Source organism: Anabaena azotica FACHB-119, from assembly GCF_014697625.1.
GTDB lineage: Bacteria > Cyanobacteriota > Cyanobacteriia > Cyanobacteriales > Nostocaceae > Trichormus > Trichormus azoticus_A.
In genome coordinates, this window is the sequence record NZ_JACJSG010000033.1 from 1 (window position 1) to 89,640 (window position 89,640).

Consider the following 89,640-nt stretch of genomic DNA (forward strand, 5'->3'; position numbering starts at 1 on the left):
AGAACAGCTATGTCTTATCGATTTTTTGATTGGTTGACTCTCAACCGTGACGTGTTTGCTGCTTACAAAGCTAGTTTGGGCTTTATTTGGGCTTAATTTTTGTTTAAGTCCCGATAACACTGATAATGGCGCTGATTGCAAAAAACGTTGCCAAGAAATATTATTGTTATTTCTGCTTTGCATAAAATCCTTTCCTTGTATACAAAAATCAACAGCAAGTAATAAATGCTAGATAATTTGTTAAAACCCTGAGAAGTGTAGATAAGTAATGTTGCAATTAATGAACAAAGCCTCAAGCGATCGCTCAACAAAACAATCACCAAGTCATACATATCGATAGCTATAGACAGGTGAAATGTTCTGTCTACAAAACGCTCAATCTTGTTTGCAATATTAAATGATTAAATTCAATTAATTGCGTATGGGTATTAGACCTACCTCACATAGCAACTATAATCATTTCTTCTATTTTTCTGATCCCCAAAATATAACCCTCTAACTAAAGTTAGAGAAGATTGAGTCAAAAGTTAGAGAATAACGACTGAAATCAAATATCTCTTTGAATTGAGCAAACTGCGCCAAAACACTAAAAATATACACTTCTATATGGCAAGAGTCTCTTAAACTTCTGTTATTAAGTTCCAGTTGCTTAGTGCAAGATATCAGTTAGGAAATTCCTCACATATTCCTCACATTTTGTTTATAACCTTAAAGTAGAGTCCACCTTCCAAACAAACAGCAACATGGAAAAAGGTGAACCACTGCGTTTATTAATCAAACTCCAAGAGAAATCGATAGTATTGGAGGAAAAGTATGCTCAATGTTGTGCGTCGCAGTCAAATTATCGGTTGGATAGCAATAGATAGCTCAACAGCTAATAGTTTTGGTGAGTTAGAAGAAGTTTGGCTAGATGATTCTGGGCGTATTGCCTATTTTTCAGGTGGAGAAACTTATTTACCAGTAGAAAAAATTGCTGGGGTAGGTATGGGTGCGGTTTCTGTCTATTATCCGCCAGTTGAAGACACGCCAGAAAATCTCCGCCGCTTGCATGAAATTACTGTTGAATCTACTCTAGGTGAGCCTCTTGGCTGGGTGGAAGATTTTTTATTTGATTGGCAAACGGGAGAAATCGCAGCTTACATTGTGGCGGGAGAAATTGCTGCTCCTTTTGGTGGACGCGCAGTATTGTATCCTGAAGATGTTGAGGAAATTGCAATCGATAAAGTAATTATCCGTGAAGATGTTAAACATCAACTTGAGGCTGAGTCAGAGGGATTGGAGGGTTTCTTCAGCGAGAAATCACAACAGGTGCAACATTTAGTACATATCATAGGCGATCGCCTGCATCATCTAATTTCCCCCAGCGATAAACCAGAAGTTGTCCGCGTCAAAATCAAGGAAGTCAGCGACGAAGTAGCAACTTCTACTAATCATCCACACCACGCTTTGCAAGAAGCTACGGAGTTTTTACAAGAGCAATGGCATAGTTTACAACAAAGTATTGCCCGTGCAGGAGAGCGTGCAAAATCATCTCTAGATGCCGCTTGGAAGCAAATCCACCAAACAAAGTCTTGATTATGGACAATTTCATCCTCTTTGCTGGCACAGCTAACCCTGATTTAGCAGCCGCAGTTGCCCAAAAACTCGACATTCCTTTGGGTAAATCTCTAGTTGAGCGCTTTCCAGATGGTGAGGTAAATGTGCGGCTACTGGAATCGGTACGCCAAAAGTCTGTATTTATCCTCCAGTCCACAGCACCACCTGTCAATGACCATCTAGTAGAACTTTTAGCCTTTGCAGATGCTTTTCGTCGGGCGGCGGCTAGTCGAATTACAGCGATTATTCCTTACTTTGGCTACGCCCGTGCTGATAAACGTCACGGTAGGCGTGAGCCAATTACCGCCAGTATGGTAGCTGAAGTGTTACAGGCTGTTGGGGTAAATCATGTTGTCACACTAGATTTACACACGCTGCAAATTGAAGGTTTCTTTCGCATTCCTGTAGATAGTTTGACGGCTGTACCGATTTTTTGTGAGGCTATACGCCATGACTTACCGCCTAATTTCGTGGTGGTATCACCAGACACGGGGCGGGTACAGATGGCAACCCAGTATGCCCAAAAGCTCGATAGTTCGGTAGTGGTGCTACACAAACACCGCACCAGTGGCACGGAAACAGAGGTAACTCGTGTTGTGGGGGATGTAAAGGGTTGTGCCTGCTTAATTATTGATGACATGATTTCCACTGGTGGCACTCTTGCTAAAAGTATTGAAGCCCTACTCAAAGCCGAAGCACGCCCAGAAATAATTATTGCTGCTACTCACGGGTTGTTTGTCAAGGAAGCACGGGCTAAGTTAAGTCATCCCAGTGTGAAGGCGATTTTTGTTACCGACAGTGTAACACCAAAGGAAATTGGCTGGCAGCAATTAAAAATTGTCTCGATCGCACCTTTAATTGCTACTACTATTCAACGATTTAAAACTGATGGTTCAATTAGTGACTTATTTTAGAGGTATAAAAATATGTGGCAGAAATTTTATAATCGGACGGAGGCTGGCAGACTGTTAGCTGCTCGGTTAACAGAGTATGCCAATCGTCCAGATGTTTTAGTATTGGGGCTTCCCCGTGGCGGTGTGCCTGTAGCGTTTGAAGTAGCAAGGGTACTTGATGTACCATTAGATGTTTGCTTGGTGCGGAAACTAGGTGTACCAGGACATAAGGAACTGGCGATGGGTGCAATTGCTACCGGAGGAGTCCGTGTATTAAATGAAAATGTTGTAGATTGGTTACGGATTCCCCAAGCAACTATTGAGGAAGTCGCCGCAATTGAAATGCGGGAATTAGAGCGTCGGAACATAGCCTATCGGGGTAATCGTCCCCTACCAAAAGTCAAAAATCATACGATTATTTTAGTTGATGATGGTATTGCTACGGGTGCAACCATCCGCGCAGCGATACCTTCGGTAAGCTTCGCTAACGCCACCTTAAAACAGCAACAGCCCCGCGAACTGGTGGTTGCAGTTCCAGTGGCGGCGGCTTCTACTTGTGAAGAACTACAAGCAGAAGTAGATAAAGTTGTATGCGTGATGATGCCAGAAGATTTATATGCGATCGGTATTTGGTACGAGAATTTTGAGCAAACAACCGACGCAGAAGTATGTGAACTCTTGACAAGGCAAAAATTAACCACAAGTAATTCGTAATACTCGTTATGGATAGGACATTAATACACCAACCCCAAGAATATGCGGTGTCAGTGCCAGTAGGTGAAGTAAAGCTCAAAGGTAATTTGGTGATTCCCAACGGTGCTACAGCCATAGTGTTATTTGCTCATGGTAGTGGTAGCAGCCGTCATAGTCCCCGCAACCGCTATGTTGCTGAAGTTTTACAACAGGCGGGACTGGCAACTTTGTTAATCGATTTGCTCACACTCGAAGAAGAAGAAATTGACTTACGGACAAGACATTTACGCTTTGATATTGCTTTTTTAGCCTCACGATTAGTTGGGGCTACAGATTGGCTGATACAAAACCCAGATACTCAACATCTGAAAGTAGGGTACTTTGGTGCTAGTACAGGCTGCGGTGCAGCGCTGGTAGCAGCCACACAACGCCCAGAAATAGTGCAGGCTATTGTTTCTCGTGGTGGAAGACCGGATTTAGCTCCTTTAGTTTTGCCCCAGGTGAAAGCGCCGACGTTGTTGATTGTTGGTGGGTACGATCTGCCAGTAATAGCAATGAATGAAGATGCACTAGAGCAATTACAAACATCAAAACGCTTAGTGATTATCCCCAATGCCGGCCACTTATTTGAAGAACCAGGTAAGTTAGCCGCCGTCGCCCAACTAGCAAGTGAATGGTTTACGCATTATCTCAGATAAGGGTGTAGAGGTTTAGGCTAGTTTTACAGTCATTCACAACCTACTTTTGCTAGACTTCCCAATCCCCAATACTTAGCCGCCAAAGTATCACAAAAATTTTTGTAAATCTTAGCGGGGGTATGTTACAGGTCTGAGCTTATCCTTAAAAGCAAAGCTAGAGTTCTTCACCATAGTATGTAGAGGCGATATGGATGTAGTCAAGCGTCGTATCGGTCTTGAGCAAGAGTTTTTTCTAGTAGATGAAGTTGGTCATCTGAGCGATCGCGCTGATGAATTTTTGCAGGGTTGTCACATCATGGCACAAGCACAAGGTTTAAACCCAAGTTACTTTGTGCCGGAGTTCGTCAAGAGTATGGTGGAAATTAACACACCACCAGCCTACACTGGCACAGAACTAGCAAGAGTTTATCTCAAAAATCTCAAATTGGCGCTGCTTGTGGCGCGACAGATGAATTTACGCCTTTATCCTCTGTCTAGCTATCCCTTGCATATTATGCCAGTGATGCGCGATCGCCCCAACTACCATATCCAAGCGCGGACTGTGGGCTATGATAAATTTCTGCACGCTGGAAAATGTACAGGCACACATCTGCATTTAGAAGTCCCGCCTGGGGTAATTGACCCTCGTGTTGCAGTCTCTTACAACTCCACATCAGCCGAACGAGAAGAACTACTAAATATCTACAATTTAGCTACAGCTTGCGACTCAGCCCTCATTGCTTTAACAAGGGCTTGTCCATTTTATGAAGGACAAGCGATCGGACTAGCCGCCCATACAATTCGCTATCGAGGTAGCGAAACCTTTGGCTGGGAAGGAGTTTACACGAATTTACAATCTGTGGGCGGGCTGATGCCTTATGCTGAGAGTGTGGAGGCTTTAGTTGAACAGCAATTTGCTCGTTACTATGCTTGGTTGCAAGCGATGGAAAAAGCTGGGATTCCACCTCACCTGTTCCTAGAAGCAGGAGGAAGCTTACTCAAGTCTGCTTGGAATCCAGTCCGACTCAACAAACTCGGCACTGTAGAAATCAGATGTATAGATAGCAACTATCCATCGGTGATTTTAGCTGTAATTACACTATTAGATAATGCTGCCGAACGAGTCAGACGCGAGAAGTTAACAGTGAGACCAGGTAAAGGAACACAGATATTTGAATTAGTAGGTAAATGTCTTTATGTCCCAGATTTCGCCTATCTAAATGGTGAATTACTCTATACCTCAGCTACAGAAGGAGTTAAAAACTCCAAAGTTAAGGCTTACGTCGATTCAATTTTGCAGTTTGCGACCAGAGACGCTGGCGAAGGAGTAAATTTTTTAGCAAAACTGAGCAAATATCTAGATTGCTATCAAACAATAGAAGCTGGAATATTGCAACAATTTACTCCAACAACTGCTCAACTGACCTTAGATGCGGGTTTGCGTCTAGTGCGTGAGTGTTGTGACAAACTCGAAGCCCAAGTTGCATGGCTAGATACAGAAAATCCCCTAGCAGCATTGGACATTGACGAAGGATTGTTACTACAGCAGCATTAATAGAAAACTAAAATTTCACAAAACTTAAGACTATGGACGTTAAAGAACTTCTCAATCGATATGCCGCAGGAGAACGAAACTTCCAAGGTATCATATTACCAAAAGCAGACCTACAGGGTGTTAACTTGGGTGGTGTAGACTTTGGTAGAGCAGACCTAAGTGGTGCTAATCTCACCAAAGCATCCATGAGTGGTGCTAATTTGAGTCAAGCAAATCTTCAAGGCGCGAACCTGGAACAAGCAAATTTATCAGAAGTGATTTTAAGTGGTGCAGATTTGCGTGAAGCTACTCTATCAACAGCTAACCTGAATGAATCAGACCTTAGCGGTGCATATCTTTGTGATGCAGACTTATGTAATGCAAGTTTGCATATGGCATTACTCAGTACAGCTAACTTGCAGCGTGTGAACCTCTGTGATGCCAAAATGAGTGGAGTCAGGATGTGGAAGGCGGATTTGCGAGAAGCTGACCTCACTGGTGCTGATTTAAGTGAGGCCAATTTGAGTGACGCAAACCTGACTGGGGCAAATCTAAATGCCACAGATATGAGTGAAGCCTTTTTAACTGGAACAATTATGCCTGACGGTACTATTCATCAATAGTTGTCTAGATTCTCAATTATTAACACTATTAAATTAATGTCGTTTCATCAACCAGTCTGGACATTACCCATTGCAGCCGTTTATGAGTCATTGGGAACTACTGACAACGGCTTGACTGAATATGAGGCAACACAAAGCCTTGAGCGTTATGGTGCGAATGAACTGCCAGAAACAGCCCAGCGCCCAATGTGGCTTCGCTTCACGGATCAACTCACCCACTTTATGGCACTATTGCTATGGATAGCCGGAATTTTGGCATTTATTTCCGGTACTCCCCAACTGGGATGGGCAATCTGGGCTGTGATCTGGATCAATGCCGTATTTAGTTTTTGGCAAGAGTCTCAGGCAGAACAAGCATTATCAGCACTCAAGAATGTGTTACCGATGCAGGTAAAAGTGTATCGAGATGGTGAACTCAAGCAAATACCAGCAAGGGAACTGGTGCGTGGGGATGTTATGCAATTGGAAGAAGGCGATCGCATTTCGGCTGATGCGCGTCTGGTAACATCCCAAAGTCTTTACCTCGATGTCTCTGTGCTGACTGGTGAATCTCTGCCTGTGGCTCGTAATGCTTATCCAGTCAGGGTGCGGGAAGTTGCTGCTATTCGGGGTGGTAAGACTCTACCAGCCGGTGAACAACCTTTACAAGAACCAACTAATTTGGCGGAAATTCCCAATTTGGTTTTAGCAGGCTCAACAGTGTCATCAGGACGAGGGGTAGCTGTAGTCTATGCCACAGGCGCACAAACAGAATTTGGTCACGTAGCACATCTCACAACCGTTGTGCAACACGAACCTAGCACTTTAGAAGTGCAAGTGGCACAAGTGGTGCGGGTAATCACAGCGATCGCTCTGACGATGGGAGTATTAGTATTTTTGCTGACATCTCTGTTGGTGGGGATGGAAGTAAAAGAGAGTTTTATTTTTGCGATCGGTATCATTGTCGCCTTAGTGCCGGAGGGGTTATTGCCTACCGTTACATTATCATTAGCAATTGGAGTCCGGCGGATGGTACGGCGCAATGCTCTAGTGCGTCGGCTGTCGGCGGTGGAAACCTTAAGTGCTACTACGGTTATCTGTACAGACAAAACTGGCACATTGACTAAAAACGAAATGACGGTGCATTATCTCTGGATTCCCTGGCAGCCTATTGGCAATGAACTGCCAGAAACACCATTGGCTATCTCACCTACCCTGATTGAAGTCACTGGGGCGGGATATGACCCTACGGTTGGGAAAGTGCAGATGTCTAGTGATTTCTCTGCCGCCTGGAAGGTCAATTTGTTACTTACAGGCGCAGCACTTTGCTCTAATGCCCGCCTAATTCACCTCACAGCCCCTAGCCGTTGGCAAGAGATTGGTGATCCCACAGAAGCAGCTTTGTTAGTCGTTGCGGCTAAGGCTGGGCTAAATTTGGAAACCTTGCAAACACAACTGCCACGCTTGCGCGAAGTGCCATTTGATTCGCGGCGGCGAATGATGACAGTAATATTAGATTGGCGCGCTTCAACGGTATGGACTGGTGACTTGCCGAACTTAGCTTTTACTAAAGGTGCGCCGTTAGAAGTCTTACGCCACTGCACATCCATTTTACGCAATGGTACGCTGGCAGACATCAACCAAGACGACTGGAATCAAGTGGTGGCAGCCAACGATGGTTTAGCCGCCCAAGGTTTTCGGGTGCTAGGAGTAGCGGCGCGACGTGGTGGGAGTGAGATGTTAGATTGGCGATCGCAAGACCTAGAGCAGAATTTAACCTTCATTGGTTTAGTGGCGATGTTTGATCCGCCCCGGAAAGAAGTCAGTCATGCGATCGCTCAATGCCATGCCGCCGGAATTAAGGTAACTATGGTGACAGGTGATTATGGTTTAACTGCGGAAGCGATCGCCCGTCAAATTGGACTGGTCAACAACTCGGTACGAGTAGTCACAGGTGAAAGCATAGGGCATTTATCTGATGCACAACTAAAGCAAATTGTCAAATATCGTTCTGGGTTGGTGTTTGCGCGGATGTCTCCAGAACACAAGTTACGGTTAGTGCAAGCCTACAAAGATATTGGTGATGTAGTTGCAGTCACAGGGGATGGAGTTAATGATGCCCCAGCCTTAAGAGCGGCTCATATTGGGGTAGCGATGGGGATGAATGGCACAGATGTAGCAAGGGAAGCCGCCGATATTGTGCTGACAGATGATAACTTTGCCACTATTGTCAGCGCAATTAAGCAGGGACGTACCGTGTATCAAAATATCCGCAAATTTATGACTTATATCTTGGCATCGAATGTAGCGGAATTAGTGCCTTTCTTGCTGATGGTAGCGCTGAAAATTCCCCCCGCCTTGGTAATTATGCAGATTCTCGCCATTGATTTAGGCACTGACTTAGTACCGGCTCTAGCCTTGGGTGCAGAAAAACCAGAAGTTGGCATAATGCAACAACCACCCCGGAAAAAATCGCGATCGCTTCTTGACCGTTCCCTACTTTTACGCGCTTATTGTTTTCTAGGATTGCTAGAAGCAATTCTAGGGATGACAGCATTCTTCCTCGTCTGGTGGAGTTACGGATATAACTTACAACAATTACAAGCCGTCACGCCCAGTATTTTATCGCACTCAGCCAAGGCCGCCACCGTTGCCATATATGCTCAAGCTACAACCATGACCTTAGCTACCATTGTCGCCTGTCAGGATGGTAATGTTTTCGCTTGCCGTTCGGAGCGCACTTCTATTTGGCGGCTAGGATTATTTTCTAATCCTCTGATTTGGTTAGGAATTGCGATCGAATGGATGTTAGTCATACTGATTACCAACAGCACATCCTTAAGTAGAATTTTTTCCACTGCACCCTTAGCACCTTGGCAATGGTTGCTGTTGCTAGTATGTCCGCCAATTATTTTAGGCGCAGAAGAACTCAGAAAAGCTGCTTGGCGCAGAAATCATAGACATAGACGATAAGGTACATCTACTGAAATTTCTCAGCAAATACTTTGTGTACTGGCGTGTCAAGACTAAAATAGTGCATTAGCCAACAATCTATCTCTTACTCATCTGCGTTTATCTGCGTTCATCTGCGTTCGATTTTTTTCCCAATCTAATGCCACATTTTAGGTTAGACAAGCTAGTACCTTGGCGTGAGGCTGCGTTTGATGTGAAACATTTTTTTGATACATCATCAATAGCATTTAAAGAGGGAGCTTAACGTAAAAACTGCTGCCTACTCCTACCGTACTCTCAACCCACATTTGTCCATTGTGTTGCTCTACAATACTGCGGCAAATCGCTAGACCTAAACCCGTTCCCCCTTGTTTACGAGAGTCAGAGGCATCTACTTGATGAAAACGCTCAAAAATAGCTTCTATTTTATCAGCCGGAATGCCTCTACCTTGGTCTTGTACCTTAAATAACGCAGATGCAGCTTCAGTATCTTTTGCTGGGATTTTTTCCACTGTCATCCATACAGTAGAGCCTGGAGGAGAGAACTTAATAGCATTACTCAAAAGATTTGTTAAGACTTGAATAATCCGATCCTGATCAACTAATAATTCCATTGATTGAGTTGAAACTGATAAATTAATTTCAGCTTTCTGGAACATTAATTGCATTAAATCTGCTGCTTTAGATAATAATTCACTAACTTCAAACTTCTGTTTAACTAAATTTATTTTCCCCGATTGTAACCTTTCCAAATCTAAAATATCGTTAACTAATCTCACTAAGCGTTCGGCATTTTCTGAAGCAATTTGAATAATACGTTTACCTTTATCAGAATCAAGCTTCACTAAACCTTTTGCTAATAAATTTAAGCCTCCCTGAATTGAGGTCATCGGAGTACGAAGTTCATGACTGACAACTGACACAAACTCATTTTTAATTTTATCTAATGCCTGACGTTGAGTAATATCTTCACCAATACTCATAGTACCGATGACTTGCCCTTGTGAATCTCGCAGCAATGTATTGTTCCAGGCAATTACTTTTTCTGCTTGCGATTTTGTCAAAAGTTGATTCTGATGGTGAGTATGTAATCCTTGCTCTAATATTTCCCCAAACAAATTGTTCATTTGCTGTTGCTCCTCCTGTGGGATAAACTCACTGAACCAATCCTTACCTAAAACTTCTTCCTGACTGTACCCACTCAATGCTAAAAAGAAAGGATTGACATACTCAACTTTACCTGTACTATCAAGTCCTACAACTAACAACTGCACATTTTCTAGTAAACTGCGCCAACGACGTTCTGCTTCACGCAATTGAGCTTCAATTTTAGTCTGTTGATTAATAGTTGTGGTTAAGACATTGATTAATCTATGCAGGTGTGTGTTGGCTTTTGATAATTCAACAGTTCGCTGTGCAACTTGAATTTCTAATTCTGCTTTGGAACGGTGGAGAATTTCTTCTACTTGTTTGCGACTGCTAATATCCAAACAAATACCAAGCATTCGTACTGGTCTACCTTCATCATCATAGATACATTTGCCTTTAGCTGCAATCCAGTGAATGCTACTATCACTCCAAATAACTCTAAATTCCACATAATATTCAGTTTTATTATCTTTAGCATCCATAACTTTTTGGTGAATTGCTGTTCTATCTTCTGGGTGCAGATAGGACAGAAAAGCTTCGTATTTACCTTCAAAAGTACCTGGAGTTATACCAAATAATTGCTGTTGACGATTTGACCATTTGATATAGTTAGTAGTAATATTCCAATCCCAAGTTCCCATCTGAGCCGCTTCTAAAGCTAGCCTTAAATGCTCCTCACTTTCTTTTAAAGCCATCTCAGTTTGCTTTTGCTGAGTTATCTCCTTTAAAAATATTGATATCCCGTCTCCAGCCGGATAAATGCGATTTTCAAACCAACGCTCACTTGATGGATGATACTCTTCTAACTGCACAAAATTTTGCTCAGTCAAAGCTTGATAATAAGCTTGATAATAACATTGTCTAAAATTTTCGCTCACTTCTTGCCAAATATTTTTACCAATTAAATCTTCTGATTTTTTACCAAAAATTTCTGCTGCTTTGTGGTTAACGTAGGTATAACACCAATTACCGTCTACAGCGATAAAAGCATCACTAATACTCTCTAAAATATTTGATAATCGTTGTTTAACTGCTTCCGCTTCTGCACAAGCAGCTTGCTCACGAATTACAAGCTGTGCTATTTTTTCTTCTACTTGCTTGCGTTCTGTGATATTTGTGAGTGTGATCACACTGCCAATAATTTTGTTTTCTGAATTTAATAATGGAGAAGCACCCAAAATTAAATTCAATTCCCCACCATCTTCCCTCCTTAATAATACTTCTATACCTTGATAAGATTGACCTTCCAGCAACCTAGATAATAAAAAATATTGTTGATTATCTTGTTGATTTACCCCTTGACTATTAGTAAAAAAACATGATTCTATCCTTTGAAGAACACTACAATAATTACATTCGAGTGGGAACGCTACATCAAATTTTTGAAATAATGGGTTCTGTCCGCAAAATTGTTGTGCTGCTCGATTTGCACGCATAATTTTTCCATTTTGATCACAGACGATAATGGCTTCAACGGCTTGTTCTAGAATCGAAGTTGCTAGTTTTTCTGACGCAACAATTTCTGCGTTACGTTTTTGCTCTGTTAAGTCTGTTACTACTAGGCAAGTAACTGCTACATTGTCTATTTGCAAGCATTTAAAAGACAAATAAACAGGTATTTGAGTTCCATCATCAGCAATTAAGTTTAACTCACCACGAATAACTACTTGTTTTGCTTGTTGAAATAATCCTCTAAACACCTGTTTTTCTGATGGTGCTATGTACTCTTCAAAGTTAGAGCCAATAATTCTCTCTAACGGCTTTTTGAGCATCATTGCTAAATGATGATTACAGTACAGAATTGTTCCAGACTCATCAAGAGTTACAGATCCTTCGTGCATTTCTTGGACAAAAACACGGTAAGGATAATCAGCATCTTGCAAGGTAAAAACTTTTTCACCTTGGGGACTAGACACAACTAAAGCGTCTACTTCACCCATTTTGATAGCTCTAAAAGTTTCTTCTAGAGTTTCTATTTGCTGACGTAAAGCTATATTCTCATTTTCTAGTTCTTGGAGTGTTTTCACTGCAATCACCCTCTCAACCTACATTCGGACATCAGGATTTTTTTAAACAATATCTAAAGCAATGATGACTTTATCAACATTTGTTAAGTCACCAATTAATTTCTGTAAAGGTGGCGGCAGTTCTTTGATGAGAGTAGGCACAGCAAATATATGGTCTTTTTCTAAAACTTCGGGTTGTTGGTATATATCAATGATTTCCATTTCATAGCGTTCTGGCAAGTATTTTTCACAAATGTTTTTTAACATGGAAATAGCACGCATCGAACGGAGACTATTACCAGCAACATACAAACGTAAAACATATTTTTGTAAATCTCTTGTGGCTAGCAACCTTTCAAAATCTTCTGTAGATTCTATAATATTATCTTCATGCTCATCATTAGTTGAGTTTGAAGTATTCATGGCTCTCCTTGGCTGATATTTACATAATGCGACGTAAATCTAGACCGACTAAAACTTTTTCAGTATTGGATAAATCTCCAATAATTTGCTTGACAGGTTCTGGTAGTTTTCGGACTAAAGTAGGGATGGCTAAAATTTGGTCTCCTTTAGCTAATTGAGGATTTTCTAAAAGGTCAATTACTTCAATGCGATACCTACCTTCGAGATATTGTTCACAAATTTTCTTGAGATTAGCAAAGGCTTTTAAAGATTTAGGTGTTTGTCCAGCTACATACAGCCGTAGCTCCCAAATATCTATTTTTGTCTCGCTATATTGCTCGTGGTAATCTATAGATTCCATGCTTAAATTTCTCCTGAATAATTAGTATTCAGCTTGTCGCAATCTTGCTCTTTTTTTTTCTTCTGATATTAAAAAGCTTTCTTGATTTTCTTCGATAGCAATTAGCCTTTCAATTTCTTGCTTGTCGATTTCAAATTGAGATTCTATAGCTTTAATTTGTGCCTCCATTAGTAAACGTTTGCGTTCTATATCACGCTGTTTTTGTTCAATTTTTTGCCGGCGGTCTAAGGCAGCAGCTTTATCTTTAGCTTCTTGGACAATTCTAGCTGTACCTGTGAGTACCCCTTCTGCTCCTAAATAAACATCTAATAATTGCACTCCTTGATTGGTTAAAATAAATTCCCGTACTTGATTAGAGTGGGATGTACCACGAGATTTCAGTACATGAATTAAACGATTGCGCTCGCCATTACTTTCTACAGTCCGCAGTAGTATCCAAGTATCTGCTAATGAAGAAATTCCTATTTCTGTATATTCTACAAAAGCACTATTACCTTCGTTTAAATTTGTAAAGACTGTTGTAATATTTTTAGTTTTGAAATAATCAATCAAGCGTGTTATAAATGATTTAAACTGAATATCATTACTGCCATAAATGAGATTAGATATGGGATCGATAACGACTGCATCAGGTTGAAATTCATTCACTATACTCAGAATATTCACTAGGTGCATTTCTAAGCCGTAAAATGTCGGGCGTAAAGTTTGGAATTTGAGTAACCCTTGATTAACCGCGTTCTCTAAATCAATACCGATAGAGCGCATATTGCGAATAATCTGTTGTGCAGATTCTTCAAAGGCGAAAAACAGGCATTTTTCTCCTCTTTGACAAGTAGCATCAGCAAAATGCGCGCACAATGAACTTTTACCAGTTCCCGCCGTACCAGAAATTAAGATGCTACTACCGCGAAAGAAACCTTTTCCTCCCAACATGATATCTAGGCGTTTGATTCCACTAGAAATCCATTCGGTGGTGACTGGATAATCTAAACCAACTGAGGTAATTGGCAGAACCGAGATGCCATTGTCTTTAATTAAAAATGGATACTCGTTTGAGCCGTGCCTAGAACCACGATATTTAACAATTTGTAACCATCGAGTTGAGAGTTCATTGGTAACACGCTGATCAAGTCGGATGACACAATCGGAAACATATTCTTCTAAACCGTGGCGAGTGAGGCTATTTTCACCACTTTCGCTGGTAATAATGGCTGTGACACCTTTGGATTTTAGCCAGAGAAATAGCCGCCGCAATTCCGATCGCACGATCGCGGCGTTCTCCAACCCACCAAACAGCACTTCTAGTGTATCTATCACAACTCTTTTGGCGGCGATCGCCTCAATTTCAAAACCTAATCTAATAAACAGTGCTTCTAAATCGTATTCTCCTGTTTCCTCAATCTCACTCCGCTCAACACGCACATGATCAATGGCTAGTTTTTTTTCGTTGATTAGTTCTGCTAAATTCCACCCTAAAGAAGCAACATTTTGTGTTAATTCCTCGGCAGTTTCTTCAAATGCTAGAAATACGCCTGGTTCGTTAAATTCTGTAGCACCCCGGACTAAAAATTCCATTGCCATGAGGGTTTTACCGCACCCTGCTTTACCACATAGTAATACTGGTCTTCCTTGCGGCAATCCTCCAAAAGTAATCTCATCTAGTCCTTGGATTCCTGTTGGACATTTGGCGAGCATGGTTGTTTTTGTTTGTATATTATTTTTTGCTTTATTCATGTTTCACCTAAATACTTATTGGATAGGAATAATATCAAGCCCGGCTAATTACTTACGATATGGTTGGTTTAGTCGGTAATGGGTAATTGTTTGTTACCATTACCAATTACCGATTACCCATTACCAACCCCCAAGATATGACAAGTACTTAAGCGGACATGATTTAACAATAAATACTCAGAACTAAAGTCCTTACTACAAACAGAAATTAATCTTATAGCATTAAGCTACAAAATCTTTGTGAAGAATTTGTGAGTCAATCCATTACGTTTACAAATATCAGATTTTATGGTAAGAGAAATATCTGATTTCGTCCTGCTGTTTTTGCTTGATATAATGCAGCATCGGCAGCACGATACAACATTTGCAAATCATGACCGTCTTTAGGATACTCCGCTAGACCCGCACTGAAGGTAATACTAAAAGTTTGATGATTAATCCCGCTAAATTGTAGCTTGCTGACAGTTTCTAATAAATTATTGAGTCGTTTTAAAGCATTTTTCGAGGTAATACCATACAGTCCAATCACAAACTCTTCTCCTCCCCAACGCGCCACAACATCCTCATCACGAAATGACTGCTTGAAGAGTTTGCCTAATTCACTTAAAACTTGATCGCCGATATCATGACCATACTGATCGTTAATTTGTTTAAAGTGGTCTAAATCCAAAACTGCAAAATAAAAAGATTTTCCTTGACGTTCTGCTAAATGCAGCAATCGAGTGATATCCTGCAATGATTTGCGGCGATTATAAATTCCAGTTAAGGGGTCAATATTGGCTAATTTGCGAGTAATTTGGCTGCGTTCTAACCGACACAGAACACGAGCTACTAATTCCGGCCCGATAATTGGTTTATTCACATAATCATCAGCACCAACCGCAAATACCTGTTGTACTGTCTGAATATCTGTGTGTGCAGATAAACATAATATAGGTAAGTTACTCCAATGGGGGTCATTTCGCACTACTTGACACAAATCAATCCCACTGAAGTTTGGCATTTCCACATCCAGAATCAGCATATCAGGGGCTGATTTTTCTAAAGTGTCCCAAAATTGGCGGGGATCGTCTAGCAGAGTTAATGTAAATCCCCAAGGTTCTAGTAATGTGCGGATAATGTCTAATACTTGTGGATCGTCATCTACAATTAAGAGTTTACCTTCTGGTGGATGAGATTTTTCTAAAACAGAGGCGATCGCTTCCATGACTTGGGACGGAAATACAGGCTTTTGTAAAAAACCTTTGCCTCCCATTCTCGCTACTCTTACCCGTTGGGCGAAACTCTCTTGAGATGTAAATACTAATACTGGTATTGGGGGATGCAATGCTGTTAATTCTGCTAGTAGTGCAAAACCGTCTTCTGCTGATTCAGGAAAGCACAAATCCAGTAATACTACATCTGGCCGAGTACAAGTCATTTCTTCCCTAGCCACAGATATACAATCAGCAACTACAGCCTCTATTCCCCACAATTTAGCTGCTGCGGCTACTTGTGTCGCCAATGTAGTATCGTCATCGACAATGAGTAATCGGTATTGTTGGCTTAAATGAGAAGGTTGAATAATTGGCTGTTCCGGAATTTCTATGAGTTGTTGCTCTAATACCTGGCGTAACTCTAAAATCAGTGTTTGCAATTGTTTAGCTTGTACTTGACCTAATTTTGCTGCTGATTTCAAAATGTTTTCTATGTCACGACACAAGCAAGTCGCACTCTCAAAGCCGAAACTACCCAAAGAGCCGGCTAAAGTATGTGCTTGCTGTTGTGCTTGTTGTCGCAAATCTTCAGTTAAAGCGTTTTCTAACAAAGATGTGACTGCTTGCTCAATCACACTCATCCGCACTGCATAATTATCCTTAACTCGTTCCCAAATTGCAGCTAATTGAGAGGTCATTTTTTGTTTACCTCTAAAATTTGCGATCGGGACTGAATGTTGAATAAAAGAAGCAACTTGCTGTTGACTTGGTTTTTTACTAGCTAGTTTTTGTTCTTCTGCTGATTTTATTAATTCTTGAGTGTTTAACCGATATCCAAATCCATATACAGTGGCAATTACATCAGCCTTAGCTCCAGCTTCCCTCAATTTAGCTCGCAAACTTTTGATATGCGCTCTGACAGTATTCTCTGTGGGAGCTTCATCGAAAGACCATAAATTATCTAATAAAGAACTTTGGCTAAATATACGCTGCTGATTGCGTAAGAATAATTCCAATAGAGCGTATTCTTTAGCAGTCAGGCGTAACATTTTGCCTTGATAAGTTATTTGACAGCTAATAGGATCAAGGCGCAAAGCTCCTAACTCAATTATCGGTGTGGTCGTCTCACTGCTACGGCGCAATAAAGCTCTAATTCTAGCTAATAATTCCTCTAAGTTAAAAGGCTTGATGACATAATCATCTGCTCCAGCATCTAATCCTTTAATTTTCTTTGTATGACTATCCTCAGCTGTTAATAACAAGATGGGAGTGAGACAACCTTTGCTGCGTAGCTGTTGGCAAATAGTTATACCATCAACCTTTGGTAATACTACATCCAGCAAAATCAAGTCGTAATCAATCGCCAAAGCTAGCTCTAAGCCTTTTTGACCATCATTACATACCTCTACTAAATAATGCTGCTCTGTCAGCGTTGTCCTCAGTAATTCAATAATATTTGTATCGTCTTCTACTAAAAGTATCTTCAAGTTAATCAATTAGATATATAAGTTTTTACTAGTATTTTGCCATTTCTGATCAAGTTTAAACACATCTTCAGATAGGAGAGATTCTCTGTCTGATCTAAAATTTCTTGATTTTGACTAATTCACAACTACTTCACAAGTATTATTTACCCTTTTGGATATAGGAACACAAGGGAGGCTCTGGGGCTTTTATTCAGGTAGTCTAAGATATAAAGAATAATTACCCTATTTTAAGTTAAATTTAATATTTTTTTACCATAAATATATTTAATCAGGGATGAAACCGATGACAAAAAGAATTTTAGTAATTGATGATGAAGATGGGGTAAGGGAAATTATTCAAATTTGCTTGGAGTCAATGACTGATTGGGAGGTATTAACTGCATCTTCTGGTAGAGAGGGAATAGAAATTGCCCAATCTGAGCATCCTGATGTGATTATGTTAGACGTGATGATGCCCTATATGGATGGCCCGACAACTTTTAAGCAGCTACAAGCAATTACAGAAACTTGTGATATTCCTACTATTTTGCTGACAGCTAAAGCTCAAAGTTGCGAACAACAAGAATTCCTTGATTTAGGTGTAGCGGGGCTAATTACTAAACCTTTTCTACCGGAAGATTTAGTTATGAGAATTTGCGAGATTCTTAACTGGAATTACATGACTTATATCCTGTCCGGTTAAAGACTGATTATTAACCCTCTTGTATCAGTTGCTGACTACATAATAATGATTAGGACTTACGCAAGTGTCATAATCAAACTAACTGTAGTGGCGTGGCAAGACTAAACTTGTGCAATAAAATTACTCTTTTATCTCTGTGTCTCTGTGCCTCTGTGGTTAATTAATGCAACATTTTAGCCTTGCCAGTCCACTACTGGCATGACCGGACTAATTTTGTGCATTAGCGAAAAATCTATCATCTTGTTCATCTGCGTTTATCTGCGTGCATCTGCGTTCAATTTTTCCCAAATCTAATGCACTATTTTAGCCTAGACACGCCAGTAGGGTGAGTCAGACCCAATAATTGCGTACAAATGAAGGGATTTTCCACATCTGACGCACCCTACTATATGTGCCAATTGCGTAAGTCCTGATGATATGCAAATTATTTCGTTATGCAGGTTCAAATGTTTAATTAGCTTGTAACCAGTTGAGTAAATCACCAAGCGCCGTAAAATCTAGTAAAGCCTCACCCAGTGCTTCCAACTTTTCTAGGGAAAGACCTTGAAGCCTGTCCCTAACCTCTGTGGGTAACTCTCCCATCCGTTTTTGTAGTTGTCTGAGAACAAGTGCGTATGCTTGTTCCTGCTTTCCTTCCTGCTTTCCTTCCTGTTTCCCTTCTTCCTTGCCTCGCTCGTAGCCAATGCGCTCGCCCGTGGTAATGTAACTCATAGTAAGCTCCTGCTCGAATAACTTAAACTCTTGCCAAAATTCTTTTTTGGGAAGTGTAAAACTTTATGCAGGTTCAAATGTTTAGTTAGCTTGTAACCAGTTGAGCAAATCACCAAGCGCCGTAAAATCTAGTAAAGCCTCACCCAGTGCTTCCAACTTTTCTAGGGAAAGACCTTGAAGCCTGTCCCTAACCTCTGTGGGTAACTCTCCCACCCGTTTTTGTAGTAGTCTGAGAACAAGTGCGTATGCTTGTTCCTGCTTGCCTCGCTCGTAGCCAATGCGCTCACCCGTGGTAATGTAACTCATGGTACGCTCCTGCTCGAATAACTTAAACTCTTGCCAAAATTCTGCTTCTAACGCTTTTGGTAAAATCATAACCCAATCGATGAAACGATAGAGGTTGCGGATATCTCTTTCTGCAAGTCCTTGTTCATACAATCGCCTAATTAAGCTAAATTTCCAAGCTTTCCGTTCACCTAGCTGTTTACTAGTTTGCTGCGTCTTTAAATGCGCCATGACTACCGTCGCAAAAGGATTATCGCTGGCTTCTAACTCTGTCCAGCTATTTTGATAATCAAGCAGTTTGACAGTGCCAAATCGAAAATCCAGACTACAATCAGGATAATTATAACTATATTGATTTGGTCTCCAATTCAAATCAGCATCGCACAAAATTGCCAGGCTAATCGCTGGTTTACCAAATTTATCAAAAATTCGCAGGTTGTACGAAAACATCCTTTCAGCAAAAGTATCTTCATATTTTGCCTGAATTTCCACATGAATCAATAGCCAAAGTTCCTCGCCTTGAATTTGCCAAACTTTGACTAATTTATCGGCGTATCTTCTACCAAGTTCTGCTTCCCTTGCTATTTGTTGAAATTCCTTGTCTAGGAACTCATGCGGACGTTCCCAATCAATGATTGCTGCTGTTTGCGGAAAGAAAAACTGCATGGCTTGGGGAAAGTATGCTTCTAAAATCTCTTTCCACGGCGAATCATTATCGGCTCTTTCTCGTTCCTCGGTCAATTTGCACCCCAAAATAGTAAAAAACCTGATAATATAAGATTATGACATTATGTTAAAAAATCTATTGTTTTTCACTATCCTGAAAAATTTTTCAAAACCAGCTGACAGAAATGGCATGGATGTGTAAAGTAAGTGATGACTGTTTAACACATTTAACTTTTAACACATCCATCTATGGATAGAAAAACCAAACGCCTCTTGCTGCTCGTGGCTTCTTGTAGTGTAGCGGGTGTAGTTTTAGGGGGAACCGCTAGTTGGGCTGAAAGTAATCTTTGCTTGCAAGCCGATAACGTTACAAGTGAGTGCCTGACTCAAAATCCCATACAGAAGACTGTCGAAGGCATGAGTACAGGCTTATTAGCCGGAGCGGGGGCAGCTTTCGGTGTAGCATGGAATGTGCGTCACGAAGACTAAAAACGATAATTGCGATCGCGCACCCACAGACTCACAGGTACAGCGTTACCCTGTGGGTCTACCTTGACTTGTACAGATAGGGGTCGCAACTGCCCATTACGAGTTTGACGAGCCGCGCGGAAGATATCGTTATTCAACTGCTGGCGTTGTTCATTGGGAACATTGTATGATTCCACGCCATAGTTAACAGTACCATTTTGGTAAACGCCTCTCAAAGCAACTTGATTATCTCGCAGAGACATAGGTAAATTACTGCTCACACGCACAGGTCGCCAAGCTCTGGGAGCGCCACGCCCAAAAGATTGTTGCTCTTGCAAAATCACATATACATTAGTTCCCTCAGCTAGTCGTCCCCGCCTTCCTTCATTTCTGCTCACTAACTCCTCCCAACCTGGAAGTCGTCGCAAGTTAGACAAACGAGATATGTTGTAATCCAGATTCAACGTATACCCTTGCAACACATTATCAGGGTCACTAGGTAAAGTTTGTAAGATTACCTGCCTACCTGTCAGGTTGGTGTACATTGCTTGAGTAGGAACCGACAAAATTAACCCTGTTTGCAACATCAGGGGTACAATTAGCCGCCAAAAAGGCAAAGGCTGATTATGTTTTTGTTCAGTAGCAGCCAAATAATCCCGAAAAGTCAGCTTCTTAGAAAACTCAGCTTCGGGAGACAAAGTTTTATTTTTGTTAGATTCAGAAGTTTCATTTGCCATAAAGCGTAGTCCTAACAATATTGGATTTTGGGGAGCGGACAGAGGACTTACGCAGAGTGGGAATGTCAGTTATCAGTTATCAGTTATCAGTTATCAGTGAACATAACCTGATAACTGTTCACTGATGAAGCTTCAACTCGCCTTTTTCCCAGAAGAACCAGTGAGGCGGTTTTCAAACCACATTCCGGCGCTGATTAATATCGAGCCGCACATTAAGAAAACCATTGCCCTGAACAATAGGTCGGTGTCGTACTCCAACATCCGACTAATAACTAGTAAAGTTAACAATAGCATACCGCCCCAAAAAGAGCGCCTATCATTTAACTTCATTCCTTCTTGAATTAGTCCCCAAGACAACACTGCTAAAAGCACATTGAAAATAAAACTACCCAAGTCGCCAATGCGACTGATAGCTTGATGCCAGAATGGTACTACAAGGATAAATCCAAGGAAAGTGGCAATCAGTGCAGTATTAAAAACTACTTCCCGGCGGGGAGGGTTATTTCTTTGGCGTAACAGAAACAACCATTGCAACACTGCTAAACCACTGAGAATACCTAAATCAATGACGGGTACAGATAAGAAATTGCTGTTGTTCGTTGAACCAAAGGAATTAGATGAAAATCCTTGCCATTGCCAACGAAAAGAAAGAGCATAGAAGACTAAACCGAAAGCAATGAGGGCGAGATTACGGGCTAGGGGTTGAAATAATCTGTAATTGATGGTGGGAAATAGTAGGTCGTCATAACTCCAGAATATCGCCGGAGGTAGAGCTAATGCAAAAGAAGCCACCCAAGGAGCCACATTGGAAAAATTCAGTAATGGTAGAGGGTTGAGGTTGAATTGTAAGGAACTAGCAAATAAGAAGGCGGCGAAGAAGAAAATCCACCGCGAACGGCATAAATAAGCTAAGGGAACAAACCATAGCCATGATATTAGCGGCATATGGCGTACTGCTAGCCGTGACCAACTTAATTGCTCTGAAGAATACCACAAGTCACCAAGTCCAGCCCAGTAGCCAATCATTACTAGGATAATGGACATAATCCCTAGTGAATTTAATGATAGGCCATAAGCCATGAATGAAACACCAAATCCCCAGGCGAGAAATAGTTCAGGAAGAGAACCAGTAATATTAAAAATCTGTGCCATGAGGATGAGGTTTGCACCCAGGATAAAAGCAGCAAAAATTAATAAGGCTTCTCCCAACAAACGTTTATTACGTTGTGGCTTTTTTCCTTCTTTGCTGCTGAGTGTTGGTTCTCGCCAATTGTAAAAACCTGTAATACTAATAAAGAAAAATAAACTCATCATCAAGATGAATTTAACTTCCCGTGACCAAGAGAACCAGTTAGCCGCAGCAAAGGTATATACACCTATGACCAACAAGATACCGCCGATCGCGATCGCAATCATCATAAAGCGATCGCGTGCAGCCATTTCCAGATTCTTAAATTGATAGCGATCGGCAATTTGTTGATACTGCGAAGCACTTATGATTCCTTCATCACGCCACAATTCCGACTCTCGGCGTAATCTTCGTTGAAAATTGTCAAAAAACATGACCTCTCCACTGCGCTAGGCTGTTTAGCAATCATTTCGGATTTACGCAGTGAATCAGTTGACAGTTGACAGTTGACAGTTGTTCTCCTCTGCTCCTTTTTCCCCTCCAGGGAGGGGCTAGGGGTGGGTTACTCCCTCATCTCCCTCATCTCCCCCTAGTCCCCAGTCCCTAGTATTATCAATCCAAGCCCCTTATAAGTATTGTTCCTCTGTAACAGTTTTACTAATGGAAAAACCATCGAATTTACTACTAAAACTCGCAAGACGTTTGTTTGAAAATCCTGATAAACAAGAAAAATTTATCGATGCTTTAGTTAATCCTCAACCTTTTAATCCCTGTATTCTGTGGTGTCAAAATCAACCAGATAATGTACCTTTTTCCGTAGAATCTCCTTTAAGTTGGCAACCTCAATTTGTAGACCGTCTGCACTTAGGAGAAAAACCCGGTCAGCATAATCTACATCATCAAGGATATTTCTATTGTTTAGATTTTTCATCTGTATTTGCAGCGTCTATTTTATTAACAATTCCCCAATCACTACGGTTAGTTTTTGATATGTGTGCCGCACCTGGTGGTAAAAGTATCTTTGCTTGGCAAGCCTTACATCCAGAATTAATTATTTGTAATGAAGTCATTGGTAAACGTTTAGGAATGTTAATTTCTAATTTAAAACGTTGCCATATTAGTCCTAGTATTGTAGTTAATCGAGATTCTAGTATTTTTGCAGATAATATTCCCTTATCTAGTAATTTAGTCTTAGTAGATGCCCCTTGCACTGGACAGTCCCTATTAGCTAAAGGAGAAAAAGCACCCGGATGTTTTCACCCTACAGCTATTAATAAGAGTGCCAATCGTCAAAAGAGAATTATCGCCAACTCTGCACAAATAGTTGCCCCCCAAGGTTATCTTGCCTACATGACTTGTACTTATTCACCTGAAGAAAATGAGCAGGTATGCGAATGGTTTCTGTCACGCTTTCCTCAGTTTCAAGCAGTAAAAATTAATCATTTACAAGAATATCAGTCACACTTAACTACTATTCCTTGTTATCGCTTATTTCCCCAAGATAGATTAGGCGCTGGTGCTTTCACAGCCCTTTTCCAAAACACAGAAGAGGGTACAGTAAAGGACTTGGCACAAGAAGTTCTACAAGAGTTAGGTATTATCCAACAATTGTAGTTTTCTTATTATCTTGGAGATGATTAATTGGACACAAAGACAAATTTAAATATATAGGAGGGGACAGGTGACAGGGAACAGGTGACAGGTTCAAAACCTGCTTAATATAAAAAAGATTGTGTGATTCCTCAATGTCCTCACCTATGTGGCTACTGCTATATATAAAATTACTACCAATGACCAATGACAAAAAGGACACAAATTTGTGTCCTTTGAGGTTGATGGAAAGGTCTAAACTTTTAACCTGTTACTTGTTGCTGTCTTGAAAGGGATTAACAGATTTTATGGCAGTAGCTATACAACTGAGGACATGGATGAATTATAAAATCTTTATAGCCCGCAGCTTTCCCACCTGTACCCTGTCCCCTGTCACCTGTCCCCTGACCTATCTATTATCGTCGCTAGCGGTTCTCTTAGCGGTGTCTGGGTAAACAGAACCGAATTGTTTCACTGCTTCTCCAGATTCTTTGGCAATTCTTTTAGCTCTTTCACCAGGAGCATCTTCTGTTTGACGAGCTTCTCTATTCCATTCTCCGGTGGTTTTGGGTCTATCAGCATCATCCTGATGTACAACTTGATCCAATCTCTTGGTTACATTTTTGCTACTACGTCCAGAGTCAATGCTGGAGTTGAGGCTTGTTGTTAGCACTAAAAAACCAACTAAAGCAATAGCAAAAAAACGTTTTACTTGAAACTCTTGAAATAGGAACTTGATATGATTGATTACATTAGAAAATAAATTTGCCATCATCATACTCCCTTATTTTTTACACTTGTGGAAAGAATTAGTAGGCTTACAGTATGGGTTAGTGGTTAAATGGCATTTAACCAATTTATTAGCCCTAATACCAATCTCAAATTAACGATAATAAACTCGTTATTCATCTAACAGAAGTTAGAAGTTGTTTATTGACTAGGAGGTTTTTTTTCATCCTTATGTAGATTAGAATCAGGAAATTTTGAGTTCACTGGCTGGAACGTGGGGAGTGAGTAGGGGCGGGTTGAAGCAGTAGTTCTGTAGATAGATGAAATTTATACGCCGTAGGTGATATTATTCCGTTGAGCAGATTTGACATATACTATAACGCTAGGAAAAAATGTTGCTTCAAACTCAACAGTAATTAGGCAACTGGCACTTGGAGTAGGGTGCGTCAGATGTGGAAAATCCTTGAATGTTTACGAAATTATCATAATTCCGAGGGTTAAAGACCCCTACGTCTGTACGTAGCAAATTTTCAGTTGGGGTTTAAATCCCCAACTGAAAATGCCTTTAATTTTGAATTTTGAATTTTGAATTGTTAATGGGGCTGACGCACCCTACAGTTAGTTTGATTATGACACTTGCGTAAGTCCTACTCAATTGAAAAACCCAGTTGGCTTTTTCCTACCACCTCTGATCAGGAAAAACTTTATCAGCCAAGAGAATATCTGCTGTCAGAGTTTCTTGGGATAAGGGTTTGATTTCAATCATTTTTCCGAACTGCTTTGAGCAAAAAGAAGGTTGGATAAATATCTTCACCAATTTGTTCAGCACTTTTAAAGTCAAAGCCCTCTTCAAAAGCTAGTAATTGAAAGCAATTCAAGAAATGTTGATTGAAGTATTCAGAAAAAGTATGAGATGGTTCTTTAACGGTCATCAAGCCTCCATAAATAGTAAAATCAATAAGTTCTGATTGAAAATAATTCTTTCCTGTCCTTCTATTTTCTATAAATTGTCTGAATGGGTGTACTACAAGATATAATAAAATTCCACCTACCTTGATTACACGTGCAATTTCTTCAAGAGTTCCGCTCAGATTAGGTGATATTTGTAGTACATATTTACTGACCACAATATCAAATGATTGATCTGCAAAAGGCAGATTTTCACCTGTAGCGATAATAAATTGCCCATCAGGCGTTTTCTCTTTTGCACTAGTAATGAAGTTTTCACAAGGGTCAATACCAGTCACAATGGCTCCTTGGCTGGCAAAGTATGCTGCGTCTGTCCCATCTCCACATCCAATATCGAGTAGTGTTTTTCCATTTAAAGACAAATCTACCTGCTTATAGAATATTTGGTTTCTAACGCTATTTATTTTTTGAGCTGCTTCACTATAAAACTGATGCAAACTGTTATATTGTGTGGCAATTTCTGAAAAAAATCGTCAGTTATTTCTGTCTTCTCTACAAAGATTTAGAATTGATTGTATTGATACTTTTAGACAAAAATTTTGAGATTTTCTCATCTATCGCCAGAAGTAAAAAGGCTGAGTGTTTCTAGTTTGAGATGCTTCAGTGAAATAATTCAATGGTGCAAGCGCGTATTCATTCCCACCAACGATAAAGCGGTATCGATTTTGGCGGCTGTGATGGAAATTCTCTATTGATGAGAGCCAAAATATGTGTATTTTTTTACCTATCCCTCTGTGTCTTGAATTTTGCTGTCCGCTTTGTTCAGTAACAAAGCGATCGCTTGTGAGGTTTTTCTCATTTTTATTCAACTCAAACAATAGGCAATCAAAAGTTCAATAATGAGATTAATCGTTGAATTAAGGACTTTAGAGCATATGATACAACCAGAGGTAGCAACTTACGGTTCTTGGAAATCACCAATTACAACAGACTTAATTACTGCACGTACAATTGGATTAGGACAAATTGTTCTTGATGGCGAAGACATTTACTGGAGTGAATTACGTCCATCAGAGCAAGGTAGAACTGTGGTAGTGCGTCGCAGTCCCAATAACCAAATTCAGGATGTCACTTCTGCTGGGTTCAACGTGCGTACTCGTGTTCATGAATATGGTGGTAACTCTTTTTTCGTCGTTGATGGCACTGTTTACTTTAGCAACTTTGCCGACCAACGCATCTATCGTCAGAATGTGAATACTCAACCGCAACCTATCACACCAGAAGTTCCTGTGCGCTATGCAGATGGAGTTTTTGACCGTCAACGCCAAAGAATTATCTGTGTATCCGAAGACCACAGCATTACTGGACATGAACCTACCAATACCCTGGTGAGTCTGGGATTAGAAGGAGATAGCCAACAATTAGTGTCGGGAGATGATTTTTACGCCTCACCCCGTCTTAGTCCTGATGGTTCTCGCTTGGCTTGGCTGGCTTGGAATCATCCCAATATGCCTTGGGATGGTACTCAACTTTGGGTAGGAGAAATTCTCGGTGATGGCAGTTTAGGTAATAGTCAACAAATTGCAGGTGGTGTCAATGAATCTATATTTCAGCCGGAGTGGTCTAGTGATGGGAGATTATATTTTATTAGCGATCGCACCGGGTGGTGGAATCTCTACCGTTGGCAAGATGGCGAGATACAAGCTTTGACACAAATAGAGGCAGAGTTTGGTCGTCCCCAATGGCTTTTAGGGATGTCTACTTATGCTTTCGAGTCCGCTAACCGGATTATCTGCACATATACCCAAAACGGTATTTGGTACTTAGCTAGTCTAGACACCACCACAAGTCAATTAAAACTACTACCCACACCATATACAGATATTAGTGGTATTCAGGCATCCCCTGGACGAGTTGTTTTTCGTGCCAGTTCTCCGACTGAGTTAACCTCTATTGTGCAGTTTGATTTGGCTACGGAAAAACTAGAAGTGTTACGCCGCTCTAGTGATGTCACTATTGACCCTGGTTATCTTTCTGTGCCTCAACCAATTGAGTACCCCACAGCTAATGGTCAAACCGCCTATGCTATATTTTATCCACCCCAAAACCGTGATTACACTGCCCCTAACCATGAGAAACCGCCTCTAATTGTCAAAAGCCACGGCGGCCCAACTGCATCTACTTCCAGTAGCCTGAGCTTTAGTATTCAGTATTGGACTAGCCGGGGTATAGCAGTTCTGGATGTGAATTATGGTGGTAGCACAGGTTATGGACGAGAGTATCGGCAAAGATTAAATGGTCAATGGGGAATTGTCGATGTCGATGATTGCGTTTTTGGCGCACTTTACTTAGTCGAACAAGGACTTGTTGACGGTGAGCGTTTGGCTATTTCTGGTGGTAGCGCGGGAGGTTATACAACACTTTGTGCTTTGACTTTCCGTAATACCTTTAAAGCGGGTGCTAGCTATTATGGGGTGAGTGATTTAGAAGCTTTAGCGCGGGATACACACAAATTTGAATCACGGTATTTGGATGGTTTGATTGGTGCTTACCCAGAACAGCGTCAGATTTATCAACAACGCTCACCCATCAATTTTACTGACAATCTTAACTGTCCAGTAATTTTTTTCCAGGGGCTAGAAGATAAAATCGTTCCACCCAATCAAACAGAAGCAATGGTTACAGCCTTGCGCTCTAAAGGTGTACCAGTTGCTTATGTTCCTTTTGCAGGTGAACAACATGGTTTCCGCAAAGCCGAAAACATCAAAAAATCCCTAGAAGCCGAACTCTACTTTTATTCACGTATTTTCTCTTTTGAACTTTATGAATCTATCGAGCCAGTAATTATCGAAAATTTGGGTTGAAAACCCCGTTGTTCTACGACGGCTTTAACAACGTATCTGCTAAAATATGTGTAGTCGCCATAGGGCATTGGGAGACTATAAACGGACGTGGAGAGGCTGTAAGACTACAAGCGTAGCAAGCTTCGGTGAAGCGTCAAGGAATCCTTGCTCCTTTAGGACAGGGAGGTATGTCAACAAAAATACTTGATATAGTAGTAAACTCAACGGGGTTGGTGACAACCTCGTTGAGTTTACTATTATGGGCGGTGAAGTGCGATCGCTACTCATCTACCTGAAAGCTGATGATCAAGTAATGCTTGAGAAACTGTCAAACGCCCCACCCACAAGGGGATGTGGCTTGTAACTAACCGATAGACTCGGCTGAAACATCTGGCATATTGACTGATGCCTGTCTCCCAGGCACAGCCGAACTGTTTGTCGGCAGAAGAATTTGAATCCATTTCACGAGTGTGAATATAGATTTAAGTTTATTTCTACCGTCACTGACAAACCACTTTTTCTGATTCTTCAACAACTGGTGTTGCGCTCAACAAATGTCATGTCTCAAGTAGATATTGCTATTGTACCATTATTGTACCCTTGACTCTGGCTCACTTACATCCCCACCCATCAAGGGATGGGGTTTTACGCTCGATCAATAAAAGAACACTGTTATAGGTAAGATATACCTTGTAATAGTATGTAACCATTATTGTGCAACATAGCTCTGTATTTTCGGGGTGTCGTGATGAGCTTAATTAACCTGGATCTAGTAATCAACGCAGTTACGAGCATTGCTAATCCTTTAATTAAGGAAAAAATTCTGCGTAGTGAGACAGTAATTAAGTTACTCCAGCAATTTAACCTTGACCCAGAGCATCCACCTGGTGATTTTAGTGGTGTTTACGCCTATGCCTTAGTCGAGTACGGAGTCGGCAAACCAAAACCATTTCTGGAATTATTCCGCCAAGAACCCATTAAGCAAGCTTTTCGCAAAGCATTAGACCACAATAACCCGTCAATTCTCCTTTCTGAAGTTGATGGTTTTCTTGATGCCTATACATTAGGTGAAGAAATCAGAAGCTTAGAAATTGATGTTAGACGAGAGGTAGCGGCATTTGCAGCTGTGTTTATTGAAGTCGCCAAACGCAGCCGCACACCTGCTGATGTCTTGATGAGTCAACAGATTGGTTCTTTACATAAAAGAATTGCCAATATCCAAGAAATACTGGATAGATTGCCTACATTGGAAGGCATTCGTACTGAAATGGCACGATTAGCAGCCCAGAATTATCCAGCACTCAGCCCAACTAATACAGAGAATCAATGTAGGGCGATGGGCTACGCCCCGCCTTTGGCGATCGCCTTAGCCCAACAAATGCGAGGATGGTTTGAAACCTTGGGCTACCGTTTAGAAAAATATGAAATCTGGGCAGAAGATTATTTTGAATGGATTATCAACATTCCCGTCCGCCGCAGTTATGACCGCATTCTGGTACGTGGCGTTGCCGGAGAAGTAAAATTAAGTGATGTGATGGCGTTGAGCCAATCAGTTAATCAGCAAAAAACTGATGAAGGCTGGCTAGTAACTACCCGACGCATTTCCCGCGCCGCACGGGATGAAGTCAAAAAAGAAGAAAATCATCGTCTTGATTGTTTCACTTTCGACGAACTGATTGACTTAGATGCTGACTTCACTGGTTATCTCGACTGGCTAGAAGCAGAAATCAAACGCCGACAAATCGATACTAAATATGTGCCGCTTGCTTGTACCAAAGAAGAAATTGATCCAGTGACTAAGCGGCGCATTGGTATCAGCCGTTATGAAGAAGAAGACGGTTGGATTGATGGTTACATCGACCTTTGGCTTGATGACCCCGCCAAAGAACATATTTCTATTTTGGGAGAATTTGGCACAGGTAAAACATGGTTTGTCTTTCACTATGCTTGGACAGCACTGCAACGTTACCGAGATGCCCAAAAACGTGGTGTTGAACGTCCCCGTCTACCTCTAGTAATTACCCTGCGCGACTTTGCCAAGGCGTTAAACGTGGAAAATGTTTTAGCAGGTTTCTTCTTTACTCAACATAATATCCGCATCAATAGCGAAGTCTTTGACCAACTCAACCGCATGGGTAAATTGCTGCTAATTTTCGATGGCTTTGACGAAATGGCTGCAAAAGTTGACCGCCAACAGATGATTAACAATTTCTGGGAACTTGCAAAGGTAGTAGTTCCCGGTGCGAAAGTTATCCTAACCTGCCGTACCGAACATTTCCCAGAAGCGAAAGAAGGAAGGGCATTACTAAATGCAGAACTGCAAGCCTCCACAAGACAATTAACTGGGGAAACACCACAATTTGAAGTTTTGGAACTGGAGAAATTCAACGACGAACAAATACGCCAGGTGTTGTTATACCAAGCAGAACCAGCCACCGTTGAACAGGTCATGGGCAATCCGCAATTATTAGACTTAGCCCGTCGTCCTGTAATGACCGACTTAATTTTAGAAGCATTACCAGAGATTAAGGCGGGTAAACCTGTAGATATGTCACGGGTTTATCTGTATGCAGTACGGCGCAAGATGGAACGAGATATCAAGGCAGATCGTACTTTTACTTCCTTGGCAGATAAGTTGTACTTTTTATGCGAACTCTCGTGGGAAATGCTGTCTACTGACCAAATGAGCCTGAATTATCGGCTGTTCCCAGAACGCATCCGCCGCTTATTTGGTTCTGTTGTCCAAGAAGAGAAAGATTTAGACCATTGGCATTATGACATGATGGCGCAGACAATGCTTGTCCGCAATGCCGATGGTGATTATACTCCAGCCCATAGGTCACTGTTAGAGTTTTTTGTGGCGTATAAATTTGCGGCGGAGTTGGGGGCGTTAGCGGGTGATTTTACAGAATTGGCGCAAGCACAGTCATGTTTGGATAGCAGTGTAGCAGCTATTGATTATACTTGGTCTGGTTATTTTTCACGTTATGGCAGTAGGGAAGCGATCGCACCTCTCAAAGCATTTACCAGTGAGTCCTTAGATAAGTTAAGGGAGACTTTTGGCAAAGCACCACTAACAAAAGCAGTGATGGATTTGCTTGTGCCGATGTTAACCAACAGTAGTAAGTCCCTGATTAGTATTATTGAAGGGACGCGGGGTAAAAGCGAAGATGAGGTAGGTTATGTTGGCGGAAATGCGGCGACGTTAGCAGTGAAGATAGATAAGGCAGTATTGGAAGGCAGAGATTTCAGCCATGCAGTTATTAAAGCAGCAGATTTTAGTAGCGCAAGTTTGCGTAATGTCAATTTTACAGAAGCTAATTTAATTGATTCTGGTTTTGTCAAAGACTTTGGTGCAGTTTTTTCCGTTGCATACAGTTCAGATGGTCAATTTTTAGCTACTGGTGATGGTAATGGTATTGTTCGTTTATGGGAAGTCTCTATTGGTAGAGAAATATTAACTTGTAAAGGACATACATCAGGAATACTTTCTGTTAACTTTAGTGCTGATGGTGATACTTTTGCTAGTGGTGGTTATGACGGAACAATTAAATTATGGGATAGCCACAATGGCAAATGCTTAAAAACCTTGGAAGGACATAAATCTTCTGTCAATTCCGTGGTATTCTCCCCTCAAAGAAAAATTATTGCTAGTGGCAGTTCTGATAGCACCATAAGATTATGGGACATTCATACTGGTCAATGTTTACAAGTTTTGCAGGGACATACTAATTTAATACGCTCAGTTGCCTTTTCTCCAGATGAAAAAATACTTGCTAGTGGGGCTTCAGATAATACTGTAAGGTTATGGAATACTCAAACTGGAAACTGTTTAAAAATATTAAAAGAACATACAGATTCTATATACTCAGTTGCTTTTAGTCCAGATGGTCAACTACTTGCTAGTGCTGATTATTATGGAACTTTAAAATTATGGGATTTGCCAACAGGTCAATGTAAGTCTACCTTGAAAGTAGATGATAATCGAATATGGACTATTGCTTTCAGTCCCGATAGTAAAATAATTGCTAGTACCAGTAACCAGACTATCAAACTTTGGGATATAAACACAAATAAATGTCTGCAAATATTAAAGGGTCATTTCAATATAGTTCGTTCAATTGCTTTCAGTCCAAATGGTGAAACTCTGGTTAGTAGTAGCTATGATAAAACAGTTATATTTTGGAACATTCACACAGGGGAATGCCTGAGAATTTTACAAGGCTATAGTAACTGGATAAATTCTATTACTTTTAGTTTAGACAATAAAATGCTTGCGAGTGCAGATGATGTGGCAATAGTAATATGGAATGTTATTACTGGTGAATCTGTCAGAACTCTACAAGGTCATACTCACTGGATACAATCAATTGCTTTAAATTATGATGGTACAATACTTGCCAGTGGCAGTGCAGATTCCACGATCAGACTCTGGAATTTACACACTGGAGAATGTTTAAAAATTTTGCCAGGACATAGCAACTGGGTACAATCTGTTGCTTTCAGTCCCAATAATCAATTACTAGCCAGTGGTAGCAGCGATGGAACTTTAAGAATATGGGATGTTCAAGACGGAAAATGTTGTCAGATTTTGCACCCAAATTACTCAATACGCTCAGTTGCTTTTAGTTTAGATGGCAAAATACTTGCAAGCGGTCTTGCGGATGGAACAATCCAACTATGGAATATTCATACAGGTGAATGCTTTAAAACTTTGCAGGTGGGAGATAATATTGCTACACGTTCAATTGCCTTCAGTCCTGATGGTCAAGTTTTAGCTAGTGGAATGTCTAACCCCAGTGTTGGATTGTGGAATACTGCCACTGGTGAATCTTTAAAATATTTGCAGGCTCATACAGGCTCGGTGTTAGCTGTTGCCTTTAGTCCAGATGGTAAAATTCTCGCTAGCGCTGGAGATGATAAAACTGTAATACTTTGGGATATCAACAGTGGTGAATACCTAAAAATTTTGCGGGGTCATTCTCTTTGGATTCGCTCAGTTGCCTTTAGTTCAGACGGTAAAATAATTGCTAGTTGTAGTTGTGATAGCACAATTAAACTGTGGAATGTTGAAACCGGGGAATGTATAAATACTTTAATCAGTAAAAGACCATACGAAAATATGACCATCACAGGCGTTAAAGGTTTAACAGCCGCAGAAATTGACACACTTAAAACACTTGGCGCAGTGGAACATGGAGAATAAATCAGAGAGGATAAAAATATCAAATGAAGGACAAGTGATTATTTCTGAAGAATTACTAAAAGCTTCAGGCTGGGAAATCAGACAGGAATTAATAGCAATTAACATGGGTGATGGGATTCTTCTCAAACCCAAGAAACCCTTTGCAGAAACTACATTAAATGATGTTGCAGGCTGCTTGAAATATCAAGGCGCACCCAAATCTTTAAAAGATATGAATGATGCCATCCGTCAAGGTATAGAGGAATCGTGGCATAGTGGCAGTTGATACTAATATAATTGTGCGTCTATTGACTCAAGATGATGAATTACAGTACCAAAAGAGTCTAGCAATTTTTCAGTTTATTAACTCACTGGACGCACGACACGAATTAGTTTTCCTTTCAAACATTCCTCTGCTGTCACAGCCTCATTTATTCGTGCTGCAAATTGCTCCCAATTACGATTATTCGTACAAACAATAATCCCGAAGTGTTGATCATTGCGACGATGTAACCTGATAAAATCGTCTCTGTTGACAGTTAATACTGACAGTTCTTGACTGATGGCAAATGCCAGCACTTCTTCATCAGGTATACCTTTTTCCGCCTTTCCTGCTTCTTGAACTGTCAAAACATCATGCCCCAAAGTACGTAATAATTCCACAACTGGATACGGAAACTGCTCGTCTGCGTAAAACCGTGCCATCGACTAGGCTGCCTCATTACGCTTAATTGCCAATTCGATTTCATCAGGATGAGCTTCTGCATACACCCAAGCATTAGCTAAATCTGTAGCTCTAATGCTGGGATAACTCGTCAAAAGGTCAGCATCACTATATCCAAGATGACGAGCTTCCACAAGTACCCAAACGGGGATACGAGTTTTCGCAATGCGTGCTTCTCCACCGCAGACTCCAGGGGTTTTCTCAATTCCTTGCCAACTGCTACTCAGACTTTGAGCAAGTAACTGTATAGCCTGCAATTTTTCACCAGGACTGAGGGCAAGAAGTTGTTGTTCTAACTCTTTGAGTGTCACAGTTATCAACCTATGGTATTTTGTCAGGCTACATTTACAATTTTATATATGACCCAAGAGTTAACTTTCATTAGCATAATTCTATGCCAGGATATTATAGCTTTTCTTACCCCAGTGAGGTACAGGTAAGAATAATTAAACGCAGATGCACGCAGATGCACGCAGATAAATTTTACCTTAGTAGACTGGGAAACGCTATAATATCTTCGTCATTAAATCCTAGAGACGAGAAAAACTATATTTACTATAGTTAAAATTAGCCTTCATTTAATTTGTATTCAATTTTAGGCTACATCATTAGACGAAAGTTTAGGAATTTGATTGTAAACTTCTGAATTTTCTTCAAGGGCTTGACGTAAATCATATTGTGCTTGTAAATTTAACCAAAACTGAGCAGTGTTACCAAAATAACGGGATAGACGCAAAGCTGTATCAGCCGTAATACTGCGTTTTCCTGATAAAATTTCACTAATTCTTGTTTGAGCTACACCTATATCTTTGCTTAATCGATAAGCTGTAATGTTCAACGGTTCTAAAAATTCAAGTTGTAGGATTTCCCCTGGATGAATGTTTGGCAATCGGTTGTTATTCATAATGATTTTTATACTTAGTGGTAATCGACTATTTCAACTTCCGAAGCATTGTTTTCATCTGTCCAAACAAAGCAAATTCGCCATTGGTCATTAATGCGAATACTGTACTGCCCACTTCTATCACCAACTAGCTTTTCTAAGCGATTTCTTGGTGGAACTCGCAAGTCATTAATTGATGTTGCTGCATCAAGGATAAGTAGTTTTCGTAAAGCAGTCTTCTGAATATTTGGTGGGTATTGAGAAGATGTAAAGCCTTCAAAAATTAGCTTTGTCTCATCAGACTTGAAATTAACAATCACAATAATATCGTTTTGCGTTACTATCGTCAAACGTTAGTATACATTTCAAGTGGTAAATTTTGACATTGCCCTGGCGATGGCGTAACCGCAAGAGCGTAGCTGATCGCTCATTAATAAAACACTGGAATAGAACAATGTCTGACAACAAACTGCGTGTGCTGTGTCTAAGTTTAGAATTTAACCTTAAGCATATCCTCTAAATATTTTTCAGCGCGGTTAATATGACTGACATAAACCCCGACAACACTGGAACTATTACGATCGCAGTACAGCCTCAAGACAATGGACAGTATATTTGTCAGTTATCATCGTCTCTGAGCGATTCGCCTAGAGAAAATATACAATGCTACGGTCAAACTAAGGAACACGCGATCGCGATCGCTTTGGAACAGTTAGCTCAGGAATATCGCCAAATAGCCGAACAACAACAAAATATAGATTGGCTCACGGTTGAGCGTTCAGACTCTGGTGAAGCAATTACCAAGCATTATCATGTGACTCTACACTACGAACGCATTGGTGAAGCAGAATCGAAGTTTGACGCAATGAACGATACTATTATGGGAAATACGGTGGTGGAGAATGCGAAAATCACCGTGATTCAAATTGATTCAGATATACCTATAGATCCATTAACGCGATCGCGACCATCACCCACATTTTCCTGAGACTGGTATATAACGCCAATTCTGACAAGAATGAGAGCATTACTTGATACGCATACCTTAATGAATCCCCTTGTATTGAAGTACACAAAGGGATTACGCTTTTTAGCGATCGCTTGCTTGCTGATTATGGGAATCCTAAGTAATGGTGAATTTACAAGTATTGCTATGGAGAAAATCGTTTTACAAGACAAGGATGTTATCTCGATAGAGAAAGATAAAAGTCTAATCGGAGCTTCAACTTTTAAAGCTAATGAGATTTATATTTATTTACGCGACAAAATAGCAAGGGATGTGGGGATAGAAGCGGCTGATGAATGGGTTTTTGAGGGATTACCATGTGAACTTTTGACAGCAGAGGGTCAAGGGTGGCAATCAGGGAAGGTTTGGTTTTGCTTGGAATTTATACCTGATGAGAAAGAAAATTCCAACGAAACAGACGATGAACCTACAAAAGCCTTGCCTGAGTCGCCACTAGATGATTTACGAGCAGAGCTACTTGATAGCTAGGTGACTTACAAGCCCAAATACCTATACCCTACCCCACTTCCTCTAAAAACATGGCATTTTTAAAGGCATACAAAATGGCATTCCTAATGGGCATAAAACATGGCGTATTTTCAGAGAGGTATAGGGTAGGTACAGGGTATTAGTTATTAGTTAATATTTGCTTCATAGTAACTGTTACCTCAAATGTCAAGAGATACAACTAAGTATAAGTAAATTATAATTCTTATTAATGTATTATCTATTTTTCTTATAATTAAAATTCTGGTTGTTTACTTCATTTACCCATCATCAAATTACCAATGAGTAAAAATAGAGTAAAATAAAAATAATCAGTTTCTTTTATTTCCTAAATCGTCTACCAGTTAAGCTCTTAACAAATAAGCGGGCGGCGGGAATCGAACCCGCATTAATAGCTTGGAAGGCTATAGTTTTACCACTAAACTACGCCCGCAAAATTCTAACTTTAATAATGTAGCACAGTCTCACCTAAACTTCAAGTATTTTTTCTAAACTGGACAAATGACTATTGACTAGTTGGCTCTATTCTAATTCTGACAAAGAAATTACTGAAGTCTGGTTTGTCACCATTACGGTTTTGAGCAGGGGTAAATTTTTCGTTTCTGAATAAATCGCTGACAAGTTGCTCGTATACGCCTTTTTGGGCTTGTAAACTTGACGGTTCTATGGTGAGAACTATAGCCTGTTGGAAATTACCATCTTTATCAATTACCAAACTCGCTAGTAACTGCGCTGGCTGGATGGTGAAATCGCCGGGAAGATAGCTAGAGTCTACCGTTTTTTGACTGCTGCCTGCGTATTGAACCAAGATTTCAGGTAAATCATTGGCTAATTGGCGTGCTTCTGCTTCGGCTACAGGTGATAATAGGGCGTAGACGCTAAGCGGCTTGTCGCTAGACATCGCACCCCTAGCAGTAGAATTTGATGAATTACTCTCAGTCGCTGTATTTGCAGGTTCTTCCGTTGGCGTTGGTGTATATCTCTCAGTAGGAGTTTTTGCAGGTTCCCCATTAGGACTAGGAGAATTGTCCGCAGGCGGAGTGCTTGCAGTTTCTCCCGGTGGATTTTGAGAACTATTTTCAGACGGAGAATTTGCAGTTTCTCCATTAGGATTCGATGAACTATTTTCAGACGGAGAATTTGCAGTTTCTCCATTAGGATTCGATGAATTATCCCCAGGCGGAGAATTTGCAGTTTCTGATGTTGCTGGAGTATCTTCGCTACCTCGTGGAGTTTGTCCTTCCACTGCTGGCGACTCTTGTACTTGTTCTGGTGTAACAGGTGGAATATCTGAGGGTAGCTGCTGTCCCTGTCCGAGTTCAATTTCTTCCCGACGCTTCCAAGGAAGTTCACCTACGGGAACTGTCGGTGTGGGTGTTGGTGTGGGTTCTGGTTGCGTAGTTACTGTAGGCGTTGGTTCTGGCGTAGGTGTCGGTTCTGGTTCTGTGGTGACTGTAGGTGTCGGTTCTGGTTGTGTAGTTGCCGTAGGTGTAGGTGTAGACTCGGCTTGAGGAACTACTTCCGGTGGAGACTGAGCAATATTACTATTATTTTGCGGTTGGGACTGCTCATCAGGATTTATAATTTCCGCATCCTGATTTGTGGAAGTTGGCGGTGCTGTGGTAGTTGTTGGTGCAGACTGTTGAGCTTGTCGAGTAGCAGGTTTATCTGTAGAGTTGCTTTGAGGAGGAACGTCTATCAACTCAATAGGGACAGCACTTTGATTTTCCTGTGGAAACCACAATCCCACAGCATTAGATGAACGTATTAACCAAAAAGCTAATAAGTGCAGTGAAGCTGAACCTAAAGCTACACCAAACCATAAGCCTGGAGGATCATTGTGTCGCCGCCAGACTTTAGCGCGAGTAGGAGTTTTATCCGCTACCGATGTTGTCATATTTATAGCAGGGGACAGGGGACAGGGGACAGGGGACAGGGGACAAGGCTGTAAGCCTTTTCAAGTAAAGGTTTTATGATTTGTTGATCTCCTGATCTATCAGGCGACTGCTATATATATACAGTTGATTCGGAGCTACTGTTGTCTAGGAAATGGAGGCTAGAGGCTAGAGATTAGGTGGCTCAAGGGCTGCTAATTTTGGAATTGGTATTAGCCTTAACCATTGATTCTGAATTAACAACAAAGGTCAGGACTGTTTCATCTACTCCTTTAAGTTTTAGCGGACTACCTTTAGTAATTTCTTCATCTTGTAAGTAATCTGCCACAGCCGCAGAAACCAGAATTGTACCGGGAACAGCAGCAGCTTGCAATCTGGCGGCAATATTCACACTAGGGCCAATGGCTGTATAATCGGCTCGTTCAGCACTACCAAACATACCTACAACAGCCGTCCCTTGGTGAATACCACAGCGAAACTGTACACCACCATCAGTATGAGAGTCAAAGATGCCTTGATCATACCAGCGCTGATTTAATTGCCGCAATGAACGTTGCATCGCTCTAGCTGTATTTATAGCTCGATGTACCTGTTCATTTGGGGTAAGTTCTTCAGGCGCTCCGTAGAGAGCTAAGATCGCATCCCCCATAAACTTATCTACAGTACCACCATTGTCAAACACCGCCTTGGTCATAGCTTCTAAATACTCATTCAGTAATTCTGCTACTCGGCGGGATCTGAGAGTATTAGATAACTGTGTAAAACCAACGATGTCACTAAACAGCACTGTAATTAAGCGCGGTTCTGGTCGTAAATCCAAGCTTAACGCACCCGCAGCCGCTTTTGACACCAACGCAGGTGGCAAAAAGCGCTTGAGAACTGATTCTGTGAGGTAGGTGTTTAACTCCAAGACTCGCCTTTCATTTTCCTTCAAGGCTAGAAGATTGCGAACTTCTGCCAGAAGTTCCCGGTCGTTAAATGGTTTGGCTAAATAAGCGTCCGCGCCATTTTCTGTACTTTCAATGCGGGTTTCTTCATCAACTTTGGCAGTGAGTAAGATGATTGGTGTTCCCTTGAGCTTGGCTTCTGCGCGAATCATCCTTATCATCTCGACACCTGTCACCATAGGCATCATCAAGTCGGTGATGATCAGGTTGGGTGAGAGTTCCTCGGCTTTGCCAAACCCCTCATAACCATTACGAGCTGTATACACTTGATAACCGCTACGGCGGAGAATATCGGAAACGTAAGTCCGCAAATCTGGGTTGTCGTCAACAACGAGGATGGAGTGGGGGGATTGGGGATTGGGGGCTGGAGACTGGGGATTGGGGATTGGGGATTGGTGAGACAGCGCTGCAGGAGGGTTTCCCTCCGTAGGCGACTGCGTTCGCCCTTGGCGTGCCGGAGGCATACCCGGAGGGTGATTGACTGTTTCTAGATCATCATCTGTGCTTTCTACTAGTTCTAAGTCGGCTAGTTCTACGCTGGCGCGGCTGGTGGTGAGTTCGGTTGGGGTGTCTATTACTTGCTGTGCGGGTAGATGAGCATCACCAGTTAGCAAGCAGAGGGTGAAAGTAGTGCCTTTACCGTAAACTGAATCTACGCTGACTTTGCCGCCATGTAGTTCTACTAATTCTTTAACTAGGGCTAAACCTAAGCCGCTACCTTCATAGGTACGATTTTCTGAACCTTCGGCTTGGCGGAAGCGTTCAAATAGATGGGGGATTTGTTCTTTGACAATGCCGATACCTGTGTCTTTGACTTGTAAGATGCAGTTGTTGTCTTGAGATTGTAGCTTAACGCTGATTGTGCCACCTTCTGGTGTAAATTTCATGGCATTTGACAGGAGGTTATAAACCACTTTGTCAAATTTTTCCATGTCTATGTATACTTTGGGGCATTCCTCTAATTGGGTGACTAGATTTAGTGCCTTTTTCTCGCAGTAGGGACGAAATGACTCGGCTATTTGGCTGACAAAATCAACTAAATTACAAGGACGGAAACTAGGCTGCATTCTGCCTGCATCCAGGCGTTGCAAGTCTAGTAGTTGGTTGACTAGCCGCAGGAGTCGCCGGGAGTTACGCAAGGCGATCGCACTTTGGGCATGAGATAACCCCTCACCCGTTCCCACCGCCGATTCTAACGGCCCTTGAATTAAGGTGATGGGTGTGCGAAATTCATGGGATATATTCTGGAAAAATTCGGTTTTTTGTTTGTCTAGTTGTAACAAGCGTTCGGCTTGTTCGCGGGTTTTTTGGTATAGATGCGCCTGTTGTACTGCGATCGCCGCTTGTGCCGCTACGGCTTTTGTTAGTTCAATATCAGATGATAGCCACTTCCTCGCTTTCTTTTCTTCCCGCAAGGTGATACTACCAATACATTTACCATCCGCTAGTAAGGGGACAATCATCAGCGATCGCGATCGTATTTTCAAAGGCAAGTCAAACCCCTTGCTTTGCCAAACCGAATGATTTATATCCGTAATTATAACAGGTTCATTTGTTCTTAATATTTCTTGTAAAATGGGATTTTCTCTAATTCTTGCTTGAGATTCTGGTAATTCCTGTGTGATCGGATGATGATTTTCCCCGATACCTGCGCCATGCTGGGAACTATCATATAACCCCACACACTTAACAAATTCATCTTCCTCAGTCCACAAAGACAAGACACAACCATCGACTTGTAAAGCTTGCCCCAATTGTTGGGTAATCGCTGCAAAAATATCTTCAGGGTTGAGACTAGAGCGAATCGCGGTTGTAATTGTATTAATTAAAGACTCCCGCTTGGCCAGCGCCCGTACTTGCTCGTAAGCATAAGCCTGGGACAAAGCCAAAGCAGCTTGATCCGCTACCATCGAAACTAACTGCACTTCTTCCTCTCTCCAGACACGCGCCTGAGAACATTGGTGCAGCGCCAAGACAGCCATCAGTTCTTGTTGGCAAATCAAGGGGACAATTAAACTAGAACGGATATTAGCCGCAGCAAAAGCATCACACCTGTGCTGCATATCATAAATGCGCTCATCACCAGTCACATCATGAATTATCTGCACCTCGCGGGTTTCCCAGACAGTCTCAGCCACAACAGTCAGGGGAGCCGAATCATTGACAGTTGTTGCCGATTGTGCAGTCCTCTGGTAGATAAAACCTTCGTCTACTAATTGCCCATCTTGAAACGGACGTAATAGACACACATCCACCTCTAACATATGACCAACAGTATCGACAATTGCTTGCAAAATTTGTCGATAGTCTAAAGCGCTACGGATAGTGTTGGTGACTGTATTCAGCAATGATTCTTGACGCAGCGTGCGCGTCAATTCCCGCGTGCGGGCTTTGAGAACATTGTGCGTGTCAAGGGCTTGGCGGACTACACCTTTGAGTTCTTCGGCTTCCCAAGGTTTGGTGACATATTTGAATACCTTACCAGCATTAATTGCTTCTACTAAGTCTTCTACGTCAGTGTAACCAGTTAAGATAATCCGAATAATATCTGGATATTGCGTAGCTGTCAGGCTGAGAAATTCTGTACCACTCATGATCGGCATTCGCTGATCGGAGATGATCACAGCGACATCACCCTCTTGCGCCAGCAGATCTAGCGCCGCAGGGCCGGATATCGCCCTCAACACCTTGTAGTCACGATAGAAGGTGCGGTAAAGCAAGTCAAGGTTGTCTGGTTCATCGTCAACAACCAAAATTTTGGGCTTACTGTTTACTGGAGATTTCATGCACCGCTTTCCTGCTGTAACGGCAGTCGAATAAAGGTTAATCTGATGGGGAAGGATTTTTTCACAGTAATCTGTCTTAATGACTTATCAAAACTGCCATATTAGCGCAGTGCGATGGGTTTGTGTATCATTTTTTGCCTCACAGATTTGATGCCTATTAACCAAATCTTGCCTCACCTCCAACAAATACATTTCAGTCTTTCTTTATACATTCTTCCCGTCTGGTACGAAAACCAGATAAAACTACATATTAAGTTTGCCCTTTGTGACCATTGCACTAACATATTTACGTAAATTTTATTTATGACAGGATCTGAGGGACTGGGGACTGGGGGATGAGGGAGTGGGGGGAGATGTGGTACGACTGCGCGGTAGTTGAGCGTAGTCGAAACTCATCAACCGGGAGTAACCCACCCCTAACCCCTCCAGGGAGGGAAGGAGTAGTCGAAGCTCACCAACCGGGAGTGGGAAGAACTATGGACTGTTGACTAATGACCATTGACTAATAACTATTAAATTAATTTACAACTCCAATTTTCCCAGTTGCTGTTTAGAATATTTGAGAAGATTTTATTTGAATAAGATTAATATTCAACTAACCTTGACATACTGGTTTTTTAATTCATCTCGCCGCAAGCCGGTTACAGCAGCAGCCGAGTCAGTTTCTCACGGGTTCTATGTTCGTGCTGCCACATCTGCTGATTTGACTGGTATTTCCCAAATTATTGCCGAAAGTTTTCACTCTCAGAATGGTTTCTGGGGATGGGCTTTTCCACTACTACGTTTGGGTATTTATGAGGATTTCAGGCATCGCCTGCTGTCACCCGCTCCCCATCACCTCTGCTTGGTGGCTGTGGAAATTACTGACAAGGGAACAGAGAATTTATTGGGAACTGTAGAGATTGGTGTGCGTTTTAATGATTACTGGACACAATCTGGTAAAAGTTTCCCTTATCTGTCCAATTTAGCTGTTCATGCTAAATATCGTCGGCATGGGGTGGCTTCACAGTTACTTCTCAAATGTGAACAGGTCTCTCAGGAATGGGGATTTCAAGACTTGTACCTCCACGTTTTGGAAAATAACTATCAAGCACGGCAACTTTATTTTAAGCTGGGGTATCGGGTATACGAGGTTGATTCTCACTGGAATAGTTTTTTCTTTAGGCGCTCTCAACAAATTCTGCTGCATAAACATATCAACCCTAATTTAGCTAGCTAAATTTGCTTGTATGGTGGAATTAGGGGATGCGATCGCCTACATAACAGAAACGTTGACATAGATGTAATTAAGATTCCTCATCTTGGCGATATCTAATCTCCAATATTATTCTCTGTACAGATTTTTTCTCAGTGATTTGCGTTCTTCACCTTAATACTTTGGTTAAAAATAATGAGCTGATTAACTTAGCTTTAACTAACAAGATATGAAGAAGTTGGGGATGAAGATTAATTGAGTAAATGGGCTTTTATCCTTTGGTTTCGCACCATTCCAAGACCGTAGAAGCCATCACTGTCAATCGTTCTATGAATATAATTGAGTGAAGTTATACTAATTTTTCTGTAGAAATGCTCCCATTTATCTTTTTTATTGAATTTATATTATTCGATGTCAAAGAATGTAATGTGAATTAAGCAAGTTTCACATACAATAGAAATTTATTATGTTCATAGTAAAGACAAACATATAATTATGATTTGATATCAATATCAGTAAAATTACGTTAAAGAAATTACTAAATCCTTACAGTAACTTGTCATTGAAGATATGGGACTTTATCAAAACTTTAAAGAAAAAGTGCATAATATTAGAGACAATTTCGAGTAATTCACATACAATGTGATTACTTAAATACGTGATTAACCTTAATTTATCTGTATCTTAGTTAAATTGAATAACCAATTTATCTTACTAAGAAACAATCAAGACGAAAGTGGATTTAATTAAAAAATTTCCACTGTTAAGTCTTGCAAGCAACGCAGTTATTAAAAAGTTTACAAAAACATGGATAGCGAAAACCTCCGACGCTATCAAGTCACTATGGTATCAACTTACTACGCTGACACAAGTTGCCTTGATGATTTTGTCATGTCAGATGGAACCGGGCAATCATATAGCTCGGACATTATGACACTTCTGCACAGTGGGAAAGTTTTGATCGTCAATAGTCGGAGACGAAATGGATTAATATTGTTTAAGCGCTACCATGCAGAATTTGCGGGGCCTGGTGCAGCTATTGGTGGAGATTATGATGACGATTGCCAAATGGTAATACCTATAGGCAATCTTTCGCTACTAACACCCGAATCTTATGAAGAACGCCAAAAAGCTTATTTAATAAGACGACAGTGGATTCGCTTAATTAAACAAATTACAGAAAACCCAATACCTCAGCAGCGAGTACAAAGAATATTAGATCAATTTGAACAGTATTTTCCACCCGCAACAGTAGCTGAATTGCCCGATATTGCTTTTGCTTTATTGGTGGGAGTACTACCGCAAACCGTAAGTATGGTACGCCGTTGGGGTAGCGAAGGGGAATGAGGGGCTGGGGACTGGGGACTGGGTAAGAAATTAACTCAAACCTCTAATATCTCTGAAAACGGCTTGTATATGTTTGAGTGTACGTAGGTTTTCTGCTGGACTACCTATAGTAATTCTTAGTCCGCCGCTAATTTGGCGTACTAAAGTTCCGTAATTCCTGAGTTGTTGATGTAGGTTTTGTAATGTAGCGGCTGATGAAGTTTCATCATTTGATTTGAGTCGTAGGAAGATAAAGTTGGCTGCACTTTCGGCAATGATTAATTCTGGATGGTTAGAGAAAGCGGTGATAAGTTTGGCGCGTTCGTCTAGGGTTTGGGGAATTGACTCTAGTAAGGTAGCACGATTTTGTAAGGCAACTAGGGCGGACGCAATTGAGAAGCTAGGTAGATTGTAGGGTAAGCGGACTTTTTCTAAAATAGCGATCGCCTCTGGATGAGCGACACAATAGCCAACGCGCATGGCTGCTAGTCGGAAAGCTTTGGAAAAGGTACGTAAAATTACCCAATTAGGACGTTGTAATAATTCACTAACTAGGGTATTTTGACTAAATTCAAAGTAAGCTTCGTCAATGACTACTAAAATCTGTTCACTCAGACTTTTCAACCATGTCAACTCATTTGCTGTTAAAGGGTTGGCTGTTGGGGAATTGGGATGAACGACAAACACCACCCGAAGGGGAGGATTTTGAGTTTGGCTGATAGCGGCTTGGGCTGCTGTTAAGTCAATTTCAAAAGTGCTAGAATTCCTAGATACAGATACTACAGGGATACCTAAAGTTTGTGCCAAAATCCCGTACATAGAAAAAGTGGGATTGGCGACTAAAATTGACCCTTCTCCCCCTAAACAAGTAGCAATTAATAAAGACCGAATTAACTCATCCGAACCGTTACCGACAGAGATATTAGCGGTGGTAAAAGGGGATGATGAAAGATTAGCTGACTCATTGACATATTCGGCGATCGCAGTTTTCAACGCCTCATGTCCGCCATCAGGATAACGATTATTTTCGATTACCTCCGCAAAAGTCCAGGCCAGCTTTTGTTTTAACTCAGGTGGCAAATCGTAAGGGCTTTCATTGGTATCCAGCCGATCTAATTGGGCTGGGACGGCTGCGGCTGTATCGCTGCTGGGGTGGGGTTTGTAGGCGTTAAGTTGGGCTAAATCTGAGCGGATGAAAGGAAGCATAATTTTTAGTCAATAGTCAATAGTCAATAGTCATTAGTCATTAGTCATTAGTCATTAGTCAACAGTAAAACACTAAAAGGTTTTGGACTATGGACTATGGACTATGGACTATGGACTGAGTTCATATTTTACCGCTTTCGGGTAACTGGCAGAATAGGCTGATTGCTTGCCAGATTTCTTCCATGACATTTCCTAAAGCATGGTCGCTGTCGAGTTCTACTAATTCTACCCAAGGACGGTAACGAGCAAAATCGCGGCTGGCTGTGATGGGAATGACTTCATCTTGTTTGCCATGCAGAATCAAGGTAGGGATGGGGCGTTGTAAGGTGTGTTCTTGGTATTGAGCTGCATCTGTGACGAAATTGTAACTTAGGGGGAGAGATTTTCCTTCGCCATAGTGGTATACTTGATAATTACCTTGTTGTTGCCAAAGTTGTATGGCTTCCTCTCCCAGTTTGGGCAACCAATGGGAGAGAAAGGCAAATGCTGGCGCGAGTAAAACTAGGCGTTGCACTTGTGAATATTGCTGTGCTAGATGAGCAGCAGTTAAACCTCCTAAACTGGAACCAATGAGTGTGACTGGCACAGAATTATCAGGGAAAAGTGCAGCTACTTGCTGAATTTGGCGCGTAATTGTTAACCCAGAAAACCCGCCTGTATTGAGATCAGGAATTGTTAGCTGTGTGTGAATTTGGGCAAACCGCTTGTTAATATCTTGCGCTTTCGCAGATTGAGGGCTTGAGGCAAAGCCGTGGAGGTAGATGTATTTGGTCACGGGGACTGGGGACAGATCAATTCAAAATTCAAAATTCAAAATGAAAGAATCCTGACAACTGATAACTGATAACTGATAACTGATTAACGCATTGTGACAAATTCCTCGGCGGCGGAGGGATGAATACCGACGGTAGCATCGAAGTCTTTTTTTGTTGCTCCCATTTTGACAGCGATCGCTACACCTTGGATAATTTCCGCAGCATCTTCACCCACCATGTGAGCGCCTAAAACTTTATCGGTGTTGACATCAACTACCAATTTCATCATGGTTCGCTCTTGTTTGCCTGTGAAACTATGGTACATGGGGCGGAAGCGGGTACGATAGATTTTGATAGCATCATCACCGAATTTTGCTCTGGCTTCCGCTTCTGTTAGCCCGACTGTGGAGGCTTGGGGATTGGAAAATACGGCAGTGGGGACGGTTTGATGGCTGAACTCTCGGCGGTTGTTGCCAAATTCGCTATCGGCAAAGGCGCGACCTTCGCCAATGGCTACGGGGGTTAGGTTTAAGCGGTCGGTGACATCGCCCACAGCATAGATATTGGGTTGGCTGGTTTGGCTGTATTCGTTCACAGCAATGGCACTTGCGGTACTGTATCCTGGCCCTTCTATAGCAGCGCCAACGACTTCCACACCAGCATTTTCCAAGCCTAGCCCTTCTACGTTGGGGACTCGACCTGTGGCTACTAAAAATACATCGGCAATAATTGGTTCTTGATTTTCCCCAGATAAGCTGATTTTTAAACCTTCTGGGACTTGTTCAACAGCCGTCACTACGTTATTATGAATAATCCGAATACCGTGATTTATCATACCTTCTTGAATATCGGTACGGATGTCTTCATCAAACCCTTTTAATATTTTGTCCCCTCTGGTAATTTGGGTGACTTCCGAACCCAAACCGCGCATGACACCAGCAAATTCTGTACCGATGTATCCAGAACCGATAATGGCAATGTGTTTTGGTTGTGTTTTCAGGTGAAATATTTCGTTGGAGGTGATGCCATATTCCATCCCTGGTAGGTCTGGTTTAACGGGACGACCACCAACGGCGATTAATATTTTATCGGCGGTATATTTGCGATGACCTCCGGTCGGTCGTAGACCATCGCCTACTTCCACTGTATGAGGGTCTACCAAGGTAGCACGACCTGAGATTAGTTCCACACCTGCCTTTTCTAGGAAGCTGATGTGCAGTTTTGACAGTCGCCGGACTTCCTTATCTATAGATGTAATAAAATGTTCCCAATTTAATTCTGCTTTCCCCACTTGCCAACCATAGCCTGCTGCGTCCTCAAACAAAGCCGGAAACTGAGAACCATAAACCATGAGTTTTTTCGGTACACAACCGCGAATGACACAGGTTCCCCCTACTAGGTCATTTTCGGCGATCGCAACTTTCGCCCCATAGCTTGCAGCCCGCTTGGAAGCAGCCAAACCCCCAGAACCAGCACCGATGACGAACAAGTCGTAATCAAAATTCATAATAACCTAACATATTCTTATCGATACTCTAAATTTAACAGGGGATGGGGGACAGGGGACAGGGGACAGTGATGATGAATATTTTCTCCTCTGCTCCTCTGCTCCTCTGCTCCTCTGCTCCTCTGCTCCTCTGCGTTTAAAAAAGTTTAACCGACAGCCAACTTACCCCAACCCACATAAGGTAACTTACTAGCCGTGACACGAACTTGCTCACTATTGGCTACCAACTGACCGCAAGCATCCCAAACTCCTGTCGTGAAAGCTGTTCTCGTTCCTTCACTAATAGAAACTGGGGCAGTAAAATCATCAACTTCCACTTCCAGGTTTTCTAAATCTATAGTCACAACTGCTTGAGGATTAGCAGCAACTAATTCTTGTATTTGTTTAACAATTACTGCCTCTGCCGTTACACAAGGTACACCTATTGCTACGCAATTACCGAAAAAGATTTCTGCAAAGCTCTCACCGATAATCCCTTGTATACCCCATTTTGCCAAAGCTTGTGGCGCGTGTTCCCGTGATGAGCCGCAACCAAAGTTCCGGTTAACTATTAAAATATTTGCACCTTGATACTGAGGTTGGTCAAAAGGATGTTCACCTTTTAAGGCTGTGCGGTCATCAATAAAAGCACCTTCACCCAACCCATCAAAGGTAATAGCTTTGAGATAACGTGCGGGAATGATGCGATCGGTATCTATATCATCACCCACTAAAGGTACACCACGACCTGTAATTTGTTTAACTTCGCTGACCATAATGATGATTTTTGATATTGGGGACTGGGGGAAGGGGAAAGGGGAAAGGGGAAAGGGGAAATAAACTAATGACAACTGACAACTGATAACTGATAACTGTCTTACAACAACTCTCGCACGTCTGCGACTTCACCCTTAATTGCAGCAGTGACGACCATTGCCGGACTCATTAGTAGGGTGCGACCGGAAGCTGAACCTTGTCTGCCTTTGAAGTTGCGGTTGGAGGAGGAGGCGCTAATTTGTCTTCCTTCTAGTTTGTCGGGGTTCATCGCCAAGCACATGGAACATCCGGGTTCGCGCCATTCAAAGCCGGCTGCTTGGAAGATTTTATCTAAACCTTCGGCTTCGGCGGCTTTTTTCACTCGTTCGGAACCGGGAACTACAAAAGCTTTGACTCCTGCGGCGACTTGGCGACCTTTGGCGATTTTGGCGGCTTCTTGCAGGTCACTGAGTCTTCCGTTGGTGCAGCTACCGATGAAGCACACATCAATTTTAGTGCCTTTAATCGGTTGACCTGGATATAAATCCATGTAACGATAGGCTTCTTCGGCTACGAAGCGGTCTTCTTCTGGTAGTTCTTCCGGCTTGGGAATCAATTGGTTAACACCAATACCTTGACCGGGGGTAATTCCCCAGGTAACGGTGGGGGGAATATCGGCGGCGTTGAAGACTACTACATCATCATATTGGGCATCGGCATCACTCTTGATGGACTCCCACCAAGCCACGGCTTGATCCCAGTCTGCGCCTTGGGGGGCAAAGTCTCTACCTTGGAGGTAATCGTATGTTACTTGATCGGGATTGACATAACCGCATCTTGCACCACCTTCAATGGCCATGTTGCAGACTGTCATCCGTTCTTCCATGCTCATCTGCTCAAATGTAGTACCTGCGTACTCATAGGCGTAACCAACTCCACCTTTCACGCCCAAGGTGCGGATGATGTGCAGGATGACATCTTTTGCGTATACGCCGGGGTTGAGTGTGCCGTTGACTTCAATTTTGCGGACTTTGAGTTTGGAGAGGGAGAGGGTTTGAGAGGCGAGAACGTCGCGCACTTGACTAGTACCAATACCAAATGCGATCGCACCAAATGCCCCATGACTGGATGTGTGGCTATCTCCACAAGCTATGGTCATCCCTGGTTGGGTAAGTCCCAGTTCCGGGGCGATGACGTGAACTATACCTTGGTTGCCGGAACCGATATTGTAAAAAGTTATGTTATTTTCTTGACAATTTTGCTCTAACGCTTGGATCATTTCTTCCGCCAAGCGATCGCCAAAGGGACGTGCTTGATTATCTGTGGGTACAATATGATCCACCGTCGCCACGGTACGCCCAGGAAATAGTACTTTTAAGTCTCGTTCCCGTAACATAGCAAAGGCTTGGGGACTGGTGACTTCATGGATAAGGTGTAGCCCAATAAATAGCTGTGTCAGCCCTGAAGGAAGTGTACCAACAGTGTGTAATTCCCAAACTTTATCGAACAGAGTGCCTTTGCTCATACGTCAATCGTTAAATAACGAGTCAGAGTTTTTATAGTATCAAAAAAAAGTCCAACTTATTCTATAGAAGTTGATCAATCAACATCAGGCTAAACTTGTGCATGAGTGAAAAATATATCATCTGACTCATCGGCGTTTATCGGCGTACATCGGCGGTTAATTTTATTTAGCCTTACTACTCAGCAATAACACGGACTAATGCAAAAGCTTTAAGCAAAAATCGGCTGTAGATTCAGAATAAACCCAGGGAGGACATCTTCACCAGATAAACTTGTGGGAGACTGTAAAATTTCCGGTGCTTGATTTGGACGATAAATTATGACAACTTTATCTTTGGGATTAATTAGCCAGCCTAGTTGCAAGCCGTTGGCTAAGTATTCAACTATCTTCGCTTGAGTATCTTCTACATCATCAGTTTCCGAAACTAATTCCACCCCAAAATCAGGACATAGAGGTAAGAATTTTTTTCTTTGTTGTGGCGTAAGAGTATTCCATCTTTCCATTGTTACCCAAGAAGCATCAGGAGAACGAGTAGCACCGTTAGGAAGTTTAAAACCTGTGGAAGAATCAAAAGCTTTGCCTAAATTCTTTTGACTGTTCCAAAACCATGGTTGACCTAATAAGTCAAAGTTACGGTTTCCGGTTTCTCCCCCAGTGGGTGAGATGATGACTAATTCTCCTGTAGCAGTTAATTCCAAACGCAACTCTTGATTTACAGCTACAATTTGCTCAAATTCCTCATCTGTCAATTTGAGATGGGGAGGTAATTGTAAAGTGAAAGCAGTCATCTTCGATTCCTCCCTACAATTTGGGTTGTGTGTGCTGTAAATAGGGAAAATTAGCTTGTACTTCTACTTTAGGGATTTTACCTCAAGCCAGACAGTATATTTTATGTAGTTACGCCAAAGGAAAATATTATGTCTTGGATAGAATTAAGCCTCGATACAACAAATGAAGGAGTTGATTGGGTATGTACGCTAGTCGCTCAAACTATCGATATTGATGATATTTACATCACAGAATATACCCAAGTCAATCAGGAAGGTATTCAACCTGATAGTTGGGCATTTACAATTAACTTATACTTAGCTGATGATGTCCATTTAAGGACAAGTATAGATAAAATTTTCCAGTTGCTATCCCCCTTAGAACGTACAGGTATAGCAACAGCAATTCGCACAAATATAGTTGAGGATAAACTAACCAACGTAGAGAAACTCAACCCTGTTATTCATCAGATTGGTCAACGCTTTGTTGTACTGGCTCCTCATATACCTTATCAGCCAGAAACAACAGATGAAGTAATTTTAAGATTAAATAAAAGCTTCTCTTTTGGTAGCGGGTTTCATCCTGCAACAATTCTTAGTCTCAAATTGATTGAGCGATATATCCTCCCTGGAATGAATACGCTTGATTTAGGCTCAGGTTCAGGTATTCTCAGTGTGGCGATGGCAAAATTAGGCGCAACTGTTTTAGCACTGGATAATGATATTGTTGCTGTGCAAGCAACTCAGGATGCTGTTATGCTTAATCAGGTTGAACAACAAGTTACAGTCCAGGCTGGTAGTTTGGGGTCTGGTAGCGATTTAGGACATTGGATGAACGAAGCAATTATAGATGATGTGCCAACAATTCAGCCCACAAAAAGCTTTGATTTAATAGTTGCAAATATCTTGGCACGAGTTCATGTCGCTCTCGCTGATGACTTCCAGTCGGCGCTGCGTCAAACAGATGCACATAAAGGACTATTAATTGCATCTGGTTTTACTGTTGATCATGAGGAAAATGTTGCTACTGCTTTCACCAATGCTGGGTTCGAGTTTGTTGATTGTGAGCGATTAAATGAATGGGTTGCATTTGTTTATAATCTGCTGTAGCAACATTTTCATATCTCAGCCACCTGGGTTTATCAATTAGTCTACAGAACAACTCTTCATAACTTGTCTGTTGTAAAACTGGCATTTCTTGCCAACATTTTCGACAAAAAAAGTAGACCTCACGACTGCGAATTTGCCGTAAAAGCCGAGTAGAACAGCAAGGACAATTATTCATGATGCTTAAAAGTTATAAAAAGAAATTTCAAAAAATGTAACGTTATGTAACCAACCCTTTAGTTACCTAACTATTTCCATAATTATGTCTTTACTCAGGAATATCTTCAGTAGAATTACGCAAAATAATATAAAGATTATTGAAGCTATAAATTAATTAAGTACAATTGCTTATGTGATTTCTAGAAGTCCCTAACAGCAGGCTCAGATGCACCAAAAAGAAACAGTTCAGTTAAGATCCCCCCACCTGCGGCGACCCCCTTAAAAAGAAGATCAGATTTAACTAGGACATAACCTCGATATGAGATTCTATTGATAAACAAAGGGGACAAGTAAAACTTCATGGGCTTCAGTACATCGCAGGTGACAGAGTTAAAAGTCTTTTATAGCCGTCGTCACGTAGGTTAGGACTTTCAGAGCTTGAATGGTAGGAATAGTAAGACTTGACCTCCTGCTATACTGTCTAGGTTTTCTGATTTCCTAATGTCCTCACTTTCTTGGCTATTGCTAGAATTCTTTATTCAAAGGAGGATCATGGTATTCAACAAAGTAACAGAACACCTGATTGCCCTCAAAAATGTGAAAAAATCTTATCAGCAACCCAACGGACAGCAGATTGTCATTTTAGAAAATATTAATCTTGAGTTGCGTCCGGGGGAAATCGTTGCGTTACTGGGGCCTTCTGGTTCAGGAAAATCTACTTTAATGCGGGTAATTGCGGGATTAATTACCCCCAGTCAAGGGGAAATTTTATATCATAATCATCCTCTAGTTGGTTTGAATCCTGGGGTAGCAATTGTATTTCAAAGCTTTGCGCTTTATCCTTGGTTAACGGTACTAGAGAATGTGGAACTAGGGTTAAAAGCTAAAGGAGAACCGCCTGATTCTCGACGACAAAAAGCCCTGAAGATGATTGATATCATTGGTTTGGATGGGTTTGAAAATGCTTATCCTAAAGAACTTTCTGGGGGAATGCGCCAGCGTGTGGGATTTGCTAGAGCTTTGGCGGTAGAACCAGAACTTTTATGTATGGATGAGCCGTTTTCGGCTTTGGATGTGCTGACAGCAGAAAACTTGCGATTTGAGTTATTAGATTTGTGGTTGGAACAACGCATACCTACTAAAGCCGTGCTGATTGTCACTCACGGTATTGAAGAAGCGGTGATTATGGCCGATCGCATTATTGTTTTAGGTCGTAATCCAGGCAGAATCCGTGCTGACTTACCTGTAACTTTACCTCATTACCGCGATCGCAAACACCCTAATTTTCAAGCCCTAGTAGATCAAGTTTATACAATTATCACTAACCCTGACTTAGATAAAATAGCCACCCCTGCAACCCCCTCTGTAGGAACTACGACACCACAACCAAGATATCAATCCTTACCTGCTGTACGTATTGGTTCAGTTGCGGGTTTATTAGAATTATTAGAAGACCGTCAAGAACAAGATTTATACAGACTTGCCCAAGAATTGCAACTAGAAGTAGATGATATTTTACCAATTGTCGAAGCGGCAAAATTAATGGATTTTGTAGAACTAGCAGAAGGTGATATTAGCTTAAAACCAATCGCCCAAGAATTTATCAATGGCGGTATTGATGAACGTAAACAAATAGTGCGATCGCAACTCTTAAACCATATTCGTCTAGTACAACAAATTTATCGTCTTTTAGAAGCTAAAAACAATCAACGCATTCCCGAAGAATTAGTTTTAGATATCCTAGAAACTCACTTTAGTCCCCAAGAAGCCCAGCAACAATTACAAACCGTTGTAGATTGGGGTCGTTATGCTGAAATATACAGCTATGATGAACCATCTGGGCAAATATTTTTAGTCAATAGTCAATAGTTTCTCCCCCCCCTCCCCCCACTCCCTCATCTCCCCCATCTCCCCCCACTCCCCCATCTCCCCCCACTCCCTCATCTCCCCCATCTCCCCCCACTCCCCCCACTCCCCCCACTCCCCCATCTCCCCCCACTTATGACTCGACCTCTCACTCCAGCAAACAAAACTCTGGGACGTAACGATTGGACTTGGCAAGATGGATTGCTGATTTTAGTAATTATTTCCTTAATTGTACTTATTATTAGAACTGGTTCTAAATTTGGTGGTACTTTTCAACCTGAGCTAACTATTTCTACAAATATTAGTGCTTTACCTGGATATACAGCCCAAACTTTAATTCGTATGGGGTTGGCTTACTTTTTATCTTTAATTTTTACTTTAATATATGCCTATACCGCTTATCGCTTCCGCATAGCAGAATTAATTTTAATTCCTATATTAGATATTCTGCAATCGATTCCAGTATTATCATTTTTACCGGGTGTAGTATTGGCTTTGATTGCCTTATTTCCAGGTCAGAGAATTGGTGTTGAACTAGCAGCTATCTTACTCATTTTCACCGGGATGACTTGGAACATGACTTTTAGTTTTTACCAGTCGCTCCAAAGTATTCCGCGTGAATTATTAGAAGCAGCGCAAGTGTATCGCCTGAATATTTGGCAACGGTTTTGGACATTAGAGTTACCATCTGGTGTGATTGGTTTGGTATGGAATAGTGTGATGTCGGTGGCTGGAGGTTGGTTTTTTCTAATTGCAATTGAATCATTTACTTTAGGAAATAAAGATTTCCGTTTACCAGGATTAGGTTCTTTTTTAGGTATAGCTGCTAATAAGGGAGATTTTACTGCTATATTTTGGGGTTTGGCGGTGTTAATTGGGGTGATTGTGGCGACTGATTTTTTTGTGTGGCGACCTTTGATTGCTTGGGCAGAAAAATTTAAACTGGAGATGGTGGAAACGGAAAATGCACCGCAATCATGGGTGTTGGATATTCTGAGGCGATCGCCTACTTTACGCGCAGTGAGCGAAAAGGTTGTTCAACCATTACAATCAGCTATAGATGACAGTTTAATTCGCTCATTTCCCTTACGTCCTGTACCTGTTAATAGCAAAGGTAATGTCAACTTACCGAGTTTTGTCAATTGGGTATTTGTGAGTGGCTTTACCTTAATTGTCCTGTGGGGGACTTGGGAAGCTGTGCTATTGTTGCGGACTTTGGGGTGGAATGATTGGCTAGAGGTAATTAGAGGTGCAAGTTTGACGGCGTTGCGAGTGACAATTGCTCTGATATTATCATTGTTGTGGACTGTACCTGTGGGGGTTGCTATTGGGCGTAATCGACGGTTAGCGCAAGTTTTGCAACCATTGGTACAAATCGCCGCTTCTGTACCAGCTACAGCTTTATTTCCTGTGCTATTGCTAGGTTTAACCCGGATTGCTGGGGGGTTGCAAATTGGAGCGATCGCACTGATGATGTTAGGAACAATGTGGTATATCCTATTCAATGTCATCGCTGGGGCGCAGTCTATCCCCTCCGACTTGATAGAAGCTGCTAGGGTGTATAAACTTTCACCTTTACAACGTTGGCGCACCTTAATTTTACCCGCTATATTCCCCTATTTAATTACCGGAATTATTACAGCCGTTGGTGGCGCTTGGAATGCAAGTATTGTCAGTGAGTATGTCACATTTCAAGGGCGAGTCATTAGTACTTCTGGGTTGGGTGCGACAATTTCTCACGCTACAGCTACAGGTAATTTTTCTCTGTTGTTAGCTTCAACTGTGGTCATGTCTCTATTAGTTGTGTTGACTAACCGTTTGATTTGGCGACCTCTGTACAATCTGGCTCAGGAGAAGTATCAATTATTGGTTTAGGTATGGTTTTAAGCTTCCCCGGTCTGAAGACGCGGGGATTTCTGAAGAGTCCATAAAAGAACTTTCTTAGGCTGACTTAAACAACCTCTACTGATTCCAGCTAAATCAAATTTAGCCATCATCGCTACTTTACGGATAATATTTGCAGCGCCGTTACAGTCTGCATTTATATTGATTCCTGTTCCAGTCTTAAACAAACCTCGATTGGGTCTAACTCCGCTACTTTTCCACCCTTCGGGTTTTGCACCGATTGTAGGTAGAACATCATTGTCTAGGAACGATGTTTTAGATGTATAGCTTTCTTCGGTTTCAATAAAATCAATTCCGTATTGTTCACATAACTTTTCAATACGAGATTTTAGTTTTGCTGTCGGTATCTGAACAAACTTCTGATTGTTGTTTTTACCTAAATCAGCACCATTTTTCTGCTCTTTATTCCATCCGAAAACAACGGAGCCAATATGATTATCAAGGCAATGGTTGATGACAATTCTTGCAGCTTTGTTAACAGCGTCACGCATTTGTCTATTACGTTTTTCTGTAATGGCTGCAAGTCTGTTAGACCAAAAAGCATGAGGTTTATTCTCTTTAATTTTTGCAACTGACTTGTTGTACCACTGATTCAAAGATTTGAGATGCAGACCATCGACAATAAAAGACGTTCCAACATTAGAGACGCAAGTTAACCAGTTGTTTAAACCGTGGTCAATTCCTAATACTGTTGATTGGTCAAGTTTGATTGGTTCTACACTTTGCTGATAAACAAACTCAGCATAAAAACATTTATTTCGTGGTAACAATCTGATTTCTTTTATGTCAGCCCAATCTAAATTAGTTGGCATTGGCAAGAAAAACTCTGATATTCCAAACCAAGCTTTAACTTGATTACCCAAAGGAAACCTAATAAACTGGTCTTTTAGCTTTAACCATCTTTTAGGGTATGTAACAGTAAACAAACCACCAGATTTTCTATAGTATGGAGTTTTTGGTTTCTGGGCTAACTCTCCTTTTTTTGACTTACTTAATAACTTTTTAAAAGATTTAAAAGCTTCTCCTACATTTAAGCAAGTTTGTTGCATTGCCGAAGCATAACCAGCATGGAAATGTTTATTATTTTTCATCTCAGCAGTTAAATCAAAACCACTAACAATTTTGCCAGTCTTCAACCACATCTGACGAGCATAATAAACTGCACAGTTGTACAAACTGTTGGATTCATAGCAGAGATATTCGATAATTGCTTTTGTTTCTTTATCGCATTTTATCAATTCTTGCTGACAACCAAACACTTAAATCACCTCCCGTAAAATGTTGCTAATCTATATTTACTATGTTAAATTATTGGTTGATAGATGTCAAACTATCCACCAAAGTCATGAGAAAAGATTCTCTAGGATACAGACATAGTGATCATTCTGTAGGGTTAGCCACTGTTCACCTAGTTTGGATACCGAAACGTAGAAAACCCGTATTGACAGGCAATATTAAATTGCGATTATCCGAAATACTAGATTCAGTTGCGAGTGATAAGGAATGGATTATTAAAGCTAAAGAAATAGCATCAAACCATGTTCATTTACTTGTAGAATACGACGAAAAAACGCCTATTTGTGATGTAATCAAAGCTTTCAAGGGTAGAAGTTCTAGGATATTAAGAGACGAGTTTCCTGAGTTAAAAAAACTCCCGTCTCTCTGGACTAGGAGCTATTTTTATGACACCTCTGGAAAGATTAGCACAAGTAAAGTAATGGCTTATATAAATGACCCACATCATGAAAGACATTAGTGTTGAATGCAGATAAATCTGCTTGATTCGGTTTTCCACCCCGCTTTAAAAAGACGGGGCTACCAACCTCCCATCCATCTTACGTGTAAATGATCAATAGCCTGTGGGGGCGCACAGCTGTGCGCCCCTACCATATTAGGCATTTAGCGAAATGGTATAATCTTGTCCCCTATTTCAAGACGTACTTCCCAATTTCTGCAACTAACTCCTTCAAACTGACAGGCTTGGACATATAACTATCTACACCCACAGCCATGATTTGTTCTTGATCCGATCGCATGGCGAAGGAAGTGAGGGCAATAATGGGAATATGGGCTATGTCTGCATCTTGGCGAATTTGGCGGGTTGCTTCTAAGCCATCCATTTCCGGCATTTGCACATCCATTAAAATTAACTGTGGTTGCTGGGTTTTAGCAATTTCTATTGCTTGTTGTCCATTGTTTGCCAATAGAATTCGATAGCCGTAAGCTTTTAGATATTGGGTAATAGTTAAGATATTAGCTTCGTTATCTTCCGCTAAGAGAATTAATGGTTGAGAAGAAATATTTTCCCTTTCAACAAGTTTCCTACTAGGAATTTCCGCATCTTCTACCAATTCTTTAATTTGTCTTTCTGGTTCTTTCCACGGAAGCGTGAATGTAAATCGGCTACCTTTGTTAACTTCACTCTCAACCGCTATACTACCACCATGTAGTTCGGCAATTCGTTTGACTAAAGATAATCCTAAGCCAGTACCAGCATAACGGCGAGTATAGGAATTTTCTACTTGCACAAAAGGTTGAAATAAATTTGACAAGTTTTCTTGAGTAATACCAATGCCATTATCTACTACACTCAACTGAATTGTGTTGATTTTATTGGTAGTTGGGTCTATTTGATTGGCTACTTCTAGCCTCACTTCGCCACCTTCGGGTGTAAACTTAACTGCATTGCTCAACAGATTTATTAGTAATTGCCTGATGCGCCGTTCATCTACTTGAATTTTGCCTATATTTTCTGCTATTTGGGAGTGAAGATGGATATTTTTCTTAAATGCTTGCTGTTTGACAAAGATCAGACTAGAATCACACAATTCGCGTACAGAGGTAGGTGCAAGTTCTAGTTCCATCTTACCTGATTCAATTTTGGCTAGGTCGAGAATATCATTGATTAATGCTAGTAGATGCTTACCGCTATTTTCTAGGGTAGTTAGAGACTTGTGTTGTTCTTGGGTGACTGGGCCGCAGACTTCATCTTGCAGGGCTTCTGTGATGCCTAAAATGGAGTTGAGGGGAGTGCGTAATTCATGGCTCATATTCGCTAGGAAAGCGCTTTTGGCTAGGTTGGCGACTTCGGCGGCTTCTTTGGCTTGGCGTAATGCAACTTCTGCACGTTGGCGATCGCATACTTCCAATGTTAAGGCTACAAAGTCAGTAATCGACCCAGCAAAGTTTTGTTCGCTGAGTTTCCATTGGCGGGTGATCCCCACCTGTTCATTAAACACCATCCCCACAACTTCACCCCCGACCCAAATAGGAGCATCTATCAAAGAAACTACGTTGTTTGGTTCTAATAATTCACGCCAAAATTCTTGCACTCTTGGGTCTTTGCTGGTATCGTTGATAGTAATTGTGCGGGCGTTGGCTACTGCGGCAAAATACACAGGATATTCGGCGCGGCTACGTTCTTGACCTGATGAATGCCGATGATGGCTACGTTCGTAGAGGTCTACACATTGGAGTTTGCTGCGATCGCTACTATAAAGCCAAATACTGACTCGTTCTACTTCTAACGCCTGGGCGGCTTTCTCTGTAATGATGTGAAACGCTGTTGCTAAATCTCCTGCGGATATTGCGCGATGCTTGGCTAGTTCTCCTAACGCTTGACTATGTTGGCGTAATTGCTGCTCATTTTGAATACGTTCGCGGATTTCCTGCTGTAATTCTTGGGTGCGCTGTTCTACACGCATTTCTAATTGTTCAAAGGATGCTCGTAATTCTTGGGACATTTGGTTAAAAGACTGACCCAACACTTCCAATTCAGCAATACCTTCTACAGTGACTACTGATTCTGCATCGTTACTGAAACTACCGTCCGCAGCCGTTTGCGCCAAAGCTTTGGCTGCTTTACTCAAGCTGAGAACAGGTTGAGCAATCCAGCGAGTTGTGACAATTCCCAGTGCGGTGGCTAAGACAAAAGCTCCTAAACATAGGAAAATTGTGATTTGTGTGTGGCGGTTGATTTGCTCCATAAAGTCACCTTCTGGAATCACCACTGCAATCAACCAATTGATATTTGTTTGATTATTAAAAGGTTGAATTTCCAGAAATTGGCGTTTACCATCAACGGAAAATTCTAATTCCTGTAAATGATGAATTTTATTTAAGTTACCGAATTTACTAGCTAAAAACTTCGCTGTTGCTTGTGTTAAATAGTTACTACTTGCGGATGCTGCTAATCTGATAGTGCTACCATTTTTAAAGAAAAATGGTTGTTCACCTGTAGAAGAAGCTACTAGTAAGCCTGAGCGTTCAATAATAAAAATTTGTCCCGATTTTCCCACCTTGAGGTTTCTTAAATACTCACCAATATCTGATAAATGACATAGTGTAGTGTTGACTCCTAACAGTTTACCTTGAGCATTGTAAATAGGGACAGAAGCACTGATACGTAGGGTTTTTTCTGTCAAGGGGGCGTAGATTTGACTAAAACTGAATTGACGTTGCTTAATTGCTGTTTGATAAAAAGGGCGCGATCGCGGGTCGAAATTTTTGATTATTTCTGGTAGTTGATTGCGTTGACCTTTGCTATTGACTTTATAACTGTAGAGGTTATAATTACTTAAGCGACCCGATTTTCTCACCAGAAATTCGTCATTATTGAGCTTTTCTACTGATAGGTGTTCTCCTTGGGCATTACTGATTGCAATAGCAAGAGAAGAGGGAAAGATTTCTAATTGCTGCATAAGGTATGGTTCCCAAGCAGAAATATCCTGCATATTTAACAGTCCAAACTGTAAGGCGTTCTTGTTGCCATTAAGTATTTGATGGGGAGTAGATAAAAATGTCTGTAAGTCTTGTCTAACTTGATTAGCAATTTCCTGGCGTAACTCACTGGCTACCTCATTGACCGCCCTTTGTCCATTACGGAAAGATAAGTATCCTGTCAGTCCCACGGCTAAGGAGATTTGCAGGAGAAATGGCACTACCAAAACGCGACTGAGTGGCACATTCTTCACTAAGCTCGAAAGCCAACTTTGCCCAGGATTTTGCTTCATTTGCTGACTGCTCCTAGTGCTTTAATTGTTGCTTGCTGTGCCTGAGTTAACCCAACTGCTCCCGTAATATTCATCCCTTCGTAAGGTCTATGCGCTCGGAGAATTTGTATACAGTCGCCAGTATGAATACTCCATAGTCTGATGGTTTCGTCGGCGCTGCTACTTGCCAAGGTTTCCCCATCTGGACTAAAAGCTACGGATAAGACTTGGCTGGTATGTCCGCGCCATGTCTTGAGACATTGACCGCTATTTACAGCCCAAAGTTTCACAGTTTGGTCGGCGCTACCACTAGCTAAGGTTTGTCCGTCGTGGCTGAAGCTGATGGATGAGACTTGATTTGTATGTTCTGATAAAGTTTTCAGGTTTTTACCTGTCTGCACATCCCAAAGTTTTACAGTATGGTCAGCACCAGCACTTGCCAAGATACGCCCATCGGGACTGAAAGCTACAGCTAATACAGCATTGGTGTGTCCTCGGAAGATTTGCAGACATTCCCCAGTCTGCAAGTGCCAAATTCTGATGGTTTGGTCGGCGCTGGCTGTGGCTACCCCATCAGAACTGAAAGCTACGGATAAAACTGCATTTGTATGTCCTGAGAAAATATCCAGACATTCTCCTGTTTGAGTATCCCAAATTCTCGCTGTTTGATCGGCGCTACCACTGGCAAATGTCTGTCCATTGGGACTAAAAGCCACTGACCAAACAGTTTCTTGGTGTTCGGTTAAGGTCTTGAGACATTGCCCGGTTTCTAGATCCCACAATTTGATACTGCGGTCAGCGCTACTACTGAGGAGGATGGCTTGTTGGGGATGAGGTGCAATTGCTAAAATATGATTTGTATGCCCAGTCAATGTTTTGATACATTGTCCTGTCGCTATATCCCACAGTCGAATTAGTTGGTCATGGCTGGTAGGGGCGCACATCTGTGCGCCCCCACAGAACACAATGGCTGATATTTGGTTAGTATATCCTTGTAATGTTCTGATACACTGCCCTGTCGCCGTATCCCACAGGCGAATTACTTGGTCATCTCCGCCACTAGCTAGGACTGAGCTATCAGCATTAAATACTACCGTCCGTACCCAGTTTTCATGACCTGATAAGACTCGCAGACAATTTCGGGTGACAACATCCCACAACCTAATGGTTTGGTCAGCACTAGCACTAGCAATCATTAATCCATCGGAACTAAAACTGACTGATAAAATCGAGTTACTATGCCCTGATAAAGTGCTGATACACTGCGCTGTTTCCATATCCCAAAGTTTGATTGTATGGTCATCGCTACCACTGGCTAAAATTCTCTTGTCACTCCAAGCAAGAGACTGGATAGTTGCACGATGACCATAGAAACTATGCAGATATTCCCCTGTCTGTGCATTCCACAATCTGATGGGTTCATCGCCGCCAGATGTCGCCAACAGTGAGCCATCGGGACTCAATGCTACTATCTGAATCTGATTGCTGTGGTCTTGTAGGGTGGCTAAAGATTTCCCTGTGTGAAGATCCCACAGAGTGACAGTTTGATTTCTGCCGCGACTGACAAGAATGTTACCTATAGGATGAGGTGCAATCGCTAATATTTGGCTAGTATATCGTTGTATGGTTCTAGTAGTTTGCCCTGTATTTATATCCCAAAACTGGATGCTTTGGTCTGCACTATGACTAATTAAAGTTTGACCATCAAGGCTGAAATATAAGGACTTGATCGCCTGGACGTTACCCCGCAAAGTTAAATGTAATTGACCATCCGCCACAAGCCACAGATGTATCTCGCCATTATCATCACCCGTGGCTAAAAATTCTCCATCTGGGCTAAAGGCTGCTGATAAAATGCTACCAAAGATTTGCCTAAAAACTGATTTGGAGAAATGTGCATTGCTAAAATTGACACGGTGTAAATTTACGCCTCTCAGGTCAGCTTGCCAAATTGGTAGATGGGAAAAGTCATAATCACTTAAGTCAGTTTCTAAATGATGCAGCAGGTTAAGAATATTACCAGCTAAATAACCAGACTCCAGCGATGCTTGCTGACGCTGTGTAGCCAAAATTTGCATTAATTGTTGAGCGATCGCTTTTTTGCTTCCCAATTGCCGCAATAATTCTGCAATTAAGGGCTTGACAATTAAACGTATTTGTGATTCTTTAATATAATCTTTCGCTGTGGCTTTGACAATTGCGTGGGTTATCGGTAGGGGCGCACTGTGCATCCCTACATTCTGCATCCCTGCAACAATTTCCGCAGATACCTGTGCCAAAAAACGCTCTGTGACATATTCCATAATCACGGGTTGTTGCGTAAACCCGATCATGCTCTGTTCAATGAGAGAACGTCGGAGTATTGATTCTACAGCTTCTAGAAGTTGGTGTTTGAGTAACTGGGGATAAATATCATCAGCTAATTCATACAGCGAAACACCCTCGCGGTTAATTGCTAACCAATACATGACGTTTTTTTCTGTCTGTGTCAGGCGTTCAAATTGTTGGTTGAGCAAGGTGCGGATGCTATTAAAACTAGAAATTCCTGTGGCGAGGAATGCAGAAACATCACCAGCAAATAAATCCTGAATTGCAGTGGCGACAATTTTTAAAGCTAGAGGATTTCCACTATATAAGTCAATTAGTTGCTGACTTTCTTGTTGGGATACAGACAAACCCTTAATTGTGAGGATTTCCTGAGCTGCTGTATTTAACCCTGTTAATTGTAGCGATCGCACTGGTAAAATTTCCCCAGCCAAAGCAGCAATTTCATTCGGCTTTTCCCGACTGGTAATTAATAAACAACTTTGGTGTGCAACTTCGCCGACAAGCCGCAGCAATTCACCATACCCCTCATACTCTGCTGGAAAACTACCTGCATAACTGCTATCCTGCATCAAAGTTTCCAGATTATCCAACACCAACAAACAACGATGCTGGCGCAGATATTCCATCAACTTAGAGATTTTCAGAGCGGTTGTATTGGGTAATTCTAGAGTTTGCTGTGCAGATAAAACTTTAAGTAAATCATCCAACAACTCCGATAACAGAGGCGCATTCCTAAGACTACGCCAGATTAAAAACTCAAACTGGTTTTGAATTTCCTCCGCCAGCTTAGTTACTAACGTTGTCTTACCAATACCACCATTACCTAAAAGTGCCACCAGTCGGCAATGATCATTTAACACCCATTGCTGTAACGTCGATATTTCTGCTGAACGCCCACAGAATAAAGTAACATCAACCGCCTCGCCCCAGTCATAATTGACTGGAGAGTGGGTTGTCTCCTCTGCTCCTCTGCTCCCCTGCTCCTCTGCTCCACTGCTCCCCTGCTCCCCTGCTAACTCTAAAACTCGCCTTGCACCTGTGTAATCTTCAACTTCTAATTGTAAATTTACCGCTTTAAATACCAGCGCGATGGAATCTTTATCAACGCCTTGACACCGCAAAATCTTACGAATTGTAGCCGGATGCAAACCTTGACCTTCAACTAATTGAGAACGCCGCACTAATTCCTGAACTGCATAGCGTTCTATTTCTAGCTGAAGCATCCGATTTTGCAGTTTTGCTTGTCCTGTGGGACTAAGCACTACCCCTCGAACTCGCTGTCCTGTAGGCAGATCCATTGCTCATACTCAGCCGGGTCAAATGCAATATATCATATTATGTCCGCTTAAACAGTTATCATATCGTCAGGGTCGGTAATAGGTAATTGGTAATCGGAGAAAACAATTACCTATTATATCATGTCCGCTTAAATACTTATCATATATTGGGGGCTGGTAATAGGTAATCGGTAATCGGTAATGGCTCACAACAATTACCTATTAGCTATTACCAATTACCGACCAAAACAACCATATTATAAGTAATTAGCCGAACTTGATATTACCTATTACCAACTAAACCAACCATATCGTCAGTAATTAGTAGGGGCGCACAGCTGTGCGCCCCTACGTGTATATCTGATTCAAAGGCATTTCTCATTCACATCAGGCGTAATTACGAATTATTAATTTCCACTCAGGCTGATGAGCAAGCCTAAAAGTACAATGATTGTGATGATAATATACAAACTATCTCGTTGTCGTATAAAAGCTAGTAGGGAAAAGGCGACTCTCGCAACAGGCGTAATGATTAATAAAAGTAATCCTAGCTGAATGATGCCACGACGACGACCGGAAAAGGCTGCTGTCGCCACTCCTTCAGGACTGCTAAAATATGGGGGTTCACCACGAAAAATTTCATAATTAGGAGCCTCATTACCATGATTAATTAAGTAGAAAACTCCACCAATAAAAACTACGGCAGTAGCGATAATTACTCCATATCTTAGAAGATTGCCAACTAAGATTTCAAATTGCCTTTCGCTCAAGTTACTTCTATTAGCCGACATCTTAAATTCTCCCGACTAAACCGTTATAAATCATTTGTATACCTAAGAGCGAAATTACTAAACTAAAAATAGTTCTTAAAATTCCTACCTTGGCTCTAACTAATACCTTTGCTCCTAATAATGCTCCTAATAATACACCCAACATTACAGGCATTGCTAAACCGGGATCAATATAACCTCGTTTTAAATAAACTCCAGCACTTGCGGCGGCTGTTACCCCAATCATAAAATTGCTGGTAGTAGTAGAAACTTTAAAAGGAATCTGCATAAATTGATCCATTGCTAATACTTTGAGTGCGCCAGAACCAATTCCTAATAAACCAGAAAGCATACCTGCAACAAACATCAAACTAAACCCAGCTTTGACAGCGTGGACATTATAAGCTTGTTCTCCTTCGGGTGTTGGGTAGGTGCTATTTAAGCGCAAACGAGTTGCTAAGGGATCTGGGGGTTTGTTGTCTTGGTGTTCTGAGTGGGGTAGACGATACAGATAAGCGCTGTAAAGTAAGATAACGCCGAACACTACAGCTATGATTCTAGTAGGAGTGTAGGCGGCAATGATAGCACCTGCGATCGCACCAAATGTAGTGGCGACTTCTAAGAACATTCCCAAGCGAAGATTTGTATAACCTTCTTTGACATAAGCGGAAGCTGCACCGGAAGATGTAGCAATTACAGATACTAAAGATGCACCAATAGCGTAACGAATATCAACGTGAAATACCAAAGTTAAGAGGGGAACTAGCACCACCCCGCCGCCTAAACCTGTTAACGCTCCCAAGAACCCCGCAGTAGCAGAACCAAGCCCAACTAACAAGGTAAATTCGAGAATATTCAAGCAATACCACCTCCATTATTCAGACAGGACTGACCCATCAAGGATATCTGCTAAGACCGGGTGTAAGGGTGTAATACCAATTCAAAATTACGTCTAATATGAATTAAGTTTATATCTGTAGGGGCATAAGAAGCCCCTACAGATATGGTATTAACTAGCAAGATACATACTAATTTCTCCCTTATTTTGTCTAAGGATTTTTAGAGCTTGTTGCTCTATTTGTCTGATGCGTTCTCGACTGACACCCATAAGCTGACCAACTGCTGTTAAAGAAAGTTCATGACCGTCATTTAACCCGAAGCGGAGAGTTAATACTTCTCGCTGTTGCGGAGATAATTTTTTTAATAAGTTTTGCAAGTCTTGTTGTAGAGATTCTTCGACAACATAACTTTCTGGTGAGATGCCTGTATCTTCTAAAATATCTTGTAATTCAGAATCCTGATGTGGGCCAATTCGCGTTTCTAGCGACATGGGTTTACGGGCAAGATGTAAACATTCTCTCACTTCTTGAGGCTTTAATGATAAGGCAGTAGCGATTTCATCAGTTGTAGGAACACGACCTAATTTTTGGGATAATTCTCTTTGGACACGTTTAATTTTGCTCAATTTTTCAAACACATGAATTGGTAAACGGATAGTGCGACTTTGTTGTGCGATCGCTCTTGTAATTCCTTGACGTATCCACCAATAAGCATAGGTAGAAAACTTGTAACCAAGTTCTGGATCAAACTTTTCTATTCCCCGTTCCAAAGCTAAATTTCCTTCTTGAATTAAATCCAAAAATTCCATATTTCTTTGTTGATATCTCTTCGCTATTGAAACCACTAATCGTAAATTAGCGGCAATCATTTTTTGCTTGGCTTGTTGTCCTTGATGTATTTGCTGTTGTATTGTGGCAATACTTGTATGCAAATAATCAGCCCATGCTTGTAATGTTGGTTCATGCCCTAATTGCACAGCTAATTTTTTCTGAGCATTTAGTAACTTTATCATCTGCTGTACTTGTTGAGCCAAAATAATTTCTTGTTCATGAGTTAATAAAGGTACTCGTCCTATTTTTTGTAAATAATTGCACATATTATCTCTAACAGACAATGATTGCTGATTAGTAACAGCAGTTTCAGAAGGAAGAGACATTATATTCATGGTTGCTAAATCCTGAAAAGTTAATAATTTAGGGACAATTACAGTTGAAAGATGGCTGTTAAGGGTGGTTTTTTGTAGGAATAAATCTCAAAATCAAACCGTAAACCAATAACAAGCTGATGAAAAACAGAAATTCAATTAATACAATGATGGTGGACATAAGTTTGTTGGTTGTTAATTTTTTGTAGAGATTGAATTGTAAGTCGGTGTATTAAATACTCCTATGCTGTTGAATGGGAAAAAGCGGAAAAGTGCTTTACCTACTATGTTTTGACGAGGAACAAAGCCCCAATAATGACTATCAAAACTATTATTGCGATTGTCACCTAAAACCAGATAAGAGTTTGCGGGGACAATTACAGGCCCCCATTGATAATCTGGTTTAGCTTCGATGTATTTTTCCTTTAAAGGAGAATCATTAACATAAACTTGTCCATTTTTGACTTCAACCTTCTCTCCAGGTAAACCAATAACACGCTTCAGAAAAGCATCATGATAATTTTCTTGTTGCAATGTTTTGGTAGGATTAAAGACTATAATATCGCCTCGGTGGGGGGAGCTAAAATCATAGCTAACCTTGTCTATAATCAAGCGATCGTCTGGCTGAATAGTTGGTTCCATTGACCCCGAAGGTACATAACGAGCTTCAGCAACAAAAGTACGCATCCCTAACGCTAAAATCAAACTTAAACCAACAGTTTTTATGCCTTCAAGCCAAACATTTTCTGAGCGAGATGATTCTGTTTTTTGGTGAGAAATGGTAGACATAATTAACAAACAGATTACTTATTGAACTTTTGTACCAATTTGTCCTTGAGAAGCAAATAAATTGCCAGCAGCATCATTTTCATAAACGCAAGAAATTTGGGGTGAATTTTCCAACTTGCCAGTATAAGCAAATGTATTTAGCCTATTTTTGCAATCACCTGTTTGCTGAGATGTGATGAGATTCCTTTGTTGTAAAATCGCCCAATCACTAGTACGTAAAACGCATCCAGGCTGCATACGCGGTTGTGTTATGTACACTTTAAAAGGGTTGAGAGTCAGGAAAACACGAGTATCTGTGACAATTGCACTTGCACCATACTGGACACAAAGATTTGCATCAGGTGCAGCACTATCAATATAAACACTACTAGCAATATTTTCTGGATTAGAGTTAGCAACGCTAGTTAAACTGACACCAATTAAAACTCCTACTAGTAAGGCGGCGCAGACAATGGCTACTATCATTGTATTGAGGCGGAAAGGTTGATTTTTATGAGGTGTAGGTGTATTACGTTGCATAAGATAAGCCTGCAATAACTTTTCAAAATGAGGCAAATATTATTTATTATTTGTGGGTAAAACTTTTGGGTGCAAATTCAAATTGAGAGTTTGTCCATTGCGGAGAACTTGCAGTTGTAAATTACCGCCGCTTGGGGTATTATCTACAGCTTGTTGCATCTGTTCCGCATGATTAATTGCTTGGTTATTGGCTTTGATAATCACATCACCTGCGCGGATTCCGCCTTGGTTTGCTGGTGATTTTTGGGCAACTTTAACTACTAATACACCTTGAGATTGATCAACAGTAATAAAGGAGTTGGGATCATCGTTAATTTGTTGTTTGACTTCTGGTGTTAGGGTAATCATTTGAATACCCAAATAAGGATGATCAACTTTGCCTGTAGTGATTAATTTGGCAGCGATTTTTTTAGCAGTGTTAATCGGAATAGCAAACCCTAAACCTTGAGTATTTTGAATAATGGCAGTGTTAATACCTATTACTTGGCCATTCGCATTGAGTAAGGGGCCGCCAGAATTACCAGGATTGATAGGTGCATCAGTTTGGATATAATCAACACGTTCATTAGGCATTCCTACCTGAGAACTAGAACGACCGATCGCACTAATAATGCCATGAGTTACAGTATTATTTAAACCAAGAGGATTACCAATAGCGATCGCCCAAGCTCCCGGTTGTAATTGATGAGAATTACCTAGCTGTACCGTTGGCAAATTATCAGCTTGAATTCTCACCACAGCTACATCGGTTACTGGGTCAACACCCATGACTTTACCTTTAAAAGTGCGTCCATCCTTCAGGGTGACACTCACCGTATCAGCACCGTTGACTACATGAGCATTGGTGAGAATTTCCCCATGAGGATCAATAATGAAACCAGAACCAATACCCCGTTCAATCTCTTGGGATGGTTCTTGTGGTAACTGGTTGCCAAAAAATTGCTGAACTAGAGGATCATTTAAAATACCTGCATTGCGATTTTTGATGGTGCGTGTAGAATCAATACGTACCACCGCAGAGCCGACTTGATCAACTACAGCCGTGATAAAGTTAGGGTTTTTATCTAAGGTTAAGTTTGGCGATGGTTGGGTGGCTGTTGCATCTGAGAGTTGCAGTGTTGGAGGTAAAGTTTGTGAATGGGGGAACAAACGCAGACTGATGATTGTCGCGCCTGCGCCTGCTAAAATTAGCCCTAAGTAAGATAAAGGTTTTTTCCATTGATGATGCTGTGGTTCAACTGGCTGTGCTGGTGAATCAACATCAGCTAATGGATGGGGACTATCTTCAAAATCCTGGTTTACTGTCTTCATAACCCAAAACACCTTGAGAAATCAATGTTTTTCGTTTGCCTTGGTAACAAGTTTCGGCTTTTGGCAAGGGTTTTTGGGTGAAGATAGATAACTTAGGGAGAATTTAACAGTTATCAGTTATCAGTTATCAGTTATCAGTTATCAGTTATCAGTTATCAGTTATCAGTTATCAGTTATCAGTTATCAGTTATCAGTTATCAGTTATCAGTTAAATACGTTGGTGAAACACCACACCAATTGTTGGAAGCTTACATCTTGCACCACTCTCTTATTGCGAATATCTGAGCTTCAAAACCCTTGTGATTTCGTAGGGTGGGCAATGCCCACCATCTGCTTATTGAGAAGGTGCAAGATATGAAGAAGGGGTATTTTGGCGCTTCTTTATCCCCCACCATCCGCCGTCAGGACTCGGTAACTGTAGGGTGCGTCAGTCCTAATAATTTCGTACACATTCAAGGATTTTCTACATCTGACGCACCCTACCCATGTCCCCTGTCACCTGTCCCCTGCTATACAATTGTATGCTCATGAATAATTAAAGGTTTCCTGGTATTCGCTTTACCTTGCACCTGTGCCATGTACAAATATGACAGTGGTCATTTTTATTGAGCAATTGCCAAGTTTCTCTTTGTATTATTCACAACCACGTTTTTGCATATAAATTCAATTTAATAAATCCTATGGAACGCAAACAGTCTGTATGGGTAGTGGATGACGAACCGAATGGTTTTGAGGTAATTGAGTTGTTGCTACGGCGGGAAGGATATCACCTGACTTACTTCAACAGTGGTAAAGAAGTGCTGAGTCAATTGGCATCTAGTTTACCTGATGTCATTCTCTTAGATGTGATGATGCCGGAAATTGATGGGATTGAAACTTGTCGCCGCATTAAAGCTAATTCCCAATGGAAACCAATCCCTATTATTATTGTGACAGCTTTGGACTCGAAGGAAGACTTGGCGCGATCGCTGGCGGCTGGTGCTGATGATTTCCTCACCAAGCCGATAAATGGGGTAGAATTACGGGCGCGTGTCCGTTCTATGTTGCGAATTAAACAACAATACGACGCACTCCAAGCCAGCGTCAATTTGCGGCGGGATTTATCTAAACTTGTGGTAGAAGATATACGTCAACCCATGTCTACGGTGTTGTTGGGTACTCATTTGCTACTACAAAGTAATTTAGATACCAAAGATAAAGAACGCGCCGAAATGATTCACAAAGCCGGACTAGAGATTGATACAATTATTAACGGTTTGCTACGGTTAGCCAAAATGGAATCTGGCAAACTGGTATTAAATCCAGTGGAAGTAGACTTAAACGAATTAGTAGAAGTAGTAGTTGAGAATTTTGGGGCGATCGCTAATTCTAAACAAATCCAACTTATCACTAAATTACCCCAACAAGGACGTTGGCTAACTATTGATGCTGAGTTATTTCATCGCTTGCTGGATATTCTCATTACTAATGCAATTCAATCATCCCCTACACACAGCACCATTATATTAGCAATTGATTATCCAGAGGAATCTGAGAAAAAAGCAATTATTCGTTTCACAGATGAAGGTGTAGGTATTAATAAAGATTTACAGCAATCTATTTTTACTCAATATGAATCTGGTAGTTTAATTAGGGGGACTTCGCAAATTGGTTTAGGTTTGGCATTTTGTCAAATGGTGGTTGAGGCGCATGGCGGTATTATTACAATTGAGGATAATCAGCCGCAAGGTGCAGTTGTAATTGTGGAAATTTGATTGTAGGAGTAGGGGCGCACATCTGTGCGCCCCTACGACGAATATTTTTTATCTTTTCAATAACTTATCTTTCTTCATCCCGAATTGACTTTATCAAAATCACAATATAAATGAAAATCAACTCGCCAAGCTATGAAATAGCTTACCTCAGAATTATGCTTACCCGTAGAATCCCTACCATTGGTCTTTTAACTGGCGTAATATCAATTTGTTTAGGTCATGGCATTGCATTAGCTGATATCCCTGGGAATCATCCCTATTATATTCATGCTCGTAGTGATTTACGTAAAGCTGAATCACTGCTAGAAACTGCTGATGAATTTAATGTTACTCCAGAAATGAGAGATGCGGCTAAATATGTTCGTAGTGCCATCCAAGATATTGAAGTTGCTAGTGTTTTGGATGGTAAAAATACAAATAATTATCCAGCAGTAGATACTTCACTCAACCATCGAGATAAGTTTCAACAGATTTATCAATTACTCAATGCTGCTAATCAGGATATAGCAAGAGAAGAAGATAACAACTTTGTACTTAGTTGGCGGAATAAAGCTGAAGTTGAGATTAATCAAGCCAAACATTTTACGGCGATCGCTGCTGTGAGAGATACTGTTGATGATTTGAATGGTGATTGATTTTTTCACTCAAACTTTGATGTATAGGAGGGGACAGGTGACAGGTGACAGGTGATAGGTTGAAAAGCCGCTTGCCATAAAGATTATATAATTCATCCTTGTCCTAACCTATGTGGTTACTGCTATAAATATCGCCGGAAATTTATTCATGTAATACCAAATCCTGATGATTCACCATATATCTATTGCCGCCAAAAATCCACTTCGCGTTGCCCATGCTTTAGCAGAACTTTGGCATGGTGCTGTCTATTCATTCAGTCGGATTTCCGGCGGTTACATTGTGAGAGATTTTGATGAGCATGGGACAGCTATTGAAATCTATCCGTTGGGAACTAAATTAGCTCCTACTACTGGGAATCGAGATGTTGTCCAAAGTTCAATTTCGCCTAAACTTTCGCCATTTCATGCAGCCATTTCTGTCTCTGTTGAGCAAGAACAAATTGAGCAAATTGCTAACCGAGAAGGATGGTTTGTACAATTGTGCGATCGCGGCCCTTTCAAAGTAGTGGAATTTTGGGTTGAGAATCAACTACTTTTGGAATTACTTCCACCTAAACTTAGTAATCAATATCTAGAATTTACTCAACCACAAAATACTAATCAATTTTTCGGTACGCCAATAACAGCCTAATTAAAAGATAAAAAAAGTGTCATTTCTCACAAGAGAGATAGCACTTTTATCATTGATAATAGCTGCTATGAACTTAATTAAGAATTACTTGGATTAAGCAAGGCTGCCATTCTTTGTAACTTTCTACCTACTTCTTCTTGTGTGTAAAAGAAGGTGAAAAAACGCAGTAATTCATCCATTGAAGAATTTGTTTGCTGAATTTCTGGCTGTTGGTTCAGTTCTTGGGTAGCATTAGCAATTGCAACCTCTATCTCTGGCAAAGATAGATGAGATTCGGGGAATTTAACGGCTGTTGCCAAACTCAGCATTGCGTTTTGAGTTACCTGTGCTAATTGGGTAATTTGCGGTGAAAGCATCTGCCAAAAATTATCCTGTTGTCTTGCTAGTACAGTATGTTCCATAGCGAGGATGTGTTCCCAAATTCTACGAATTAAGAACTCCCAAGCTTCATTTATTCTTGTGTCTATTGGTTCGTTAGTTTGTCCTTGTCTGACTTCGTTCCATAACTCTCTTTCTGCCAATAGTGAATTAATTATATTCAGTTTCAATCCATCAACACTTGCACGATCATAATTGCCTGTCAAGGCACAGTTTACAACCAACCTATAAAACTCCTCCAAATGCACTAGCGTTTGAGATAGGTAACGTCTCAATTCTGTACCAGCACGAGCCGGAAAAATCAAATTGTTTACCACCAAGGCGACAGCAATACCTAAGAAGGTTTCTAAATATCTGTGCCAAGCATAAATCCAAGGAGATTGGCTATGGCTTAAAATGACGATCGCTGCAATATATCCTGCTAATTTTGCCGCTTCATTAAATTTAAAGTAGGAAGCGAAAAATACGGTGAGGAAAACACACAATAATAATGATAATGAATTGCTACCTAAAGCGATCGCAAAAATCGCTCCCGCTACCGCACCGATAGTTGTACCAATTAATCGCTGAATACCTAGCTTCAAGGTACTACCGTGGGTAGATGACATGACGATAATTGCTGCTATCACTGCATAAAATGGATATTCCCAACGCAACCCTTGAGCAATAATTAGAGATATGGCTGATGCGATCGCCATTTTGAACGCCATTTTACCCAGAAGTAGCGTTGACATTCCTTTGGGCGTAGTAGCCCAAGTTGTTAATTTGGAGATAATGTTCTTTTTGACTGGGCTAGCTTCAGAGGGGAGTCTATTAGTTGACTTTGCCATGAATATCTCAGTTATACTAGCTTATATCAAACTAACAATACTCCAAAATGCCAAGGCTTAACGCTGCTGTGGCTGAAACTGACTCAATAGCCAAGCACCTACTTGAGATTGATTCATTTGACGACTACGGCGTAAGGCTTCCTCTAAAATAGCAATTACCAATCCAGGCAAAACCTGCGATTCTTGAATACGTTTACTACCTTGATCTGCCATAGCATAGGCAATGATTTGGGCATTTTGTACATCTACCACCCAGTATTCAGCAACGCCTAATTCTTCATAAAGACTTCGCTTTGTTCCCAAGTCATCGAGTAAAGATGTGTTTGCAATCTCAATAACTAAATCCGGTGCTGGGTAGCGATCGAGGTTGACAATCCCTGTACCATTAGGGATAACTTGGGCGTTTTCTCCCAGATAGTAAGCCACATCTGGCTGGCAATCCTGAACACCAGTTTTCCGAAAGGTTGTAGTATCTAAACCTGTAGCGAAAATTCCTCTAAGTGTTGCAAATAGAGTCACAGCAAAAATAATTACCACATGGTCATTACCATGATCAAAACTAACTGGTGGCATCTCCAGCCTCATGTACCCCTTATAGTAGTAGCTTTTCCCCTTTTCGGTCTGTAGTTCGGTGAGTGTCTGCAAATATTCTTGCCAAGAAGCAGGAATCCATGTATCCGTTGTTAACTGGGTTTGAGTTTCACTCATTGCCTCACCCTTTTGCCAGTAAGCTATATCTGTTGTAACTCACATTCTCAGTCTTTTGCTTGGATGATGGTGGTTGGAGGGCGATCGCTTCCTAACTCACAAAAGATATATAAGCTTTATTCTAATTCAGAATTTGCTTCATCTTGCCCATTTTCTGCTGCTGTTGAGTCCTCATTTTCTTCTTCCTCTTCTAGCATTGGTGCGCTACCTAAGATGCGTTGTCTATCTGCTGGGTTAGTAATGCCATACAGGTCAAGCACTTTCTTATCAATTTCCGCATCAATTTGGGCTACTTCATCTAGTAGAGTTTGAATCTCAGCTTTTTTTTGTGCTTCTTTAGCAAAAAAGAAACTGCGATCGCTAACTTCTGCGGGAATTTGCGCTATGTTCTTAATTTCAGCCCAATTTTTGCCTTGCCAGAGAGGACTTTTTAAATAACCTTGTATAAATATCCTTACATCCTCATCAGGGACTTCTAACCAGAGTTTATCACGGCGTAAAACAACTGTATTTGGATATTTGGGAGGGATAAAAACATTACTGCTAATAGTTTCCTGAATATCACAACTTTCTGGGATGGTAAAAAGTTGTGCAGCTTTGGCATCAAATAAACTCAAAGTTGAAAAGTTGGGATTTGCCTGTTGAATTTCAGCTAGCAGGTGATTATATGGCACTTCAATAACTTTACTTCCATCACGTTTATGTTTAATAGTGTATCCCTGCTCTCTTAGTTGATTGATTGTTGCATGTCTTGCCAATATTTTATCTACTAATTCCACAAATTCAGCTTGTGTTTGAGCATCAGCAGGGTAAATAGGTAGTTGACGAAAGGTGGCAGGGTTAATATTAACATTATCAAATTTTCTAGAATACCAATAATTTAGCAAAGCAGAGTTAAAAATTGCTAAAATATACTTTAATTCATAAGTTCCATTTCCGGTTGCAATAATGTTATTATAATTGTCACGGTTATAATAACCAGTATCATCGTATGTTGCCACCAAGCGTCTTTTAAGAGCCTTATTTCTTAAACGTACAAGAATAATTTTAGGCTCATCAAAATATTTTGATTTTCGAGGGCGATCAAGCCAAGCACCATAGTTTATATGTGGTTGCAAAATGCCCCAACGTAATTCATAACGTCCAACAAAACTACTACCATCAAGAAAAGGTTGCCAGTTTCCCTCATTATATGGAACATCTCTACGAGGTCTGACATATAAATTTGCTTGACTATCAGTTTTAGTTCCGTAAGGTTTCAGTCCTGGCGAACTATCAGTTACGTCTTCAAGACGTTGAATTTTTGTAGAATTACCATTAGTGTTAATTGTTATTTGGCAAGCTTGTTCAATCTGATCTATCAACGCATCAAATCGGATATCGATTTCATATCGTTCATGCTCCATCCATTTAGACTGTTGTTGAACTAGTGTTTCAGACCAGTTTTTTGCTATTAATCTGTCTAGAGTATCATCAACGCCTAAAAGATTAATCTGTACCTGCTGGGATTTACGAAATTCTTGGTCAGACTCGTAAGTTAAGAAGAGTAAAACACAATCTACATTAGCATCTAGCCAAATGCCTTGAGGTAAATCTACAATTTGATTAATTCTGCCTGCACTCATTAACTCTCTTCGCAAAGGGACAGCATTCGCTCCCATTAAGTAGGTATTCGGTGTAATAAATCCCAGCTTGCCATTTGTAGCTAATAACTCAATACCAAGTTTGAGAAAGAAAACATAAGTGTCTGGTTGTCCATAAAATACATCTGCATAATCTGCTCGTAGAATGTCTTTATAAGCATCACTGAGTTTTGCTCCATAGGGGGGATTTGCTACAACAAATGCAAAACCATCAGCATAAGGTGTATTGGGCGCACGACTTTTTATTTGATCTACCTGATCGCTTTCTTCAGCAATCAGCGTATTAAATAGTGCATAGCGATATGTACCTGTAGGACGCGCTAGGGCATCTACATTATAAATGTGAAATCGTTGAATTGGTTGTGGCTGCCCTTTTTCATAGGCAAGTTTCACCAAATCTAAAACTTGAATGAGTAAATTTACCTCTGCTAAATAACAAGCAAAGGGGTTTAAATCAAATCCATATAAATTATTTTGAACCCGTTGCAAAACTGCCGCCGGATCTTCTATTTGTTGAGCATTACCTTTATAAGCTGCGACTAGACGTTTAGCAGCAGCGACTAAAAACGAACCACTACCACAAGCAGGATCAATTAAACGTTTCTTATCACCGATAATTGCTGTTCCGCTTGTATATCCCACTTCATCAAGAATGTAATTAACAATTTCAGGAGGTGTGTAATATTGTCCTTTTTCGCGTTTTTCTTTACGGTTAACATAAGTGTTGTAAACAGTACCGACAATATCTGAATCAACTCCAGCAAAGTTAAAACGGCTGAGTTGATGTAATGTCATAATTAATTGCTGCTTGTCTAACTCATACCAATTAAACAACTCTCGCCCTGTAAAAAAATGAGCATAAATATTTTGAGCATTGCGATAAGCCATGTCCAACAACGGACTATAGGGGTTTCCAGTTGCAAATACCCAATATCTTTGAATATCTTCTTGCCAATGCTTGATTCCACCATCTGATACAAACCTATTGGGGAAAATTTCCTTATCTTCACAAACTCGAATCAACAGCAAACGAATAAACACTACATAAGCCGCTTGTAAAGCAAATTCATTTTGGCACTGGGTTTCATTCAAACCACCCAACATTGTCTCTTGTACTAATGCCAACCAAACGGTATAATTATCATGTACTGCAATATCTTTTTGATATTCTTGTCGCAGTGTTGCTTGTCGCTGATGCCAACGAAAGACTTGATTAGCGTATTTTTCTAAATTATCATGCAGCGATGGATCAATATCTGATATTTTGTCCTGGGGTTTAGCAGACTTAGGTTGATTAGCGTGCTTTCTGGCTAATGCCTGATTGAGTATTTTTAATACCTCAGCTAACATATCTTTCGGGCTGACAAATGCTCTAGCATTTTGCTCGGCTCTAGTTAAAATACTGGTAATGTTTTCACGCTCTTGAGGTTCTAAATTGAGTATTGGGTCAATGCGGTTAAGTACCTCAAATATCCTTCGTCTCAGTTCTTCTAACTCTTGAGTAGCCGTATCTTGGGAATTATCTAATAAACGATTACCACGTTCCAGGTATTGATTATACCGAGTAAAATGAGTCTCCAGCCTTCGCCTAGCATCTTGCTGTAACTCCAGCACCAATGATTGCAGCGCCTCAACTAAAACTGTCTCACCATTTCCGCCATTTCCCAAAACTAAAGCTTGCTGTTGCCATTGTGCCAAATCAATGGCAATTTCTGCTTCTAATCGCTCTAAATTGGTGAAAGATTCTTTGCGGCAAAGGTCATATAAATCTCTTAAAGAAGTTTTAGTATGATCAGAAAGGGCTGATGCTCCTCCATTATTCCACTGTGCGATCGCCGCAGGAATATCCAAATCAATAATTTTGCTAGGATTGCGATTATCATCAAACCGCCAAACAGTCAACTGTCTGCCATTCGTTAACCAACCCAGACGTACAGCCGCCGCACTGGTATATCTCGTTAATTGGGAAAGATGACTATCGGGATTATTGATATCAAATGTTAAATCTATGGCTGTATTCTTGTTCTCTACTATAAAGCAAGTGCCATAAACCGCATCTTCAGGCGCAAAGTCAGGACGATTACTTTTGTCTTGGCGATTGTATGCTTGTTCTCCCCGTGGAAAACCTAAAATTCCTAACAGTGGACTAACGATCGCATTATCAACCACTGACGCTTCATCACCGCTACGCTGACTTGATGAACGATGCAAATATGCCAGAAAATCAGCTTTACGAAAGCTGTTCTGGGTAAATATGCCAAAGAAAGCAGTGAGAAAATCATCGAAGTTGGTTGATTGAGCCATAGCCATATTTTGACAAGTCGGCTGTTATTCTACCTGACTATTTGGGTAATTGTCTTTAAACCTCAACAATTTAATTACAAAAATCCATCTTCAACCTTTGAACTGTGAGTGTCGAAGTTTTTACTTTGAACTTCAAATCATAAAACCTCGACTGTACAAGGCTTTCAAGTCTTTCTCCTGTTTCACGCAATAGCGATCGCTTCCGTAAACCCCCATCAGACGGCTGAAATTGCCCAAGTATATACCTCTGCGAACCAGGAGATGATAATCGTAATTGCGATCGCAGGGGATTGGGTTAGTAATTTGAGGTTTGCATCTTGTTGATGGGTCGCTGCTAAAAATTACCTTATTTATAAAGTTGGTCTAAAGGTTGGAGATTATCTATAAAATAATGATGCAAAGATTGAGGCAGATGATGAAAGTCTTCACTAATAGAAGCTGATGGTAAATTTCTAGAGTTATAGGTATTCCAGAAAAGAATTACTTTATGTTTGATATCTTCTTGGTTAATATCGTGAATTAAAGCGGCGAATGTCTTGCCAGTATATGTGCCATCTAAAGGAATTTTTTCATACTCATTCATTAGCATCATGGCTTTCATGCCTGATTCTGTAAACTGAGCATAATTTTTGCCAAAGAAGTCTAAAGAAATACAAAAATCTTTTTCAGCTATTTTTAAGATAGGAAAATCAGGGTCTAGCGAGTGTAAAAGTGAGTTGGTACGATTAAACAAATTGACCATTTTCTGTTCATTAGCAAATTGTGCTTCCACAACTCGCACGCCGATGACCTTTGTCTTTAAACCGATAGCTTTTAAACCTAGTACCAGTCCTACAGCCGTCCCCATAGTTCCTAATGGCAGATAAATAAAATCGGGTTCAGGTATCTGACCTTGGACAATTTGTTCTTTTAATTCAAATGCTGCATTCACATAAGCGATCGCACCCAACGGTGAAGAACCACCAGGGGCAATAATATAAGGTATATGACCTTCTTTTAAAGTGTAGTGAATAAGTTGATATGCTGTGTGAATTGCTAATTCCAGTTGCGTCTGATGTTGATGAATATCTGCACCGTAATCATGACTCGCAAGTAAATTACGCCGGACATATTGAGCATTGATTTGGGGCATCAACATTGAAGTAGTATGAATGCCCAGAAAATGAGCATAAATTGCTGTTGCTAAGGCATGATTAGACCCAGCAAAGCCAAAGGTTATTACCCGCTTTGCTTGTTGCTTGATAGCATCTGCTAACAAAAATTCTAATTTGCGAATCTTGTTACCACCATAAATTAAACCACTTACATCATCTCGTTTAATGTAAAGTTGTTCTGCATTCACCATTTCTCCTAAGTTATTTAGCTGATGTATTGGAGTTGGTAATTCAGCTAAAGATACATAAGGAAGCTGAGTTTTTAATTGGGGATAAGCTTGAAATAGAGGAATCATTTTGTTGGTAGGGAATAGGGAACAGGTAAATGTTTTTTTGGACTGCGGTGTTCCAAGCTTCTCCGCAACGCTTCCATATAGGTGTAGAACACAGGTGTAATATACAGTGTCAGCAGTTGAGAGAATAACAAACCTCCTACTACAGCCATCCCTAAAGGTCGGCGTGACTCTGCACCCGCACCTAAACCCAAGGCGATGGGTAATGTTCCCATCAAAGCTGCCATTGTGGTCATCATAATAGGGCGGAACCGGACTAAACAGGCTTCGTAAATGGCATCACGGGGAGATTTATCTGTGTGGCGTTGGGTTTCCATTGCAAAGTCAATCATCATGATGCCGTTTTTCTTGACAATGCCTACTAATAAGATGATGCCGATAAAGGCGTAAATGTTGAGGTCAATATGGAACAATATCAGTGTGAGCAATGCACCAAACCCAGCAGAAGGTAGACTAGATAAAATCGTCAAGGGGTGGATATAGTCTTCATAGAGAATCCCCAGCACAATGTAAATGACTAAAATTGCTACTAATAACAGTAATCCCAAACCAGCGATGGAAGATTGGAATACTTGGGCTGAACCCTGAAAGCTGGTGGTAATGGTGGCGGGTAGGGTGTCACGGGCTACTTGTTGGATTTTGTCTGTGACATCGCCCAGAGATACACCGAGTTTGAGGTTAAAGGAAATGGTGGTGGCGGGGAGTTGTCCTTGGTGGTTAACAGTTAATGAGCCTACGCCTTTGGTTAAGGTGGCAACGGCATTTAAAGGCACAAGTTGCCCATTAGGAGCGCGAATTGATAACAAATTTAACGCATTCGGGTCTTGTTGATATTGTGGTAACAGTCCTAATATGACCTCATACTCGTTATCTGGGGCGTAGATGGTGGATACTTGCAAAGTCCCATAGGCATCACCCAAGGCGGTTTCTATTTGTTGGGAAGTTAAACCAAGGGCGTTGGCGCGATCGCGATTAATCTCTACATTTACCTGGGGATTATCAACTTGTAAATCACTGTTAACATCTTGTAACCCTGGTATTTGGCTAAGTTTAGCTTGCAATATGGGCGTATATTTGTACAGGTCTTGTAAGTTAGTGCTTTGTAAGGAAAACTGATATTGAGCGTTTGTTTGCTTACCACCGATATTAATCGTTGGGGGATTGATTAAGAAGGCTTTAATACCCGGTTCTTGTAATAGTTTGGGTTGCAATTCCTGAACCACCTCATCAGCGTTGAGATGTCTTTGGGAAGCAGGTTTAAGGCGGATAACAATAATTCCCGTGTTATTTCCGCCTGTCCCTGTAACTGATGTTCCCACAATTGAGTTCAGTACATCCACATTGGGATCATTGCGAATAATTTGTGCTACTGCTTGTTGATGCTTAATCATATCCGCGAAGGAAATATCTTGTGCGGCTTGGGTTTGTGCCAAAATCAATCCCTTATCATCACTAGGAAGGAAACCCTTAGAAGCGATCGCAAATAAGTATACTGTCGCCAACAAAATCACAGCTGAAATTATCATGGTTGTGCGGTGATATTTTAAGGACTGGCGCAGACTCCAGGCGTAAAAGCGGAGGGAAAAGCCCTGATTTTCCTTCTCTTTCTCTACTGGGTGATGTTCCGACTGCAAAAATCGGCTACATAACATCGGCGTTAAGCTGAGGGAAAGCAACCCAGACACGAGAATGGCGGCGGCGATGGTAACAGCGAACTCATGAAATAACCTCCCCAATATACCCGGCATAAATAACATGGGAATGAACACCGCTACTAGGGATAAGGTCATGGAAATAATTGTGCCACCTATTTCTGTGGAACCGTTGATGGCTGCTTGCAGACGACTTTCGCCCATCTCCATGTGACGGACAATGTTCTCTAACACTACCACCGCATCATCTACGACAAAACCCACGCTTAAAGTTAACGCCATCAGGGAAAGGGTATCAAGGGAAAACCCCAGCAGTAACATCACGGCAAAAGTAGCTACCAAAGATAGAGGGACAGTGACGCTGGGAATTAAGGTCGCTTGGAGATTTCGCAGAAACAGGAAGATAACCAACACTACCAAACAAATGGTGAGTAATAGGGTGAATTTGACATCATTAACTGAGTCGCGGATATTTTGCGAACGGTCGTAGAAAATATCCATATTCACAGCCGTGGGAATTTGCGATCGCAACTTGGGTAGCAACGTCTTAACAGCATCAACAATTTCTATAGTGTTGGTTCCAGGCTGACGTTGAATTGCCAAAATAATCGAGCGTTTAGGAATCTCCCCTTGTTGAGCAAAATACCAACTGGCGATTTTATCATTCTGCACACTATCAACTACTTGACCCAAATCACCCAAATGCACAGGCGCACCATTACTATAAGCCACCGTCAAGGCGCGATAATCCTCAGCGTTGAGCAGTTGACCATTAGCTTGGACAGTATAATTCTTGTGATTACCGTAGAGATTGCCTGTAGGTAAATCTGCGTTATTTTGGGCGATCGCTTTGGCAACATCATCAATACCTAATCCTTTGGCTTTTAACGATTGGGGGTCAACATTGATGCGTACTGCATACTTTTGCGAACCATAAACCAACACCTGCGCCACCCCATCCACCATTGACAAGCGTTCTGCTAATGTCTCCTCTGCATACTTATCTATCTGATATAGTGGCAATAAATCGGAACTGAGGGTGATATAGAGAATTGGTTGCTGTGCAGGGTTCACCTTCTTATATGATGGAGGGCTAGGCATATCACTCGGTAATTGCTTAGTTGCTTGAGCGATCGCCGCTTGTACATCCAGGGCTGCACCATCAATATCTCGACTCAAACTAAATTGTAGGACAATTTGGCTACTTCCTTTAGAACTGGTGGAGTTCATCGAATCAAGTCCCGCAATTGTGGAAAATTGCTGTTCTAAAGGCGTGGCTACAGAAGCCGCCATCGTTTCCGGGCTGGCTCCAGGTAAACTAGCAGATACAGAAATTGTGGGAAAATCCATACTCGGTAAGTCGCTGACGGGTAACATAAAGTAACTCATCAGCCCAAAAATGAGAATTGCCAACATCACCAAGGTGGTCATAATTGGGCGGCGAATGAAGAGGGAAGGAAGATTCATGGCTAAAAATATTACTTATTACGCCCATACTGGCGTGGCAAGATTAAACTTGTGCATAGCGCGAAAAATCTCAATTCTTTATTATCGGCGTTAATCGGCGTGTATCGGCGGTTAATATTATCAAATCTATTGCCACATTTTAGCCTTGACAGTCCAGTAGCGTGACCGGGCTAAAATAGTGCATTATTCTTTTCTTGTGGGATGGGCATCTTGCCCGTCCGGTGCGGGCAGGATGCCCACACCACAAAAGTTATATTTATGCAACATTTTAGCCTTGACAGTCCAGTAGCGTGACCGGGCTAAAATAGTGCAATAGATTTAAACAAAAAACCGCCGATACACGCCGATACACGCCGATAAAAAGAATTTTTTATTGCACCATTTTAGTCTAGACAGTTCACTACTGGCTTGGCAAGCCTAAAATAGTGCATTAGCGAATTGCTCATCTGCGTTCATCTGCGTTCATCTGCGTTCCATTTTTTTCAAATCTATTGCCATATTTTAGCCTTGCCACGCTACTACAAAGACCGCGATTTGTGAGAAGATGGAATAACCACCGATACACCAGGCGCAAGATTGAATTGCCCATCGGTAACAACCTGTTCCCCTGGTTGCAGTCCTTGATTAATCACAGTTTCGTTACCCACCGTATCCCCAACTTGCACCGGACGAGCTGCAACTGTTTTGTCAGCTTGCACTAAATACACATACTGTCCATTTTGTCCAGTTTGTAATGCTTGGGAAGGGACAACGATCGCCTTTGGTAACTGCGCCAATTTCAGCACCACATCGACAAATTCCCCTGGTGATAGTTGTCCTTGGCTATTGGTAAAGGTGGCTTTGAGTTGAATTGTGCCGGTGTTGGCATCAAAGGTATTATCAACAAAAGTCAGTTCTCCCCGAATGGGCGGTGTAGAAATATTCGGGATAACAGCATCTACTTCTAATTTCCCTTGCACCATGTATTTTCTGAGTTCGGGTAATTGCTGCTGGGGAATGGAAAAAGAAACGTAAGTCGGGTGTGTTTGCTTAATGACTACTAATCCACTGGTATCGTTAGCCTTAACTAAGTTACCTTGATTAACTTGTAAATTACCTGTTTGTCCATCGATGGGTGCATAGATGGTGGTGTAGGCGAGTTGAGTTTTGGCGCTGGCGACAGCCGCCCCTGCTGCTTGGAGATTCGCTTGGGCGTTCTGTACATTTGCTTTCGCTGAACCTACAGAGGCGATCGCTTCACGGATAGCACTTTGATCAGCAGCCACCGTGGCTTCGGCTGCATCGGCGCTGGTGCGATATTGTTGGGCTTGTTCTTGGGTAACTGCTCCCTGTGGGAATAAATGACTATAACGTTGTGCTTCTATATCTGCATTACGCGCTTGGGCGGCATCTTTTGCCCTTGTAGACTTGGCTTGGTTTACTTGCTCTTTGGCTTGTTGGAAATTGGCGATCGCTTGTTGTACTTGCGCCTGTGCTTGTACTTGTTTGGCGATCGCTTGGTCTAAATTTGCCTGAAAAGGTGCGGGGTCGATTCTAAATAATAACTGCCCTTTCTTGACTTGCTGCCCTTGTTGAAAGTAAACCCCTGTGAGTTGCCCATCTACCAATGACTTAATTGATACAGTTGAATATGCTGCAACTGTTCCCGTACTATGAATTTCTAAAGGGACTGTTGCTTGACTGACTTGAGCTACCACCACAGGCACAGCTTTGTGATTATCTATCTTAACTTGTGTAGGTTTCTTCCCCAAAACCGCCCAAATAGAAAAACAAATAATGCCTAACATTACTATACCCAAACCACCTTTTTGTAAAGGTGTAAATTTTGGCGGAGGTTTGATATTTGCAATTTTGCTAATCATTTATCTTCCCAAAGTTCGTTTAACACCAGTTTCATTCATGAGCTAAGGTTTGAGGGTGAAGATAGATAAGTTAGGGAAAAGTTACACAGCTTTATTGCACAAGGGACTTCCAGTGCAACTCATTATTTCGTAGACTGGGCAGGACTTCCACAAGGGATGAGCAAAATCTTAGCACCCCACGGGCGCGTTTCTCGCTCTCGCAAATAAAAGGCAATTTTTTTCAGGACACACAGATAGTTGTGCATCCTTATAAATGTTTCAGTAAAAATCTTTAAGTAAACCGTCGAGAATAAATCAAACTATGTTAACGTGAGTTCGATAAACCTCTCCCTCCCAACCTCCCTCTCCTCGTAGGCTATCCATTACCCACATCTTTCTTTACAATCTTAAAACCCTTGCTTAGTAAGCATCTTGCCAACTCAATTTTTCATGGGGCTTGACAAATTCGCACCTTCTCTTCTCGCTAAAATCATGTTTTTATTGAGAATCAACAACGAACAAATCAGGGTTAGAAAAAACGTGAGTGAACACTCTCATAAATGTTGAGATAGATCCGGGTAATGGATAGCCTCGTAGGAGAGGGAGGAGAAACGAAAAACCTCACCCTCTTACTCCCCTCTCCTCGTAGGAGAGGGGTTGGGGGTGAGGTCAAAACAACGCTGGTCGAACTCACGTTATGTTAAGTACTGTAAAGTTATCAAGATTGAGTGAGTAGTAAGGACTAAAGTCCTTTTCCCCGGACTAAAGTCCCTACTACAAACCTTGATTTATTTAGTCTGTTCTACTTAGTAGACGTAAACTGCTCCAGTACGGTTGATTGTTAGTGAACCATCGCCGGGTGTTTCTCCAGCAATTTGGCGGACTTGAACAATAGTTGTATTGCCAATTTTACTCACATTATATTTTAAGGAAGCTTCTTGCCGAGAAGGATAAATTAACACATTAGATGGTAGAGCAACATAATTCATTGCAGCAAAATTTCCCGGAAGTAATGTCTTAGGTGAATCATTTGTTAGCCCATATTGCAAGGGAACATTTGTTTGGTTAATCACCTCTAATTGTAAAGGTTGGTGAGGATTAATTCTGGCTACAGGTTGCCAAAAACCTAAATGAAATGTCTTTGGTAATTTATTTTCGGCTTTGAGTTCATTGACCATAACTTGTAAGTTATGATTCATTTGTTTTTCTTGCTTTGGGGTGTAAAAGGGATTCATCGTCAGTTTGATTGAGTGGTAAAAAGCTTGAAGTTTAGCTTTCTGCTCAGGTGTAATACTCGCCCAGAAAGCTTGGCGATCGCTCTTATTGGTAGGATGTTCTTTGTAAGTTTGATATAAGCTTTGTTGTTGAGGTGTGAGAATACTTTCCAGTTCAGCCTCAGACTGTTGATTAATTCGAGCAATTTCCGCTTTTTGTTGGGGAGTTAGATTAACTCCTTGCATTAAATCGAACCCAGCCGCATGAGCCTGTAGAGGAACAGCAAGACTAGCAACAGTCATGCTTCCTAGTAAGATAGAAGTGAGTTTGAATTGCATATATCTCCTAAAAAATACTTTTGCTGTGGGAAATGTTGCAGTAGGGACGTAAAAATATACGTCCCTGCGTTTCTAGCGAATACTTACAATTAAGGTGTAATGGATGGGATAAGATTCTGGGTTATCTACCTGGATGTGATAATCTTCAGTTCTAGGTAAACGTCCAGACCAAGATTGAGCGCCAGACATATTACCGTTTGCCAAAACTGTACCATCGACTCCATATAGGGTGAGCCAAGAAGTGTTTGCTCCAGGTGAAGTGACATTCACATACATATACTGTCCATCTCTAGCGTTGGCTAAAAAAGAGCGAGAAGTGTGAGGCGCAAGAGTACCACTAACTGTTTTAGAAGTAGCGCCAGGGGCAAATAGCAGCCTTTCCGCGCTAGGTTGAACATTAGGAGGAATTGTCAGTCTCAAGTTATAAGCAACATTGGCTGGCTTGAGGACTTCTACATAATAGTCTTGCGTTTTTGGTAAGCGACCACTCCAACTTCTTAATTCTTGAGGTGCATAAATTATGCTTGTACCATCAGCACCACTCATCGTTAAATAGACAGGAGCTTGAGATGAGTTAGCGGCGATGCTCATCCATTGATTAGCGTTGGCTCTAAATACATAACGGACTGGGTAATAGTTTCTGTCGTGATAGACGACTGTGGAAACAGCACCAGGAGCAAATTCAATGCGTTCTGTTTGATATCCGGCTGGTACTGTCCGAGCCGCAACTGGATGGCTGGGTAATATCATTGCACCTGCGCTTCCTAGAGCGATGATGCTGGAGTAAATCAGGCTAGTAACTGTACGTTTCATATATTTTTCCTTGTTAGTGAATATGTGTACTGGAGTGGGGACATACAGATGTATGACCCTACTGGGCTAGATAACATTGGGCGCGAAATCGCCATCCCATCAACTGCTCATATAAAGGGTTAAGCTTACATAAGGGAGGAATATGTGCGATCGCATGATTGAAAATCTGGCGTTGCTGAATTAGAATATGAAATCGCAAAATGACCGTCCTTTTTCTTTGTAACTTAGCGCCTTTGCGCCTTTGCGTGAGACAAATTCATATCTTGATTCAGCAACGCCGAAAATCTTGATATCTCTGGCAAATGGGCAGGAAGCAGGAATCAGCCTGCATAATAATTGTGCTTGTTGGCAATTACAAATTACGATGTTGTCCAGTTTGTGGCGGATAGGGTTGAGTAAATCTAATTTATATAAGTTCATAGTAGATGCCCCTGAAAAGTTGTTGTGTGTTTTCTTTGTTAATAGGACTTACGCAACTGGCAGATTTTTTCTGTAGGGTGTGTGACGCTGCGATAATATTTGAACGTAGTCATGAAACTTGTAGCGTCACGCACCAACCACCAATTGTGACACTTGCGTAAGTCCTGGTTAATTCAATCTTCTCGCGGTTTATAGTTTAGGTGGGTGAAGATGAGTAACTTATCTCCTCATTTTCTAGAACTAATTTAAGTTCATGTTTTGGCTTCACAAAACAGTTAAATTTCTATATTTACAGTTTCTAGTTTTCGTCAATAAATAGGGGTGAAGAAGAATAAGTTAGTGATGAAGTTAAAAGGAAGTTATATCAATTTCATTTTGGCAATAAATATAGGGCTGTACATTGTACGCCCCCACCATCTGTTATTTATTCCTATTTTATTTAGTCAGGACTTACGCAACTGGCACATGGGGTAGGGTGCGTCAGATGTGGAAAATCCTTGAATCTGTACGAAATTACTGGGGCTGACGCACCCTACAGTTAGTTTGATTATGACACTTGCGTAAGTCCTATTAGTATTAAGATTGTGGTGGATGAAGAATTTCAATGCCATACTTAGGCGCTGTAGCCAAAATATTTTCCAAATCTACGGGATTTAGAGGCGCACCAGAAATAACCTCATTGGCTGATTTGCCAACATCTATGATAAAGTTCTCAAATCCAGATGGTGTCTGCCAGACGAGCATTTTTACAGGTAAAAAGGTATTGTTAGTAAATTGATGTATTTGTCCTTTAGGGGAATGAATAAAGGTTCCCGGTGTAGCGATGATTCTTTCTCCGTCTAGATAAAATTCTAATTCTCCTTCTAATATGTAAAAAGACTCATTATCGTGGGAATGTCGGTGAGGTGGTGCGCCGCCCCCTTTTGGAGCAATTATCACTTCACATAGAGTGTAAGCGTTTTCTGTGTCTTTACCCACTGCTTTGAAGGTATATAAATCTTCTGCAAACCAGTAAGAAGTACCTTGACCAGTTGTTTGTAAAAAACTGGGCTGTTGAATAGTCATTTTTAGCTCCAAATTGATTGTAGTTCTTGTTTTGATATAGCAAGATTTTTTAACATTTATCTAGGCGATCGCCTTTTTACTTAAAAAAATTTAGTATAATCAGGCGACCAATACCTTAAGCTGTTAACTATTGATTGCGAATCAACGCAGCCCAGGTATTTGCACCGACAACACCATCGACTGTAAGACCCATTGCTTGTTGAAAATTCTCAACAGCAGTAACAGTTTCATCCACATAGTTACCAGTCACAGGTAAGGTTGTGCCATCAGTTGACACTCCCCCGTTTATAAAACGGGGGATTCTTGGGTCAGTGGGGAGCTATTGCTTAACCCCTCACCAAGCATCTTGACCGTATGCCCTACGGCTGCAAGACCACGCTGCATTACCACCATAGCGGCGGCAACGTCGCGGTCTGTTTCAAATCCACATTCATGACAACGATGCACTCGCTCAGACAGGTCTTTTTTGCCTGTGTGGTGGTTGCAGTTGGGGCAGGTTTGGCTTGTACCGTC

71 protein-coding genes, 1 tRNA gene and 1 pseudogene are annotated in these 89,640 nt (G+C 41.2%); 24 read left to right on the forward strand and 49 right to left on the reverse strand.

The window, feature by feature from the left end:
- Positions 1-813: 813 nt before the first annotated feature.
- The 7 genes from H6G83_RS22070 to H6G83_RS22100 all read left to right on the forward strand — a co-directional run bounded on the left by H6G83_RS22070 (position 814) and on the right by H6G83_RS22100 (position 8,968).
- The gene (locus tag H6G83_RS22070) at positions 814-1,575 is read left to right on the forward strand and encodes a photosystem reaction center subunit H (RefSeq protein ID WP_190476121.1); all 762 of its coding nucleotides are present in this window, start codon (positions 814-816) and stop codon (positions 1,573-1,575) included.
- Positions 1,576-1,577: 2 nt separating this feature from the next.
- Positions 1,578-2,510, forward strand: coding sequence for a ribose-phosphate diphosphokinase (locus H6G83_RS22075; RefSeq protein WP_190476122.1), 933 nt, complete (start codon positions 1,578-1,580; stop codon positions 2,508-2,510).
- Between the two features lie 12 nt (positions 2,511-2,522).
- Entirely contained in the window at positions 2,523-3,203 is a 681-nt protein-coding gene (locus H6G83_RS22080) for a phosphoribosyltransferase (protein WP_190476123.1), read from the forward strand.
- A gap of 8 nt (positions 3,204-3,211) precedes the next feature.
- Positions 3,212-3,880 (forward strand): dienelactone hydrolase family protein, encoded by a 669-nt coding sequence (locus H6G83_RS22085; RefSeq protein ID WP_190476124.1) that lies wholly within the window; start codon positions 3,212-3,214, stop codon positions 3,878-3,880.
- Between the two features lie 187 nt (positions 3,881-4,067).
- Positions 4,068-5,414: a glutamate-cysteine ligase family protein gene (locus tag H6G83_RS22090; protein WP_190476125.1), complete on the forward strand. Its 1,347-nt coding sequence runs from the start codon at positions 4,068-4,070 to the stop codon at positions 5,412-5,414.
- Positions 5,415-5,446: 32 nt separating this feature from the next.
- Positions 5,447-6,016 carry a pentapeptide repeat-containing protein gene (locus H6G83_RS22095; protein ID WP_190476126.1) on the forward strand — a complete coding sequence of 190 codons (570 nt, stop codon included), beginning with the start codon at positions 5,447-5,449 and terminating at the stop codon, positions 6,014-6,016.
- 36 nt (positions 6,017-6,052) lie between these two features.
- Positions 6,053-8,968 (forward strand): cation-translocating P-type ATPase, encoded by a 2,916-nt coding sequence (locus H6G83_RS22100; RefSeq protein ID WP_190476127.1) that lies wholly within the window; start codon positions 6,053-6,055, stop codon positions 8,966-8,968.
- A gap of 227 nt (positions 8,969-9,195) precedes the next feature.
- Here H6G83_RS22100 and H6G83_RS22105 read toward each other — a convergent pair whose 3' ends face one another.
- The 5 genes from H6G83_RS22105 to H6G83_RS22125 form a co-directional block, all read right to left on the reverse strand.
- Positions 9,196-12,123: a PAS domain S-box protein gene (locus H6G83_RS22105; RefSeq protein WP_190476128.1), complete on the reverse strand. Its 2,928-nt coding sequence runs from the start codon at positions 12,121-12,123 to the stop codon at positions 9,196-9,198.
- A 42-nt stretch (positions 12,124-12,165) separates the two neighbouring features.
- Positions 12,166-12,525, reverse strand: a complete 360-nt coding sequence (locus tag H6G83_RS22110; RefSeq protein WP_190476129.1) for a circadian clock KaiB family protein — start codon at positions 12,523-12,525, stop codon at positions 12,166-12,168.
- Positions 12,526-12,544: 19 nt separating this feature from the next.
- Positions 12,545-12,865 (reverse strand): circadian clock KaiB family protein, encoded by a 321-nt coding sequence (locus H6G83_RS22115; RefSeq protein WP_190476130.1) that lies wholly within the window; start codon positions 12,863-12,865, stop codon positions 12,545-12,547.
- Positions 12,866-12,886: 21 nt separating this feature from the next.
- A complete protein-coding gene (kaiC, locus tag H6G83_RS22120; RefSeq protein ID WP_190476131.1) occupies positions 12,887-14,599 on the reverse strand; it encodes a circadian clock protein KaiC in 1,713 nt (570 codons plus the stop codon).
- A gap of 286 nt (positions 14,600-14,885) precedes the next feature.
- Positions 14,886-17,282, reverse strand: coding sequence for a response regulator (locus H6G83_RS22125; protein WP_190476132.1), 2,397 nt, complete (start codon positions 17,280-17,282; stop codon positions 14,886-14,888).
- Positions 17,283-17,565: 283 nt separating this feature from the next.
- On the opposite strand from H6G83_RS22125, the gene H6G83_RS22130 reads away from it, so the two are divergent.
- The gene (locus tag H6G83_RS22130; RefSeq protein WP_190476133.1) at positions 17,566-17,964 is read left to right on the forward strand and encodes a response regulator; all 399 of its coding nucleotides are present in this window, start codon (positions 17,566-17,568) and stop codon (positions 17,962-17,964) included.
- Positions 17,965-18,414: 450 nt separating this feature from the next.
- Here the strand turns inward: H6G83_RS22130 and H6G83_RS22135 are convergent.
- Positions 18,415-18,729 (reverse strand): annotated as a pseudogene (locus H6G83_RS22135) (DUF4351 domain-containing protein); the annotation flags it as partial.
- A 27-nt stretch (positions 18,730-18,756) separates the two neighbouring features.
- Entirely contained in the window at positions 18,757-19,701 is a 945-nt protein-coding gene (locus H6G83_RS22140; RefSeq protein WP_190476134.1) for a DUF4351 domain-containing protein, read from the reverse strand.
- 174 nt (positions 19,702-19,875) lie between these two features.
- On the opposite strand from H6G83_RS22140, the gene H6G83_RS22145 reads away from it, so the two are divergent.
- Positions 19,876-20,115 (forward strand): hypothetical protein, encoded by a 240-nt coding sequence (locus tag H6G83_RS22145; RefSeq protein ID WP_190476135.1) that lies wholly within the window; start codon positions 19,876-19,878, stop codon positions 20,113-20,115.
- Here the strand turns inward: H6G83_RS22145 and H6G83_RS22150 are convergent.
- Positions 20,112-20,831, reverse strand: a complete 720-nt coding sequence (locus H6G83_RS22150; protein WP_190476136.1) for a GDYXXLXY domain-containing protein — start codon at positions 20,829-20,831, stop codon at positions 20,112-20,114. The two genes, H6G83_RS22145 and H6G83_RS22150, sit on opposite strands and share 4 nt — an antisense overlap.
- Before the next feature lie 132 nt (positions 20,832-20,963).
- Positions 20,964-22,394, reverse strand: a complete 1,431-nt coding sequence (locus H6G83_RS22155; RefSeq protein ID WP_190476137.1) for a DUF2157 domain-containing protein — start codon at positions 22,392-22,394, stop codon at positions 20,964-20,966.
- Positions 22,395-22,620: 226 nt separating this feature from the next.
- On the opposite strand from H6G83_RS22155, the gene H6G83_RS22160 reads away from it, so the two are divergent.
- A complete protein-coding gene (locus tag H6G83_RS22160; protein WP_190476138.1) occupies positions 22,621-23,574 on the forward strand; it encodes an RsmB/NOP family class I SAM-dependent RNA methyltransferase in 954 nt (317 codons plus the stop codon).
- 385 nt (positions 23,575-23,959) lie between these two features.
- Here H6G83_RS22160 and H6G83_RS22165 read toward each other — a convergent pair whose 3' ends face one another.
- The 3 genes from H6G83_RS22165 to H6G83_RS22175 form a co-directional block, all read right to left on the reverse strand.
- Entirely contained in the window at positions 23,960-24,322 is a 363-nt protein-coding gene (locus H6G83_RS22165) for a hypothetical protein (protein WP_190476139.1), read from the reverse strand.
- A gap of 715 nt (positions 24,323-25,037) precedes the next feature.
- The gene (locus tag H6G83_RS22170) at positions 25,038-25,706 is read right to left on the reverse strand and encodes a class I SAM-dependent methyltransferase (RefSeq protein WP_313936745.1); all 669 of its coding nucleotides are present in this window, start codon (positions 25,704-25,706) and stop codon (positions 25,038-25,040) included.
- 96 nt (positions 25,707-25,802) lie between these two features.
- On the reverse strand, positions 25,803-26,066 hold the full coding sequence (locus tag H6G83_RS22175) for a hypothetical protein (RefSeq protein ID WP_190476141.1): 264 nt from the start codon (positions 26,064-26,066) through the stop codon (positions 25,803-25,805).
- Between the two features lie 21 nt (positions 26,067-26,087).
- On the opposite strand from H6G83_RS22175, the gene H6G83_RS22180 reads away from it, so the two are divergent.
- Positions 26,088-28,052 carry a S9 family peptidase gene (locus H6G83_RS22180; RefSeq protein ID WP_242044741.1) on the forward strand — a complete coding sequence of 655 codons (1,965 nt, stop codon included), beginning with the start codon at positions 26,088-26,090 and terminating at the stop codon, positions 28,050-28,052.
- 263 nt (positions 28,053-28,315) lie between these two features.
- On the opposite strand, the gene H6G83_RS22185 is transcribed toward H6G83_RS22180, so the two are convergent.
- Positions 28,316-28,492 (reverse strand): hypothetical protein, encoded by a 177-nt coding sequence (locus H6G83_RS22185; RefSeq protein ID WP_190476142.1) that lies wholly within the window; start codon positions 28,490-28,492, stop codon positions 28,316-28,318.
- A 287-nt stretch (positions 28,493-28,779) separates the two neighbouring features.
- Between H6G83_RS22185 and H6G83_RS22190 the strand changes: the two genes are divergently transcribed.
- Both H6G83_RS22190 and H6G83_RS22195 read left to right on the forward strand, forming a co-directional pair.
- Positions 28,780-33,237 carry an NACHT and WD40 repeat domain-containing protein gene (locus H6G83_RS22190; RefSeq protein WP_190476143.1) on the forward strand — a complete coding sequence of 1,486 codons (4,458 nt, stop codon included), beginning with the start codon at positions 28,780-28,782 and terminating at the stop codon, positions 33,235-33,237.
- The gene (locus tag H6G83_RS22195; RefSeq protein WP_190476144.1) at positions 33,227-33,502 is read left to right on the forward strand and encodes an AbrB/MazE/SpoVT family DNA-binding domain-containing protein; all 276 of its coding nucleotides are present in this window, start codon (positions 33,227-33,229) and stop codon (positions 33,500-33,502) included. The genes H6G83_RS22190 and H6G83_RS22195 overlap by 11 nt, the downstream gene beginning before the upstream one ends.
- 77 nt (positions 33,503-33,579) lie before the next feature.
- Here H6G83_RS22195 and H6G83_RS22200 read toward each other — a convergent pair whose 3' ends face one another.
- From H6G83_RS22200 to H6G83_RS22215, 4 genes are all read right to left on the reverse strand, one after another.
- Entirely contained in the window at positions 33,580-33,921 is a 342-nt protein-coding gene (locus H6G83_RS22200; protein WP_190476145.1) for a DUF5615 family PIN-like protein, read from the reverse strand.
- Positions 33,922-33,924: 3 nt separating this feature from the next.
- Positions 33,925-34,251, reverse strand: coding sequence for a DUF433 domain-containing protein (locus H6G83_RS22205; RefSeq protein WP_190476146.1), 327 nt, complete (start codon positions 34,249-34,251; stop codon positions 33,925-33,927).
- A gap of 284 nt (positions 34,252-34,535) precedes the next feature.
- The gene (locus tag H6G83_RS22210; protein ID WP_190476147.1) at positions 34,536-34,844 is read right to left on the reverse strand and encodes a HigA family addiction module antitoxin; all 309 of its coding nucleotides are present in this window, start codon (positions 34,842-34,844) and stop codon (positions 34,536-34,538) included.
- 14 nt (positions 34,845-34,858) lie between these two features.
- Positions 34,859-35,173: a type II toxin-antitoxin system RelE/ParE family toxin gene (locus H6G83_RS22215; RefSeq protein ID WP_199328546.1), complete on the reverse strand. Its 315-nt coding sequence runs from the start codon at positions 35,171-35,173 to the stop codon at positions 34,859-34,861.
- Positions 35,174-35,364: 191 nt separating this feature from the next.
- On the opposite strand from H6G83_RS22215, the gene H6G83_RS22220 reads away from it, so the two are divergent.
- Both H6G83_RS22220 and H6G83_RS22225 read left to right on the forward strand, forming a co-directional pair.
- Entirely contained in the window at positions 35,365-35,811 is a 447-nt protein-coding gene (locus tag H6G83_RS22220; RefSeq protein ID WP_190476149.1) for a hypothetical protein, read from the forward strand.
- Between the two features lie 75 nt (positions 35,812-35,886).
- Positions 35,887-36,318, forward strand: a complete 432-nt coding sequence (locus tag H6G83_RS22225; protein ID WP_206759000.1) for a KGK domain-containing protein — start codon at positions 35,887-35,889, stop codon at positions 36,316-36,318.
- 380 nt (positions 36,319-36,698) lie between these two features.
- Here H6G83_RS22225 and H6G83_RS22230 read toward each other — a convergent pair.
- From H6G83_RS22230 to H6G83_RS22240, 3 genes are all read right to left on the reverse strand, one after another.
- Positions 36,699-36,769 (reverse strand) — tRNA-Gly (locus H6G83_RS22230).
- 72 nt (positions 36,770-36,841) lie between these two features.
- On the reverse strand, positions 36,842-38,233 hold the full coding sequence (locus tag H6G83_RS22235; protein WP_190476151.1) for a hypothetical protein: 1,392 nt from the start codon (positions 38,231-38,233) through the stop codon (positions 36,842-36,844).
- Positions 38,234-38,415: 182 nt separating this feature from the next.
- Positions 38,416-41,964: a response regulator gene (locus H6G83_RS22240; RefSeq protein WP_190476152.1), complete on the reverse strand. Its 3,549-nt coding sequence runs from the start codon at positions 41,962-41,964 to the stop codon at positions 38,416-38,418.
- Between the two features lie 574 nt (positions 41,965-42,538).
- Between H6G83_RS22240 and H6G83_RS22245 the strand changes: the two genes are divergently transcribed.
- Both H6G83_RS22245 and H6G83_RS22250 read left to right on the forward strand, forming a co-directional pair.
- The gene (locus H6G83_RS22245) at positions 42,539-43,183 is read left to right on the forward strand and encodes a GNAT family N-acetyltransferase (RefSeq protein ID WP_242044742.1); all 645 of its coding nucleotides are present in this window, start codon (positions 42,539-42,541) and stop codon (positions 43,181-43,183) included.
- Positions 43,184-43,966: 783 nt separating this feature from the next.
- A complete protein-coding gene (locus H6G83_RS22250) occupies positions 43,967-44,506 on the forward strand; it encodes a hypothetical protein (protein ID WP_190476153.1) in 540 nt (179 codons plus the stop codon).
- 30 nt (positions 44,507-44,536) lie between these two features.
- Here the strand turns inward: H6G83_RS22250 and H6G83_RS22255 are convergent, their stop codons facing one another.
- From H6G83_RS22255 to H6G83_RS22280, 6 genes are all read right to left on the reverse strand, one after another.
- Positions 44,537-45,691: a histidinol-phosphate transaminase gene (locus H6G83_RS22255; RefSeq protein WP_190476154.1), complete on the reverse strand. Its 1,155-nt coding sequence runs from the start codon at positions 45,689-45,691 to the stop codon at positions 44,537-44,539.
- 121 nt (positions 45,692-45,812) lie between these two features.
- Positions 45,813-46,466, reverse strand: coding sequence for a YqiA/YcfP family alpha/beta fold hydrolase (locus tag H6G83_RS22260; RefSeq protein WP_190476155.1), 654 nt, complete (start codon positions 46,464-46,466; stop codon positions 45,813-45,815).
- Between the two features lie 83 nt (positions 46,467-46,549).
- On the reverse strand, positions 46,550-47,953 hold the full coding sequence (gene gor / locus H6G83_RS22265; RefSeq protein ID WP_190476156.1) for a glutathione-disulfide reductase: 1,404 nt from the start codon (positions 47,951-47,953) through the stop codon (positions 46,550-46,552).
- 146 nt (positions 47,954-48,099) lie between these two features.
- On the reverse strand, positions 48,100-48,708 hold the full coding sequence (gene leuD / locus H6G83_RS22270; RefSeq protein ID WP_190476157.1) for a 3-isopropylmalate dehydratase small subunit: 609 nt from the start codon (positions 48,706-48,708) through the stop codon (positions 48,100-48,102).
- A gap of 101 nt (positions 48,709-48,809) precedes the next feature.
- Positions 48,810-50,213, reverse strand: coding sequence for a 3-isopropylmalate dehydratase large subunit (leuC, locus tag H6G83_RS22275; RefSeq protein WP_190476158.1), 1,404 nt, complete (start codon positions 50,211-50,213; stop codon positions 48,810-48,812).
- 209 nt (positions 50,214-50,422) lie between these two features.
- Positions 50,423-51,001: a Uma2 family endonuclease gene (locus tag H6G83_RS22280; RefSeq protein ID WP_190476159.1), complete on the reverse strand. Its 579-nt coding sequence runs from the start codon at positions 50,999-51,001 to the stop codon at positions 50,423-50,425.
- A gap of 129 nt (positions 51,002-51,130) precedes the next feature.
- Between H6G83_RS22280 and H6G83_RS22285 the strand changes: the two genes are divergently transcribed.
- The gene (locus H6G83_RS22285) at positions 51,131-52,090 is read left to right on the forward strand and encodes a 50S ribosomal protein L11 methyltransferase (RefSeq protein WP_190476160.1); all 960 of its coding nucleotides are present in this window, start codon (positions 51,131-51,133) and stop codon (positions 52,088-52,090) included.
- 708 nt (positions 52,091-52,798) lie between these two features.
- Positions 52,799-54,115 carry an ABC transporter ATP-binding protein gene (locus H6G83_RS22290; RefSeq protein ID WP_190476161.1) on the forward strand — a complete coding sequence of 439 codons (1,317 nt, stop codon included), beginning with the start codon at positions 52,799-52,801 and terminating at the stop codon, positions 54,113-54,115.
- Here H6G83_RS22290 and H6G83_RS22295 read toward each other — a convergent pair.
- Positions 54,102-54,245, reverse strand: a complete 144-nt coding sequence (locus H6G83_RS22295; protein WP_190476162.1) for a hypothetical protein — start codon at positions 54,243-54,245, stop codon at positions 54,102-54,104. The two genes, H6G83_RS22290 and H6G83_RS22295, sit on opposite strands and share 14 nt — an antisense overlap.
- Positions 54,246-54,247: 2 nt before the next feature.
- On the opposite strand from H6G83_RS22295, the gene H6G83_RS22300 reads away from it, so the two are divergent.
- Positions 54,248-55,987, forward strand: coding sequence for an ABC transporter permease (locus H6G83_RS22300; RefSeq protein ID WP_190476163.1), 1,740 nt, complete (start codon positions 54,248-54,250; stop codon positions 55,985-55,987).
- An 8-nt stretch (positions 55,988-55,995) separates the two neighbouring features.
- On the opposite strand, the gene H6G83_RS22305 is transcribed toward H6G83_RS22300, so the two are convergent.
- Positions 55,996-57,276 (reverse strand): RNA-guided endonuclease InsQ/TnpB family protein, encoded by a 1,281-nt coding sequence (locus H6G83_RS22305; protein ID WP_190476164.1) that lies wholly within the window; start codon positions 57,274-57,276, stop codon positions 55,996-55,998.
- 86 nt (positions 57,277-57,362) lie between these two features.
- On the opposite strand from H6G83_RS22305, the gene tnpA reads away from it, so the two are divergent.
- A complete protein-coding gene (gene tnpA / locus H6G83_RS22310) occupies positions 57,363-57,773 on the forward strand; it encodes an IS200/IS605 family transposase (protein ID WP_190476165.1) in 411 nt (136 codons plus the stop codon).
- Positions 57,774-57,942: 169 nt separating this feature from the next.
- Here the strand turns inward: tnpA and H6G83_RS22315 are convergent, their stop codons facing one another.
- The 8 genes from H6G83_RS22315 to H6G83_RS22350 form a co-directional block, all read right to left on the reverse strand.
- Positions 57,943-61,029 carry an ATP-binding protein gene (locus H6G83_RS22315; RefSeq protein ID WP_190476166.1) on the reverse strand — a complete coding sequence of 1,029 codons (3,087 nt, stop codon included), beginning with the start codon at positions 61,027-61,029 and terminating at the stop codon, positions 57,943-57,945.
- Entirely contained in the window at positions 61,026-64,634 is a 3,609-nt protein-coding gene (locus H6G83_RS22320; RefSeq protein ID WP_190476167.1) for a WD40 domain-containing protein, read from the reverse strand. The genes H6G83_RS22315 and H6G83_RS22320 overlap by 4 nt, the downstream gene beginning before the upstream one ends.
- Before the next feature lie 386 nt (positions 64,635-65,020).
- Positions 65,021-65,404 (reverse strand): DUF1634 domain-containing protein, encoded by a 384-nt coding sequence (locus tag H6G83_RS22325; RefSeq protein ID WP_190476168.1) that lies wholly within the window; start codon positions 65,402-65,404, stop codon positions 65,021-65,023.
- A 1-nt stretch (position 65,405) separates the two neighbouring features.
- The gene (locus H6G83_RS22330; protein WP_190476169.1) at positions 65,406-66,242 is read right to left on the reverse strand and encodes a sulfite exporter TauE/SafE family protein; all 837 of its coding nucleotides are present in this window, start codon (positions 66,240-66,242) and stop codon (positions 65,406-65,408) included.
- Positions 66,243-66,392: 150 nt separating this feature from the next.
- On the reverse strand, positions 66,393-67,388 hold the full coding sequence (locus H6G83_RS22335) for an RpoD/SigA family RNA polymerase sigma factor (RefSeq protein WP_190476170.1): 996 nt from the start codon (positions 67,386-67,388) through the stop codon (positions 66,393-66,395).
- A 174-nt stretch (positions 67,389-67,562) separates the two neighbouring features.
- Positions 67,563-68,156: a signal peptidase I gene (gene lepB, locus H6G83_RS22340; protein ID WP_190476171.1), complete on the reverse strand. Its 594-nt coding sequence runs from the start codon at positions 68,154-68,156 to the stop codon at positions 67,563-67,565.
- An 18-nt stretch (positions 68,157-68,174) separates the two neighbouring features.
- Positions 68,175-68,675: a DUF3172 domain-containing protein gene (locus H6G83_RS22345; RefSeq protein ID WP_190476172.1), complete on the reverse strand. Its 501-nt coding sequence runs from the start codon at positions 68,673-68,675 to the stop codon at positions 68,175-68,177.
- 39 nt (positions 68,676-68,714) lie between these two features.
- Positions 68,715-69,986 (reverse strand): HhoA/HhoB/HtrA family serine endopeptidase, encoded by a 1,272-nt coding sequence (locus H6G83_RS22350; protein ID WP_190476173.1) that lies wholly within the window; start codon positions 69,984-69,986, stop codon positions 68,715-68,717.
- Between the two features lie 680 nt (positions 69,987-70,666).
- Here H6G83_RS22350 and H6G83_RS22355 point away from each other — a divergent pair.
- The 3 genes from H6G83_RS22355 to H6G83_RS22365 all read left to right on the forward strand — a co-directional run bounded on the left by H6G83_RS22355 (position 70,667) and on the right by H6G83_RS22365 (position 73,006).
- Positions 70,667-71,740, forward strand: coding sequence for a hybrid sensor histidine kinase/response regulator (locus tag H6G83_RS22355; RefSeq protein ID WP_190476174.1), 1,074 nt, complete (start codon positions 70,667-70,669; stop codon positions 71,738-71,740).
- A 110-nt stretch (positions 71,741-71,850) separates the two neighbouring features.
- A complete protein-coding gene (locus H6G83_RS22360) occupies positions 71,851-72,375 on the forward strand; it encodes a hypothetical protein (protein WP_190476175.1) in 525 nt (174 codons plus the stop codon).
- 166 nt (positions 72,376-72,541) lie between these two features.
- The gene (locus H6G83_RS22365; protein ID WP_190476176.1) at positions 72,542-73,006 is read left to right on the forward strand and encodes a hypothetical protein; all 465 of its coding nucleotides are present in this window, start codon (positions 72,542-72,544) and stop codon (positions 73,004-73,006) included.
- Positions 73,007-73,083: 77 nt separating this feature from the next.
- Here the strand turns inward: H6G83_RS22365 and H6G83_RS22370 are convergent, their stop codons facing one another.
- The 13 genes from H6G83_RS22370 to H6G83_RS22430 form a co-directional block, all read right to left on the reverse strand.
- Complete coding sequence (locus H6G83_RS22370) at positions 73,084-74,214, reverse strand: FUSC family protein (protein WP_190476177.1); 1,131 nt, start codon at positions 74,212-74,214, stop codon at positions 73,084-73,086.
- A 57-nt stretch (positions 74,215-74,271) separates the two neighbouring features.
- The gene (locus H6G83_RS22375) at positions 74,272-74,922 is read right to left on the reverse strand and encodes a Uma2 family endonuclease (RefSeq protein WP_190476178.1); all 651 of its coding nucleotides are present in this window, start codon (positions 74,920-74,922) and stop codon (positions 74,272-74,274) included.
- Positions 74,923-75,038: 116 nt separating this feature from the next.
- Positions 75,039-78,869, reverse strand: a complete 3,831-nt coding sequence (locus H6G83_RS22380; protein ID WP_190476179.1) for an N-6 DNA methylase — start codon at positions 78,867-78,869, stop codon at positions 75,039-75,041.
- A 346-nt stretch (positions 78,870-79,215) separates the two neighbouring features.
- Positions 79,216-80,319: a 1-aminocyclopropane-1-carboxylate deaminase/D-cysteine desulfhydrase gene (locus H6G83_RS22385; protein ID WP_190476180.1), complete on the reverse strand. Its 1,104-nt coding sequence runs from the start codon at positions 80,317-80,319 to the stop codon at positions 79,216-79,218.
- Positions 80,316-83,435: an efflux RND transporter permease subunit gene (locus H6G83_RS22390; protein ID WP_190476181.1), complete on the reverse strand. Its 3,120-nt coding sequence runs from the start codon at positions 83,433-83,435 to the stop codon at positions 80,316-80,318. Before H6G83_RS22390 ends, H6G83_RS22385 begins: the two co-directional genes overlap by 4 nt.
- Positions 83,436-83,953: 518 nt before the next feature.
- Positions 83,954-85,297 (reverse strand): efflux RND transporter periplasmic adaptor subunit, encoded by a 1,344-nt coding sequence (locus H6G83_RS22395; RefSeq protein WP_190476182.1) that lies wholly within the window; start codon positions 85,295-85,297, stop codon positions 83,954-83,956.
- A gap of 785 nt (positions 85,298-86,082) precedes the next feature.
- Entirely contained in the window at positions 86,083-86,829 is a 747-nt protein-coding gene (locus tag H6G83_RS22400) for a Spy/CpxP family protein refolding chaperone (RefSeq protein WP_190476183.1), read from the reverse strand.
- A gap of 72 nt (positions 86,830-86,901) precedes the next feature.
- Positions 86,902-87,642 (reverse strand): hypothetical protein, encoded by a 741-nt coding sequence (locus H6G83_RS22405; protein ID WP_190476184.1) that lies wholly within the window; start codon positions 87,640-87,642, stop codon positions 86,902-86,904.
- Between the two features lie 58 nt (positions 87,643-87,700).
- Positions 87,701-87,841, reverse strand: coding sequence for a Mo-dependent nitrogenase C-terminal domain-containing protein (locus H6G83_RS22410; protein ID WP_199328548.1), 141 nt, complete (start codon positions 87,839-87,841; stop codon positions 87,701-87,703).
- Positions 87,823-88,062: a Mo-dependent nitrogenase C-terminal domain-containing protein gene (locus tag H6G83_RS22415; RefSeq protein ID WP_190476185.1), complete on the reverse strand. Its 240-nt coding sequence runs from the start codon at positions 88,060-88,062 to the stop codon at positions 87,823-87,825. The genes H6G83_RS22410 and H6G83_RS22415 overlap by 19 nt, the downstream gene beginning before the upstream one ends.
- A gap of 576 nt (positions 88,063-88,638) precedes the next feature.
- Positions 88,639-89,127, reverse strand: a complete 489-nt coding sequence (locus tag H6G83_RS22420) for a cupin domain-containing protein (RefSeq protein WP_190476186.1) — start codon at positions 89,125-89,127, stop codon at positions 88,639-88,641.
- A gap of 127 nt (positions 89,128-89,254) precedes the next feature.
- Positions 89,255-89,404: a peptidoglycan-binding domain-containing protein gene (locus H6G83_RS36025; RefSeq protein ID WP_199328549.1), complete on the reverse strand. Its 150-nt coding sequence runs from the start codon at positions 89,402-89,404 to the stop codon at positions 89,255-89,257.
- Positions 89,405-89,412: 8 nt separating this feature from the next.
- On the reverse strand, positions 89,413-89,640 hold a 228-nt coding region (locus tag H6G83_RS22430), incomplete at its 5' end, for a zinc ribbon domain-containing protein (RefSeq protein ID WP_190473652.1).

What these genes read in the sequence shown, in the direction of transcription:
- H6G83_RS22070 (WP_190476121.1), top strand. Translation starts at nt 814, where the DNA reads ATGCTCAATGTTGTGCGTCGCAGTCAAATTATCGGTTGGATAGCAATA.
- H6G83_RS22075 (WP_190476122.1), top strand. Translation starts at nt 1,578, where the DNA reads ATGGACAATTTCATCCTCTTTGCTGGCACAGCTAACCCTGATTTAGCA.
- H6G83_RS22080 (WP_190476123.1), top strand. Translation starts at nt 2,523, where the DNA reads ATGTGGCAGAAATTTTATAATCGGACGGAGGCTGGCAGACTGTTAGCT.
- H6G83_RS22085 (WP_190476124.1), top strand. Translation starts at nt 3,212, where the DNA reads ATGGATAGGACATTAATACACCAACCCCAAGAATATGCGGTGTCAGTG.
- H6G83_RS22090 (WP_190476125.1), top strand. Translation starts at nt 4,068, where the DNA reads ATGGATGTAGTCAAGCGTCGTATCGGTCTTGAGCAAGAGTTTTTTCTA.
- H6G83_RS22095 (WP_190476126.1), top strand. Translation starts at nt 5,447, where the DNA reads ATGGACGTTAAAGAACTTCTCAATCGATATGCCGCAGGAGAACGAAAC.
- H6G83_RS22100 (WP_190476127.1), top strand. Translation starts at nt 6,053, where the DNA reads ATGTCGTTTCATCAACCAGTCTGGACATTACCCATTGCAGCCGTTTAT.
- H6G83_RS22110 (WP_190476129.1), bottom strand. Translation starts at nt 12,525, where the DNA reads ATGAATACTTCAAACTCAACTAATGATGAGCATGAAGATAATATTATA.
- H6G83_RS22115 (WP_190476130.1), bottom strand. Translation starts at nt 12,865, where the DNA reads ATGGAATCTATAGATTACCACGAGCAATATAGCGAGACAAAAATAGAT.
- kaiC (WP_190476131.1), bottom strand. Translation starts at nt 14,599, where the DNA reads ATGAATAAAGCAAAAAATAATATACAAACAAAAACAACCATGCTCGCC.
- H6G83_RS22130 (WP_190476133.1), top strand. Translation starts at nt 17,566, where the DNA reads ATGACAAAAAGAATTTTAGTAATTGATGATGAAGATGGGGTAAGGGAA.
- H6G83_RS22145 (WP_190476135.1), top strand. Translation starts at nt 19,876, where the DNA reads ATGGATAGAAAAACCAAACGCCTCTTGCTGCTCGTGGCTTCTTGTAGT.
- H6G83_RS22150 (WP_190476136.1), bottom strand. Translation starts at nt 20,831, where the DNA reads ATGGCAAATGAAACTTCTGAATCTAACAAAAATAAAACTTTGTCTCCC.
- H6G83_RS22155 (WP_190476137.1), bottom strand. Translation starts at nt 22,394, where the DNA reads ATGTTTTTTGACAATTTTCAACGAAGATTACGCCGAGAGTCGGAATTG.
- H6G83_RS22160 (WP_190476138.1), top strand. Translation starts at nt 22,621, where the DNA reads ATGGAAAAACCATCGAATTTACTACTAAAACTCGCAAGACGTTTGTTT.
- H6G83_RS22165 (WP_190476139.1), bottom strand. Translation starts at nt 24,322, where the DNA reads ATGGCAAATTTATTTTCTAATGTAATCAATCATATCAAGTTCCTATTT.
- H6G83_RS22180 (WP_242044741.1), top strand. Translation starts at nt 26,088, where the DNA reads ATGAGATTAATCGTTGAATTAAGGACTTTAGAGCATATGATACAACCA.
- H6G83_RS22185 (WP_190476142.1), bottom strand. Translation starts at nt 28,492, where the DNA reads ATGGATTCAAATTCTTCTGCCGACAAACAGTTCGGCTGTGCCTGGGAG.
- H6G83_RS22190 (WP_190476143.1), top strand. Translation starts at nt 28,780, where the DNA reads ATGAGCTTAATTAACCTGGATCTAGTAATCAACGCAGTTACGAGCATT.
- H6G83_RS22195 (WP_190476144.1), top strand. Translation starts at nt 33,227, where the DNA reads ATGGAGAATAAATCAGAGAGGATAAAAATATCAAATGAAGGACAAGTG.
- H6G83_RS22200 (WP_190476145.1), bottom strand. Translation starts at nt 33,921, where the DNA reads ATGGCACGGTTTTACGCAGACGAGCAGTTTCCGTATCCAGTTGTGGAA.
- H6G83_RS22210 (WP_190476147.1), bottom strand. Translation starts at nt 34,844, where the DNA reads ATGAATAACAACCGATTGCCAAACATTCATCCAGGGGAAATCCTACAA.
- H6G83_RS22220 (WP_190476149.1), top strand. Translation starts at nt 35,365, where the DNA reads ATGACTGACATAAACCCCGACAACACTGGAACTATTACGATCGCAGTA.
- H6G83_RS22235 (WP_190476151.1), bottom strand. Translation starts at nt 38,233, where the DNA reads ATGACAACATCGGTAGCGGATAAAACTCCTACTCGCGCTAAAGTCTGG.
- H6G83_RS22240 (WP_190476152.1), bottom strand. Translation starts at nt 41,964, where the DNA reads ATGAAATCTCCAGTAAACAGTAAGCCCAAAATTTTGGTTGTTGACGAT.
- H6G83_RS22250 (WP_190476153.1), top strand. Translation starts at nt 43,967, where the DNA reads ATGGATAGCGAAAACCTCCGACGCTATCAAGTCACTATGGTATCAACT.
- H6G83_RS22255 (WP_190476154.1), bottom strand. Translation starts at nt 45,691, where the DNA reads ATGCTTCCTTTCATCCGCTCAGATTTAGCCCAACTTAACGCCTACAAA.
- gor (WP_190476156.1), bottom strand. Translation starts at nt 47,953, where the DNA reads ATGAATTTTGATTACGACTTGTTCGTCATCGGTGCTGGTTCTGGGGGT.
- leuD (WP_190476157.1), bottom strand. Translation starts at nt 48,708, where the DNA reads ATGGTCAGCGAAGTTAAACAAATTACAGGTCGTGGTGTACCTTTAGTG.
- leuC (WP_190476158.1), bottom strand. Translation starts at nt 50,213, where the DNA reads ATGAGCAAAGGCACTCTGTTCGATAAAGTTTGGGAATTACACACTGTT.
- H6G83_RS22280 (WP_190476159.1), bottom strand. Translation starts at nt 51,001, where the DNA reads ATGACTGCTTTCACTTTACAATTACCTCCCCATCTCAAATTGACAGAT.
- H6G83_RS22285 (WP_190476160.1), top strand. Translation starts at nt 51,131, where the DNA reads ATGTCTTGGATAGAATTAAGCCTCGATACAACAAATGAAGGAGTTGAT.
- H6G83_RS22290 (WP_190476161.1), top strand. Translation starts at nt 52,799, where the DNA reads ATGGTATTCAACAAAGTAACAGAACACCTGATTGCCCTCAAAAATGTG.
- H6G83_RS22300 (WP_190476163.1), top strand. Translation starts at nt 54,248, where the DNA reads ATGACTCGACCTCTCACTCCAGCAAACAAAACTCTGGGACGTAACGAT.
- tnpA (WP_190476165.1), top strand. Translation starts at nt 57,363, where the DNA reads ATGAGAAAAGATTCTCTAGGATACAGACATAGTGATCATTCTGTAGGG.
- H6G83_RS22315 (WP_190476166.1), bottom strand. Translation starts at nt 61,029, where the DNA reads ATGAAGCAAAATCCTGGGCAAAGTTGGCTTTCGAGCTTAGTGAAGAAT.
- H6G83_RS22320 (WP_190476167.1), bottom strand. Translation starts at nt 64,634, where the DNA reads ATGGATCTGCCTACAGGACAGCGAGTTCGAGGGGTAGTGCTTAGTCCC.
- H6G83_RS22325 (WP_190476168.1), bottom strand. Translation starts at nt 65,404, where the DNA reads ATGTCGGCTAATAGAAGTAACTTGAGCGAAAGGCAATTTGAAATCTTA.
- H6G83_RS22335 (WP_190476170.1), bottom strand. Translation starts at nt 67,388, where the DNA reads ATGAATATAATGTCTCTTCCTTCTGAAACTGCTGTTACTAATCAGCAA.
- lepB (WP_190476171.1), bottom strand. Translation starts at nt 68,156, where the DNA reads ATGTCTACCATTTCTCACCAAAAAACAGAATCATCTCGCTCAGAAAAT.
- H6G83_RS22345 (WP_190476172.1), bottom strand. Translation starts at nt 68,675, where the DNA reads ATGCAACGTAATACACCTACACCTCATAAAAATCAACCTTTCCGCCTC.
- H6G83_RS22350 (WP_190476173.1), bottom strand. Translation starts at nt 69,986, where the DNA reads ATGAAGACAGTAAACCAGGATTTTGAAGATAGTCCCCATCCATTAGCT.
- H6G83_RS22355 (WP_190476174.1), top strand. Translation starts at nt 70,667, where the DNA reads ATGGAACGCAAACAGTCTGTATGGGTAGTGGATGACGAACCGAATGGT.
- H6G83_RS22360 (WP_190476175.1), top strand. Translation starts at nt 71,851, where the DNA reads ATGAAAATCAACTCGCCAAGCTATGAAATAGCTTACCTCAGAATTATG.
- H6G83_RS22365 (WP_190476176.1), top strand. Translation starts at nt 72,542, where the DNA reads ATGATTCACCATATATCTATTGCCGCCAAAAATCCACTTCGCGTTGCC.
- H6G83_RS22370 (WP_190476177.1), bottom strand. Translation starts at nt 74,214, where the DNA reads ATGGCAAAGTCAACTAATAGACTCCCCTCTGAAGCTAGCCCAGTCAAA.
- H6G83_RS22375 (WP_190476178.1), bottom strand. Translation starts at nt 74,922, where the DNA reads ATGAGTGAAACTCAAACCCAGTTAACAACGGATACATGGATTCCTGCT.
- H6G83_RS22380 (WP_190476179.1), bottom strand. Translation starts at nt 78,869, where the DNA reads ATGGCTCAATCAACCAACTTCGATGATTTTCTCACTGCTTTCTTTGGC.
- H6G83_RS22385 (WP_190476180.1), bottom strand. Translation starts at nt 80,319, where the DNA reads ATGATTCCTCTATTTCAAGCTTATCCCCAATTAAAAACTCAGCTTCCT.
- H6G83_RS22390 (WP_190476181.1), bottom strand. Translation starts at nt 83,435, where the DNA reads ATGAATCTTCCTTCCCTCTTCATTCGCCGCCCAATTATGACCACCTTG.
- H6G83_RS22395 (WP_190476182.1), bottom strand. Translation starts at nt 85,297, where the DNA reads ATGATTAGCAAAATTGCAAATATCAAACCTCCGCCAAAATTTACACCT.
- H6G83_RS22400 (WP_190476183.1), bottom strand. Translation starts at nt 86,829, where the DNA reads ATGCAATTCAAACTCACTTCTATCTTACTAGGAAGCATGACTGTTGCT.
- H6G83_RS22405 (WP_190476184.1), bottom strand. Translation starts at nt 87,642, where the DNA reads ATGAAACGTACAGTTACTAGCCTGATTTACTCCAGCATCATCGCTCTA.
- H6G83_RS22415 (WP_190476185.1), bottom strand. Translation starts at nt 88,062, where the DNA reads ATGAACTTATATAAATTAGATTTACTCAACCCTATCCGCCACAAACTG.
- H6G83_RS22420 (WP_190476186.1), bottom strand. Translation starts at nt 89,127, where the DNA reads ATGACTATTCAACAGCCCAGTTTTTTACAAACAACTGGTCAAGGTACT.